68 protein-coding genes and 1 pseudogene are annotated in these 103,223 nt (G+C 70.6%); 46 read left to right on the forward strand and 23 right to left on the reverse strand.

The window, feature by feature from the left end; all coding sequences use genetic code 11:
* Positions 1 to 115: 115 nt before the first annotated feature.
* Genes iolB through C7444_RS15340 form a run of 4 tightly spaced genes read right to left on the reverse strand, consistent with a single transcriptional unit; the run spans position 116 to position 5,779 of the window.
* On the reverse strand, positions 116 to 925 hold the full coding sequence (gene iolB / locus C7444_RS15325; protein ID WP_110401729.1) for a 5-deoxy-glucuronate isomerase: 810 nt from the start codon (positions 923 to 925) through the stop codon (positions 116 to 118).
* Between the two features lie 14 nt (positions 926 to 939).
* Complete coding sequence (gene iolE / locus C7444_RS15330) at positions 940 to 1,869, reverse strand: myo-inosose-2 dehydratase (protein WP_110401730.1); 930 nt, start codon at positions 1,867 to 1,869, stop codon at positions 940 to 942.
* A gap of 56 nt (positions 1,870 to 1,925) precedes the next feature.
* Entirely contained in the window at positions 1,926 to 3,809 is a 1,884-nt protein-coding gene (gene iolD / locus C7444_RS15335) for a 3D-(3,5/4)-trihydroxycyclohexane-1,2-dione acylhydrolase (decyclizing) (RefSeq protein ID WP_110401731.1), read from the reverse strand.
* Between the two features lie 17 nt (positions 3,810 to 3,826).
* Entirely contained in the window at positions 3,827 to 5,779 is a 1,953-nt protein-coding gene (locus C7444_RS15340) for a bifunctional 5-dehydro-2-deoxygluconokinase/5-dehydro-2-deoxyphosphogluconate aldolase (RefSeq protein ID WP_110401732.1), read from the reverse strand.
* Between the two features lie 296 nt (positions 5,780 to 6,075).
* On the opposite strand from C7444_RS15340, the gene C7444_RS15345 reads away from it, so the two are divergent.
* The 3 genes from C7444_RS15345 (at position 6,076) to C7444_RS15355 (ending at position 9,720) form a co-directional block, all read left to right on the forward strand.
* Positions 6,076 to 7,002 (forward strand): sugar ABC transporter substrate-binding protein, encoded by a 927-nt coding sequence (locus tag C7444_RS15345; RefSeq protein ID WP_110401733.1) that lies wholly within the window; start codon positions 6,076 to 6,078, stop codon positions 7,000 to 7,002.
* A gap of 112 nt (positions 7,003 to 7,114) precedes the next feature.
* A complete protein-coding gene (locus tag C7444_RS15350; protein WP_110401734.1) occupies positions 7,115 to 8,662 on the forward strand; it encodes a sugar ABC transporter ATP-binding protein in 1,548 nt (515 codons plus the stop codon).
* Between the two features lie 32 nt (positions 8,663 to 8,694).
* The gene (locus C7444_RS15355; RefSeq protein WP_110401735.1) at positions 8,695 to 9,720 is read left to right on the forward strand and encodes an ABC transporter permease; all 1,026 of its coding nucleotides are present in this window, start codon (positions 8,695 to 8,697) and stop codon (positions 9,718 to 9,720) included.
* A 155-nt stretch (positions 9,721 to 9,875) separates the two neighbouring features.
* Here C7444_RS15355 and C7444_RS15360 read toward each other — a convergent pair whose 3' ends face one another.
* Complete coding sequence (locus C7444_RS15360) at positions 9,876 to 10,931, reverse strand: LacI family DNA-binding transcriptional regulator (RefSeq protein ID WP_110401736.1); 1,056 nt, start codon at positions 10,929 to 10,931, stop codon at positions 9,876 to 9,878.
* Between the two features lie 205 nt (positions 10,932 to 11,136).
* Here C7444_RS15360 and C7444_RS15365 point away from each other — a divergent pair, with 205 nt between their 5' ends.
* The 8 genes from C7444_RS15365 (at position 11,137) to C7444_RS15400 (ending at position 17,863) form a co-directional block, all read left to right on the forward strand.
* Positions 11,137 to 12,198 carry a fatty acid desaturase family protein gene (locus C7444_RS15365; protein ID WP_110401737.1) on the forward strand — a complete coding sequence of 354 codons (1,062 nt, stop codon included), beginning with the start codon at positions 11,137 to 11,139 and terminating at the stop codon, positions 12,196 to 12,198.
* A gap of 40 nt (positions 12,199 to 12,238) precedes the next feature.
* The gene (locus tag C7444_RS15370; RefSeq protein WP_110401738.1) at positions 12,239 to 12,547 is read left to right on the forward strand and encodes a MocE family 2Fe-2S type ferredoxin; all 309 of its coding nucleotides are present in this window, start codon (positions 12,239 to 12,241) and stop codon (positions 12,545 to 12,547) included.
* A 13-nt stretch (positions 12,548 to 12,560) separates the two neighbouring features.
* Entirely contained in the window at positions 12,561 to 13,793 is a 1,233-nt protein-coding gene (locus tag C7444_RS15375; protein WP_110401739.1) for an NAD(P)/FAD-dependent oxidoreductase, read from the forward strand.
* Positions 13,794 to 13,827: 34 nt separating this feature from the next.
* A complete protein-coding gene (locus C7444_RS15380) occupies positions 13,828 to 14,172 on the forward strand; it encodes a 3-methyl-2-oxobutanoate hydroxymethyltransferase (protein WP_110401740.1) in 345 nt (114 codons plus the stop codon).
* A gap of 152 nt (positions 14,173 to 14,324) precedes the next feature.
* On the forward strand, positions 14,325 to 14,954 hold the full coding sequence (locus C7444_RS15385) for a formyltransferase family protein (RefSeq protein WP_110401741.1): 630 nt from the start codon (positions 14,325 to 14,327) through the stop codon (positions 14,952 to 14,954).
* Positions 14,955 to 14,968: 14 nt separating this feature from the next.
* Positions 14,969 to 15,970 (forward strand): xylose isomerase, encoded by a 1,002-nt coding sequence (locus tag C7444_RS15390; RefSeq protein WP_110401792.1) that lies wholly within the window; start codon positions 14,969 to 14,971, stop codon positions 15,968 to 15,970.
* 26 nt (positions 15,971 to 15,996) lie between these two features.
* Entirely contained in the window at positions 15,997 to 16,797 is an 801-nt protein-coding gene (locus tag C7444_RS15395) for a pseudouridine synthase (RefSeq protein ID WP_110401742.1), read from the forward strand.
* 181 nt (positions 16,798 to 16,978) lie between these two features.
* A complete protein-coding gene (locus C7444_RS15400; RefSeq protein ID WP_110401743.1) occupies positions 16,979 to 17,863 on the forward strand; it encodes a MurR/RpiR family transcriptional regulator in 885 nt (294 codons plus the stop codon).
* A 3-nt stretch (positions 17,864 to 17,866) separates the two neighbouring features.
* Here C7444_RS15400 and C7444_RS15405 read toward each other — a convergent pair whose 3' ends face one another.
* Together C7444_RS15405 and C7444_RS15410 are read right to left on the reverse strand one after the other, a co-directional pair.
* Positions 17,867 to 18,964: a LacI family DNA-binding transcriptional regulator gene (locus tag C7444_RS15405; protein WP_110401744.1), complete on the reverse strand. Its 1,098-nt coding sequence runs from the start codon at positions 18,962 to 18,964 to the stop codon at positions 17,867 to 17,869.
* An 18-nt stretch (positions 18,965 to 18,982) separates the two neighbouring features.
* Positions 18,983 to 19,822 (reverse strand): TIM barrel protein, encoded by an 840-nt coding sequence (locus C7444_RS15410; RefSeq protein ID WP_110401745.1) that lies wholly within the window; start codon positions 19,820 to 19,822, stop codon positions 18,983 to 18,985.
* 315 nt (positions 19,823 to 20,137) lie between these two features.
* Here C7444_RS15410 and iolG point away from each other — a divergent pair, with 315 nt between their 5' ends.
* Together iolG and C7444_RS15420 are read left to right on the forward strand one after the other, a co-directional pair.
* On the forward strand, positions 20,138 to 21,133 hold the full coding sequence (gene iolG / locus C7444_RS15415; RefSeq protein ID WP_110401746.1) for an inositol 2-dehydrogenase: 996 nt from the start codon (positions 20,138 to 20,140) through the stop codon (positions 21,131 to 21,133).
* Positions 21,134 to 21,231: 98 nt separating this feature from the next.
* Positions 21,232 to 22,275, forward strand: a complete 1,044-nt coding sequence (locus C7444_RS15420; protein ID WP_110401747.1) for a Gfo/Idh/MocA family oxidoreductase — start codon at positions 21,232 to 21,234, stop codon at positions 22,273 to 22,275.
* Positions 22,276 to 22,347: 72 nt separating this feature from the next.
* Here C7444_RS15420 and C7444_RS15425 read toward each other — a convergent pair whose 3' ends face one another.
* Positions 22,348 to 23,028: a PRC-barrel domain-containing protein gene (locus tag C7444_RS15425; RefSeq protein WP_110401748.1), complete on the reverse strand. Its 681-nt coding sequence runs from the start codon at positions 23,026 to 23,028 to the stop codon at positions 22,348 to 22,350.
* Between the two features lie 197 nt (positions 23,029 to 23,225).
* Here C7444_RS15425 and C7444_RS15430 point away from each other — a divergent pair, with 197 nt between their 5' ends.
* From C7444_RS15430 to C7444_RS15440, 3 genes are all read left to right on the forward strand, one after another.
* Complete coding sequence (locus tag C7444_RS15430; protein WP_110401749.1) at positions 23,226 to 24,812, forward strand: oleate hydratase; 1,587 nt, start codon at positions 23,226 to 23,228, stop codon at positions 24,810 to 24,812.
* 107 nt (positions 24,813 to 24,919) lie between these two features.
* Positions 24,920 to 26,107 (forward strand): AAA family ATPase, encoded by a 1,188-nt coding sequence (locus tag C7444_RS15435; protein ID WP_110401750.1) that lies wholly within the window; start codon positions 24,920 to 24,922, stop codon positions 26,105 to 26,107.
* Positions 26,108 to 26,109: 2 nt separating this feature from the next.
* Positions 26,110 to 27,114 carry a ParB/RepB/Spo0J family partition protein gene (locus C7444_RS15440; RefSeq protein WP_110401751.1) on the forward strand — a complete coding sequence of 335 codons (1,005 nt, stop codon included), beginning with the start codon at positions 26,110 to 26,112 and terminating at the stop codon, positions 27,112 to 27,114.
* A gap of 65 nt (positions 27,115 to 27,179) precedes the next feature.
* Here C7444_RS15440 and C7444_RS15445 read toward each other — a convergent pair whose 3' ends face one another.
* The 9 genes from C7444_RS15445 to C7444_RS15485 all read right to left on the reverse strand — a co-directional run bounded on the left by C7444_RS15445 (position 27,180) and on the right by C7444_RS15485 (position 37,414).
* Positions 27,180 to 28,220, reverse strand: coding sequence for a tyrosine-type recombinase/integrase (locus C7444_RS15445; protein WP_110401752.1), 1,041 nt, complete (start codon positions 28,218 to 28,220; stop codon positions 27,180 to 27,182).
* Positions 28,221 to 28,363: 143 nt separating this feature from the next.
* Positions 28,364 to 29,788, reverse strand: coding sequence for an FAD-binding oxidoreductase (locus tag C7444_RS15450; protein ID WP_110401753.1), 1,425 nt, complete (start codon positions 29,786 to 29,788; stop codon positions 28,364 to 28,366).
* A gap of 75 nt (positions 29,789 to 29,863) precedes the next feature.
* The gene (locus C7444_RS15455; protein ID WP_110401754.1) at positions 29,864 to 30,781 is read right to left on the reverse strand and encodes a DUF2145 domain-containing protein; all 918 of its coding nucleotides are present in this window, start codon (positions 30,779 to 30,781) and stop codon (positions 29,864 to 29,866) included.
* On the reverse strand, positions 30,778 to 31,260 hold the full coding sequence (locus C7444_RS15460) for a hypothetical protein (RefSeq protein WP_110401755.1): 483 nt from the start codon (positions 31,258 to 31,260) through the stop codon (positions 30,778 to 30,780). Before C7444_RS15460 ends, C7444_RS15455 begins: the two co-directional genes overlap by 4 nt.
* 251 nt (positions 31,261 to 31,511) lie before the next feature.
* Positions 31,512 to 32,681 carry a CaiB/BaiF CoA transferase family protein gene (locus C7444_RS15465; RefSeq protein ID WP_110401756.1) on the reverse strand — a complete coding sequence of 390 codons (1,170 nt, stop codon included), beginning with the start codon at positions 32,679 to 32,681 and terminating at the stop codon, positions 31,512 to 31,514.
* Between the two features lie 5 nt (positions 32,682 to 32,686).
* The gene (locus C7444_RS15470; protein ID WP_110401793.1) at positions 32,687 to 33,823 is read right to left on the reverse strand and encodes an acyl-CoA dehydrogenase family protein; all 1,137 of its coding nucleotides are present in this window, start codon (positions 33,821 to 33,823) and stop codon (positions 32,687 to 32,689) included.
* A gap of 13 nt (positions 33,824 to 33,836) precedes the next feature.
* A complete protein-coding gene (locus tag C7444_RS15475) occupies positions 33,837 to 35,045 on the reverse strand; it encodes an acetyl-CoA C-acyltransferase (protein WP_110401757.1) in 1,209 nt (402 codons plus the stop codon).
* A 23-nt stretch (positions 35,046 to 35,068) separates the two neighbouring features.
* Entirely contained in the window at positions 35,069 to 35,836 is a 768-nt protein-coding gene (locus C7444_RS15480) for an SDR family NAD(P)-dependent oxidoreductase (protein WP_110401758.1), read from the reverse strand.
* Between the two features lie 240 nt (positions 35,837 to 36,076).
* Entirely contained in the window at positions 36,077 to 37,414 is a 1,338-nt protein-coding gene (locus C7444_RS15485; protein WP_110401759.1) for a cobyrinic acid a,c-diamide synthase CobB, read from the reverse strand.
* Between the two features lie 149 nt (positions 37,415 to 37,563).
* Here C7444_RS15485 and C7444_RS15490 point away from each other — a divergent pair, with 149 nt between their 5' ends.
* From C7444_RS15490 to C7444_RS15545, 11 genes are all read left to right on the forward strand, one after another.
* Complete coding sequence (locus C7444_RS15490) at positions 37,564 to 39,528, forward strand: sensor histidine kinase (RefSeq protein WP_170130773.1); 1,965 nt, start codon at positions 37,564 to 37,566, stop codon at positions 39,526 to 39,528.
* 3 nt (positions 39,529 to 39,531) lie between these two features.
* A complete protein-coding gene (locus tag C7444_RS15495) occupies positions 39,532 to 40,224 on the forward strand; it encodes a response regulator transcription factor (RefSeq protein ID WP_110401761.1) in 693 nt (230 codons plus the stop codon).
* A gap of 336 nt (positions 40,225 to 40,560) precedes the next feature.
* Complete coding sequence (locus C7444_RS15500) at positions 40,561 to 42,288, forward strand: type I secretion system permease/ATPase (protein WP_110401762.1); 1,728 nt, start codon at positions 40,561 to 40,563, stop codon at positions 42,286 to 42,288.
* Between the two features lie 24 nt (positions 42,289 to 42,312).
* Positions 42,313 to 44,058 (forward strand): type I secretion system permease/ATPase, encoded by a 1,746-nt coding sequence (locus tag C7444_RS15505; RefSeq protein ID WP_110401763.1) that lies wholly within the window; start codon positions 42,313 to 42,315, stop codon positions 44,056 to 44,058.
* A 39-nt stretch (positions 44,059 to 44,097) separates the two neighbouring features.
* Positions 44,098 to 45,498 (forward strand): HlyD family type I secretion periplasmic adaptor subunit, encoded by a 1,401-nt coding sequence (locus C7444_RS15515; RefSeq protein ID WP_211317580.1) that lies wholly within the window; start codon positions 44,098 to 44,100, stop codon positions 45,496 to 45,498.
* Between the two features lie 2 nt (positions 45,499 to 45,500).
* Entirely contained in the window at positions 45,501 to 46,892 is a 1,392-nt protein-coding gene (locus C7444_RS15520; protein ID WP_170130774.1) for a TolC family outer membrane protein, read from the forward strand.
* Positions 46,893 to 47,029: 137 nt separating this feature from the next.
* Positions 47,030 to 62,182: a DUF4347 domain-containing protein gene (locus tag C7444_RS15525; RefSeq protein WP_110401767.1), complete on the forward strand. Its 15,153-nt coding sequence runs from the start codon at positions 47,030 to 47,032 to the stop codon at positions 62,180 to 62,182.
* Positions 62,183 to 62,226: 44 nt separating this feature from the next.
* Complete coding sequence (locus tag C7444_RS15530) at positions 62,227 to 62,979, forward strand: hypothetical protein (RefSeq protein WP_110401768.1); 753 nt, start codon at positions 62,227 to 62,229, stop codon at positions 62,977 to 62,979.
* Between the two features lie 254 nt (positions 62,980 to 63,233).
* The gene (locus C7444_RS15535; protein WP_110401769.1) at positions 63,234 to 64,901 is read left to right on the forward strand and encodes a sensor histidine kinase; all 1,668 of its coding nucleotides are present in this window, start codon (positions 63,234 to 63,236) and stop codon (positions 64,899 to 64,901) included.
* Complete coding sequence (locus C7444_RS15540) at positions 64,898 to 65,275, forward strand: response regulator (RefSeq protein WP_110401770.1); 378 nt, start codon at positions 64,898 to 64,900, stop codon at positions 65,273 to 65,275. Before C7444_RS15535 ends, C7444_RS15540 begins: the two co-directional genes overlap by 4 nt.
* Positions 65,253 to 66,614 (forward strand): EAL domain-containing protein, encoded by a 1,362-nt coding sequence (locus C7444_RS15545; protein WP_110401771.1) that lies wholly within the window; start codon positions 65,253 to 65,255, stop codon positions 66,612 to 66,614. Before C7444_RS15540 ends, C7444_RS15545 begins: the two co-directional genes overlap by 23 nt.
* On the opposite strand, the gene C7444_RS15550 is transcribed toward C7444_RS15545, so the two are convergent.
* Complete coding sequence (locus C7444_RS15550; protein ID WP_110401772.1) at positions 66,506 to 68,830, reverse strand: penicillin-binding protein 1A; 2,325 nt, start codon at positions 68,828 to 68,830, stop codon at positions 66,506 to 66,508. The two genes, C7444_RS15545 and C7444_RS15550, sit on opposite strands and share 109 nt — an antisense overlap.
* 146 nt (positions 68,831 to 68,976) lie before the next feature.
* Between C7444_RS15550 and C7444_RS20310 the strand changes: the two genes are divergently transcribed.
* The 8 genes from C7444_RS20310 (at position 68,977) to C7444_RS15585 (ending at position 88,606) form a co-directional block, all read left to right on the forward strand.
* Positions 68,977 to 69,144, forward strand: coding sequence for a hypothetical protein (locus C7444_RS20310; protein ID WP_170130775.1), 168 nt, complete (start codon positions 68,977 to 68,979; stop codon positions 69,142 to 69,144).
* A gap of 112 nt (positions 69,145 to 69,256) precedes the next feature.
* Positions 69,257 to 70,948 (forward strand): NAD(P)/FAD-dependent oxidoreductase, encoded by a 1,692-nt coding sequence (locus C7444_RS15555; protein WP_110401773.1) that lies wholly within the window; start codon positions 69,257 to 69,259, stop codon positions 70,946 to 70,948.
* Between the two features lie 238 nt (positions 70,949 to 71,186).
* On the forward strand, positions 71,187 to 74,549 hold the full coding sequence (locus C7444_RS15560; protein ID WP_110401774.1) for a DUF6603 domain-containing protein: 3,363 nt from the start codon (positions 71,187 to 71,189) through the stop codon (positions 74,547 to 74,549).
* Between the two features lie 10 nt (positions 74,550 to 74,559).
* On the forward strand, positions 74,560 to 78,213 hold the full coding sequence (locus C7444_RS15565; RefSeq protein WP_110401775.1) for a hypothetical protein: 3,654 nt from the start codon (positions 74,560 to 74,562) through the stop codon (positions 78,211 to 78,213).
* 7 nt (positions 78,214 to 78,220) lie between these two features.
* The gene (locus C7444_RS15570; RefSeq protein WP_110401776.1) at positions 78,221 to 83,233 is read left to right on the forward strand and encodes a hypothetical protein; all 5,013 of its coding nucleotides are present in this window, start codon (positions 78,221 to 78,223) and stop codon (positions 83,231 to 83,233) included.
* Positions 83,234 to 83,246: 13 nt separating this feature from the next.
* A complete protein-coding gene (locus C7444_RS15575; protein WP_110401777.1) occupies positions 83,247 to 85,193 on the forward strand; it encodes a hypothetical protein in 1,947 nt (648 codons plus the stop codon).
* Positions 85,194 to 85,250: 57 nt separating this feature from the next.
* The gene (locus C7444_RS15580) at positions 85,251 to 86,969 is read left to right on the forward strand and encodes a methyl-accepting chemotaxis protein (protein ID WP_110401778.1); all 1,719 of its coding nucleotides are present in this window, start codon (positions 85,251 to 85,253) and stop codon (positions 86,967 to 86,969) included.
* 47 nt (positions 86,970 to 87,016) lie between these two features.
* Positions 87,017 to 88,606, forward strand: coding sequence for a gamma-glutamyltransferase family protein (locus tag C7444_RS15585; RefSeq protein ID WP_110401779.1), 1,590 nt, complete (start codon positions 87,017 to 87,019; stop codon positions 88,604 to 88,606).
* A 22-nt stretch (positions 88,607 to 88,628) separates the two neighbouring features.
* Here the strand turns inward: C7444_RS15585 and C7444_RS15590 are convergent, their stop codons facing one another.
* The 3 genes from C7444_RS15590 to C7444_RS15600 form a co-directional block, all read right to left on the reverse strand.
* A complete protein-coding gene (locus C7444_RS15590; protein ID WP_110401794.1) occupies positions 88,629 to 90,419 on the reverse strand; it encodes a SulP family inorganic anion transporter in 1,791 nt (596 codons plus the stop codon).
* A 69-nt stretch (positions 90,420 to 90,488) separates the two neighbouring features.
* Entirely contained in the window at positions 90,489 to 91,688 is a 1,200-nt protein-coding gene (gene pobA / locus C7444_RS15595; protein ID WP_110401780.1) for a 4-hydroxybenzoate 3-monooxygenase, read from the reverse strand.
* 36 nt (positions 91,689 to 91,724) lie between these two features.
* Positions 91,725 to 92,540 (reverse strand): IclR family transcriptional regulator domain-containing protein, encoded by an 816-nt coding sequence (locus C7444_RS15600; RefSeq protein WP_110401795.1) that lies wholly within the window; start codon positions 92,538 to 92,540, stop codon positions 91,725 to 91,727.
* A 167-nt stretch (positions 92,541 to 92,707) separates the two neighbouring features.
* Here C7444_RS15600 and C7444_RS15605 point away from each other — a divergent pair, with 167 nt between their 5' ends.
* From C7444_RS15605 to C7444_RS15645, 9 genes are all read left to right on the forward strand, one after another.
* Positions 92,708 to 93,418: a TetR/AcrR family transcriptional regulator gene (locus tag C7444_RS15605; RefSeq protein WP_110401796.1), complete on the forward strand. Its 711-nt coding sequence runs from the start codon at positions 92,708 to 92,710 to the stop codon at positions 93,416 to 93,418.
* Between the two features lie 112 nt (positions 93,419 to 93,530).
* On the forward strand, positions 93,531 to 94,097 hold the full coding sequence (locus C7444_RS15610) for a TRAP transporter small permease (RefSeq protein ID WP_110401781.1): 567 nt from the start codon (positions 93,531 to 93,533) through the stop codon (positions 94,095 to 94,097).
* Between the two features lie 24 nt (positions 94,098 to 94,121).
* On the forward strand, positions 94,122 to 95,402 hold the full coding sequence (locus C7444_RS15615; RefSeq protein ID WP_110401782.1) for a TRAP transporter large permease subunit: 1,281 nt from the start codon (positions 94,122 to 94,124) through the stop codon (positions 95,400 to 95,402).
* A gap of 72 nt (positions 95,403 to 95,474) precedes the next feature.
* Positions 95,475 to 96,482, forward strand: coding sequence for a TRAP transporter substrate-binding protein (locus C7444_RS15620; RefSeq protein ID WP_110401783.1), 1,008 nt, complete (start codon positions 95,475 to 95,477; stop codon positions 96,480 to 96,482).
* A gap of 82 nt (positions 96,483 to 96,564) precedes the next feature.
* On the forward strand, positions 96,565 to 97,461 hold the full coding sequence (locus C7444_RS15625) for a shikimate dehydrogenase (protein WP_110401784.1): 897 nt from the start codon (positions 96,565 to 96,567) through the stop codon (positions 97,459 to 97,461).
* A 47-nt stretch (positions 97,462 to 97,508) separates the two neighbouring features.
* Entirely contained in the window at positions 97,509 to 98,396 is an 888-nt protein-coding gene (locus C7444_RS15630) for a 4-hydroxyphenylpyruvate dioxygenase (RefSeq protein ID WP_110401785.1), read from the forward strand.
* A gap of 35 nt (positions 98,397 to 98,431) precedes the next feature.
* Positions 98,432 to 99,340: a sugar phosphate isomerase/epimerase family protein gene (locus C7444_RS15635; protein WP_110401786.1), complete on the forward strand. Its 909-nt coding sequence runs from the start codon at positions 98,432 to 98,434 to the stop codon at positions 99,338 to 99,340.
* 22 nt (positions 99,341 to 99,362) lie between these two features.
* On the forward strand, positions 99,363 to 99,800 hold the full coding sequence (gene aroQ / locus C7444_RS15640; RefSeq protein ID WP_110401787.1) for a type II 3-dehydroquinate dehydratase: 438 nt from the start codon (positions 99,363 to 99,365) through the stop codon (positions 99,798 to 99,800).
* A gap of 44 nt (positions 99,801 to 99,844) precedes the next feature.
* The gene (locus C7444_RS15645) at positions 99,845 to 100,645 is read left to right on the forward strand and encodes an IclR family transcriptional regulator (RefSeq protein WP_110401788.1); all 801 of its coding nucleotides are present in this window, start codon (positions 99,845 to 99,847) and stop codon (positions 100,643 to 100,645) included.
* Positions 100,646 to 100,665: 20 nt separating this feature from the next.
* Here C7444_RS15645 and C7444_RS15650 read toward each other — a convergent pair whose 3' ends face one another.
* Positions 100,666 to 101,505: a class III extradiol dioxygenase family protein gene (locus C7444_RS15650; RefSeq protein ID WP_110401789.1), complete on the reverse strand. Its 840-nt coding sequence runs from the start codon at positions 101,503 to 101,505 to the stop codon at positions 100,666 to 100,668.
* A gap of 36 nt (positions 101,506 to 101,541) precedes the next feature.
* Positions 101,542 to 101,889: a protocatechuate 4,5-dioxygenase subunit alpha gene (locus C7444_RS15655; RefSeq protein WP_110401790.1), complete on the reverse strand. Its 348-nt coding sequence runs from the start codon at positions 101,887 to 101,889 to the stop codon at positions 101,542 to 101,544.
* 172 nt (positions 101,890 to 102,061) lie between these two features.
* Between C7444_RS15655 and C7444_RS15660 the strand changes: the two genes are divergently transcribed.
* Positions 102,062 to 102,982, forward strand: coding sequence for a LysR family transcriptional regulator (locus tag C7444_RS15660; RefSeq protein WP_110401791.1), 921 nt, complete (start codon positions 102,062 to 102,064; stop codon positions 102,980 to 102,982).
* 147 nt (positions 102,983 to 103,129) lie between these two features.
* Positions 103,130 to 103,223, forward strand: a pseudogene (locus C7444_RS15665) (electron transfer flavoprotein subunit beta/FixA family protein); the annotation flags it as partial.

Raw genomic sequence — 103,223 nt, forward strand, 5'->3', positions numbered from 1 at the left:
GCGGCAGCGGCGAGGGCGGTCAGGGCCAGGCGGGTGGCGGAACGGCTCATGGGTTTGTCTCCTGTGGTGTGGGCGGGAAAGTGCCGCTGTCGCGGCGGGGAAACTCGGTGGCGGTTCAGCTCTTGGGCTGCAGCATCCATTCGTGGGCGGGATCGTTCTTGAAGTGCCAGGCGCGGCCGGGGCCGGCCATCACGTTGAGGTAGTACAGGTCGTAGCCGTGCGGGGCCACGCAGGGGTGGTAGCCCCGCGGCACCATCACCACGTCGTGGTCCTCGACGACGCAGGCCTCGTCCAGGCTGCGGTCGTCGGTGTAGACGCGCTGGAACGCGAAGCCCTGGGGCGGGTTGAGCCGGTGGTAGTAGGTCTCCTCGAGCAGCGTCTCCTCCGGCGCGGCCTCCCGGTCGTGCTTGTGCGGCGGATAGCTGCTGGAGTGGCCACCCGGCGTGATGACCTCGGTCACCAGCAGGTGGTCGGCGGTCGGGTCGTCGGCCATCAGCACGTCGCAGACGTAGCGCGTGTTGCTGCCGGCCCCGCGCACGCTGCGGCGCATGGCTGCGCCGTCGAGGCGCCTCACCTGCTTGCCTCCTTCGTAAGGGGCGGTGCACAGCGCCACCTCGGCGTCGCGGCGCGCGGTGATGAGCACCGCCTGGCCACCCGGCACGTAGAGTGCATCGGGCGACACCTCCTCGAACACGCTGGCGCGCTTGCCGAGCGCCTCGTGCACGATGCCGTCCACGGTCACGTCGACCGTGCCCGACAGCACCACCAGGCACAGCTCGCGGGCACCGGTGTCGAGGCTTTCCTGGTCACCGGCCTGCAGCCGCAGCGCACGGAAGCCCACATGGGTCCAGCCGGCCTTCTCGGGGGTGACGTCGCAGATCTGGCGGCCGGCATCGGCCTTGACCAGCAGGGGGGAGATGGGCATGTCGGGCTCCTGGCTCAGGCGCTGAGCTGGTCGACCAGGCGACGCAGCGTGTCGTAGCCCTTCTTGGCGTACGGGTAGCTGGGCGCGACGGCGGGATCCTGCTCGGCCTCGACGACCAGCCAGCCTTCGTAGCCCGAGGCCTTCAGCGTGGCCAGCACGGCGGCGTAGTCGATCACGCCGTCACCGGGCACGGTGAAGGTGCCGTTGATGACGCCGTTGAGGAAGCTCCAGCCGTCGTTGCGGGCCTGGGCGATGACCTGGGCCCGCACGTCCTTGCAGTGCACGTGCACCACCCGGCCGACATGCTTCTTCAGCACCGCGACCGGATCGGCCGCACCGCCGAAGTAGGCATGGCCGGTGTCGAACAGCAGGAAGACCTTGGCCGGATCGGTCAGGGCCATCAGCTTGTCGATGTCGGCGGGCGACTCGACATAGGCGCCCATGTGGTGGTGGTAGGCCAGCTTGATGCCGTAGGTCTCGATCAGGTGCTGGCCGAAGGCGTCCAGGCGCTCGGCATAAGCCTGCCAGGCGGCTTCGTCGGCAAAACGCGGGCGCTTGGCGACCGGCGTGTCGATCTGGCCCTGGATGGTGCCGGCGCACTCGCCGTAGACCACGACCTTGACGCCGTTGTGCTGCAGCTTGCTCATGTGCGCCCGGCAGCGCTCGATCTCGGCGGCCACGGCATCGGCGTTGCCCTGGCCGGGCGCCACCTCGGCCAGGAAGCCCGAATACCAGCCCGACACGCAGGCCAGGCCGAACTCGTCGAGCTTGGCCTTCAGGCCCGGGCCATCCTTGGGGAACTTGTTGCCCAGCTCGAAGCCTTCGTAGCCGATCTCCTTGCCTTCGGAGAGCGCGGTCTCCAGCGTGGTCTCGCCGCCCAGCGAGGGCAGGTCGTCGTTCATCCAGGACAGGGGGTTGATGCCGATGCGGACGTTCCAGGTCATGTCGGTGCTTTCGTGTTCGGTGGAGGGGTGCAGCAGGTCGGGCGTGGCCGCGGGGCTCAGCGCTTCTGCTTCTTCTTGGCTTCGAGGTAGCGTGCGTGGGCCTCGAGCACCTCGGGACGCTCGGAGACCTCGGGGATCGCGACTTCCCACCAGGCGCCGCCGTCACCGGTGGTGCGGTGGTGGGTGGTGTCGATGACCAGCACCTGGCTCCTGGTGGCGGCGCGGGCGCGCACCATCTCGCGCCGCAGTTCGGCCACGTCCTTGACGTGCACCGCCTCGGCCCCCATCGAGCGGCCGTGCATCGCGAAGTCGATGCTCGAGGGCTCGCCGCCCTCGGGGATGCAGTCGTCGAGCATGTTGTTGAAGCTCGCGCCACCACTCTTGACCTGCAGGCGCTCGATGCAGCCGTAGCCGCGGTTGTCGAGGATGACGACGATGATCTTGCGGCCCAGCATCACCGAGGTGGCCAGTTCGGCGTTGAGCATCATGTAGGAGCCGTCGCCCACCATGACGATCACCTCGCGCTCGGGGCGGGCCAGCTTCGCGCCCAGGCCCCCCGCGACCTCGTAGCCCATGCACGAGTAGGCGTAGTCCATGTGGTAGTTGCCCGGCACCCCGGCGCGCCAGAGCTTGTGCAGCTCGGCTGGCAGCGTGCCGGCGGCGCAGACGACGATGTCGCGCGTGCCGCTGTCCAGGCCGCTGTCGGTGGCGGAGTCGCGCACCGCGCCGATCACCTCGGCGTCGTAGGGCAGCACGTCATGCGGCACGTGGGTCGTCAGCTCGTCGACCCGGTGGACCCAGCCGGCGGCCAGGTCGCGGCACTGCGCGGTCCAGGCGCCGTCGGCCGTCCAGCCGGCCAGCGCGGCGCCGAGCTGTTCCAGGCCGGTGCGGGCGTCGGCGAGCAGCGACTGGCCGCCCTTCTTGCCGGCGTCGAAGGCCTGCACGTTCAGGCTCAGCAGCTTCGCGTGGCCGAACAGCGCATGCGAGCCGGTGGTGAAGTCCTGCAGCCGGGTGCCCACTGCGAAGACCACGTCGCACTGCTCGGCCGCGCTGTTGGCGGCCGGGGAGCCGGTCACGCCGATCGAGCCCAGGTTCAGCGGATGATCCCAGGCCAGGCTGCTCTTGCCGGCCTGCGATTCGACCACCGGCAGGCCGTGGGCCTCGGCGAAACGGCGCAGCGCGTCCCAGGCCTGGCTGTAGAGCACGCCGCCGCCGGCGACCAGCATCGGCTTCTTCGCGCTGCGCAGCAGCTCGGCCGCCTCGGCCAGTTCACGGGCTTCGGCCGGCGGGCGGCGGAACCGGATCAGCGCCGGCTTGAAGAAGCTCTCGGGCCAGTCGTAGGCGTGGGTCTGCACGTCCTGCGGCAGCGCCAGGCAGACCGGGCCGCAGGTGGCCGGATCGCTCATCACCTGGATGGCCCGCGGCAGCGCGACCAGCAGCTGTTCGGGGCGGGCGATGCGGTCGAAGTAGCGCGTGACGGAGCGGAAGCAGTCGTTGGCGCTGACGTCGCCCTGCTCGAAGCTCTCGACCTGCTGCAGCACCGGGTCCGGCAGGCGCGACTCGAAGCTGTCGCCCGGCAGCAGCAGCACGGGAATGCGGGCCACGTGGGCCAGCGCAGCGGAGGTCACCATGTTGGTGGCGCCCGGGCCGATGCTGGAGGTCACCGCCATGATGCGCTGGCGGAAGTTGGTCTTGGCATAGGCCACGGCCGCGTTGGCCATGCCCTGCTCGTTGTGGGCGCGATAGGTGGGCAGCACAGCCCGTTCGGCGTGCAGCGCCTCGCCCAGCCCGGCCACGTTGCCGTGGCCGAAGATCGAGAACACCCCGCCCACGTAGGGCAGGACCTCGGTGCGGCCGTCGGGATGGGTCATCTCGACGCGCAGGGCGGCCAGGTAGCGCACCAGCGCCTGGCTGACGGTGAGTCGTACGGTTGCTTCCATGTCGGTCTCGTCGGATCTCAGGCAGCGGCCTGCACGGTGTCGCGGCGGCGCTTCCAGGCGTCGACCAGCGTGGCGAAGTTGTGGGCCACCTCGTTGATGAAGGCGGTGTCGTCGAGCTCGCCGCGGAACCACTTCAGCGAGGCGTCGACCCACAGTGTGCGGCCGACCATGAAGCCCTTGACCATCGGGTTGGTGGCCTGCGCGAAGCTGTCGGCCAGGTACTGCAGCGGCTGGTTCAGCCCGAGGATGACCGCGCCGCGGCAGTGGGCGTCACGCTCGGCCATCAGCGCCTCCAGCGCGCTCCAGCCGGCGGCGCTCATCGGCGCGAGCTTCCACCACTCGGGCTTGACGCCCAGGTTGTAGAAGCGCTTGACCGCACGCAGCACCGCTTCGTCCTCGGTGCCCGCCGGCGTCATGGCCTTGGGCGGAATGATCTCCAGCAGCAGCTCGTTGCCGCTCTCGCGGGTGGCTTCCCAGAGTTCGAGCACCTTCTGCTCCTGCTCCAGGCGCAGGTCGACCGCGTCGTCGGGGTGGTAGTGCACCAGGCACTTGACCACCTGCTCGGTCGGCCAGTGGATCAGCGCGCTGCCCACCGACAGCGTGCCGTCGAAGCGCAGCGGGCGCGAGCCCGGCAGCTCCACCGGACGGCCCACCCACCAGCCGCGGCCGGTGGCGCTGGCCAGCGCATCACGGCCGTAGTCGCCCCCGTCGATCAGCACCCCGGTGTGGCCCTGCAGCTGACGGCTGCGCTCGACCTGTTCGGCCGCCTTCACCAGCAGCTTCTTGAGCTCGGGCACCCGGCTGTCGTCGACCCCGGCCTCGCGGGCGATGTCGTAGAACTGGCTGCGGTGGTCGAAGGCCATCACGCACAGCTCGTCCCAGCTCGGGCGGGCGGCGGTGACCCGGTGCAGGTGGGCGAGCTGCTGGTCGGCGTCGACCTTGGGGTTGCGGCTGCCGCCGAACCAGTGTTCCAGCTCGGCCGGCGTGGGCATCGCGGCCGAGCAGGCATGGCGCGAGACCACGATCGCGCCGCAGGCGTTGGCCATGCGGGTGGCGTCGGCCCAGTCCTTGCCCTGCAGCAGGCCGGTCATCAGGCCCGACAGGAAGGCGTCGCCGGCGCCCAGCACGTTGAGCACCTCGACCCGCTCGCCGCGGTAGGTCGGCGCGTCCTCGATGCGATCGGGGATCCGGCCCTCGATCACGCAGCAGCCCAGCGCGCCGCGCTTGACCACCAGCGTCGCGGCCGACACGTCGCGCACCGCCTTCAGCGAGGCGATCAGGTCGTCCGGCACGCCCCCGGCGATGAAGAACTCCTCCTCGGTGCCCACCAGCAGGTCGAAGTCACCCAGCACCTGCTGCAGCTGCAGCGTCACGTTGGCATCGGGCACGAAGCGGTTCTCGCCCGCGCCGCGGGTCGTCAGGCCCCACAGCACCGGGCGGAAGTCGATGTCGAGCACGCGCATGACCCCGTGGCGGCGTGCCAGGCTCAGCGCCCGGGTGGCCGCGCGGCGGGTCGCCGGCGTCGACAGGTGCGTGCCGGTGATGGCCAGCGCGCGGCACTGCGAGATGAAGTCCTCGCGGATCTGGTCGGCGTCGATGGCCATGTCGGCGCAGTTCTCGCGCATGAACAGCAGCGGGAAGGTGTCGCGGTCCTTCAGGCCCAGCAGCACCAGCGCGGTCAGGCGCTCCGGGTCGACCTGCAGCTGGCTGACGTCGCAGCCCTCGCGGGACAGGGTCTCGCGCAGGAAATTGCCCATCTGCTCGTTGCCCACCCGCGAGATCATGGCGCTGCGCAGCCCCAGGCGGGCCACGCCGAAGGCCAGGTTGCCCGACGAACCCCCGAGGTACATCGCCATGCTGCGGGCGTCCTCGAGGCGGCTGCCGAACTGCTGGGCATAGAGGTCCACCGCAACCCGGCCCAGGCAGGCCAGGTCGATGCGACGACCGTTGGGAAAGTTCAAGGTGCTCATGTGGGATCCGTGCCGGGTCAGGTGTTCATCGAAACTGGGACGGAGTCTAGGTCGGTCGAAAATGCGATTCTCTAGGTGTATTCCTGTAGAAATCCATTTCCAAAAAACTTCGATCTGAAGCTAAAGTGGCGTCGTGTTGAAAGCGCCTCGCAACGCTTCCAACCGACGGAAAGCAGAGCGGGCAGGACCTGCACGCTCTGGGTTTCAAACGGCCGGAGTCCGCCCAGGCGGATGGATCCACCCAGGGAGGCGTCGCGACGCCCCCGTTCCACACAGACTTTTAGGAGACAAAGATCATGAAGAAGATGCTGTTGGTTGCCGCTGCTGCCGCCTCGCTGGTGTCCCCGCTGGCCCACGCCGAGAAGGTGGGTCTGGCCATGGCACAGCTCGACACGTTCCTGACGATCCTGAAGAACGGCACGCTCGAGGCAGGCAAGAAGGCTGGCGCGACCGTGCAGGTGGAAGATGCCCAGAACGACGTGGGCAAGCAGCTCAGCCAGATCCAGAACCTGATCGCGCAGAAGGTCGACGCGATCATCGTCAACCCGGTCGACACCGACGCGACGCCCAAGATCACCAAGATGGTGACTGCCGCCGGCATCCCGCTGGTCTACGTGAACCGAAAGCCGGTCGACTTCGACAAGCTGCCGGCCGGTGTCGCGGTCGTGGCCTCCGACGAGAAGGTCTCGGGTACGGTGCAGACCCAGGAAGTCTGCCGCCTGCTCAAGGGCAAGGGCTCGGTGCTGGTGCTGATGGGCGAGCTGTCCAACGAAGCCGCACGCACCCGCACCAAGGACATCGAGGAAGTGGTCGCCACCAAGGAGTGCAGCGGCATCAAGATCGCTGACAAGCGTGAAGGCAAGTGGGATCGGACCCAGGGCCAGGACATCACGACCAACTGGCTGTCGACCGGTGTCAAGTTCGACGCGATCATCGCCAACAACGACGAGATGGCCATCGGCGCGATCAATGCGCTGAAAGCCGGCAAGAAGTGGACGTCGAGCTCGATCGTCGCGGGCATCGATGCCACGCCGGACGCGCTGGCATCGATGAAGGCGGGCGACCTGAAGGTCACCGTGTTCCAGAACGCCGCCGGCCAGGGCGCTGGTGCGGTGGAGACGGCCCTGAAGCTGATCAAGAAGCAGCCGGTCGACCGTTTCGTGAACGTGCCTTTCGAGCTGGTGACCCCGGCCAACCTGAGCAAGTACAGCGGCAAGAACTGATCTGGTTCCTGTCGTCGAGTCTGTCTGGAGCCACTCCCCGGAGTGGCTCCAACCCCGCAGCGGCACGCCCCTCCCGTGCGTCGCTGCTGTAGGTGAGTGTCAAGGAAGCTCTATGTCCTCAGCCATTCTGGAAGCTGCACCGGCCGGGTCCCACACCTTCGCCGTCGAGCGCTCCACCGGCTATCTGCTCGAAGTCCATGGCGTGCGCAAAGCCTTCCCCGGCGTCGTCGCGCTCGACAACGTGCAGTTCAAGTTGCGTCCCGGTACCGTGCATGCGCTGATGGGCGAGAACGGTGCCGGCAAGTCGACGCTGATGAAGATCATCGCCGGCGTCTACATCCCCGATCAGGGCGAGCTGCGTGTCAAGGGCCGGGCCCTGACGCTCAAGGGCCCGCTCGATGCGCTGGACAACGGCATCGCGATGATCCATCAGGAACTCAACCTGATGCCCTACATGACGGTGGCCGAGAACATCTGGATCCGCCGCGAGCCGCTCAACCGATTCGGCTTCGTCGATCACGCCGAGCTGCGCCGCCGCACGCAGGCGCTGTTCGACCGCTTGGTGATCGACCTTGATCCCGAGGCCGAGGTGCGCAGCCTGTCGATCGCCAGCCGCCAGATGGTGGAGATCGCCAAGGCGGTGTCTTTCGAGTCCGACGTGCTGATCATGGACGAGCCGACCTCGGCGCTGACGGACAAGGAAGTGGCCCACCTCTTCCGCATCATCCGCCAGCTTCGTGCCCAGGGCAAAGGCATCGTCTACATCACGCACAAGATGAACGAGCTGTTCGACATCGCCGACGAGGTGTCGGTGTTCCGCGACGGCAAGTACATCGACACCAAGCTGTCCAGCGAAGTCACCCGCGACGACATCATCAAGATGATGGTGGGCCGGGAGATCACGCAGATGTTTCCCAAGGAGGAGGTGCCCATCGGCGACGTGGTGATGTCCGTGAAGAACCTCGCCGTCGAAGGCATCTTCAAGGACATCAGCTTCGACCTGCGTGCTGGCGAGATCCTGGGCTTGGCCGGCCTGGTGGGTTCAGGCCGCTCGAACGTGGCCGAGGCGCTGTTCGGCGTGGTGCCGGCCACCAGCGGGGACATCGTGATCAACGGCAAGAAGGCGCTCATCGACACGCCCGCCGCCGCGATGGCGCATGGCATGGCCTTCCTGACCGAGGACCGCAAGGACACCGGCTGTTTCCTGATCCTCGACATCCTGTCGAACATGGAGACGGCCGTGCTCAGCAAGCGCTACGTCTCCTTCGGTTTCGTGCGCAGCGGTGAGCTGAGGCGTGACTGCGAGGAGATGAGTCGCACGCTGCGGGTGAAGACGCCCGACCTGGACGAGACCATCCAGAACCTGTCGGGTGGCAACCAGCAGAAGGTGCTGATCGGCCGCTGGCTGCTGACCAAGCCGAAGATCCTCATCCTCGATGAGCCGACCCGTGGCATCGACGTCGGTGCCAAGGCCGAGATCCACCGCCTGGTCTCCAAGCTCGCCGGTGAGGGCGTGGCGGTGCTGATGATCTCCTCGGAGATGCCTGAGGTGCTCGGCATGAGCGACCGCGTGGTGGTGATGCACGAGGGTCGTGTCACCGGCATCGTCGACCGCAAGGACGCGGATCAGGTTCGAATCATGGAACTGGCCTCGCAGTGAGCGAGGCCCCCACAACTACCCGGAGACTTCCTATGGCCATCAGCAATCCATCCGTGGGCGCCCAGTCCATGACCTTCCGGCCGCCCAAGCGCAAGTGGCCGCCCGAACTCAGCATCTTCCTCGTGCTGGTCGGCATCAGCCTGTTCTTCGAGATGCTGGGCTGGTACATCAACGGCCAGAGCTTCCTGCTCAACCCCGAGAGACTGCAGATCATCATCCTGCAGATGTCGGTGATCGGCATCATCGCCATCGGCGTGAACCTGGTCATCATCACCAGTGGCATCGACCTGTCTTCAGGGTCGGTGGTGGCGGCTGCCGCGGTGGTCTCTGCCAGCCTGGCTCAGGTGTCGGACTTCCCGCGCGCCGTGTTCCCGGGGCTGACTGACCTGCCGGTGTTCTGGCCGCTGCTGGCCGGCATCACGACCGGGCTGGTGATCGGACTGATCAACGGCACGCTGATCGCGAAGACAGCCATTCCGCCCTTCATCGCGACGCTGGGCACGATGGTGGCAGCCCGCGGTTTCGCGAAGTGGTTCACCGGCGGGATGCCCGTGTCGATGCTGACCGACGATTTCGCCTGGATCGGCTCGGGCCTGAATCCTGTGATCATCTTCCTGGTCGTCGCGCTGATCTTCCACATCGTGCTGCGCTACACCCGCTTCGGCAAGTTCTCCTATGCCATCGGCGCCAACCGCCAGGCGGCGCTGGTGTCGGGCATCAACGTCAATCGCCATCTGATCTGGGTCTACACGATTGCCGGTCTGCTCAGCGGCATTGCCGGGTCGGTCACCGCAGCACGTGCCATCTCGGGCCAGTCGAGCATGGGCGTGATGTACGAGCTCGATGCGATCGCCGCGGTCGTCATCGGCGGTACCTCGCTGGTCGGTGGCGTGGGCCGCGTGACGGGCACGGTGATCGGCGTGCTGATCCTGGGCGTGATGACCTCGGGCTTCACCTTCATCCGCATCGACGCCTACTACCAGGAGATGGTCAAGGGCGCGATCATCGTGGCCGCTGTGGTGGCCGACCAGTACCGCCAGCGCAATCGTCGCGGCTGATCCGGTCCAGCCTCCAGCGTCAGGCCATAGGGCGCGCAGCGCAAGCTGCGCGCCCTTTCCCATGGCGGTTGCTCCTCGTTCCGGAGCGAGAACGATGTTCCGTCTGGATCACCTCGGTGACCTGCGAGCGCTGGTGAACCGCACGCCCCGCCACTTCACATGTTCTCTGCTGTGTAGACCTCCACGGGCAGTGTCATCTGCACGCCGTGCGGTCGCATCTGCTGCGGCCGCTCCAGCGCATCGAGCATGGCCTGCACCACGGTGCGGGCGATGGCGGCCTGGGGCGTGCCCAGCACCAGGTCGATGACCCCGTCGGCCAGCGCGGCCCGGTGCTCGGGGGTGAGTTCGTTGCTCACCGTCACCACGTGGCCGAGCGCATGGCCGGGCGGCCGTTCGGCCTGCAGCGCCCGGATGGTGCCGGCCATGCCGCCACCGCCGGCGTCGTACAGGCCGGCCAGGTCCGGGTGGCGGCGCAGCAGGTCCAGCGTGGCCTCGTGGGCCAGCTGCGCGTCCTCCAGGTTGACCTGCGTCTCCAGCACGCGGAAGTCCGGCGCATGCTCGCGCAGATGGGCCCGGAAGCTCATCTCGCAGGCCTCGTGACCCAGGTAGCGGTGGCTGCCGACGAAGACGCCCACCGGCCCGGGCCGCCGGGCCAGGCGGCTGATCGCCCAGGCGGCGGTGCGGCCGCTCTTGCGTGGATCGACCCCCACGAAGCCGGCGCGCAGCGGCGCGCTCAGGTCCGACAGCAGCGCGAAGGTCGGGCAGCCCCGGCCGTGCAGGGCCTCCACGGCCGCGCTGACGTGCGGGTGGTCCACCGCCACCACGCCCAGCGCGTCGGTCTCCCGGCCCAGCTGCAGCATGCGCTCGGCGATCGCCGCCGGCTCGAGCTCGTCCATGTACTCGATGACCGCCACGCACGGGCTCGCGTGCTGGCTGGCCGCGGCCGACAGCTCGCGCCCGAAGGCGCGGTAGAAGGCCTCATGGCGCCGCAGCAGGCAGAACCCCAGCGTGCGCACTTCCCGCTCGCTGCGCTCCGTCAGCCGGGCGCGCATCAGCGGGGCCCCGTGGTAGCCGATGCGCTCGGCCGCCTCGATCACCCGCATGGCCGTCGCCGAGCGCACCGGCAGGCGGCTGTTGAGCACCCGGTCGACGGTGGCGGTGCTGACCCCGGCCGCCTCGGCCACCGCCGCCAGCGTCGGGCGGCGGCTCATCGGACCGGCTCCCGAGGGTTGTCACCCGGGAGGCGTGATGGAAATGCAATGCTGCTGCGCCGCATGGATGATGGATTCTGATATCAAATGATGGAATCTGATTGTCCATCAAGGACGAGCTGACTAGCATCCGCCTCATTCCGGTGTGGAAATTTTTTTCCAGTCGACCGAATACTCGAAAACCCTGATGAGCACGGACGCAGACATGAACAGTCAGACGATGAGGGGCCCGGCGCCCAGCCTGGACGACTACCGCCTGATCGGTGGCGCCGGCGAGCGCGCCCAGGCGGCCGGCCTGGTGAGCGCCGAGTGGTACCGGTGCCCGGTGCCGCGTGCGGTGATGAAGGAGCTGATGAAGCGCAGCGACGGCCCGGCGATCCGCGACACGCTGCTGTGGTTCGCGCTGGTCATCGCGGCGGGGGTGGCGATGTGGTTCACCCGCGAGTCGCCCTGGTTCGCGCTGACCTTCTTCGTCTACGCGACGCTGTACTGCGGCCCGGCCGATTCACGCTGGCACGAGTCCAGCCACGGCACGCCGTTCAAGACCCGCTGGATGAGCGATGCGCTCTACCAGGTGGCCAGCTTCATGGTGCTGCGCCGCGCCACCCGGTGGCGCTGGAGCCACACCCGCCACCACACCGACACGCTGGTGACCGGGCGGGACCCCGAGGTGGCCGTGCCCGTGCCGTCCGACATCGTCGGCCTGCTGCTGAACCTCTTCGCGCTCAGGAGCGGTCCGAAGGAGCTGGGCCGGGTGCTGATGAACGCCGCCAGCCGCATGGACGAGGAGGAGAAGACCTTCGTGCCCGAGATGGAGTGGCACAAGGTGCGGCGCGAGGCCTGCCTGTGGGTGCTGATCTACGCGGTGGTGATCGGCTCGGCGCTGTACTTCCAGAGCTGGCTGCCGCTGTTCTACATCGGCCTGCCCTCGTTCGCCGGCGCCTGGCTCTACAGCTTCTTCGGCCTGACCCAGCACGCCGGCCTGCCCGAGAACGTGCTCGACCACCGCCAGAACTGCCGCACGGTCCACATGAACCCGGTGTTCCGTTTTCTGTACTGGAACATGAACTACCACATCGAGCACCACATGTTCCCGATGGTGCCCTACCACGCGCTGCCTCGGCTGCACGAGGTCATCCGGGCCGACTGCCCGCCGCCCTATCAGGGCATGGCCGAAGCCTACGCCGAGATCATTCCTGCGATCCTTCGACAGAGCACCGAGCCGACCTGGCACGTGGTGCGTCCGATCCCCCGGCCCCAGGCCTGATCCCTTCAACAGACTGCCCAGCAGCACCCAGGAGACCGACATGAGCGAATGGATTTCCGTCTGCGATTTCGACGACATCGACGACGAGGACATGGTGCGTTTCGATCACGCCGGCCACACCTATGCGGTCTACCGCGTCGAGGAGCGTGTGCATGCGACCGACGGCCTGTGCACCCACGAGAAGATCCACCTGTGCGACGGCCTGGTGATGGGCCATGTCGTCGAGTGCCCGAAGCACAACGGCCGCTTCGACATCCGTGACGGCCGGGCGCTGGGCGCACCGGTGTGCGTCAACCTGAAGACCTACCCGGCCAAGGTCGAGGGTGGTCGTGTGCTGATCCAGATCTGAGGGCGAGGCGCTCATGCATCAGATCCGAGCCATGGTGATCGTCGGTGCCGGCCATGCCGGTGGCCGTGCCGGTCAGGCCCTGCGTGAACTCGGCTGGAAGGGGCCGATCGTGATGATCGGTGCCGAGACGCACCTGCCCTACGAACGCCCGCCGCTGTCCAAGGGGCTGCTGACGGGGGCGCAGGACGCGGTGTCCTGCGCGCTGCGCCCGGCCGCCGACCACGACCGTGACCTGATCACCCACTGCGTGGCCTGGGTCGATCGCATCGACACCCGGCGTCGCGAGGTGGTGCTCGACGGCGGGCGCCGCATCGCCTACGAGGCGCTGCTGCTGGCCACCGGCGGGCACCTGCGGCGCCTGTCGGTGCCCGGCGCCGGCGGGGCCGGTCTGCTCGGGCTGCGCACGCTCGACGATGCGGCCTCGCTGCAGCCGCGCCTGACGCCCGGGGCCCGCCTGGTCATCGTCGGCGGCGGTTTCATCGGCCTGGAGGTGGCCGCGTCCGCCCGCCAGCGCGGCTGCGAGGTCACGCTGATCGAGGGTGCGGCCAGTCTGCTCGGCCGGGCCGTGCCGCCCGCCATCGGCGCGCGGGTGCTGGCCCTGCACCGGGCGCATGGCGTCGACGTGCGCCTGCAGGCCAGCCCGACGGCCTTCGGCACCGACGGCCAGGGCCACCAGACCGTGCAGCTGGCCGACGGCAGCGTGCTGACGGCCGACACGGTCGTGGTGGGCGTGGGCATCGTGCCCGCCACCGAGCTGGCCGAAGCCGCCGGCCTGGCGGTGGCGCGTGGCATCCGGGTCGACGCGGGCCTGCGCACCAGCGATGCCCACGTGTTCGCCGCCGGGGACGTGGCCGAGTTTCCCAGCCCGCTCAGCGGCGAGCCGATCCGCCAGGAAACCTGGCACAACGCCGAGACCCAGGCCCGCGTGGCCGCGGCCAACATGCTCGGCGGCCACGAGACCTGCAGCCAGCTGCCCTGGTTCTGGTCCGACCAGTACGACCACCAGCTGCAGGTCAGCGGCGAGCCGGCGCTGGGCGTGCGCCGCGTCAGCCGCCTGCTGGGCGACGAGGCCCAGATCGATTTCCACCTCGACGGCGACGGGCGCCTGGTCGGCGCCAGCGGTTTCGGGCCGACCACCGTGGTCGCCCGCGAGCTCAAGCTGGCCCGGCTGCTGGTCGAGCGCCGCCGCCAGCCGGCGGCCGAAGCCCTGGCCGACCCGGGCGTCAAGCTCAAGTCGCTGGCCTGATCACCCCCGTGATTTCCCCCTTTCCGGAGACCCCATGAAAACAGCCCACCGCCCGACGATCGCCGACCTGCGTGCCCTGAAGGGCCGCCGGCAGCTCAGCATGCTGCGGGTCGAGATGGGGGCCGGCGCCGGCTGCGATGCGCAGTACCTGTTCGCCAGCGACGTGCTGGGCAGCAACCGCGGCCACGTGCCCCGCCACGCCAAGGTCTACCGCGACTTCGCGGCCGAACACGAACGCCTGCAGGCCGAGCGCGTGGCGGCCTTCCGGGAGTACCAGCAGGACGTGGCGGGTGGTGCCTACCCGCAGGCCGGGCACATGGTGGGCGTGAGCCCCGAGGTGCTCGGCGAGTTCCGGCAGTTCCTCGACCAGGCGCACTGAGGTCCGGCCGGCCCGGGCCTCGCCGCCCGCGACCGACCGACCGCGCTCCTCCTCTCCCGCAGGGTGGCTCACCCGGTGCGCCTGCGCACCGGGTCGGGCATCGCCTTGCCTCCACGTCCAGACCTCCGCCCCGACACCGACGAGATCACCCCATGGCCAGCACCTACATCCTCACGCTCTCCTGCCCCGACCAGCCCGGCATCGTGCATGGCGTCTCCGGGCTGCTGTTCCAGCATGGCGCCAACATCGAGGAGGTCGCCCAGTACAACGACCAGCAGACCGGCCTGTTCTTCATGCGCGTGCAGTTCGCCTGCGGCCAGGTCAGCATGGAGCAGCTCGACGCCGCGCTGCAGGAGCTGGCCGCCGTCTGGACCATGACGGTCGAGCTGCACCGCGCCGACCAGCGCATGCCGGTGGTCATCATGGTGAGCCAGCAGGGCCACTGCCTCAACGACCTGCTGTTCCGCTGCAAGAGCGGGCTGCTGCCGGTGGACATCAAGGCCATCGTCTCCAACCACCGCGACTTCTACCAGCTCGCGGCCAGCTACAACATCCCCTTCCACCAGAAGCTGATCGGCGCGACGGCCCACTACGTGACGGCCGACCTCGACGAGGGCCCGATCATCGAGCAGGACGTGGCCCGGGTGGACCACAGCCGCACCGTCGACGACCTGACCGCGCTGGGCCGCGACACCGAGAGCCAGGTGCTGGCGCGCGCCGTCAAGTGGCACAGCGAGCGCCGCGTGCTGCTCAACGGGCACAAGACCGTGATCTTCAAGTGAGCATCGATCCGTCCATGTCAACCCCGCCGCGGGCGCTGCAGGTCGGCATCAACATCGACGGCGTGCTGGTGCACGACGGCCTGGCCACGCCGCAGCCGGCGACCCGCTTCGCCTGGATCCGCCACAGCGGGGCCTTCGACTACATCGAGAAGAACATCGATCCGGGCGAGGACTTCGCGCCGTACTTCGACCTGGTCGAGCGCCACGGCGTGCCCATCCGGGTCTTCGGCGGCATCTTCTGCGCCGGCGTGGACGAGCCGCGCATGCGCTGGGGCCTGGCCACCGGCGGACGGCTCGGCGCGCCGGTGTTCAACATGCAGCTCTACGCCCGCCATGCCGATGGCCATGCGCTCGGCGACGAGGAGGTGGCCCGCTTCTTCCTCGAGGCGATGGAGCATGGCAGCCGCAGCGGCTGCCTGCCCAGCCTGGAGGTGCACGTGGACATGTGGAGCGAGTCGTTCCGGCGCGTCGAGCGGGTGGCCGAGCGGCTGGCGCGCTCGAACGTGCGGCTGCGCCTGACGCTGGACCACTCGCACCTGATCTTCAAGATCGGCCACGCCGCGGAGCTGGCCCTGAGCGGCCTGGCCGACGAGCCCGACGGTGCCCGCGCGCTGCTGGCGCCCGATGGCGCCGCCACCTTCTACCGCCAGTGGCTGCAGGAGGGCTGGGTCGCCCACGCCCACGCCCGCAGCGTGGCGCCCGGCGTGAGCCACAACGCCGCGGCGAACCGCCGCCGCGGCCTGCCGGGCCGGGCGATCCAGTATCCGCTGATCGAGCCGCCGCCCGGCAGCTTCCACGCCGGCTGGCAGGCCGAACGCCTCCAGCCCTGGAAGGACGCGGTGCTCGACCTGCTGCGCTGCATGCGGGCGCAGCCGCAGCACGCGCCGCAGCGCATCAGCTGCGAGTTCATCCCCTTCGCCGACTACGGTGGCGGGGCCCGCTACTCGATCTGGGACAACAACCTGGCCTGCGCACGCTGGCTGCGCGAGCAGTGGGGCGCGCTGCAGGCCGGCTGAGACCGCGCTGGGCTAGAGTGAGCGGCATGACCGACGACCTGCCCATCCTCTGGCGCGACGAGCACCTCATCGCCATCCACAAGCCGGCGGGCTGGCTGGTGCACCGCACCGGGCTGGATGCGCAGGAGACCCGCTTCGTCGTGCAGACGCTGCGTGGCCAGCTGGGCGGGCGGCATGTGCATCCGGTCCACCGGCTCGACAAGGGCACCTGCGGGGTGTTGCTGCTGGCCCTGCACCCGGAGGCCGCCAGCAGGATGGCGCGGGCCTTCGAGGCGCAGGCGGTGCACAAGACCTACCTGGCGCTGGTGCGCGGCTGGGCGCCGGTCAGCGCCGACGTGGACCACGCGCTGCGGCCCGACGACGCCCCCGCCGACGCGCCGGCCCAGCCGGCCCGCACCCGCTTTCGGCGCCTGGCGACGCTGGAGATCGCCGAGTCGGCCGACGGTCGTTTCCCGACCACGCGGGCGTCCCTGGTCGAGGCGCAGCCGCACAGCGGCCGGCGCCACCAGATCCGCCGCCACCTCAAGCACCTGGCCCATCCCATCCTGGGCGACGCGACCCACGGCAAGGGACCGCTGAACCGCTGGTGGGCCGAACGGCTCGGGCGGCAACGCCTGTGGCTGCACGCCTGCACGCTGGGCTTCCGCCATCCCTGGAGTGGCGCCGAGGTGCTGCTGCACAGCGGCCTGGGCTGGCAGGCGGGCACCGGGCTGTCGGCGTCGGCGGAGGCGCCGGACGATCTGCAGCACTGGCAGGCGCTGACACGGCAGCTGCCACCGTGTGCGGAGGAGGGCGCCTCGCCGGCCTCGGGGTGGGAGACGCCGTGAAGGCCCTGTCGCCCCACCCCTCTCACGCGGTGGCCGCTGGTGCCGTCCGGCCTGCGGGCCCCGTGGCCGGGACCCGCACAGATAAAAATCAATTTCCAATGTCAATGCACGGGGAAATCCTTGTTCTGTTGTTTGCGAACATCCGGGAACATGGCGACTCTCGACATCAATCAGGACCCACATGACCGCAGCGCAGACCCAGATGACGGTCGAGCAGTTCCTCCAGCGTGTGTCGCAGGAGTACGAGGGACTGAGCAAGCAGCTCAAGCTGATCGCCCGACATGTCGAGTCCCACCGGGATCACCTGGGCCTCGAAGGCATCCAGGAGGTGGCCGCCCAGTGTGGTGTGCAGCCCTCGGCCGTGGTGCGTTTTGCCAAGCACTTCGGCTATTCGGGCTACATCGAGCTGCAGCGCATCTTCCGTGACGGCCTGTCGCAGCAGATCGCGCCCAGCCGCAACTACCAGTCGCGCATCCGCGACGTGATCGAGTCCGGCGACGGTCCGCTGTCGTCGACGCAGATCGCCCACGAGTTCCTGGCCGGCAGCATCGCGGGCATGCAGGAGCTGCAGGGCTCGCTCGATGAGCCCGTGTTCCAGCGCGCGATCGACCTGCTCGAGCAGGCCGAGACGATCTGGATCGCCGGGTCGCGCCGCTCCTTCCCGGTGGCCGTCTACCTCGACTACGCGCTCCAGCACACCGACAAGCGCATCGGCCTGATCCACTCGCTGGGCAGCATGCACGAGGGCCAGATGCGCTCGGTGCGTCCGGGCGACGTGCTGGTGGCCGTGTCCTTCGCGCCTTATGCCGAGGAGACGGTGCTGGTCGCGCAGCAGGCGGTGCAGCGGGGCGCCCAGCTGATCGCGATCACCGACAGCCGCATGAGCCCGCTGTCGCGCGAGGCCGAGGCCTGCCTGATCGTGCAGGACAACGCCACCTTCGGCTTCCGTTCGCTGACCGCGACGATGGGCCTGGCGCAGAGCCTGTTCATCGCGCTGACCTACCGGCTGGAGCTGCCTTACCGCCCGACCAGCCGGCGCACCGTGGTGCGCGGGCCTGGCGGCTGAGCCTCAGGCGCCTGCCTCGTGATCGAGGTAGGCGTGGCGCCCCAGGTTCTCGGCGCAGAACAGCCGGAACTCGTTGGGCTCGCCGGGTGCGGGCTGCTCGACGTAGCCGGTGGCGTGCAGCAGGTGGTGCAGGCTGGTGGCGACCTGGCCGTCGGGATCCTGGTCGATGACCAGGTCCATCAGGCCCAGGCGCACCAGGTTGCGGTGCTCGTCGCTGATCTCGTGGCCGATCCAGACCGGCCGATGGGCCGGCGTCAGGCGCTGCAGCACCGCGGCGATGCCGGCCGAGCCCGCGCCGCTGTGATACAGGCCGACCAGCGGCACCTGGTCACGCTGCGCCTGGGCGAGGGCCTGGCGCAGCTCGATCTGGCAGCGGTCGGGGTCGTCCAGGCAGGTGACCGGGGCGCTGCAGGCCAGCTGCGGATGGCGTTCGGCCAGCACCTCGGTGGCGCCCTGCATGCGCTCCACGTGGGCGCGGTAGTCCAGCGAATTGGTCAGCAGCAGCACCCGCCCCGGACCCCGCGCGAGCCGGCCGATGAAGTGGCCGGCGGTGCGCCCGGCGTGGTGGTTGTCGATGCCGGCGTAGTGCAGCCCGGGCACGTCGCCGATGCCGCTCATCAGCGTGGCCACCGGCACCCCGCGCTCGATCTGGCTGCGCAGCGCCTCGCGCACGACCTCGCTGTCGTGCAGCGCGACGATCAGGCCGTCGCGGCGGTGGCCGGGCCGGGTCAGCGCAGCCTGCACCCGAGCGACATCGTCGGCGTCGACATGGTGGCGGTGGATCAGGATGCGGGGATCGAGCGTCTGCGCCGAACGCTGCAGCGCCCGGTCGAGGCGGCGGAAGTAGGGCGTCGGGCTGTCGGCCAGCACCACGTCGAAGCGGGTCAGGCCATGGCGCGGGTCGGGCAGCAGGCGCGGCACGCCCAGCTGCTTGGCCGCCGCCACCACCCGGGCGCGGGTGGCGGCCGACACGCTGCCCCGTTCGTTGAGCACCCGGTTGACGGTGGCGGTGCTGACCCCGGCGGCGGCGGCGATCTCGATGAAACGGGCGCTGCGCTTGCGCCGGGGCGGCCCCGGGGGGCGGGAGGATGCGTCGCTCATCCCGCCTTCATGCCACGATCAGGCCGACGTGGCAAGCGCGGCCACGCGCTGGCGCAGGTGGGCCATGCTGGTGGCGAGCTGTGCCTCGATGTCGGTCGCCGCGGCGATCTGCTCGGCGAAGGGCTCGAAGGAGACGCAGCCGGTGTAGCCGGCATCCAGCAGCGTGCGCAGCTGCGCCACGTTGCCCAGGCGGTCGGCGCTGCCCACCAGCACGCGGTGGCCGTCGCGCATGTCGGGCACGGTGACGGCCGAGTCCTCGACGCCGGAGATGTGGATCAGGCCGGTCCACTCGGGGAAGAACAGGCCCTCGCCGGCGAGGTGGTGGTGGAAGGTGTCGTGCACCAGGCGGAAGGTCGCGTCCGCGCCGATCTCCTCGAACGCACGCACCGCCTGCGACTTGCGGCGCACCGCACATTCCTCGAAGCCCAGCGGCTCGACCAGACCGACGATGCCGTGGTCGGCCAGGATGGGCTGGAGCGACTTCAGCGCATGCACCAGCGCGGCGTGGCGCGCGTCGGCCGAACGCGCGTCGGCGCGGCTGTTGGTCGGGCACAGCACCAGGGCCTCGGCACCGCAGTCGCGGGCATAACGGGCCAGCGCGACGGCCTCGGCCTCACGCTCGGCGGTGAACTGATCGAAGCGCTGCAGCGCGTTGATCGAGCGGATCACCAGGCCGTGCGCCCGGGCGATCGTACCGATGTCGCCGGCCGGCACGCCGTCGCCGATCTCGATGCCCGGCAGGTCGTTGCGGATCTCGATCGCGCCCACGCCCAGGCGGCGCGTCATCGCGGCGAAGTCGGCGAAGGACAGGCGCGGAACGGCCATGCGGTTGAGGGCGAAGCGGATGTCCTGGCTCATGGGGGGTCTCCTGGCTCGAGGCCGTTGGTGTTGGGGGGGCAGCGGGGGTGAACGGTCGTCACTCTAGGCAAGCCCGTGGCCGACGGCAGCAGCAGATTTGACTCTTTATGATCAAGATTCGAAATGCGCCCCGGACGGTGATTCCGGCTGATTTCATGAGGTCTTTTCCCCATGGAGACGGGGTCGATGCGCAATGAAAATTCCATGGAAAACACTGATGGAAAATTATTTCCATATTCAGGGAGGCCTAGCTATAGTGCGGCCATGCTGATGGCAGCAAGGACTGCACCCCACAGCCAACCCCCAGGAGACTCCATGAAAAATGTCGCCGTCTTCGGCGCCGGCCGCATTGGCCGCATCCACGCCACCAACCTGGCCAACCTGCCGGGCGTCCAGCTCAAGTTCATCTGCGACCCGGTCGGCGACAGCGCGTCGCAGCTGGCGTCGCAACTGGGGGCCAGTGTCTCCACGATCGAGGCGGTGCTGGACGACTCGAGCATCGACGTGGTCGCGATCACCTCGCCGACGTCGACCCACTCCGACCTGATCACCCGTGCGGCCGCCGCCGGCAAGCACATCTTCTGCGAGAAGCCGGTCGACCTGTCGGTGCCGCGCGCCATCGCCTGCGGCGAGGCCGTCCAGGCCGCGGGCGTGGCCTGCATGATCGGTTTCCAGCGCCGCTTCGACCCGACCTTCAACGAAGCCCGCACCCGCATGGACGCCGGCCAGATCGGCAACCCCGAGATGCTGGTCATCACCAGCCGCGACCCGGGCGCGCCGCCGGCCGAATACATCAAGGCCTCGGGCGGCATCTTCCGCGACATGCTGATCCATGACCTGGACGTGTTCCGCTGGATCCTGTGCGCCGACGGCGACGAGGCCGAGTGGCTGAGCGCCACCGGCTCGGTGCTGACCGATCCGGCCATCGCCGCCCTGGGTGACGTGGACAGCACGGCCGTGACGATCCGCACCAAGAAGGGTCGCCTCTGCCAGATCAACACCAGCCGCCGCGCGGCCTACGGCTACGACCAGCGCTTCGAGGTGCTGGGCTCGCTCGGCCTGCTGCAGTGCGGCAACCACACGCCGAGCGAAGTCGTGCAGTGGGACGCCAGCGGCGTGCGCGCCGACAAGCCCGAAGCGTTCTTCCTGCAGCGTTATGCCGCCGCCTACAAGGCCGAGATCGCGCACTTCTTCGAGTGCCTGCAGTCCGGTGGCAGCTTCCGCACCACGGTGGCCGATGGCGTGAAGGCGCAGATCCTGGCCGACGCGGCCGCCGAAAGCTGCCTGAGCGGCCAGCCGGTCCGCTTCTGAGCTGACGGCTGGTCCCGCGGCCGCCGCCCCCGGTGCGGCGGCCATCAGAGGCGAGCGTGGGGCTCGCCTCTTCTGCATCCGGATCCCGGAGATCGAACATGAGCCATTCCCCTTCTTCCTCTTGCGCCGCGCCCCTGCGCGTGGGCATCGTCGGCCTCGGCCGCCTGGGGCGTCGCCACGCCGAGGCGCTGGCGTTCGCCACCCGCCATGTGCAGCTGGTGGCCGCCTGCAGCCCGGTCGAGTCCGAGCGTGAATTCGCGCGCGGCGAGCTCGGCGTGCCGCGCATCCACGCCGACTACGAGGCCCTGCTGCAGGACCCCGAGGTCGATGCCGTCGTGCTGGTCACGCCGACCTCGCTGCATGCCGACCAGACCATCGCCGCGCTGCGCGCGGGCAAGCATGTCTTCGTCGAGAAGCCGCTGGCCCTGAACGTCGAGGACTGCGAGCGGGTGCTGGCGGTCGCCGCCGAGCACCCGGACCGGGTCGCGATGGTGGGTTTCGTGCGCCGCTTCGACCCGAGCTACCAGAGCGCGCAGGCGTCGGTGGCGGCCGGCGAGATCGGCCGGCCCTTCCTGGTGCGCTCGCAGACCTGCGACCGCAACGATCCGGACGGCTTCTTCGTGCGCTTCGCGCCGACCTCCGGCGGCATCTTCATGGACTGCAGCGTGCACGACATCGACCTCGCGCGCTGGCTGCTGGGCCGCCCGAAGGCGCTGCGCGCCTTCGCCTCCGGCACGATCGCGCTGCACCCCGGCCTGGCCGAATGCGGTGACGTCGACAACGGCCTGGCGATCGTCGAGTTCGAGGGCGGCGCGCGGGCGGTGTTCTACGCCTCGCGCACGATGGCGCACGGCCACGAGACCAGCACCGAGGTGATCGGCACCGAAGGCAAGCTGCTGGTGGGCGAACACGCCGCCCGCGACCGGGTCGTGCGCAGCGATGCGCGCGGCGTCGGCCATGCGGTGCTGGCCGATTTCCACGAGCGCTTCGAGGCGGCCTTCTCGCGCGAGATGATCGCCTTCGTCGCGGCCTGCCGCGGCGAGCAGACGCTCGACCTGACCCTGTCGGACGCGGTCGAGGCCACCCGCATCGGCGTGGCCATCACGCGCTCGCTGATCAGCGGGCAGGTCGCGCCGGTCTGAGCGGGCCGCGGTCGCGGAGCCTGACATCCATGCAGGCGCCGCGACCAGCCGTCCTTGGCGCCGCCGTGCTGATCAGCCGGCGGTCGAGTCGAGCGATTTGCGCAGGCGTGCGGTGGCGGCGTTCACGTTGGCCTCGAACTCCTTCCAGCGCCTGGCGCCGGCGCGCTTCATCTGGCCGAGCATCTCCTCGCTGGCCTGGAGCTCCTGCTGCAGCGCGGCGATCTGCTGATCGATCCTGACCTTGACGTCGGCGGCGGCGGCGGCCGCGGACTGCTTCTGCAGCTCGGCGATCCGGACCTTGGCCCTGGCCACGTCCTGCTCGGCCGCGGCGACGAACTGGTCGCGCCGGGAGGTGTCGCTGGTGTCGTCGAACCCGGGCAGCGCCTGCAGGCTCTCCTTGGTGGCACCGGTCATCACCAGCCTGCCGCCCTGGTCCCGGATCTGCGAGACCGGGACGGCCACGTCGTGCCGGCCGATGCCGATGAAGCCCCCGGCACCGACGATGACGTAGGTGACGTTGCGCTCCGGCGCCACGATCAGGTCCTCCACCTTGCCGATGCGGGCACCGGTGTCGTTGTAGACGGTCTTGCCCAGCAGCGTCTTGCGCACGCTCCAGCCTCGGGCGACCTGCGTGGCGGTGGTGACGCTGGCCTCCACCGTGGTGGAGGTGCCGGCCACCTGGGCGGCGGCCGTTGCGACGGTGAGGCCGGTGCCTGTCAGGGCGAAGGTGGCGATCAGCAGCATCTTGTTCATGGGTCGGGTCCGTTCGAAGGGTGAAGGTCAGGCGCCGTTTGTAGTGAGCCGGGTGCGCAGCGTCTGTTCGTCAACGCACACCGTTGCGGCGCGCCCGGCTCGAGGCAGTGGCTGTCTGCCAGCGCACCGACGCCTGGCGGCCTCGACTTGTACCGTCGTGGTCCCGAACGAATGAAGCTGCATGGAGGCAGATCCGCATGACCCCACTCTCCAACAAGGCCGGCCGGGCTCATCTGCTGGGCGGTGGCATCGGCTCGCTGGCGGCGGCGGCTTTCCTGATCCGCGATGCCGGCATGGCCGGCCACGACATCTCGATCCTGGAGGCCGCGCCCCGCATGGGCGGCAGCCTGGACGGAGTGGGGGATCAGGAGGAGTGGGGGCATTCGATGCGGGGCGGGCGCCTGCTGACCACCGACCCCTACGAGTGCACCTGGGACCTGTTCCGCTCGATCCCCTCGCTGGTCCATCCCGGGCGCTCGGTCTTCGACGAGACGGTCGAGTTCAACGAGCGGCACCGCTCCTGCGCCATGGCCCGGCTGGTCGATCGCCGCCGCGCCGGCACGCCGGCGGCCTCGACGGGGTTCTCGATGCAGGACCGCCTGGATCTGCTGCGTCTCAGCCATGCGCAGGAGTCCGAGCTGGGCAGCCGCTGCATCACCGACTGCCTGTCGCCGGCCTTCTTCGAGACCGCGTTCTGGCGCGTGTGGTCGACCACCTTCGCCTTCCAGCCCTGGCACAGCGCGGTGGAGTTCAGACGCTACCTGCACCGCTTCATGCTGGAGTTCTCCCGCATCGAGACGCTGGCCGGCGTCCGGCGCACGGTCTGCAACCCGCACGACTCGCTGGTGCTGCCTCTGCAGTGCTGGCTGCAAAGCCAGGGTGTGCGCATGATCGGCCACTGCACCGTGACCGAACTGGAGCACGAGAGCCGCGAGGGCGGGCTGGTGATCACAGGCATCCGCTGCGAGCTGCAGGGCCGGCCCCGACTGCTGGGCGTCGACGACGGTGACCTGGTCTTCCTGCAGAACGGCTCGATGACCGATGCCTCCAGCGTCGGCTCCATGACCCGTGCGCCGGCCCACCTGACCCGGGCCGACAGCACGAGCTGGGCCGTCTGGGAGAAGCTGGCCGAAGGCCGCCCGGCCTTCGGCAACCCGGCCGCGTTCAAGCGCTGCATCGTGCAGTCCTACTGGCAGTCGTTCACCGTCACGCTGCGCGGCACCGCCTTTCTCGAGCAGATGCAGCGCTTCACGGGCAACGAGGCCGACACCGACGCGCTGGTGACCTTCAAGGACTCGAACTGGCTGATGTCGATCGTGCTGGTGCATCCGCCGCACCTCGCCCACCTGCCCGCCGACGTGCTGGTGTTCCGGGGTCATGCCCTCTTTCCCGACCAGATCGGCAACCACGTGCCCAAGGCCATGGCCGACTGCAGCGGCGCGGAGATCCTCCAGGAGCTCTGCGGCCACCTGGGCGTCGATCCCGCCACGGTGGCGTCCGCCCGCTGCATTCCCTGCCGCATGCCCTACCTCACCAGCAGGTTCATGCCACGCGGGCCGGGTGAGCGCCCGCAGCCCGTGCCGCCGGGCTCGAGGAACTTCGCCTTCATCAGCCAGTTCGTCGAAGCGCCGGAGGACGTGGTCTTCACCGTCGAGCACTCGGTGCGCACGGCCCGGACGGCGGTCTACCAGCTGACGGGCGTGCGGCGGGCGATGCCGCCGGTGACGCCTCATGAGCGCTCGCTGCACGCCCAGTTCGACGCGCTGATCCAGGCGCTGGAATGAGGGCGTTGCCCGGTCGCGCCTGAGCGGGGCTGGTGCGCATTTGCTCCTTGCTGGATTTCGAGGTTGTTGAGAAAATCGCCGAAGACCTCGAAATTCCAAGGAAGCTGATGACTGCATCGAGACAAGCCGGCGCGCAGCGTTTTTCGCTGCCCGATCTGGTCGAGCTGGCCGAGGTGGCCAGCGCCACGCTGGACGGTCTGCGCACCAAGATGCTCGAGCCGCATCCCCGCAAGCGCCCGCCGGTCTACACCGGGGCGCAGCTGGCCGCGCTGTGCGGGATCGAGCCCAAGCAGGTGACCTACCTGGCCCGGCGCGGGGACCTGCCGCCGGGTCGCCACGAGTCCAACGGCAAGCGGCGCGAGTTCTCGCTGGCCGAGGCCCGCACCTGGGTGCAGCGCCTGGCCAGGATCCCGCCACGTCCGCCGGGCGCGCGGGCGGCGACGCTGTCGGTCGTCAACTTCAAGGGCGGCTCGACCAAGACCACCACCGCCTTCAACCTGGCCCAGGGGCTGACCCTGCGCGGGCGCCGCGTGCTGCTGGTCGACCTGGATCCGCAGGGCTCGGCCACCACGCTGACGGGCATGCTGCCCGCCGCGGAGGTGATGGAGGAGCACACCATCGCGCCGATCACCTATCCGCCGCTGTCGCAGGCGCCCAAGGACATCCGCTACGCCGTGCAGAGCACCTACTGGGACGGGCTGGACCTGATCCCCGCCGCACCGCACCTGTTCAACGCCGAGATCTTCCTGCCCATCCACTCGCGCGACCCCGACATCGCGTGGTGGAACATCCTCAACCAGGCGATCGAGCCGCTGCGCGACGAGTACGACGTCATCATCTTCGACACCGCGCCGGCGCTGTCCTACCTGGCGGTCAACGCGGTGATCGCCTCCGACGGGCTGCTGATGCCCATCCCGCCGGACAACCTCGACTACGCCTCGTCGGTGGCGTTCTGGAACCTGCTGTCGGAGACGCTGGGCGCGCTCAAGAACAGCCGCGGCTTCGAGAAGGACTTCGCCTTCATGCGGGTGCTGCTGTCGCGGGTGGACACCACCTCGATCTCGGCGGCGGTGGTCAAGGACTGGATCATCCGCACCTACGGGCCCTACGTGCTGACCGTCGAGATCCCCAAGAGCCAGGTCAGCAACGTCGGTGCGGTGCAGTTCGGCACCGTCTACGACATCGCCCGCTACGACGGTGCGGCCAGGACCTATTCGAAGATCCGGGATGCGTACGACAAGTTCGTCGAGATGATCGACCAGTCCATCCTCTCCACCGTCTGGAAGGCGAACTGACCATGGGACTCAAGGACCTCAAGTCGAAGAGCGATCAGGCGCTCGCGAGCATCGGCAGCGCCCGGCCGGCCGAGGCGCGGCCGGTGCGCCCGACCACCGCCCCCGGCGCCACCGCCTTCATGCAGCCGACCATCGACGCGCTCAACCAGCGTGCCAAGGCGGCCGAAGCCATCGCGCAGGACTACAAGGCGCAGCTCGAGCGCCAGCCGGTGGAACTGGCGCTGGACCTGCTGATCGAGGTGCCGCACCGGCGCCGGCGCCTGACGCCCGAGCAGTTCGACGAGCTCAAGGGCAACCTGGCCAACAACCCGCTGATCCACCCGGTCACCGTGCAGCGCACGGCCGAGGGACGGTTCGAGATCCTGTCGGGCCACAACCGGGCCGAGGCCTACCGGGCGCTCGGCCGGGCGACGATCCCGGTGGTGATCCTCGAGCTCGACGAGGCGGACGTCGAGCGCTCGGCCTTCTACGCCAACCTGCTGCAGCCATCGCTGCCCGACTTCGAGAAGTACCTCGGCTTCCGCCAGGAGCGTGAGCGCTCGGGCCACACGCAGAAGCGGATCGCCAAGGATGCGGGCATCTCCGAGTCGGTCGTCTCGATGCTGTTCGCCTTCGACCAGCTGCCCGAGGCGGCGCTGCAGTGGATCGAGAGGCGCCCGGACGCCATCGGCATGAGCTGCGCGGCCGAGATGGCCAAGCTCTGCCGCGCCGGGCGGGCCGAGCAGGTCATCGAGGCGATCGAGCTGCTGGTCGAGGGCCAGCTGTCGCAGAAGGAGGCGGTGCGCCAGGCCGGACGCCAGGCTTCGCTGCCCCGCACCCGGGAGGCGGCGGCCAGCGGTCCGGTGCGGGTGCGGGTCGGGCGGCTGGAGTTCTGCCAGTACCAGTCGCGCGGCACCTCGCTGCGCATCGAGTTCAGGAGCGAGGAGCAGCGCATCGAGGCCGAAGCCGCGATCGCCGCGACCCTGCAGGCGCTGGCCGAGCAGGCCCGCAACGCCTCGGGGCGCTGAGGTTCAAAGTTTGAACCCCTTGTGGATCAAGCACTTGGAGCCGGCCCTGGCGTTTGCCCGCGCCGTCAGACGGCCTGCTGGTCGGGCTTGATCGTCAGGTGGCGATAGCGTTTCATCTGGCTGGTGTCGACCTGGCCCAGCCAGGCCGCGACGTCCTCTTCCGGGCGGCCCTGGTCGAGCTGGCGCACCGCATAGGTGTGGCGCAGGCGGAAGGGGCTGTCGCTGCGCACCTGGGCGGCGGCCAGCGTGCGGGTGAGCGCGAGGTGGCAGCCCTGGTGTGACCAGGGCTTGCCCTGGGCGGTGGACGGAAACACCCGATCCCCCGGCAGCCGCAGCAGGCTGCGCTGCGCGATCCAGCGCGCCAGCACCGTGGCGGCCCAGGGCGCGACCGGCGCGACATGCAGCGGCGACGTGCCATCGGCCACCACGATGAGCTTCCACGGCAGGCGCTCGCCGCTGCGGTGCTGCCAGTCGACGTGTTCCAGCGTCAGCGCCCGCAGGTCGCCGGGCGACAGGCCGGCGCCGAGCATCAGCGCGATGGCCGCGCGGTCGCGCGACAGCTTCCACGGCGCGCCGTCGATCGCCTCGGCCGAGGCCCCGTCCTGCCGCAGGAAGGCCATCAGCTGCTCGACCTCGCCGGCCGACAGGATGTCGACCTCGGGCTCCTTGTCGCGGGCATTGGCGTGCACGAACGGCGGCTCCTGCAGCAGCTCCGCCGCCACCTGCCGCGTCAGCCCGTGGGCCGGCTCGCTCGCATGTTCCAGCACCCGGTCGATCAGGTGCAGCATGCGCCAGGCGTAGCGGTCCGACAGGTCCCCTTCACCGGCCTCCCGGCGCACCGGCAGGTCACGCAGCCGGGCGGCATGCGTGCCGCGGTTGAGGAAGTGCAGCAGGTCGTCGCGCCGCAGCCCCCCGGCGGCCCGTTCGGTCGATTCGGCGGCGATCGCGATCCAGTAGCGCACCAGGCTGGTCCACATGTCGCGGTAGATGCTGACCGACTCGTCGCGCAGCTCCCCGCTCCAGGCGGCGTGCCGCCCCCGTGCCGGACGGGCCTCCACCCAGCGGTCGAAGCACTGCATCAGCGTGACAGGAGGGTGTTCCGCCATAAATGGACTAACCGATTGGACCTGATCACAGTCTAGACTGGTTTCGAGTTCCGGATCAAAAGGCAGTTAGTCCATTTGTTTCCAGGATCAGCCCGAAGGGATGATCCTGGAGGATGCCGGGCGGCCGAAGTCACGGCCGGGTTTCAGCGGCCCGGTGTCGACGGGTTCGAGAAGATCTTGCCCGGGTTCAGGATGTTCTTCGGGTCGAGTGCCTGCTTGATCGCCCGCATCATCGCCACCGCGCCCGCACCGGTCTCGTCGACGAGGAAATCCATCTTGTGCAGGCCGATGCCGTGCTCGCCGGTGCAGGTGCCCTGCATCGACAGCGCGCGGGCGACCAGCTGGTGGTTCAGTGCCTCGGCCCGCTCCCGCTCGGAGGGGCTGTCCGGGTCGATCAGGTAGCCGAAGTGGAAATTTCCATCCCCGACGTGGCCGACGAGGAAATAGGGCAGGCCCGAGGCGTCGGCCTCGGCGATCGAGTCGAGCAGGCAGTCGGCCAGGCGCGAGATCGGCACGCAGGTGTCGGTCGAGATGGCCCGGCAGCCCGGGCGCGACTGCAGCGCGGCGAAGTACGCGTGGTGACGGGCGGTCCACAGGCGGGTGCGAGCCTCGGGCGTGGTGGCCCACTCGAAGGCCTGGCCGCCGAAGTCGCCGGCGACGGCCTGCACCGTCTCGGCCTGCTCACGCACCCCGGCCGGCGAGCCGTGGAACTCCATCAGCAGCATCGGCTCCTCGCGCAGGGTCAGGCCGGAGTGGCGGTTGACCATGCCCACCGAGCGGCCGTCGAGCAGCTCGACGCGCGCGATCGGCACGCCGAGCTGGATGACCTGGATCGTCGTGCGCACCGCTGCCTCGATGCTCGGGAAGGAGCAGATCGCCGCCGACACCGCCTCGGGCAGCGGATAGAGCTTCAGCGTGACCTCGGTGATCACGCCCAGCGTGCCTTCGCTGCCCACCATCAGCCGGGTCAGGTCGTAGCCGGCCGAGGACTTGCGCGCCCGGGTGCCGGTGCGGATCACCTCGCCGGCGGCCGTCACCACCTCGAGCGCGAGCACGTTCTCGCGCATCGTGCCGTAGCGGACCGCGTTGGTGCCCGAGGCACGGGTGGCGCACATGCCGCCGATGGAGGCGTCCGCGCCGGGGTCGATGGGAAAGAACAGGCCGCTGTGGCGGATGGCCTCGTTGAGCTGCTGGCGGGTGATGCCGGGCTGCACCGTCACGGTCAGGTCGTCGGCGTCGAGCGACAGCAGGCGGTTCATGCCCCGCAGGTCGATGCTGATGCCGCCCTGCACGGCCAGCAGCTGGCCCTCGATGGACGAGCCCGCGCCGAAGGGGATCACCGGTACCCCGTGCAGCGAGGCCAGCTGCACCGCGCTGGCCACGTCCGCCGTGTCGCGGGCGAAGACCACCGCTGCCGGCGGCGGCGCAACGAAGGACGACTCGTCGCAGCCGTGCTGCTGGCGCACCGCCAGCGCCGTGGAGCAGCGCTCGCCGAAGGTCTGCTGCAGCGCGTCGAGGAAGGCCGGGGGCATCTCGCGCGGCTCGATCCGGGGCAGGGGGGCGTTCATGGCGGTTTCCTCAGGCATGGCGGCGCCGGCACGGCAGCGCGGGCCGCCATTATCCCGGCCGCCTCCCTGCGTGCGTCAGTCGAGCGGGATGAGCGTGTCCTGTGCCTGCGGCACGCAGCCCTCGGCCAGCGCGCTCCAGCCATGCCGGATGAGCACATGCCGATCGGTGTGGCAGAACTCCATGCGGGTGGCCCCCGGCACCGTGGCCTGGACAAAGGCCTCGATGGCCGCGGGCATGCTGACCTGGTAGCGCCCCTGCGCCAGGTCCTCGTCGGGGTGGTCGTCGTCGTGCAGCCACGGCACGAAGGCGCCCAGCCACATCAGCGGGCGCCAGCCGACCTCGATGCGGCTGGGCTGGTAGCCCTGCGTGCGCAGCCACCGCTGGGCGGCGGCGCGCCGCTCGATCAGGTCGCCGCCGCCCTCCAGCCGGCCCCGGGCGGACGCGATCAGCTCCACCAGCCACTGGTTGCAGTTCTGGTAGCGCAGGCCGTAGGCGTGGGCGTTGGCGCTGTAGTCGGGCGCCAGCAGCCCGGTGGCCCGGTGCGGATCCAGCGCGGCCCGGGCCAGCTCGGCCTCGTCGTCGGGAGGCAGGAAGACCAGCGACAGGTAGCCGCGCGACGGGTCGTCGGTGCCGAGCAGGAAACCGGGCACGCCCTGGTCGAAGAGGCGGGGCCGCTGCTCGTCGCAGGCGTAGTAGAGCTGGCGCACCGACCACGGGGCGTTCGGGTGGTCCTGCAGGCTGAAGCCGGCGTGGGAATAACGCACGCCGAGGCGGGACAGGTCGAGCCCGGAGCGTGACATCAGGGCCAGCCGGTGGCCGGAGCGGTCCAGCTCGGCCTTGACGATGGCGCTGACGCGCAGCAGCCGGTCCTGCTGCGCCGCGCTCAGCTGCGCCGGCCGGTCGCAGAAACGCGGCAGGCCGGCCTGGCAGGCCGTTGCCGCGGTCCACAGGGCCAGCGGCAGCAGCACCCGGCGGGCGCCACGCAGGTTCACAGCACGACGGCGCGCGAGCCCAGTTCGTGGTGCCAGTCGTCGCGCAGCACCAGGTAGAAGGCCTCGCGGGTGTCGGCCCGGGCGAACTCCAGGCCGTAGGCCCGCGCACGGGCGCTCACCACCTCGCCCCGGGCCAGCCGGCCCTGCTCGAAGGTCTGCTGCGGCAGGTAGAGGAAAAACTCGTCCGCGGCCGCGGCCGCGGCGGCCTGCGGATCGGCCAGGGCCTGCAGCCGCAGGCGCACCTGGCCAGGCCGCTCGGCCAGCGTCGCGACGTCGAGCACGCGGTAGTCGCCGGCGGCCACGTCCTTGTCGCCGGTCGAGCTTTCGCTCGACTTGCCGATCGACGTCGACAGGCTGCCCACCGAGGTGGAGGCGCTGTCGGAGGCCGACGAGGCGGCCGTGCTGGAGGCCAGCGCGGGCAGGGCGCTCACGCCGAGCAGCAGGGTGACGGTGGCAAGGCAGGTCCGGAGTCGGTTCATGGGCGTACGGGCTGAGGTTGGGGGTCCGCCAGACGGCGGATGCACCGGAAAGCATAGCCGCAACACCCCCGCCCGCGGCCGCGGCACGTGGCTGGATCCGGCCTTCGGGGCCGGATCGGGCGCCTCATTCACGAGCAATCCAGGTAAAAGTACCGCCTGACATCGGGTTGTCACACCCCACCACACCTTCTGCACAGGGTTGTGCACAGCAGCGGGGGACAACTGCCGCGGCGCGGCCGCCTGTGGACCGTTCAGCGCATGGCCCCACCCTGGTGCAGGGCCTGGATGGCCTCGGCGGACCAGCCCCAGCGGGCCAGGCCGTCCCGGCCGTCGAGCTCGGCCCGCACCGCGGCGGGCGCCGCGGCCGGGGTGCGCGAGAACCGGGGGGCCGCCGCCGGGTGCAGCCGGCCCTGCACATCGACGAAGGTGCCCCGCGCCCGGTGGTGCGGGTGGGCCGGTGCCTCGCCCAGGCTCAGCACCGGCGCGACGCAGGCGTCGCTGCCCTCGAAGCGCCGGGTCCACTCGTCACGCGGGAGCTGGCGCAGCACCTCGGCGATGCGGGCCTTCTGCTGCGGCCAGCGCCGCGGGTCGTCACGGTCCTGCAGCAGCGGGTCGTCGGCCAGGCCGGCGCGTTCGAGGAAGACCTGCCAGAAGGCCGGCTCGATCGGGCCGATCGCCAGGTGGCGGCCGTCGGCGCATTCATAGGTGTCGTACCAGGGCGCGCCCCCGTCGAGCAGATTGCTCTGGCGCCGCTGCTGCCAGCGGCCCATCGCCTGCATCGACATCGTCATGGCCATCAGCAGCGCGCAGCCGTCGGTCATCGCCGCATCGACCACCTGGCCCAGGCCCGAGCCGCGCGCCTCGATCACCGCGGCCAGCACGCCCACGGCCAGCAGCATCGCCCCGCCGCCGAAGTCGGCCACCAGGTTCAGCGGCGGCACCGGCCCGCCCTCGGCGCGGCCGATGGCGTGCAGCGCGCCCGACAGCGCCAGGTAATTGATGTCGTGGCCGGCGGTGGCCGCCAGCGGGCCGGTCTGGCCCCAGCCGGTCATGCGGCCGTAGACCAGCTTCGGCTGGAGCGCCAGGCAGGGTTCGGGCCCCAGGCCCAGCCGCTCCATCACGCCGGGGCGGAAACCCTCGATCAGCACGTCCGCCTCGCCCGCCAGCCGCAGCGCGGCAGCGCGGCCCTCGGGGCGTTTCAGGTCCAGTGCCACCGCGTCACGGCCGCGCTGCAGCAGGTCCAGCGCGGGGTCGAACAGCGCCGCGCTGCCCCCGCCCGGTGCCAGGCGGTCGACGCGCAGCACCTGCGCGCCCAGGTCGGCCAGCAGCATGGCGCAGAAGGGCGCCGGCCCGAGCCCGGCGAACTCCAGCACCCGGACGCCGGCCAGCGGGCCGGATCCGGCGTTCGGGGGCGAGGCCATCGCGCTCAGCCCCGGGCCAGCGCCCGCCCGATCACCAGGCGCTGGATGTCGCTCGCGCCCTCGTAGATCTGGCAGACCCGCACGTCGCGGTAGATGCGTTCGACCGGGAAGTCGCTGACGTAGCCGCAGCCGCCGTGGATCTGGATCGCGTCGGAGGCGACCTTCTCCGCCATCTCGGAGGCGAACAGCTTGGCCATCGACGCCTCGGTCAGGCAGGGCTGGCCGGCGTCGCGCAGCATCGCCGCGCGCCAGACCATCAGCCGGGCCGCATCGAGTTGCGTGGCCATGTCGGCGAGGCGGAAGTTGACCGCCTGGTGCTCGATGATCGGCTGGCCGAAGCTCTCGCGCTGCTTCGCGTAGGTGATCGCCGCCTCGAGCGCGGCGCGCGCCATGCCCACGCTCTGCGCGGCGATGCCGATGCGCCCGGCCTCGAGGTTGGACAGCGCGATGCGGTAGCCCTCGCCGAGGCCGCCCATCAGCGCATCGGCCGGCACCCGGCAGCGCTCGAACAGGATCTGCGCGGTGTCGCTGGCATGCTGGCCGAGCTTGTCCTCCAGCCGCGCGACGACATAACCCGGCGTGTCCGTGGGCACCAGGAAACAGGAGATGCCCTTCTTGCCGGCCTCCTTGTCGGTCACGGCCAGCACGATCGCCACGTCGGCATGCTTGCCAGTGGTGATGAACTGCTTGACGCCGTCGATCACCCAGTGGTTGCCATCGCGGGTCGCGGTGGTGCGGATCGCCGACGCGTCCGAGCCCACGTGCGGCTCGGTCAGGCAGAAGCAGCCCAGCGCCTGGCCACGCGCCAGCGGCACCAGCCAGCGCTGCTTCTGCGCCTCGCTGCCGTACTTCAGCGTGATGCCGCAGGCCAGCGAGTTCTGCACGCTGACGATGGTCGAGGTCGCGCCGTCGGCCGCGGCGATCTCCTCGAGCGTCAGCACCAGGCTCATCGTGTCCAGCCCCGCGCCGCCCCAGGCCTCGGGCACGGTCATGCCCATCGCCCCCAGCTCGCCCAGCTCCTTGAGCACCTGGACGGGAAAGGTCCGGTCGCGGCTCCAGGCTGCCGCGTGCGGAGCGATGCGTTCCTGCGCATAGCTGCGCATCGCGTCGCGGATCATCACCTGTTCGGTGGTCAGCAGCATCATCGACTCCGTTTCAGACCCGCTCGACCGCGATCGCGGTCGCTTCACCGCCCCCGATGCACAGGCTGGCCACGCCGCGGCGGGCGCCGCGCTGTCGCAGCGCCCCCAGCAGCGTCACCAGGATGCGTGCGCCCGAGGCACCGATCGGGTGGCCCAGCGCACAGGCACCGCCGTGCACGTTGACCCGCTCGTGCGGCAGGTCGAGCGCCTGCATCGTGGCCATCGCCACGACCGCGAACGCCTCGTTGATCTCCCAGAGGTCGACCTCGCCGGGGGTCCAGCCGACCCGGTCCAGCAGCTTGCGCATCGCGCCCGCCGGGGCGGTGGTGAACCACTGCGGCTCCTGGGCGTGGGTGGCGTGGCCGCGCACGATGGCCAGTGGCGCCAGGCCGTGGCGCCCGGCGGTCGAGCGGCGCATCAGCACCAGCGCGGCCGCCCCGTCGGAGATCGAACTGGAGTTGGCTGCGGTCACCGTGCCGTCGCGGGCGAAGGCCGGTTTCAGCGTGGCGATCCTGTCCAGCCGCGCCTGGGGCGGCTGCTCGTCGCGGGTGACGAGCCGGTCACCGCCGCGCTCCGGCACGGTCACGCCGGCGATCTCCCAGTCGAATCGGCCCGCCTCGATCGCCTGCTGCGCCCGGGTCGTCGAGGCGACCGCGTAGGCGTCCTGCGCCTCGCGGCTGAAGTGGAAGTGCGTCGCGCAGTCCTCGGCGAAGGCGCCCATCAGCCGGCCGCGGGTGGCGGTTCCGCAGGCGTCCTCGAGCCCGTCGAGGAACAGGTGGTCGAGCATCTGGCCGTGGCCCAGGCGCTGGCCGCCACGGGCCTTGGGCAGCAGGTAGGGCGCGTTGCTCATCGACTCCATGCCCCCGGCGACGATCACCTCGCCGCTGCCGGCCACGATCAGGTCATGCGCCAGCATCACCGCCTTCATGCCCGAGCCGCAGACCTTGCTGATCGTGGTGCAGCCCGCCGCCAGCGGCAGGCCCGCGCCCAGCGCGGCCTGGCGGGCCGGCGCCTGGCCCAGACCGGCGGGCAGCACGCAGCCCATCAGCACCTCGTCGACCTGCGCGGCCGGCAGGCCGGCCCGCTCGACCGCGGCGCGCAGCGCCACCGCGCCGAGCTGCGGCGCGCTCAGCGCGGCCAGATCGCCCTGGAAAGCGCCCAGCGGGGTGCGCGCGGCGCTGACGATGACGACCGGGTCGTCGGTGGCTTGGGGGGTGTGCATCGATGTCTCCTGCCGGGTTCAGTTCAGCGGGCGGCCATGCGGATCGCGCCGTCCAGGCGGATCACCTCGCCGTTGAGGTAGCGGTTCTCGATCAGGTGCTGCGCCAGGTGGGCGTACTCGTCGGGATCCCCCAGGCGCGACGGGAAGGGCACCATGCGCCCGAGGGCGTCCTGCACCTCCGCGGGCATGGCGGTCAGCATCGGCGTGGCCATGATGCCGGGGGCGATCGTCATCACGCGGATGCCGCTGCGGGCCAGCTCGCGGGCGACGGGCAGCGTCATCGCGACGATGCCGCCCTTGGAGGCGGCATAGGCCGCCTGGCCGATCTGGCCGTCGCTGGCCGCCACGGACGCGGTGTTGATGATCACGCCGCGCTCGCCGCCCGCGTCTGCCGCGCCGGCGGCCATCGCCGCGGCGGCCAGGCGCAGCATGTTGAAGCTGCCGATCAGGTTGACCTGCACCGTGCGGGCGAAGCTCTCCAGCCGGTGCGGTCCGTCACGGCCGAGCACCTTCTCGGCCGGGGCGATGCCGGCGCAGTTGACCAGACCGTGCAGCGCGCCAAAGCGGTCGAGCGCGGCGGCCACGCAGGCCTGCGCGCTGGCCGCATCGGTGACGTCGGTGGCCACCGCCAGCGCGGCCTCGCCCAGCGTGGCGGCCATCGCCTGGCCGGCCTCGTGGTTCAGGTCGGCCAGCACCACCCGGGCGCCCGCACCGACCAGGCGCCGGGCCGTCGCGGCCCCGAGTCCGGAGCCGGCTCCGGTGACGATGAAGACATGGTCATGGATCTGCATGGCACGAGCTTAGGCCGGCCGGCCGGGTCACGCCATGCCCGATCACCCCGGGGAGGCTGGCGCCCGCGGACATCAGGGTCAGCCCGGAGACCGGGCCGCGGCCTCAGCGCCGCAACAGCCGCTGGTCATCGAAGGGCCGCAACGCCCGGGTCGCCAGGCGCGCCGCATCGGACCCGATCACCGGGGCATGAGCAAACGGGCCGCCGGCAGAACGTCGGCCGTGCGGGTCTGGCCCGCCGCTCAGGCGGGATCAGGCCGGAACAGCGCGGCGGCGGCCTGCGGGTTGGACGGGAAGTACAGGTGCAGGAAGGACGCGTGCAGCCGGCCGCGCCGCCACAGCGCCTCGGGCCGGCCCTGGTGACGCAGCGCCCGGGTGTGGCCGACGGGGGCCAGCGGGCTGTCGAAGCGGCCGTGGTGGAAGGTGTGGCCACGCAGCGTGCCTTCCGGCAGGTCGGCGCTGTGCATGCCCAGGTTGACCAGGCGACGGGTCATCAGCGCGTCCCCCGGCATCAGGCCCCACAGCGGCGCGTGGTGGCCGTCGGCATCGGTCAGGCGCTCGGCCAGGGCCAGCAGGCCGCCGCACTCGGCCACGATCGGGCGGCCGGCGGCGTGGTGGGCCCGCACCGAGGCGCGTGTGCGGCCGGGCCGGCCCAGTGCCTCCAGGTGCAGCTCGGGATAACCGCCGGGCAGGTAGAGCGAACGCGCCGCCTCGGGCACCGGCTCGTCGGCCAGCGGGGAGAAGAAGACCAGCTCGGCCCCCATGCGCTCCAGCAGCTCCAGGTTGGCCGGATAGACGAAGGAGAAGGCCGCGTCGCGGGCCACCGCCACGCACACGCCGGCCAGCGGGCGTCCGGGGTCGGGCTCACGGTCCTGCGGGGCCGGGGGCAGGAAGCACACCGGCGGGGGCAGCGGCAGCGCCATCGCGACGAGCCGGTCCGCCGCCCGGTCCAGGCGCTGGTCCAGGTCCTGCAGTTCGTCGGCCTGCACCAGGCCGAGGTGGCGCGAGGGCAGGGCGATGGTGTCGTCGCGGGGCAGGGCGCCGAACCAGGTCATGCCCTCGGGCAGGCTCTCGCGCAGCATGTCCGCATGGCCGGGACTGCCTACGCGGTTGGCCAGCACGCCCGCGAACGGCAGCCCGGGGCGGTAGCTGCGCAGGCCCAGGGCCAGCGCCCCGAAGGTCTGCGCCATCGCCGCCGCATCGATCACCACCATCACCGGCAGGCCGAAGCGCACGGCCAGGTCGGCGCTGGAGGACTGGCCGTCGTGCAGGCCCATCACGCCTTCGACCAGGATCACGTCATGATCCTGCGCCGCCCGCCACAGCAGCTCGCGGCAGTGGGCCTCGCCGCCCATCCACAGGTCGAGCTGATGGCAGGGCGCACCGCTGGCCCGTGCGTGCACCATCGGGTCGATGAAGTCAGGGCCGGTCTTGAACACCCGCACCCGCAGGCCCTGTCGGCCCCAGGCCCGGGCCAGCGCGGCCGTGACCGTGGTCTTGCCCTGGCCGGAAGCCGGGGCGCTGATCAGCAGCGCGCGGCAGCGCGCCGCCTCCGTTGCAGGAAAAACATCTGTCGCCATCGTCCGTGTCCGCCACACCACCGCGTGGATTCTCGACGAGGTCGGGCCGGGCGTCAGCTATTGACAGCTCCGCCCGCGCCGACCGGGTTATCTTCGGCCGATCTCCCCTGTCGGCGCCGCGGCGCCATGTCCCGTCGGCCATGCTGTCCATGCACGATCCCTTCCAGCGCCCGCGCCCGGCCTCGTGCCTGTGGCCGCTCGTCCTGATGGCGCTGCTGCTGATCCAGGCCCTGCTGCCCGCACGGGGGGCCACGCTCGAGGACCAGGTGCTCGACACCCCGGCGCTGCTGTCGTCGTCGTCGGTGCTCAAGGATGTCGACGGCCGCTGGTCGCTGCAGCAGGTGCTCGAGCAGCAGGGCGCGAGCTTCCAGCCGATCGACCGACCGTTCGGGGCGGGTTATGTGCGCGACGTCTACTGGTACCGGATCGTCGTCTCGCGTGGCGAATGGGCCGCACCGACCTGGTACCTGCAGGTCGACCCGGCCTATCTGGACGACGTCACGCTGCATCACCTGGATGCGCAGGCGCAGCTGCTGTCGACCCATCGTGCGGGTGACCGCCTGCTCGGCGGCAGCTCGGCGGTGAATCACCGCACCTCCGTCTTCAAGCTCACCCTGCCCGCCGGGGACAATACCCTGCTGCTGCGCATCTCGACCCGCAGCACCATGGCGGTATTGCCCAAACTCATTCCGGAATCCCGTGCCGACGGCCTCTGGCAGCGTGAATATTTCCATTTCGGCATGTATTACGGCGCGATGCTCGTGGTCTGCATCGCCGGTCTGACCAGCCTGGTCTTCCTGCGCCAGCCGGTGTATGCGGCTTATTCACTGTATGTCGCCGCCACCGCTTTCCAGTGGTTTGCCATCAATGGTTTCCTGCATCAGGTCCTGCCGCCGCAGGCCCCGCTGCTGGCCGACCAGCTGATCGCCTCCCTGCTCAGCCTGAACGGGGCGCTGGCCAATCTCTTCTATACCGTCTTCCTCGACTTCCGGCGCCATGCACCCTGGTTGCACCGGATCATGCTGCTGTCGGCCGGGGTGATGCTGGTGGCCGCCACGCTGCCTTTCGTGCCAGGCCAGCACTCCATCACGCCGGTCACGATGGTGCTGCACCTGCTGGTGCTGGTGATGTCGGTGCGCCCGCTGTGGCGGGCCTGGAACGGCAGCCGCTGGAATGCCCGCCTGGGCATCATCGCCTTCCTGCTGAGCGCCCTGCTGGCGGGCTGGAACATCCTGACCGTGCTGGGCCTGCTAGCGCCGACCCGGTGGTCGCTGATCGGTGGCCAGCTGGGCACGCTGTTCCAGCTGCTGCTGCTGGTGGGGGTCATGTATTTCGAGACCTTCCTGGCCCGGCGCCAGCTGCTGCAGGCCGAACGGGCGGCCGCTGCGGCCCGCGCGGAGATCGAGACCGAACGCCTGGCCCGCGCCGAGCAGGGCCACCTGATCTCGATGATCGCGCACGAGATCCGCACGCCGGTGGCCATCATCGATGCGGCGGTGCAGTCGCTGGAGGTGCTCGACGAGCAGGCCACCCCCGAGCGCACCCGGCGCTACGAGCGCATCGTGCGGGCGGTCCAGCGCATGAGCAGCATGCTCGAGCTGGCCCTGGCCCAGGATCGCCTCGAGGTGGCGGACTGGCACAAGGACCTGGGCGAGGTCAGCCTCGAGGCGCTGACCCACGAGGTGATCCAGACGCTGGGAGCCGCCTCTGAGGCTCGCGTCGTGCTCACGGTCGATCCGGCCTGCACGCCGATCCAGGCCGACGGACGCATGCTGCGTTTTGCGCTGCTGAACCTGATCGACAACGCCTTGAAATACTCGCCCAAGGGCTCCAGCGTCAGCATCGATCTGCTGGATTCGGAGCAGGCCGGCCGGCCGGGCTGCCTGTGGGTGATCCGGGACCAGGGCCGGGGGATCGCGGAGTCGGACCACGAACGCATCTTCCAGAAGTATTTCCGGGCTGCCGAGACCTCCGAGTCCCCCGGCCTGGGCCTCGGGCTGTACCTCGTGCGGCACATCCTGAAACGTCACGATGGCTGGGTGCGTGCGGTCGCGCCCGCCGGTCGTGGGGCCTGTTTTGAATGCTGGTTGCCCAGGCGGCAACGGGAGTCCTGAATCATGGTCAAGATCGCTCTGGTCGAAGACAACCCGGACCTGCGCGACGAGGTGGAGTTCCACCTGTCGCGCCTGGGGCACGCCGTGGTCGGCCTGCCCGACGGCGCGGCCCTGGACGCGCATCTGGCCGGCGACGAGCCCGAGGTGCTCATCCTCGACATCGGCCTGCCCGGCGAGGACGGCCTGAGCATCGCCGGGCGGATCCGGCAGAGCCATCCACAGATGGGCATCGCGATGCTGACCGCCCGTGGCCAGATCGAGGACCGCCTGCAGGGGCTCAAGACCGGAGCGGACATCTACCTGGTCAAGCCGGTGGACATGCGCGAGCTGGCGGCGATCGTCGACAGCCTGCATCGCCGCATCCACCGACCGGCGCCGCCGGCCCGCCCGACCCTGTCCTGGGCGCTCGACCGCCAGACGCTGGAGCTGAGCTCGCCCACGCGCCGGTCGGTGATGGTCACGCCCACGGAGTTCAAGCTGCTGGAGGCCCTCAGCCACGGCACGGCCGAGCCGGTGAAGCGCTCGGCCCTGGCCGCGGCCATCGGCCACCCCGAGCCCGACTACGACTACCGGCGGCTGGAAACCAGCATGAGCCGGCTGCGCAAGAAGATCGAGACCTACTGCGAGGACGATACCGTGTTGCGCAGCGCCCGCAATATCGGATATTTGTTCGCCGCCCCGCTCGAGGTCATCTGAAACCGTGAATAAGCCGCTTTCCATGGTGTTGATCGCGGCTTGGACAGACCTCGATTCCATGTAGCGAGCCGGTTTCCCTGATGAATGCCCACCGGCCGGATGTTCAATTTTTCCGATATTGCGGTACTCATCAATTCCTGAATCACCCAAAGCGGTGATGGTCAGAAATTGACAGCTTTGATTTGCGGCTTTTGCTTATGGTGATCGTACTGAAGCAATCAGTACACATTCCATGCAGTGCAGCCGTTGTCATTCCCGTCGCCCGTCGTGCCGCGATTCCGATCCAGCCGGTGGTTTCCATGGCGTGAAGCGTGAAACTCCGCACGGAGAGCCGGCATGAACGCCGACCTCGCCGCGGCACTGCAGGCCGTGCGACCCCAGCTGCGCCGGGCCTTCGGCTTCGGCATGGTGGCCGCGCTGCTGGGCCTGACGCCATCCTGGTACATGCTCGAGGTCTACGACCGGGTGGTCAACAGCCGCAGCCACACGACGCTGCTGATGCTGACGGTGGCCGTGGTGCTGCTCTACCTGCTGATGGAGGTGCTCGAATGGGTCCGCGCCGGCATCCTGGTCGCCGCCGGACAGGCCTTCGAGCAGAAACTGCTGCCCCGCATCTTCCAGGCCGCCTTCGAGGCCGGTCGGGGCAAGGCCGGCGCCGGCTCGTCGGTGGCGATGAACGATCTGCGCACCGTGCGCGAGCTGTTCCACTCGCCGGTGGTGACTGCCACCCTGGATGCGCCGATGGCGCTGGTGGCACTGGCCCTGATCTACGCGATCCACCCGCTGCTGGCCGGCGTGGCCCTGGGCTGCGCCGCCGCCCAGGTCGCGGTGACGCTGCTCAACGAACGGGCCACCCGCGAGCCGATGAACAAGGCCAATGCCGGGGCGATGGGCGCACAGCTGTTCTCCGACCGCCTGCTGGCCAACGCCCACTTCATCCACGCGATGGCCATGACCTCGGCCGCGCTGCGGCGCTGGTCCTCGCGCCGGCGCGAGGCGATCGATCTGCAGTTGCAGGCCTCGAGGGAAGCCGGCACCTGGCAGGCCTGGTCCAAGCTGCTGCAGAACCTGGTCAATTCGGCCCTGCTGGGGCTGAGCTGCTGGCTGCTGTTCGACAACAGCCTGAACGGCGGTGGCGGCATGCTGGTGGTCTCGGGCATCCTGGGCGGCAAGGTGCTGACGCCGCTGGTCCAGGTCGTCGGCCAGTGGCAGACCGTCTCCAGCGGACGTGAGGCCTGGACCCGCCTGAACCGCCTGCTGCAGGACCAGGCCGCCGCCGCGCCGGCCATGCCGCTGCCGGCCCCGAAGGGCCGGCTGGTGGTCGACCGCCTGGTGGTCACCGCCCCGGGCAGTTCGCTGCAGCTGCTCAAGGGCATTTCCTTCACGCTGGCGCCGGGTGATGTGCTGGCGGTCGTCGGCCCGTCCGCGGCCGGCAAGACCACGCTGTCGCGGGCCCTGCTGGGCCTGGCGCCGGCCGCGTCCGGCTCGGTGCGCCTGGACGGCGTCAGCGTGCAGACCTGGAATCCGGCCGAGCTGGGACCGCACCTGGGTTACCTGCCCCAGGGCGTCGAGCTGATCGACGGCACGCTGGCCGAGAACATCGCCCGCTTCGGTGCGGTCGACCTGGAGCGGGTCCGGGCGGTGTCCGAGGCCGTCGGCCTGGACGAGATCGTCGCCGCGCTGCCCGCGGGCCACGACACCCGCGTCGGTGCTGGCTCGACCGCCATCTCGGGCGGCCAGCGGCAGCGGGTCGCGCTGGCCCGGGCGCTGTACGGCGATCCGGCGCTGGTGGTGCTCGACGAACCCAATGCCAGCCTCGACGAGGCCGGTGACCAGGCGCTGGGTGAAGCCATCCGGGCCGCCAGCGCCCGTGGATGCACGCTCGTGATCATGACCCACCGCGCCAGCGTGCTGGCGGTGGCCAACCGGATGCTGGTCATCAGCGAGGGCGAGCAGCGTGCCTTCGGCCCGCGCGATGAGGTGATGGCCGCGCTGCAGAAGGCCCAGGCGCCCATGCGGCCCGAACCGGTGCCCTCCGCCCCTGCCGCGGCCCAGGCCGTCTGAACTCCCTTGCCAAGGAAACCCGCCATGACGTCCCCGGCCCCTGTGCGCCGACACGGTGAACTGAAGCAGGCCCTGCTGGCCCTGCGCCGCGAAGGCCTGCGGATCGGCGCGGTCAGCCTGCTCGCCAACCTGCTGATGCTGGCCCCCACGCTCTACATGCTGCAGGTCTACGACCGTGTCATGGTCAGCCAGAACCAGCTCACGCTGCTGGCGGTGTCGGCCATCACGCTGGGGCTGTTCGGGCTGCTGGCCGTGGCCGAATGGCTGCGCTCGCGCCTGCTGGTCGGGGTCAGCGAACGCCTGGACCGGCAGCTGGCCGAGCGGCTGTTCGTCGCCAGCCTCGACGAGCGGCTGAGCCCCCAGGCGGGCGAGCCGCCGCGCACCTTCTCCGACCTGACCCAGCTGCGCCAGTTCCTGACCGGCCCGGGGGTGTTCGCCTTCTTCGACGCGCCCTGGACGCCGGTCTACCTCGGCGTGCTGTGCCTGCTGCACCCCTGGCTGGGCGCTGGCGCGCTGCTGTTCGCGCTGCTGCAGGCCCTGCTGGCCTGGAGCGGCCAGCGCCGCCTGAGCGCGCCGGCCACCCGCGCGGGCGAGTCGGCCGCGACGGCCGCGGGCTTCCTGCGCGCCAAGTTCGTCCATGCCGATGCGCTGCGCTCGATGGGCATGACCGGGCCGCTGTGGCAGCGCTGGCTGGGCCTGCACCGTGCCGAGCTCGACGACGGCAACCACCTGCACCACCAGCAGCACCTGCAGACCTCGCTGAGCAAGTTCCTGCGCTACACGCAGCAGTCGTTCTCGCTCGGCCTCGGGGCCTGGCTGGTCATCGAGGGCCAGCTGTCGGTGGGCTCGATGATCGCCGCCAACGTGCTGATGACCCGCACGCTCGCACCGATCGACCAGCTGACCGGCAGCTGGCGCGCCACGCTGGGCGCCCGCGACGCCTACCGTCGCCTGGCGGGCCTGCTGGAGCGCCACCCGGTGCCGTCGCAGGAGGCGGCCCAGGCGCCCGCCCTGCGGGGCGAGCTGTCGCTGCACGGGCTCAGCGCCTGGGCCGACGGCCGGGCCACCCCGGTGCTGCGCGACATCGAGCTGACGCTGCCCGCGGGCAGCGTCACCGTGGTGATGGGCCCGTCGGGCTCCGGCAAGTCGACGCTGGCGCGGGTGCTGGTGGGCATCTGGGCGGACGTGCGCGGCCAGCTGATGCTCGATGGCACCGAGCTGGACGCGCAGCGCCGCCGCAGCGTGGGCGAGCACATCGGCTACCTGCCCCAGGAGATCGAGCTGTTCGACGCCAGCGTGGCCGAGAACATCGCCCGGCTGGGCGAGGTCGTGCCCGACCAGGTCATCGCCGCGGCCCGGGCGACCGGTCTGCACGACATGATCCTCAGGCTGCCCAAGGGCTACGACACCAACCTCAACGAAGCGGCCCACATGCTGTCGGGTGGCCAGCGTCAGCGCATCGCGCTGGCCCGGGCCGTGCACGGCCAGCCCGCGCTGGTGGTGCTCGACGAGCCGAACGCCCACCTCGACGAGGCCGGCGAGCACGCGCTGACCCGGCTGATCCACGAGCTCAAGCAGCGCGGCACCACCGTCGTGCTGATCAGCCACCGCCGCGCGGTGCTGGCCGCCGCCGACACGGTGGTGCTGCTGGAGCAGGGCGAGATCCGCTCCGTCACCCCGCGTCACGAATTCATCTTCCCGGTGCGGCCCGTCAAGCCCGTCACCCCTGCGCCGACGTCCGGTGGCCTGGCCCTGCAGCCAGCCACCTGAGCACGACCGGCACCCCCGAACCTGGCCGGAAACCCTCCCATGTCCCTCGCCCGCCCCCTGCCCGAAACCCCGCTGCCGCCCGACGCCGCGGCCAACGAACCGACGCTGGCCCCCACGCCGGCCGAGGCGTCCACGCCGCCCGTGCCCCCGTCCCCCCAGGCGCGTGCCGACCGGCTGTCGCGCCACGGCCTGCAGGCCCTCGGCCTGGGGCTGCTGCTCATGCTGGGCTGGGTCGCCTTCGCCCCGCTGGACGAGGGCGTGCCCACGCAAGGCTTCGTCACCGTCGACACCAAGCGCAAGGCGGTGCAGCACCAGGCCGGCGGTCTGATCCGCTCGGTGCTGGTCAAGGAAGGGGACAGCGTGCGTGAAGGCCAGCCGCTGTTCCGCCTGGACGACGAGGAGGCCCGGGCCGGCCATGAGGCGGTCCGGCAGCGCTACCTCGGCCTGCGGGCGATGGAAGCCCGCCTGGTGGCCGAGCGCGACGGGCAGTCCACGCTGCGCTGGCACCCCGACCTGCAGTCGGCGCTGAGCGATCCGGTGGTCCAGACCCACACCCTCGCGCAGGAACAGCTCTTCAGCGCGCGGCGCTCGGCGCTGCAGGCCGACCTGCAGGGCATCGAGGAGAGCAAGCAGGCCCAGAAGGTCTCGCTGGACGCCTATGCCCAGATGCAGGCCAGCCGGCGCAACCAGCTCGCGCTGGTGCGCGACGAGCTGACCCACACCCGCGCGATGGTCCAGGAAGGTTATGCCCCGCGCAACCGCCAGCTGGAACTGGAACGCACGGTCGACGAGCTCAATGCCGGCCTGGCCGACCTCGGCGGCAACATCGGCCGCACCCAGCGCTCGATCGCCGAGCTGTCGCAGAAGGCGATCCAGCGCCGCAGCGAGCAGCGGGCCGAGATCTCCTCGCAGCTGGCCGACGTCTACCGCGAGCTGCAGGCCGATGCCCAGAAGCTGCGCTCGACCCGCGATGAGCTGGCCCGCATGGAGATCCGCTCGCCGGCCACCGGTCAGGTGGTGGGGCTGGCGGTGCAGACCGTCGGTGCGGTGATCCAGCCGGCCCAGAAGCTGATGGACATCGTGCCCGCGGGCGAGCAGCTGGTGCTCGAGGCCCGGGTGCCGCCGCACCTGATCGACCGCATCAAGGTCGACATGCCGGTGGACGTGCGCTTCTCGGCGTTCGCCCACACCCCCCAGCTGGTGGTCGACGCCCGGCTCGGCTCGATCTCCGCCGACGCGATCACCGATCCGCAGACCAACGTCACCTACTACCTGGCCCGCGTCGCCGTCACGCCCGAAGGCATGAAGACCCTCGGGCGGCGCGAGATGCAGCCCGGCATGCCGGCCGAGCTGGTCATCAAGACCGGCGAACGCAGCCTGCTGACCTATTTCCTGCAGCCGCTGACCCGCCGGGTGTCGGCGGCGATGACGGAGGAATGACGATGCGCCGCGAACTCCCGCGCCACTGGCGCCAGGGCCTGATGCTGACGGCGGCGCTGCTGGGCAGCACCGGCCTGCAGGCCCAGTCCCTCGACCTGTCCCAGGCCTACGGCGCCGCGCTGGATCAGTCGGCGAGCCTGCGCGCTGCGCGGGCGGCCGCCGCCAGCGGCCGCGAGGTGCTGCCGCAGGCCAAGGCCCAGCTGCTGCCCAACGTGACCGCCAGCGTGACCTACAGCCAGGTCGACCAGGACACCAGCACCGGCGGTGTCGCGGCCACGGACCGCTACCTCAACAGCGGCCAGAGCCTGGTGATCCGCCAGCCCCTGTACCGGCCGCTGCAGATGACCCGCTACGAGCAGGCCAGGGTGCAGCTGCGCCAGGTCGAATCGACCTTCGACCGCGAGGTCCAGGACCTGGCGATCAAGGTGGCCGAGACCTACTTCGAGGTGCTGCTGTCCGAGGACCGCGTGGCGGTCGTGCAGGTGCAGAAGAAGACCTATGCCGCGCAGCTCGACGCGGCCACCCGGTCGATGGCCGCCGGCTCGGGCATCCGCACCGACATCGACGAAGCCCAGGCCCGGCTGGACATGAGCCTGGCCCAGGAGCTCGAGGCGCGCCAGCACCTGCAGCTCGCGATGCAGCAGATGCGCACGCTGGTGACCCAGCCCTTCGATCGCCTGCAGCCGCTGGACGTGTCGCGCCTGACGCTGGGCGCGCCGCAGCCGGAATCGCTGGCCGAATGGATCCGCATCGCCGAGGACCGCAGCCCCGAGTTGCTGCAGCTGAGCGCGCAGCACGAGGCCGCCGCGCTGGAGATCGACAAGGCCCGCAGCGGACACCGGCCCACGCTGGATGCCTATGCCCAGTGGTCACGCAACCAGGGCGACAACGCCCTGCGCCCGCAGACCCGCACGACCGCCCGCACCGTCGGCCTGCAGCTGGCCATCCCGATCTACGCCGGCGGTGGCGTCGACTCCAGCGTGCGCCAGGCCATCGCCGACCACCTGCGCCTGGAGGAGTCGCTCGAGGCCGCCCGCCGTGAGCTCGGCCTGCGGGTGCACCGCGAGTTCCGCGGCGTCACCGAAGGCCTGCTGCGCATCAAGGCGCTGGAGCAGGCCGTGCGTTCGGCCGAACAGCTGGTGCGCTCGCAGCGCCGGGCCTACGTCGCCGGATCCCGCACGACGATCGACATCCTGAACGCCGAGCAGCAGCACGCCTCCGCCGTGCTCGACCTGGCGCAGGCCCGCTACGTGCACCTGCTGTCGCACATCCGGCTGCAGGCCGCCGCCGGCGTGCTCGACGCCCAGCGCCTGACGCAGATCAACGCTTTCCTGGCCACGACGCCGGTCGCGGCCATTGCCCCGCCTTCGGGTGGGGTCGATCGCTCGCCATGAGCACGAGTTGACCCGCTTCTCGGCCCATCGCCTCCGTCCCTTCAGTTCTCCAATCTTCCAGTCCCCTCGCGCTGTCATCGACACCGCACCCGGCCTCACGCACCACGCATCTCCAAGACGTACAACGGAAATCAGCCATGACCATTTCGTCCACCAGCCAAATCCTGTTCATCGATGCCGCCGTTGCCGGAGTCGACACGCTGCTCGCCAGCATCGATCCGTCCATCGAGGTGATCCGCCTGAATGCCGACGAGGACGGCCTGACGCAGATCGCCCGGGCCCTGGCGGGGCGCACCGAGGTCGGTGCGCTGCACGTGATCTCGCACGGTGAAGCGGGCGCGCTGCAGCTGGGCAACGGTGTCGTCGACCTGGCGTCGATCGATGCCGGCAGCGCGCTGATGGCGACCATCCGCGGTGCGCTGGCGCAAGACGCCGACCTGCTGCTCTACGGCTGCGACGTGGCCGAAGGCGAGACGGGCGCGGCCTTCATCGCCGCGCTGGCGGAGGCGACGGGGGCGGACGTGGCGGCGTCGGTGGACGTGACGGGCAACCTGACTGCCGGAGCCGACTGGGAGTTGGAGGCGGCAACCGGGATCATCGAGACGGCAGGCTTGTCCGTCGCCGACTATCAGGAATCGCTGGCACTGGTCAAGCAGGTGACCGTGAGCAACGGCGCAGCAGCCGAGGCGCTGCCCTTCGCTTCCGGCGTGGTGAACATCGGCTTCTTCCGTGGCTCAAGGGCAGGCTCCTACGACAACGATGTCGTGGCCTACTACAACGCTGACCCGGCACACTACTCGACCACCCGCCTGAGCAGCATCACCTCGGGGGCCGTCTCGAATCTGAAGCTGCTGTTCATCGAGATCCCGGATGCCGCCTTCAACGCGACCGAGATCGGCGTGCTCCAGACCTTCCTGGACAACGGCGGCCGCATCATGTTCGTCGGTGAACACAACGGCTACTCACCGACGCAGAACGGCTACATCTCGCAGGCGATCACCCAGCTTGGCGGCAGCATCACCATCACCACGCTCACCAACGGTGCCGCCGGGGTGAACGATACGATGCATGACAACGTCGGCGGCTACATCGAACTGAGCGATTCGCCCCTGATGGCGGGTGTGACCAGCTTCCGCACCGCCTACTTCGCGCCGCTGCAGGTCGAGGACTCGATCTCCAAGGCCGTCATGGTGACCGACGAAAGCGGCGGCAACGGCAACGGCTGGATCGCCATCGCCGACCAGGCACTCAGCAAGGGCCGTGTCACGGTCATCGCCGACGTGAACTGGATGATGTCCACCTACATGGCGGAAGGCAACAGGACCTTCCTGCACAACCTGGCCGCCAACTCGGCGGCCAACGTGGCCACCGTGGCCTCGGGCGGCGACCCGAACGCGGGTGGCATCAATGCCGCGGCCAATGCGGCGCCGACGCTGACGAGTTTCGCTTCCAGCGTCGATGTGGTGAACGAGGACAACACCGTCGAGCTGAGCTTCACCGATTTGCAAGCGCAGGCTGATGAAGCAGACGACGGAACCGTCGACGCCTTTGTCATCAAGGCGGTTTCCAGTGGCACGTTGCTGCTGGGCACGTCGCTCGCCACTGCGACCGCCTGGATCCCAAGCACCAACGATGCGGTGACCAGCACCGTGCATGCCTACTGGACACCGGCAGCCAATGCCAATGGCACGTTGAACGCCTTCACCGTGGTTGCGCGTGACAATGCTGGAACCAGTTCGGCCACGCCGGTGCAGGTGACCGTCAGCGTCACCGCCGTCAACGACGCCCCCACGCTGTCCACCAACGCCACGCTGACCCCGATCGCCGAAGACGTCGCCAGCGCCGACAACAACGGCAGCACCATCGGCAACCTGTTTGGTGGCCGTTTCAGTGACGTGGATGCCGGCCAGACCCTGGGCGGCGTGATCGTCACCGGCAACACCGCCAATGCGGGGACCGAAGGCAGCTGGCAATACCTCTCGGGCGGCGTCTGGCGCGACATCGGCAGCGTCAGCGACAGCGCCGGCCTGGCCCTGTCGGCCGGCACGTCGATCCGCTTTGCTCCGGTGTCGAACTACAACGGCACGCCCCCGTCGCTGACGGTGCATGGTACCGACAGCGCCTACGCCGGCGGCTACACCAGCGGCGCCAGCGCCGTCACCTTCGATACCACCACCGATGCTGTCACGTCGGGCGTCACGGCAGACAGCAAGACACTGGGCATCACCGTCAGCGCGGTCAACGATGCGCCCGTGATCGACAGCGATCCGGCGACGGACACGGTCGAAGAAACCTCGTCGGTCGATACCAGCCTCGGTGGCCAGAATGGCGCCATCAGCGGCACGCTGACCGCCGTCGACGTCGAGAGTGCCTCCAACCTGCTGACCTTCGGCATCCGTGGCGGCACCGACGGTGGAGCGACCTGGACCAAGCAGGGCATGTACGGCCTGCTGACCGTCAACGAGACCACCGGCGCCTGGACCTATGTGCCCAACCAGTACGACGCGATCAACGCGCTGCCGGTCGGCGCGAGCGTCAGCGACGGGTTCGACTTCAAGGTCACCGATCCGGCAGGGGCCATCGGCACCCAGAGCCTGAGCATCACCCTCACGGGCAGCAACGACCTGCCGCAGCTGGCCTCCGCCATCAGCGACCAGACCTTCAGCGGCGCCGGCAGCTGGACCTACCAGATCCCCGCCGCGACCTTCACGGATGCCGAAGGCACGGGCCTGGCCTATACCGTCGAAGTGGTGGACGCCAATGGCGACCCGGTGGGCGATGGCACCCTGGGCAGCAATGCCAGCTGGCTCAGCTTCGACGAAGGCTCCCGCACCTTCACCGGCAATCCGCCCGTCGGCTGGGCCAATGCTGGCCTGCACCTCAAGGTCACGGCCACCGATGATCAGGGTGAATCCGTCAGCGACACCTTCAGCCTCACGCTGAGCGGCACCGCCAACCAGCCGCCGGTGGTGGCTGCGCCCCTGACGTGGCATGCTGAAGACGCGCCGAGCGAAGTCACGGCCGTGACTTTCACCGGCGCACTGGGCGGTACGAGCCTGACGTTTGATGGCACGACGGTCACGCTGGGCACCACCGCGACGGGCAGCGATGCCGCCAACGCCGTTGTGGCGGCGTTCGCGGCTGACGCTGCGCTCGCCAGTGATGGCGATCCGGCCACGACCTCGGTGGCCACCTACACCGCCGCCATCAAGGCCGGTGTCGGCAATGAAAACACGGCGGTGCTCACCGCCAATTCGGGCGAAGCACGAACGGACTTCACCGATGGAGCGGTCGTCAGTCTGTCCGGTGGGTCCTACACCGTCAATGTGGTCACGGAGGGCGTGACCGCTACGGCTGAAACCGCGACCGTGCAATTCACGGCACCGCCGGCAGGTGCTTCCTCACTCAGTTTTGATGGCTTGACCATCAGCTTGGCGGGCATCAGCACCGCCTCCGGCCTGGCTGCTGCGGTAGCCTCTGCGGTCAGTGCCAGCGGATCGGTCTGGAACGCGGTTCAGGATGGGACCCTCACGGATCAGGTCAACTTCACGGCACGCGCACCAGGCGATCTCGTCACGAACCTGACTGCCGCTGATTTTGAAGTCGTGGCGACGACCGCCCCGCTGCTGGCGACCACCACGACGGTCCAGCAGCAGGGGACAGCGGGCAGTGCCACCCAGGCAACCGTGTACTTCTGGACCAACGGTACGGACACGACGGTCACCTTCGATGGAGTCGATGTCCTGCTGCTGGCGGCAAATAGCCACGGTGACAATGCGGCGGCCTTTGCTGCCGCGACCTTCCCGAACTGGACGGTGGTGGATCAACTTAACGGCGGTCAGGTCATCTTGACTGCCAAGACGGCGTCACCGGTTCAGACTGCTCCTAGTGATGCTGACTTCACAGGCAGTCTTGCGCAGGTCCTGAGCTCCAATGCGGGGAGCCTGCCTGCTGCAGAGGTCGTGGATGTGACCTTCGACGCCAGACCTGCGGGCGTGACGTCACTCGACTTCGATGGGCTGACGATCGATCTGAGTGGTGCGTCCACTGCAGCGGAGGTGGCCGCTGCCGTCCACGCGGAGATCAATGCCAATCCCGCGACATCACATTGGAGCGCGACGGTCGTGGGTGGCGTGCTCACCCTGACGGCCGATGCCAACGAGGCTCGGACGAATCTTTCCAACTCGGATTTCACCGCAACGGCGGTGAACAACGTCTCCCTGGCCAGCAGCGTGGCGGTGTCTGATGGACTGGACGCCGTCCCCGAGGTGGTCGAACTGACGTTCACCCCGGTCCACGGCGGTCAATCCATCAGCCTGGATGGCGTGGATGCCATCCCGGGCACAGCCCTCACTGCCGACGACGTCGCCACTGCCGTCGCCGCTGCGACCTTCACCGACTACACCACCTCGGTCAGCGGCGACACCGTCACGTTCACGGCTATCACGCCGGGAAGCCAGAGCGACATCGTCGCGGGCGACTTCACCGGCACCTACAACGGCACGGTCACCCCTTCGGTCACGACCGACGGCTCCGGCTGGACCTACCAGATCCCTGTCGGCACCTTCACTGATCCGGAAGGTGATGTACTCACCTACGCCGCCTACACGGTGGATGCCGTTACGGGCGTGGCCACGCTGCTGGTCGACAGCGCCGCACTGAGCTTCGATGAAAGCACGGCCACGCTGTCGGGCAATGGCTCCGCGCCCAGCAACACGCTGATCGAGATCCGCGCGACCGATGCGTCGGGGTCGAACGGCACGGCAGCCAGCCAGTTCCAGCTGGTGGTCTACAACGACAGCCAGACGGCGAGCCTGGTCGCCGGCGTGCTGCCGGCGTCCGTGAGCTTCGTCAACGGCGCGGGGGCCGGCAGCTATGCCGTGCCAGCCACGGCCTTCAACTACCTTGCCGCCGACACGGGGGCGCTGACCTACACGGCCACCCTGGCCGACGGCGTGACGCCGCTGCCCGCATGGCTGCATCTGGACCCCGCCACGGGGGTCTTCAGCGGCAACCCGCCGGCAGGCTCCACCGATGTCAGCGTCAAGGTCACGGCCACCGCTCCGGGCGCACTGACGGCCACCACCGCCGCCATCACGCTGACGGTCGGCAGCCCGAACGATGCCCTGGTGCTCACCGACGCGATGGCGGACCAGCAGGTCGTCGCCGGGGGGGCGGTCAGCATCAGTTTTGTCAAGCCGTTCACCGATCCCGATGGGGCGGCGGATGGCACGGCCACGAAGGTCGGCATCACTTATGAGGCCACGGCCAACGGTCACCCGCTGTCGGACTACGGTCTGACGCTGACGGAAAGCGGCGGCAACCTGGTGCTCACGGGCAATGTGCCGGGTGGCACGCCCTTCCTGAACATCGTCATCACCGGCACGGACGCTTCGTTGGCGCTCTCGAGCCAGGCCAGCACCAGCTTCACGCTGAACCTGGCCGATGCGGGTGCCACCGGTGTCAACGTGGCCGCACTGAGCGCCAACAACGCAGGCGCGGTGACGATCGCCAACCAGACTCGCCCCGGCCTCGCTCCTCAGCAAGGCGACGTGCTGTGGGTCGATGGCATCACCGACGAGGACGGCTACGACCCGGCCAGCGTGCAGACGCAGTGGCAGGTGTCGGCCAACGGCAGTGACTGGAGCGACGTCACCGGCAGCCGCGGCACCGCCGCCACGCTGACGCTGGCCCAGACCGAAGTCGGCCTGCAGGTGCGCGCCCAGGTGTTCTACCTGGACGGCGGCCTCGTGGCCGAAGCACCGGTCTCCAACGTGATGCCGGCGATCACCGACGTGGCCGATGCGGGCACGGTGGTGGCCTCGGGCTCGCTGCAACCGGGCCAGACCCTGTCGGCGATCATCAGCGATGCCGATGGCCTGAACCACGCCGCACCGACCTATGTCTGGCAGCGCTCCAGCGATGGTGTCAACGGCTGGGCGGCCATCAGCGGTGCGACCTACGCCAGCTACACGCTGGACAACGCCGATGGCGGCAAGTACCTGCGCGTCGTCACCTCCTACCAGGATGACGCCGGCTTCACCGAATCCAGCGTGACCTCCGTCGCCCGCGGTCCGGTGAACCTGGGCGCAGTGGCACCGGTCGCCACGGACGACACCGCCAGCGTCACCGAAAACTCGGGCCTGAACAATGCGACGGCACCGGCACCGTCGAACATCGTCAGCCCGATCACCGGCAACCTGGTGGGCAACGACAGCGACAGCAATGCCGGTGACTCGAAGACCGTCACCAGTGTGCAGAAGGGCAGCCTGGAAGGCGTGGGCCTGACCGCGATCGATGGCGGCACCACGTTCACGCTGGTCGGCACCTACGGCACGCTGGTGGTCACCAAGGCCACCGGGGCCTACCAGTACACGCTGAATCAGGACGCCACCGACGTGCAGCGCCTCAACGTGGGCAGCACCCCGTTGACCGACACCTTCAACTACACCGTGACCGACAACGACTCGCTGTCGGACACGGCGGTGCTGACCATCACCATCAATGGCGCCAACGACCTGCCGCTGGTGTCCGCAGGGATCGAAGCGACGGCCACGGTGGTCGAGGATGTCGCCACGGCCCTGCCGATCGACTTCCTTGAAATCACGGAGTGGGACAGCAACAGCGTCAGCCTGCGCCTGACGGTGGATCATGGAACGCTGCGGGCCTCGACTTCGGGCGGGGTCACGGTCAGCGGCAGCGACAGCGGCACGGTGACTCTCACCGCGTCGGATTCGGGCACCCTGGCCTCGTGGCTGTTCGAGAACGACGTGCTGTACGTCACCGCGCCGAACAGCAATGGTGCCGTGGCCACGCTGACCTACGAGACCGGAGACGGCGCCGGCTTCGTGCTCGCGTCGGGCACCACCGCCATCACGGCCACCACCACCAACGACGCCCCGATCGTCGACGCCAACGGCGCCTCGGCGGGCAACGACGCCGAAGCCACCTTCCGCCCCCGCGGCAGCGCCGTCGCCGTGGCCGCCGACCTCGTGCTGTCGGACATCGACAGCGGCACGCTGACTTCGGCCACCGTGACGCTGGCCACCGGCGCCAGCGACAACCAGTTCGGCTCCTTCTACGAGACGCTCAGCCTCTCGGCGGCGGGCCAGACGCTGCTGTCGGGCTCCGGCCTGAGCCTGGTCAGCACCCCGAGCATCAACGGTGCGGTGCTGACGCTGACCGGCACCGCCACGCTGGCCACCTACCAGGCCGTGCTGCGCGAGGTGCTCTACAACAACAGCAACACGAACGCGTTCGCCGGCGATCGCACCGTCACCATCTCGGTGACGGATGCGGCCAGCGCGACGTCCAACACCGCGTCGTTCGCCACCGCCTCGGCCAATGCCCTGATCGCGGTGGGGCAGCGCATCTTCATCGACGGGGTCGACTCCGGCCATCTGGTGGCCGAGGTGCTCGATGACCAGCACTTCGTCGCGAGCGGGGCACTGGGTGACCTGGCCGATGGAATCGACCTCAGCTTCCAGGACGATACCGGCGTGGTCACGACGGCCGTCGCGGACGGCCCGCTGGTGGCCACGACCACGGTCCACGTGCCGTGGACGCCGGTGATCGACATGAATGGCAGCAGTGCCGACCGTGACCGCACCGTGTCGTACATCGAAGGACAGGGCGCGCTGGCCATCGCCACGTCGGACGCCAGCATCACCGACCAGGGCGGCCTGATCCGCAGCCTGACCGTCGCGCTGACGAACGCCCAGGACAACGGCGTCTCGACGCACGAGACCCTGGCCGGCCCGAGCGGCGCGGTGTCCACCTGGCTGAGCGCCCGCCTGATCACCTTCAGCGGCAACGGCAGCGGCGCCAACGGCCTGACCGGGGCGACGCAGATCACCTTCACCGCCTCGGGTGCCGGCTCGGACGCGACCAACTTCCAGGTCGCCCTGCGGGCGGTCACCTACCAGAACACGTCGCAGAACCCGGACACCACGCAGCGCGTCATCCAGGTCACCTCGATGGACGTGGACGGCAACGCCGGTGTCGAGGCCCACACCTACATCAACCCGGTGGGCGTCAACGACGCGCCCGACGGCATCAACAGCACGGTCACCGCCGTCGAGGACAACCCGTACACCTTCGCCGCGGCCAACTTCGGCTTCAGCGACCTGATCGACGACGCCGACGGTGCCCCGAATGCCCTGACGGCGGTGAAGATCAGCACGCTGCCGGCCTCCGGCACGCTGCTGCTCGACGGCGTGGCGGTGATCGCCGGCCGGACCGTGTCGCTGGCCGACATCCATGCCGGGCACCTGACGTATGTGCCGGCCGCCAACCAGAGCGGCCTGGCCAGCACCACCTTCGACTTCCAGGTGCAGGACAACGGCGGCACCAGCAACGGTGGCGTCGATCTCGATCCGGTCGCCGCGACGATGACCATCGACATCACGCCGGCCAACGATGCGCCGGTGCTGACGGCCAACGGTGCGGACCTGACGGCGATCGACGAGAACGCCACCAGCAACGCCGGCCAGTCCGTGGCCAGCCTGCTGGGCACGATCGCCGACGTGGACAGCGGCACCCATGCCGCCGACAACGGCACGCTCACCGGCATCGCGGTGCACGACGTGTCCTCCGGCGACATCACCGGCACCTGGCAGTACAAGGTGGGCGTCGGCAGCTGGACCGCGTTCGACTTCAGTGGCGCCAACGCCGGCCAGGCCTTGCTGCTGGCCAGCACCGATCTGGTCCGTTTCGTGCCTGACGCCGTCGGTGGCACCACCGCCAGCACGCTGGCCGAACCGAGCCTGCGCTACTACGCCTGGGACCAGTCCACGGGCACGGCCGGCACCCTGGTGAGCACCGCCACCCGCGGCGGCAGCACGGCGCTGTCGAGCGTCAGCGACACGGTCGCCCTGGCGGTCACCGACGTCAACGACGCGCCGACCATCGCCGTGCCCGCGGCACAGACGGTGGCCGAAGACGGCACGCTGTCGATCACCGGCGTCTCGTTCGGTGATGTCGACATCACCGGCCGTGCGGACGGTGACCTGAGCAACGACACGGTGACCGTGTCGCTGAGCGTGGCCCACGGCACGCTCACGCTGGCCAGCCTGACGGGCGTGACGGTGAGCAGCGGTGCCGACGGCAGCGACACGATGACGCTGCAAGGCACGCTGGCCGCCATCAACGCCGCCGTGGCCACGCTGGACTACCGCCCGACCGGTGACTACACCGGTGCCGACTCGCTGTCCCTGGGCATCGACGACGGCGGCAATGTCGGCTCCGGTGGCGCGCTGACGGCATCGACCACCCTGGCCATCACGGTCACCGGCGTCAACGACGCCCCGGTGCTGACCGCGGCCGCGCCGGTCATGGCGACGCTGGATGAAGACGACATCACCAACACCGGCTCGCTGATCAGCGACCTGGTCAACGGCGCCAACCAGACCGGCATCAGCGATGTCGATACCGGGGCGGCCAACGAATTCAGCGGACAAGGCATTGCCGTCCACGAACTGAGCCTGAGCGGCCCGGGTGAAGGCCGCTGGCAGTACACGCTCGACGGCAGCACCTGGACCGACGTCGGTGTGGTGGACGCCACCCACGCCCTGCTGCTCGAGAGCAGCGACAGCCTGCGCTTCGTGCCGGATGCGGAAAACGCCGTCGGCGCGACCGCCAGCTACTACCTGTGGGATGGCGCCACCGGCACGGCCGGCGGCAAGGTCGACGTCAGCGACGGCCACCGCGGTGGCACGAGCGCCTTCTCGCTGCTCGGCGATGCGGTCTCGGTCACGGTGACGGCGGTCAACGACGCGCCGACGGTCGACCTGAACGGCGGGGCCGCCGGCACGGGCGACACCATCGTCTTCAGCCCGCGGGGAAATGCGGTCGCCCTGTTCGACAGCCGCCTGACCCTGGGTGACGTCGACGACGGCGACCTGCTGACCAGCGCCGAGCTGGTGATGGACGCCGACGACACGCTGGACAACGCCTTCGGCACCACCTACGAGACGCTCTCCACCACGCTGGTCAGCCACGTCCACGCCGGCTCGCACGGCGACATCACCATCAGCGGCAACGGCACCGCAGCCGACCCGCTGGTGCTGTCCGGCACGGGCACGGCAGCCGACTACAAGGCCGCGCTGCTGACCCTGGTCTACGAGAACACCAACCCGAACGCCTTCTCCGGCACCCGGGCCGTGTCGGTCACGGTGCACGATGCCGCGACGACCACGGCAGGGACCGGTGCGACGAACTCGGTGGCCGCCACCCTGTCCATCGCGGTCAACTGGGGTGCGGTGGCCGACCTGAACGGCGAGGACGACGGCCGTGACCATGCGGTGACCTACACCGAGGACACCGCCAGCGTGGCGATCACCGCCTCGGACGCGTCGCTGACCGACCAGGACGGCAACATCGCCAGCGTCACGATCACGCTGACGAATCGGCTGGACGGTGCGGACGAGAGGCTCTACGTCGATCCGGCCCAGATCACCGCGTTCGCCGGCATCGGCATCACGATCAGCGGCAACAACAGCGGCGCGATCACGCTGAGCGGCGACCAGGACGGCACCTACTTCCAGCTCGCGCTGCGGGCGATCCGCTACATCAACGAGTCGGAGAACCCGAGCACCACGCCGCGCGTGGTGACGGTGGAGTCGGTGGACGTCGATGGCAACATCGGCGTGAGCGCGACGACCACCATCAACCTGGCGGCCATCAACGACGCGCCGGTGGGTGCCGATGCGACGATCACGCTGGCCGAAGACACCTCCAAGGTGTTCTCCGCGGCGGACTTCGCCTACACCGACCTGGAAAATCACGGCCTGCTGGCGGTGAAGATCACCACGCTGCCCGTGGCCGGTGCCCTGACGCTCGATGGCGTGGCGGTGACCGTCGGCCAGGAAATCAGCGCAGCCGACCTGGCGGATGGCCTGCTGGTCTTCACGCCGGCGGCGGATGCCAACGGCCTGTCGTATGCCAGCCTGGGCTTCCAGGTGCGTGACGACGGTGGCACGGCCAACGGGGGCATCGACCTGGCGGCCCTTCCCCACACCCTGACGCTGGATGTCACGGCCGTCAACGACCTGCCTGCAGGCGAGGTGACGATCTCCGGCACGGTCCAGGTCGGCGCGCTGCTGACGGCCGACGTCTCGGCCATCACCGACGTCGATGGCCTGGCCGCGATGACCTACCAGTGGCAGACCCGGGTGCTGCCGTCCGGCGCCTGGACGGACGTGGCTGTGGGGGGCACCAGCGCCACCTACACGCTGGATGCGGCGGACATCAACGAGGAAGTCCGGGTGCTCGTCAGCTACGACGACGCGCCCTCGGCGCCGGTGCTGTTCGCCTCCGACATCTCGGGCGAGCCGGCGCTGGTGGCCGATGCCAACGGCGACATCACGGTCACGCTGGACTCGAACGATCCGACGGTCATCCGCAACCCGCTGGGCAACGTCAACATCACCAACAACGGCACGGGCACCGTCACGGTGTCGGGTCTGCCGGCGGGCGCCACCGTGACCACCAGCGGCACGGGCCCGACGGTCATCGACGCGCCGCAAGGTGACGTGACGGTGAACAACGCTGGCCCGGGCACCGTCACGGTGAACGGTCTGCTGGGCACCGCCACGCTGCACACCACCGGCTCCGGTCCGGTCACCGTGGCCTCGCCGGCCGACGGCGCGACCGTGGACAACACCGGCACGGGTGTGGTCACCGTCACCGGCGTCACCGGCACGCTGCATGTCACCGGCACGGGTCCGGTCACCGTGGCCTCGCCGGCCGACGGCGCGACCGTGGACCACACCGGCACGGGCACCGTCACGGTGACCGGAGTCACCGATACGCTGAACATCACCGGCACGGGCCCGGTCACCGTGGCCTCGCCGGCCGACGGCGCGAGCCTGCACCACACCGGCACGGGCACCGTCACGGTGACCGGCGCCTCGGGCACGCTCGACACCAGCGGCACCGGTCCGTTCACCATCGACGCACCGGCTGCCGGCACGGTGATCAACGACACCGGCAGCGGTGCGATCACCGTCAACGACCCGGTGGGCGACCTGACGCTCAACAACGGCGGCGGGGGCACCGCCACCGTCAACGGCGCGGCCGACGGCAGCACCATCACCACCAGCGGCCCGGTCACCATCGCCAACCCCGATGGCGACCTGACCCTGGCGGGCACGGGCACCAACACCGTCACCGGCCTGGCGGGCACGCTCAACACCACCGGCTCGGGCCCGACCACGGTCGACAGCCCGGCCGCCGGCTCGGTGATCAATGACACCGGCAGCGGTGCGATCACCGTCAACGACCCGGTGGGCGACCTGACGCTCAACAACGGCGGCGGGGGCACCGCCACCGTCAACGGCGCGGCCGACGGCAGCACCATCACCACCAGCGGCCCGGTCACCATCGCCAACCCCGATGGCGACCTGACCCTGGCGGGCACGGGCACCAACACCGTCACCGGTCTGAACGGCACGCTCAACACCACCGGCTCGGGCCCGACCACGGTCGACGACCCGGTCACGGGCTCGACCGTGGTCAGCACCGGCACGGGGGCGGTGACGGTCACGAACCTCGACGGCACGCTGAACACCGCCGGCACGGCAGGCGTGAGCTTCGATGCGCCGGCCCACGGTGCCGTGATCAACGACACCGGCAGCGGCGCGATCGACGTGACCCATCCGGTGGGTGACCTGACGCTGCGCAACGGCGGGGGCGGCAGCGCCGTGATCCACGACGCGGCGGTCGGCAGCACGCTGACCACCAACGGCGTGGTGACGGTGGCCGATCCGCTGGGTTCGCTGTCGCTGGTCAACGAAGCTGGCGACACGACGGTGACGGGCCTGAACGACGACGCCGTCGTCAACACCAGCGGTGCCGGTGCCACGCTGCTGCAGTCGCCTGAAGGTGACGTGGTGGTCGACAACGCCGGATCGGGCACCAGCACGGTGTCGGGCCTGGGCGAAGGCCATCGGGTCACGTCCCTGGGCGCCGGCCCGGTGCTCGTCAGCAACCCGGTGGGCAACCTGGCGCTGGAGAATGACGGCTCCGGCCTCGTCACCGCCCAGGGCCTGCAGCCGGGCAGCACGGTCACGGTGGCCGGCGACGGCGACGTGGCGGTGGACCTGGCGGGCTTCGTGCCCAGCCGTGCCATCAGCATCGACAACACCGGCGACGCGCAGGTCGACGTGGTCAACGCACCGCTGAACGCCAATGTTCGCTCCACCGGGGAAGGTGACGTGACCGTGGTGAGCCCGACCGGCTCGCTGACGGTGGACAACGATGGCCAGGGCCTGATGACCGTCAGTGCACCGGCGGCCGACGTGGTGATCACCAAGACCGGCGTGGGTGCCGCGCTGATCGACGAGCCGGCCGGCAGCTTCACGCTGCGCAACACCGAGCAGGGTCTGGTCACCGTGCAGGGCCTGGCGGCCGACGAGACGGTCACGCTGCAGGGCTCCGGCCCGGTCGCGGTGGTCTCCGGCCTGGCCGAGGGTGAGCACGTCACCGTCGACACCAGTGCCAACAGCAATGTGCAGATCAGCAACCTGGGCGCCGGCACGGTCGACCTGATCGGCGGCCTGGCCCTCGACAGCGGCGATCCGATGGTGATCAAGCTGACCGGCAACGGCACCACGCCGCTGAACGCGGTGGGCACCGTCGCGCTGAACGGCACGCCGCTGACGCTGGACCTGGACTACACCCCGGCCCTGGGCGACCAGATCACGCTGCTGGCCAACGATGGCGGCGACGCGATCACCGGCACCTTCGCCGGCAAGCCGGAAGGCGCGAGCTTCTATGTCGAGGGCCAGCTCTTCCGCATCAGCTACGCGGGGGGCAGCGGCAACGACGTGGTGCTGACCCGGGTCAACGACGCGGTCAGCGGCAGCGTCACCATCAGTGGCACGCCCATCCAGGGCGGCACGCTGACGGTGTCCGACACGCTGGCCGACACCGACGGCACGGGCACGGTCAGCTACCAGTGGCTGGCCGATGGCCAGGCGCTCGACGGCGCGACCGGCAGCACCCTGACGCTGGGCCAGGACCAGGTGGGCCAGGCCATCAGCGTGCGCGCCAGCCTGGTCGATGGCCTGGGTTCGTCCGAGTCCAGCCTGAGCGGCGCGACCGCACCGGTGGCCAACGTCAACGACGCGCCCACCGGCGCGCTGACCCTGGGCGGCAGCGCCGAGCAGGGCGGCGTGCTGACGGTGGCCACGTCGCTGGCCGACCTCGACGGCATGGGCGCGATCAGCTACCAGTGGCTGGCCGACGGGGAGGCCATCACCGGCGCCACGGCCGGCAGCCTCACGCTGGGCGAGGCGCAGGTGGGCAAGGTCATCAGCGTCGAAGGGCGCTACACCGATGGCCAGGGCAGCACGGAGCGGGTGCGCAGCGGCGCGACGGTGGCCGTGGCCAACGTCAACGACGCGGTGACCGGCACCGTCGCCATCAGCGGCACGCCGACCTTCGGCCAGACGCTGGTGGCCGCCGTCAGCCTGTCCGACCTGGACGGCGCCGGCACCTACGCCTACCAGTGGCTCGCCGATGGTGCGGCCATCGCGGGCGCCACGCAGTCCAGCCACCGCCTGCAGACGGCCGACATCGGCAAGGCCATCAGCCTGATGGTCAGCTACGTGGACGGCCACGGCCAGACCGAGACCGTGACCAGCACGGCCACGGCGATGGTCGCCGACGGCAACGGCGTCGCGGTGGTGATCGAGGCCGAAGCGCCTTCGGTCGAGCCCGATGGCGTGGCCGGCGACGGCAACGGCGACGGTGTCCAGGACTCGGTGCAGGCCGACGTGGTGTCGGCCCCGCTGCAGAGCAACGACGGCGCGACCAGCAGCTTCGTCACGCTGGTGGTGGATTCGCTCGAGGGCAAGGCGCAGGCCGGCAGCGCGGCCAGCCTGCAGAACTTCACGCAGATCAGCGTGCCGGTGGATGCACCTTCGCAGGCCATCCTGCCCGCGGGCCAGATCAGCTTCGAAGCAACGGTGGAAACCGCCGGCATTACCGAGAACTTCAGCCTCTACGTCGACGCTAGCATGAACGTCAATGGCTACTGGAAGCAGAACGCCGACGGTGTCCTGACCAACCTGGCCAGCGAAGCCTACGGCGGCAAGATCGTGATCGAGGGCGACAAGATCCGCCTCGATTTCGTGATCGCCGACGGTGGCGAGTTCGACGCCGATCACACCGCCAACGGCGTGATCGTCGATCCGGGTGCCGTCGGCTTCATGCCGCTGAGCCTGATCGGTTATGCGCCGGACGCGCCGTCGGACGAGCTGAAGCCGGGCGAGTCGTTCTGGGGCTGAGCAGCCTGGACTGCCATGTCACCACCTACACAAGGAATCACGTCATGAAATTTCGTCTGCTGGTTTCCGCCCTGGCACTGTCCCTGGCGGCTTGCGGCGGCGGTGGGGGCGATGCCCCCGCGGCCTCCCTGCAACTGAGTGATCTGCAAGGCTTCTGGTCCGGTCCGCTGACCGGGACGGACCTGCACGGCGCCACCCACGCCGACAGCGTCGTGCTGAACGACGGCACGGCCTGGACGGTGCTGCGCACCGACACGGCCACGACCACGACCCTGGTCGGCCTGGTCAAGGGCCAGCTGTCGGTCTCGGGCACGACCTACAGCGGCAGCGGCAAGGATTACACCTTCTCGCCGGCCGCCGTGCGCGACGTGAGCCTGTCGGGCACGGCCTCGGCCGGCACGTCGCTGTCAACCAGCGTGCAGGTCAGCGGCGCCACCACGACCACGGCCAGCACCATGACCTACAACAGCCGCTACAGGACGGCAGCCGTGCAGGGTGATTTCGCGGGAGCCTGGCAAGGCTCCGTCGGGGGTGGTGCCGTGGTCGTGACCTGGACCGTCGCCACCAACGGCGCGCTGAGCGGCACCGACACCACCGGCTGCACCTATGCCGGCACGGTGCTGACCCGTCCGGAGGGCGTCGCGGTCTACAACCTGAACGTCACGGAAACCTGTGCCGGCGCCAGCAACACCTGGTCGGGCATCGCGACGCTCGACACGGCCAAGACCAAGGCCTCGTTTGCCTTCGTGACGGCGGACGGCTCGGCCGCGAACCTGCTGATCGCCACGAAGAACTGAACCTCGGCCCTTCCGCAAGGGCCACGCACCGACTCAGACGGCGGACCTGACCACGGGTCCGCCGTTTTTCATGGGACCGGCATCATGGCCCGCACCTCAAGTTCCGGGGCATGCTGCCGATAGGCTGGCGTAGGCCCGCACTGGCGTCAGTGATCCGGGCCGTCCACTCGATCGCACGGATGCCTCACCTCACCGATTCACTCGCGCCTGCCGTGCCGGAGCTGCCTTCCCGGCCGGCGTCCTGGAGGGCGGCGATGCGCCATTCGTGGCCGCTGATCTGCTTCTCCGGATTCCTGATCGTGGCGCTGTGGGCGGTGCTGCTCTATCAGGTCCGACGCGAGGCGGACGAGGCCATCCGGAACGCCGAGGTCAACCTCGGCAACCTGACCCGCGCGTTCTCGGAGCACACCGCCCGCACGCTCGAGGGCGCCGACCAGGCCATCCGCTTCGTGCGGTCCGAATACGCCGACCAAGGTCAGTCCCTCGACATCGGCGGCTACCTGAAGCAGAAGGCGATCATCGACTCGACCTTCCACCTGATCTCCATCATCGGCCCCGACGGCTTCGTGACGAAGTCCTCCCAGCCTTTCCAGCGGGTGGACCTGCGGGACCGCGAGCATTTCCGCATCCACGCCGAGCGTGCGCAGGACCGCCTGTTCGTCAGCAAGCCGGTGCTGGGCCGGGTCTCGGGCAAGTGGTCGATCCAGCTGACCCGCCGCATCAGCCCGCCCGACGGCGGCTTCGGCGGCGTGGTCGTGCTGTCGCTGTCGCCCGGCTACCTGACCCGCTTCTACCGTGACGTCAACCTCGGCCCGCACGGCACGATCACGCTGGTCGGCTACGACGGCATCGTGCGCGCCCGGGCCACCGGCCAGAGCGACCAGGCGGCCCAGGACGTCAGCGCCGGCCGGCTGTTCCAGGAGGCGATGCGCCACAAGAGCGGCACCGTGCGGGTCGCCAGCCACATCGACCAGATCGACCGGGTCTGGGCCTACCGGGCGCTGGACGACTACGGCCTGCTCGTGTTCACCGGCATGGGCAGCGAGGACGTGCTGGCCGAGTCGCGGCAGCGCCGCATGTCCTACCTCGGCGGCGCGGCGCTGGTGACGCTGGTCATCATCGGCTTCGTCGCCGGCCTGGTGCGGCGCACCCGCCTGCAGGACGCGCTGATGCGCCAGCTCCAGCACAGCAAGCGGCAGGCGCAGGCGGCCAACCAGATGAAGACCCGCTTCCTGGCCTCGGTGTCGCACGAGCTGCGCACGCCGCTCAACGGCATCCTGGGTTATGCCGAGCTGCTGCACGAGACCTCGGAGGACGCCCAGTCGCGCCAGTTCGGCGGCATCATCTACCAGAGCGCGCAGCACCTGCACCACCTGGTCAACACCATCCTGGACCTGGCCAAGATCGAGTCGGGCCGCATGACGGTGCATCCCGTGCCGGTGGACGTGCCGGCCCTGCTGAGGCAGGTGCATGCGCTGCATGCGGTGAACGCGCAGGCCCGTGGCCTGCAGCTGCGGCTCGACCAGCGGCCGGACTGCCCGGCCAGCATCCGCACCGACGGCACCCGCCTGACCCAGGTGCTGGGCAACCTGCTGGGCAACGCCATCAAGTTCACCGAGAGCGGCTCGATCACGGTGTCGGCCCGCACCGACCGGCAGGACCTCGTCATCGAGGTCCGCGACACCGGCTGCGGCATCCCGGAGTCGGTGATGGCCTCGGTGTTCACCCGCTTCCATGCGACCACGACCGCCTTCGTCCATCCCGCCCAGGGCGCGGGCCTGGGCCTGCCGCTGGCCCATGAACTGACGGCGCTGCTGGGCGGCACGCTGGTGATCGAGGCCACCTCGGCCGCCGGCACGACCGTCGTGCTGCGGCTGCCGCTGTCGGGCTCGCCCGCACGACTCGAGGAAGAAACCGCATGACGACCCGCCGGCACGCCCTCGTGGTGGACGACAACCAGCTCAACAGCCGCCTGGCGGCGCTGTTCCTGGAGCGGCTGGGCTGGACCACCGTGGCGCTGGACAGCGGCGAGGCCGCGCTGCAGGCGCTGCGCGACGGCGGTTTCGACCTGGTGCTGCTCGACCTGCGCATGCCCCGGATCGGTGGCGAGCAGGTCTGCCAGACGATCCGCCAGGAACTGGGCCTGACGCGGCTGCCGGTGGTCGCCTACACCGCCCACAGCATGCCCGAGGAGCGGGCGCGGATCCTGGCCTCGGGCTTCGACGGCTTGCTGATCAAGCCCATCTCGTTCAAGGACGTGAAGGATCTCTGCGATGCACTCCCGCTCCCGTCCTGAAGCCGGCGGCCCGGCCCCGGCTGCGGCATCCCGCTCGGCATGGATCGCCATCGGCGATCCGGCCGGGGCCCTGGCCGTGGCTCAGGCACTGAGCCTGGCGGGCTGGTCCATCCTGCGCACCACGCACACCCTGGCCGAGACCACCCAAGGGCTGGCCGAGGTCGCCGAGCCGGTGGACGTGGTCGTCAGCGGCCTGCATTTCCGCGACGGTGACGGCCTGCTGCTGATCCGTGCGCTGGCGCGCCTGCCTCGCCCGCCGGCCCTGTTCCTGGTCAGCCGCCAGCAGCGGGCGGTCATCAAGGCGGCCATGGCGCTGGCCGACGCCTGCGGGCTGCAGCTGGCCGGCTTCGCCGAACAGCCGATCGACCCGGACAGGATCGCCGCACGCATGGCGGGCTTCCAGGCCCGCCGGGCCCGGGGGCCACGCCCGGCCGCGCCGCCGCTGCTCGAGCGCGTGGAGCTGCAGGCGCTGCTCGACCTGGGCACGCTGGTGCCGTGGATGCAGCCCAAGGTCAGGCTCAGCAGCCACGAGGTGGTGGGTTTCGAGGCGCTGATGCGCGCCCACGATCCGACCGGTGCGCTGATCATGCCCGACCGGCTGATCTCGGCGCTGAGCGCCCACCAGCTGCTCGACGAGGCCACGCTGAGCATGGCCCGGCAGACCGTGGCCTTCGTCGCCCGCTGCCTGGGCGAAGGCATGGCCGTGAGCGCGTCGATCAACGTGTCGATGTCCTCGCTGTCCAAGGTCGAGTTCTGCCGCCGGCTGGTGGAGGTGGTCGAGGACGCCCGGCTCGACCCGAGCTGGATCACCGTCGAGATCACCGAGACCGATGCGATGGCCGATCTGGTCTCGGTGATCGAGAACACCGCACGCATCCGCATGCTGGGCTTCAACCTGGCGATCGACGACTTCGGCACCGGCTACTCCAGCCTCTACCAGCTGTCCTCGCTGCCGTTCTCCGAGCTGAAGATCGAGCGGGCCTTCATCGCGTCCGCCCATCAGGACCCGAGCCGGCAGGCGATCGTGCGGGCCTGCGCCCAGCTCGGCCTGTCGCTGGGCCTGCATGTCGTGGCCGAAGGGGTCGAGACCGTCGAGGAGCTGGCCCTGGCGGGCCACACCGGCTGCAGCGAGGTCCAGGGTTACCTGATCGCGCGCCCGATGCCGATGGCCGTGGCGCTGGACTGGCTGCGCGCGCTCGACGACATGCAGGTGCCCTGGCCCCAGCCGGCTCAGGGCGTGCTGGCCGGCGCGACGGACGTGGCCGGCGTCGAGGCCGCCTCTTCGGCGGGAGGGGCGGGCACGGCCGCGGCCGGCTCCAGCCCGATCGCGCTGACGTAGGCGCCCTCCGCGAGGTCGCCGTAGCGCCAGTCGCCTCCGGCCTGCAGCACCCCGTCGGGCACGGCGGGCGACTGCTCCGGCACGCCGCGCAGCGCACGCTCCATGAAGCTGATCCAGATCGGCAGCGACAGGCCGCCGCCGGACTCGCGGCTGCCCAGGCTGCGCGGCTCGTCGTAGCCCATCCACACCACGGCGACCAGGCCGGGCTGGAAGCCGGCGAACCAGGCATCGACCGCATCGTTGGTCGTGCCGGTCTTGCCGTACAGGTCACTGCGCCGGAGCTGGGCCTGCGCCCGGGCGGCGGTGCCGCTGCGGGTGACCTCCTGCAGCAGACTGTCGGTGATGAAGACGTTGCGCGCGGGCACGACCCGCAGGTCCTCGCCCAGCGCCGGGGCCGGCGGGGTCTCGAACAGCGTGCGGCCCTGCGCATCGGTGATGCGCTCGATCACCAGCGGGTCGACCCGGTGGCCGCCGTTGGCCAGCACGGCATAGGCGCCGGCCAGCTGCAGCGGCGTCGTGCTGCCGGCCCCGAGCGCGAAGGTCAGGTTGTCGGGCTGGCGTGCGGCGTCGAAGCCGTAGCGGCTGACCCACTGGCGGGCGTCGGGCAGGCCGACGTGCTGCAGCAGCCGGATGCTCACCAGGTTCTTCGAGCGGGCCAGGGCCTGCCTCAGCGTCAGCGGCCCGTCGAAGCGGCCGTCGGAGTTCTGCGGGTCCCAGCCTTCTTGGCCCGGCAGGTTCAGCGGCGCGTCGTTGATCAGCGTCGTGGGCATCACGCCGTGTTCCAGCGCGGCCGAGTACAGGAAGGGCTTGAAGCTCGAGCCCGGCTGGCGCCAGGCCTGGGTGACATGGTTGAACTGCTGGCGGGTGAAGTCGAAGCCCCCCACCATCGCGCGCACCCGGCCGGTGGCGGGGTCGAGCGCGACGAACGCGCCCTGGACCTCGGGCCACTGGCTGATGGCCCAGCCGCCGCGCGGCTGCTGCACCACCCGGATGACCGCGCCCCGGCCCAGGGCCAGCGGCGCGGCGGCCTTGGCGCCCAGCGCGGGCAGCGCCCAGCGCAGGCCCTCGCCGCTCAGGCGGATCAGCTCGCCGCTGGCCAGCTGGGCCTGCACCTCGCGCGGGCTGGCGCGCAGCACCAGCGCCACGCGCAGCTCGGCGTCATCGCGGTGGTCCCTGAGGATCTGCGCCACCTGCGGGCTGCCGGCCTCGAGGTCGTCGGGCAGCTCTTCCACCGCCTCGGGGCCGCGCCAGGTCTGGCGGTGGTCGAAGTCGAGCACCCCGCGGCGCAGCGCCGCCCAGGCGGCCTGCTGGTCGGTCGACACCAGCGAGGTGTAGACCCGGAAGCCTTCGGTGTAGGCCCGCTCGCCATAGCGCTCGAACACCGCGCGGCGCGCCATCTCGGCCACGTGCTCGGCATGCACCTCGACCTGCAGCCTGGAGCGGATGACCAGCTTCTCGGCCCGGGCCGCGTCGTGTTCGGCCTGGCTGATGACCCCTTCGGACAGCATGCGCGCGAGCACCACCTGCTGGCGCGTGGTCGCCCGCGCCAGGTTGCTGATCGGGTTGGCGTAGGCCGGGTTCTGCGGCAGGCCGGCGAGCATCGCCGACTCGGCGATCGACAGCCGGTCCAGCGGCTTGCCGAAATAGACCTGGGCGGCCGCCCCGAAGCCGTAGGCCCGGTGCCCCAGGTAGATCTGGTTCATGTAGAGCTCGAGGATCTGGTCCTTGTCGAGCTGCTGCTCGATCTTCAGCGCGAGCAGCGCCTCCTTGAACTTGCGCTCGAAGGTGCGGCGCGAGGACAGGAAGAAGTTGCGCGCCACCTGCTGGGTGATGGTGGAGGCGCCCTGGCGCATGCCGCCCGTCAGCGCGGCCACCACCGCCCGGGCGATGCCGATCGGGTCCAGCCCGTGGTGTTCGCGGAAGCGGCTGTCCTCGACCGCCAGCAGCGCGTCCTGCATGCGCTCGGGGATGGCGCCGATGGGCAGGTACTGGCGGCGTTCGGAGCCGAACTGCGCGATCTCCACGCCGTCGCGCGTGTACACCTGCAACGGCAGCCGGGGCTGGTAGTCGGTCACCTTGTCGAGGGCCGGCAGCTGCGGGTAGATCACCGCCGCGGCGATGCCCAGCAGCAGGACCAGCAGGGCCAGGGCGGCCCCGGCCAGCATCAGCCAGCGGCGCAGGAGGCGACCAGCGCCGTCAGGATCAGTGGTGGCCATCTCGGGGTCCGGTAGACAGGAGCGGCATTATGAAGTGGACCCGCGGGGTCACGGGCCCGGTTTCCCGCATGACGGCGTTTCGTTCGGGGTTCAACTTGTGGCCTAATCCGGGGTTCGAATATTTTTACCGTCCACCGGAGCCACTCATGGGCAACAAGATCAAGACCGAAGCCGACCGCGTCGCCACGCCGCGTCCTCCCGCACCCGTGGGCGTCGCCTACACCGCTGGCCGTGGCCAGAAGGTCAGCCTGGAGCGTGGTTCGCACACCCGCAGCAAGAAGAACCCGGGCAAGCGCGCCAAGAAGGGCGGCTGAGCTTGACTTGCCGCAGGCGAGGCTGACCCTGTCGGCCCCTGCGCACCCCAGGGCGGCCTCGACGGCCGTCTTGTCGTTTCTGGACCCGATTTCCTGCCCGTAGTCGCCGACCATGCTGCGCATCACCGAACTCCGTCTGCCGCTGAACCATCCGCAGGACGCGCTGCGGCCCGCGATCGTGGCGCGGCTGGGCCTGCGCAGCGACGCGGACCTGACCGGCCACACCGTCTTCCGGCGCGCCTACGACGCGCGCAAGAAGAGCGCGGTGGTGCTGATCTACACCGTCGACTGCGAGCTGGCCGACGAGGCCGAGGTGCTGCAGCGCCTGGCCGGTGACGCGCATGTGCGACCCAGCCCGGACACGAGCTACCACTTCGTCGCCCGGGCGCCGGCCGACTTCCACGCCAGCGGCGAGCGCCTGCGCCCGCTGGTGATCGGCTTCGGGCCCTGCGGCCTGTTCGCCGCGCTGATCCTGGCCCAGATGGGCCTGCGGCCGATCGTGCTCGAGCGCGGCAAGCAGGTGCGCGAGCGCACCAAGGACACCTGGGGCCTGTGGCGCCAGGGCGTGCTGACGCCCGAATCGAACGTGCAGTTCGGCGAGGGCGGGGCAGGCACGTTCTCCGACGGCAAGCTGTGGAGCCAGATCAGCGATCCGCGCCACCTGACCCGCAAGGTGCTGACCGAATTCGTCAAGGCCGGCGCGCCCGAGGAGATCCTCTACGTCAGCAAGCCGCACATCGGCACCTTCCGTCTGGTCAGCATGATCGAGAAGATGCGCGCCGACATCGAGGCGCTGGGGGGCGAGATCCGCTTCCAGCAGCAGGTCACCGACCTGCTGATCGAGGGCGATGAAGGACAGCGCCACGTGCGCGGGGTCACGCTGGCCTCGGGCGAGCAGATCCGCGCCGACCAGGTCGTGCTGGCCCTGGGCCACAGCGCGCGCGACACCTTCGAGATGCTGCACCGGCGCGGCGTGATGATGGAGGCCAAGCCCTTCTCGATCGGCTACCGCATCGAACACCCGCAGAGCGTGATCGACCAGGCCCGCTTCGGCCCCAACGCGGGCCACCCGATCCTCGGCGCGGCCGACTACAAGCTGGTGCACCACGCCCGCAACGGCCGCTCGGTCTACAGCTTCTGCATGTGCCCGGGCGGCACGGTGGTGGCGGCCACGTCCGAGCCCGAGCGGGTCGTCACCAACGGCATGAGCCAGTACTCGCGCAACGAGCGCAATGCCAACGCCGGCATCGTGGTGGGCATCTCGCCGCAGGACTACCGCCAGGACGGTCTCGGCGAAGGGCCGGTCAACCCGCTCGACGGCATGGCCTTCCAGCGCCTGTGGGAGTCGCGGGCCTACGAGCTGGGCGGCGGCGGCTACGTCGCGCCGGGCCAGCTGGTGGGGGACTTCATCAAGAACCAGCGCGGCCCGCGCTCCGGCCAGGCCTTCGGCCGCGTGCTGCCCTCGTACAAGCCCGGGGTGAACCTGACCGACCTGTCCGAGCCCGGCCGCGCCAGCCTGCCCGACTACGCGCTGGCGGCGATCCGCGAGGCCCTGCCGGCCTTCGAGCGCCAGATCAAGGGCTTCTCGATGGCCGACGCGGTGCTGACCGGCGTCGAGACCCGCACCTCCTCGCCGCTGCGCATCAACCGCGGCCGCGACCACCAGAGCCTGAACGTGCGGGGCCTGTACCCGGCGGGCGAAGGTGCCGGTTATGCGGGCGGCATCATGTCGGCCGGCGTCGACGGCATCGAGGCCGCCGAGGCCTTGGGCGTCCAGCTGCTGGGCCCGGCCGCCAGCCGCTGAAGACCGGCCGCCACTGCGGCGATCCTGGCCCGGCAGGGGAGGGATCCGCCTGCGGTCACCCAGGTTACGAATTTGCCATTTCGCAAGTTTGTGTATCGTTTCATTCCGGACGGAAAGAGCACGCGCATGATGCGCCGTGATCTGAAGCCGTCTCGCCGATGACGTGCATCCGGGCCTGCGGCCCCTGCATCGGACAGCACCGCTTCGCACGGTCGCGGGTCCGGACAGGGAGCAGCGCATGGCCGACATGGCATTCGAGCGGGTTCACGCATGGTTCGTGCAAGCGGTCGAGCGATCGCTGGACGACGTGGCGGACGTGGCGCAGCGGGACCTGCTGCGCAAGGTGCTCTGGAGCCTGGCCGATCCGGTCGACCCGGCGGTGGCGCCTCCACCGGCCTTGCCCGGCGCCTTCCGGCAGCCGGGGGTGTCCGGCCGATCGTTGTCGATCGCGGCGATCGTCGTCGGCGAGGCCCTCGTCGCGATCGATCCGCTGAAGACGGCGATCGCCGCCATCGCCGGGGGCCAGCTCGGCGAGGCCAGGGAGGCGATCCGCTCGCTGATCGAGCAGATCCGCCGCGCCGCCGGCGGCGCCCGTGTCCACCCGAGCGCCTTCGGCCTGGGCAAGCTGCTGCTGACGCTGTCGCGTGACGTGCTGGCTGCGCTGCCCGGCGATGCGAGCGTGCCCCGCGCCCGCCAGCTGGCCCGGCTGGTCGATGCCGATCCAGCCCGCCTGATGCGCACCTCGTCGACGCTCGGGGTGCAGACGCTGCTGCTCGGCGCGGTGCTCGACAAGGCCTTCGCCGACGATCCCGCCACCCAGCTCAAGGACTGGGCCGACTTCGTCGCCGGCAGCGCCTTCGGCGTGGCCGCCGCGCAGATGCCCCGCTTCACGCTGGTCGAGTCCCCCCCGCAGCCCGGCAGCACCGGGCAGCTGGAGATCACCGGCTTCGACCCCGCCCGGGGCGTGCGTTTCCTGATGGGGGTCGACCTGCAGCGGCAGATGACCGAAGGTGAGCACCAGCTCACGCTCGATCTGAAGGCCCGCGGCGGGCTGCAGGTGCGCTGGGACGCCGGCCAGCCACCGGTCAGCGAGGACCCGGCCCGGCCGCTGGGCATGGCGCTGGGGCTCACGCTGAAGGCCGCCTCCGGCGACGCCGGCGTGTTCGGCCTCCAGGTGCCGGCCGATCACCCGGTGGTGCGTTTCCAGCTCGACGAGCTCGGTGCTGGCCTGCGGCTGGAGCGGCCGCCCGGCCAGGCCCAGCTGGCCCCGTCGGTGACGCTGAAGTTCAAGGGCGGCAAGCTGATCCTCGACATCGACCAGATCGACCCCACGCTGCTCGGTGCGGTGCTGGGCCACCGGATCGAGGTGGCCTTCGACATCGAGGCGCTGGCCGATGGCGCCGGCGGACTGCGCCTGAAGGACGGCAACGGCCTGCGGGTCAACCTGCCGATCGACCGCCTGCCCGCCGGGCCGTTCGACCTGCAGCTCATCACGCTGGCGCTCGAGCCCAAGGACGACTTCGCCCGCCTGGAGGCCGAGCTGTCGATCTCCTGCGCGCTGCAGCTCGGGCCGTTCAGCGCCTCGGTCGAGCGCATCGGCGCGCGGCTGCAGATCGTCACGGCCGACGGCAGCACGACGCTGGCCCTCAAGCCGCCCACCGGCATGGGCCTGTCGCTGGCCGGCGGGCCGATCCAGGGCGGCGGCTTCCTGTCGCTGGACTTCGAGGCCGGCGAGTACAAGGGGGCGCTGGAGCTGAAGATCGCCGGCATCGGCGTCAAGGCGCTGGGCCTGCTCAACACCCGCCGCCCGGGCGGGCAGTGGTCGCTGCTGCTGCTGATCTTCGGCAACTTCCCGCCCATCCAGCTGTCCTGGGGTTTCGTGCTGACCGGCGTGGGCGGCCTGATCGGCGTGCAGCACACGACCGACACCGGCGCGATGGCCCGCGAGCTGGGCAACGGCGGGCTCGACGCGGTGCTGTTCCCGAAGGACGTGGCCGGCAACGCGCCGCAGATCTTCCAGACCCTGTCGACGCTGTTCCCGTTCAAGCCGGGTGGCTTCGTGCTCGGGCCGATGCTGGAGGTGGGCTGGGGCACGCCGACGCTGGTGTCGCTGCGCATGGGCGTGCTGATCGAGGCCAGCCAGATCGCCATCCTGGGCCAGCTGGTGATCCAGATCCCGCCGCTGGTGGACAAGCAGCTGGCCATCGTGCTGCTGCAGCTGGATTTCGTCGGCAGCATCGTCTTCGATCCGTTCAAGATCGCCTTCGACGGCAAGCTGCGGGACTCGCGGGTCGCGCTGATCTCGATCACCGGCCAGTTCGCCTTCCGCGCGGTGTTCGGCGACAAGCCGACCTTCCTGATCTCCGCCGGCGGTTTCCATCCCCGTTTCGCCGACATCCCGCCCGACGTGCCGATGCCTTTCGACCGCATCGGCGCGGGGTTCTCGATCGGCATCATCGGCATCAGCATCAAGGGTTATTTCGCGATCACCGCCGCCACCGTGCAGGGCGGCTTCGAGGTCAAGGTCTGGGGCGACGTCGGCGTGGCCTCCTTCGACGCCGGCCTGGGCTTCGACGCGATCTGCTACCTGCAGCCGCGCTTCTGTTTCGATGTCGAGTTCCGTGCCTGGGCCCATGCCGAGGTCTTCGGCATCGGGCTGGGGGTCAGCCTGCGCGGGCTGCTGCAGGGGCCCGGGCGCTGGCGCATCCGCGGTGAGGCCTCGGTCGACCTGGGCTTCTTCGGCAGCGTCGACGTCGACTTCGACGAGGCCTGGGGCGAGGACACCGACACCCCGCTGGTCACCGAGAACGCCTTCGCCCTGCTGGTGGGCGAAGCCGGCAAGCGGGACAACTGGAGCGTGCAGCTGCCTTCGGGCGACGAGAGCTGCATCACCGTGGCCCGCCGCGAAGGCGAGAGCGATGCGCTGGCCCATCCGATGGCCTCGCTGACCTTCACGCAGCGCCGCGTGCCGCTGAACCGCACGCTCGACAAGGTCAACGAGGCCCGGGTGGCGGGCTCGCGCCAGCTGGCCGTCAGCGGGGTCACCTTCGACGGCCTGCCGGTGCCGGCCGCCCGCAGCCGCCAGCGCGAGCAGTTCGCGGCCAGCCAGTTCTTCAAGGTCTCCGACGACGACAAGCTCACCAAACCCTCGTTCGAGGCGATGGACGCGGGCGAGAAGTTCCATTTCGACGAGTTCGAGTTCGGCCCGGTGCAGAGCGCCCCGGTCGACTGGGAGACCCGGGACCTGAGCCCGCAGCCGGGCGGGCTCGGCCACCTGGGCCTGCTGGCCGACATGCTGCAGTCGCATCACCTGTCGGTGCTGCATCCGGGGGCGACGGACTGGATGGTCACCACCGGTGCGGTCGCGCGCAGCGGCCTGCGCGGTCTCGACCGCATGCTGCCGGCCGACCGGGCCCCGCTGAGCGTGGCCGATGCCGTGCCCATGGTGGTGACGGCCCGGGCCGACCAGGGCGCCCGGGTCGCCGCGGTACAGGCCGGCACCTGGGCGGCGACCCAGGCCTTGCAGGGCCGTGCGGGCAGTGGCGTGCAGGCCCGCCAGTGGCAGGTGGTCGAGCTGCACGAGCTGGTCGGCACCCTCTGAGGAGCATGTGATGAGCAACCCGTCCGCCCACCTCGAGTACCAGTTCCTGCCCTGGGCCCGACGCGGCCTGGCCCGTGCGCACGCCAGCCAGCAGGTGCTCGGCCGACCGGTGCTGCCCACGGTCCAGGTCGGCCTGGTGCTGCAGGGCCGTGTCGGCGAGGACCACGACGACACCGCCGGCATCGACCTGAAGATGCTCGGCCCGGCCGACGTGGTGGGGCTCGATCCCCGTGTCATCGTGCGGCTCGAGCCCCGGGCGAACCTGCACGATTTCGAACCCAACTACCTCGCCGCGATCGAGTTCGATCCCCCCGACCTGCCCTGGATGCTGACCCCGGCCCGGGCCGATGCGCGCCAGCGCCTGACGCCCTGGCTCACGCTGGTGGTGTTCAAGCGCAGCGAGGTCGACGAGCCGCGCCTGCGCACCGCCCGGCTGCTGCCGTCGGTGGTGCTGGAGCAGGCGGTGCCGCTGCCCGACCTGGGCGAGGCCTGGATGTGGGCCCATGCCCAGGTGCTGCACGACGGCACGTCCGGCGAGACGCCCGACCTCGCCGCCGGCCTGAAGCACCAGCCGACCCGCAACCTGTCGCGCCTGATCTGCCCGCGGCGGCTGGAGCCCGACACCGCCTACGTCGCCTGCGTCGTGCCGGTGTTCGAGCAGGGACGGCGCGCCGGGCTGGGCCAGAAGGTCGCGCCCGACGAGACCCTGGCCTGGTCCTGGTCCGGGGCCCAGGCCTCGGGGCTGGAGCTGCCGCTCTACCACCACTGGAGCTTCTCGACCGGCCCGGCCGGTGACTTCGAGACGCTGGCCCGCCGCCTGAAAGCCCCGGCCGAGCAGGATCAGGCCACCCGCGAGGCCCTCGGCCGGCTCGGTCGGGCGCCCGTCGAGGTCGACGCGGACCTGCTGCTGCAGGACCCGGCCGTGCGCGCCGGGGGCCGCGAGGCGGTCCGGGCCGCATACCTGGCGCAGTACGAGGGGGCGATGCTCTCGCTCAAGCCCGGCATCCTGGCCGAGCCGGGGCAGAGCGAGCAGATCGCCGCCGACCTGGCGGCGCTGCTCAACGCGGGCGAGCTGCGGGCGCTGCGCAACCTGGCCCTGGAGGAGGAGGAGCAGGCCGCGCACGAGGTCACGCTGGTCGGCCCGCCCGTCTACGGCGCCTGGCATGCCCGGGCCCATGCGGTGAACCCGGCGCTGCGCAGCCGCTGGCTGCACGAGCTGAACCTGTCGGTGCCGCGGCGCCTGGCCGCCGGGGTCGGCACCCGCGTGGTGCAGGCCCACCAGGAGGATTTCATGCAGGCCGCGTGGCAGCAGATGGGCGACATCCTGAAGGCCGAGCGGCTGCTGAGCCTGGCCCATCTGTCGGTGCGCTCGCTGGGTCGCATCGTGCAGCGGCTGGAGCACCTGAGCCCGGAGCGGCGGCTGCAGTTCCTGGCCCCGGCCGCCTCGCGCATGATGCACACCGGCCAGCCCGGACCGGCGCTGACGCTGTGGGGTTACCTGCGCACCACCAGCCTGCCCGACGCGGCGGCCGATCCGGCGATGCGCCGTGGCCTGGCCGCCGGCCGGGGCTGGATGCGGCGAGCGGAGCCGGCGCCACGCGCGGTGCTGGGCACCGAGCTGACCCGCAGCTTCGCCAGCGTGGACCGGCTGGGCCGCCTGCTCGACGTCGCCCGTTTCCGGGTCGACGGCATCGGCGGCCTGCGCGCCCTGGAGGGGCTCGTGCTGCCGCAGGATCCGCAGGCCACCCTCGACGTGCCCGGCCTGGGCCTGCGGCTGCGCGTCGAGTCGCTGCAGGGCCTGCAGCAGGAGCAGCAGGCCCTGCGGGGCCTGAAACCCGAGGCCTACCGGCGACCGTCGGTCAGCGACAAGCTGGCCGCGGGGGTGCTGCTCGACCGCCACTGGAACCGCATCGACGAGCTGACGTCTGCGCTGGCCCGGGACGCGGCGGCCGGCGGGCCGGCACAGGCCGCCCCGGAGGCGCTGGACATCGCCGCCGGGCTGCTCGACGAAGGCCGGCTGCGGCCCGAAGGCGTGCTGCTGTCGGCCGTGCGCACCGACCGCGGCTTTTCGCTCGCCGCGCCCCAGGGGCTCAAGGTCGACGCCCGCAACGGTGCGCTGGAAGTCGCCAAGGCGCTGCGGTCGCCAGCCGGCCCGCGCGGCGCGCCGCTGGCCCGCGGGGTCAAGCCCGGGGCCATCGCCACCGTGGCGATCGCGGCGGTGCGCCGGCAGGGTCACCAGGCGCTGTTCAACACCTTGCCGGTGGGCACGCTCGCCCGCCCGGCCGACCCCGGGGCCCCACCGCAGCCGGTCGAGATCGGCCTGCGCCCCGGGGGCCGCTTCGACGCTCCGGCCGCCACGGTCGTCGGCCCGGCCGCGACCGGGCGGATCGGCGACCGCATCGGGATCACCGTCGTGCCCCCGGTGCACGACGCACCGACCCTCGACCGTTTCCGCCTCGCCTGGCGCGACCGCCTCGAGCGCGAGGCCGCACCGCGGCTGCCTCGCGCCATGCGCATCGAACCGGTGGCCTACCGGACCGACACGGTGGTCGCGGCCGCCACGCAGGCGCTGGATGTCGCGCAGCAGGTGCCCCGGCGCATCAGCAGCCTGATCCAGCTGGCCGGCCAGTCGCTCGAGCTCGGCCGCGAGCAGCCCGGCCTGACCGCACGCCAGCTGGTCTCGATCGAGAAGTACGTGCTGCCGCCGTCGTTCGACCGGGTGATGGCCTACCCGCGCATCAGCGAGTCGCTCTACCTGAAGCTGGCCACGCTGGACCGCAGCGCCTTCATGCCCGGCGTCGAGTCCATTCCGGACGATGCGATCCTGCTGCTCAAGACCAACCCGAAGTTCGTCGACGCCTTCCTGGTGGGCTGCAACCACGAGATGGGCCGTGAACTGCTGTGGCGCGGCTTCCCGACCGACCAGCGGGGCACGCCCTTCCAGCGCTTCTGGCCCGCCTTCGACCCGGCGACCGTGGACATCGAGCCCATCCACCGCTGGCGCTCGACGCTGCCGCTGGGCGTGGCCGGCGCCCCGCGGTCGGTGGTGCCCGGCGTCGAGCCGGTGCCCCACGAGCAGCTCGTGCTGCTGGTGCGCGGCCAGCTGCTGCGGCGCTACCCCGACACCAACCTGTATGCGGTCGACCGGCGGGCCGGGGAGAGCGCCCCGGTGTTCGACGCCACCCGCACCTACACCAGCCCGGTCGGGGCCGGTGTGCTGCCTCCCGACATCACCTTCTTCCTGTTCCCGATCGATCCCGCCCGGGTGGCCGACTACTGGTTCGTGCTGGAGGAGCCGATGAGCGAGCCCCGTTTCGGCTTCGACGATGGCCAGGCGCCGCGCCAGGTGCCCCGGGTGACCCGCCGGGGTGGTGGCCAGCTGATCCAGGGCCTGCGCCTGAGCGGGCTGTCCCAGCCGCCAGCGGCCGACACCTGGCTCGACGTGGACTGGGGCGACGTCGGCACGCCCGTGGGTCGGCACCTGACGCTGCAGGACCTGGCGTCGGTACGGCTGACCCCCGAGAGTCAGCTGCCGTCGAACGTCCGGCGCAGCCTGGGCGGCCTGTCGGTGGCGGGCAGCCACGCCGCCCAGGTCGCGACCGCGCTGCTGCAGCGGCCCTTCCGGGGCTATTTCGCGGGCACGCGCCTCGCGACCACCGAGTGAGACCACCATGCCCAGACCGCCCCAGATCACCGAGCTGGCCGCCCTGAGGACCCGCCGGCAGCAGGACCGGACGGCCCTGAGCAGCGCCATCACCGAGGTCGAGCGGGCACGGCGCCAGCGCGACCGGCTGATCGCCGGGGCCGCCGACGACCAGGCCATCGCGGCGGCCCGCCAGGCCTGCGACGAGGCGGGACGCCGCTACCAGGCGAGCCGGGCCTCGCGGCAGCAGACGCTGGTGTCGATCTCGGCGCTGTCGCAGGCCGCGGCCCGCGCCGAGGACGACGAGCAGAGCGCCGCGCTGTTCGCCTCGCTCGAAGGCGAGTTCCCGATCCTGATGATGCCGGTGCGGCTGGAGACCCGTTACCTGCGTGACGCGCTGGGCCGGCCGGACCTGCTGGTGCGCCTCTACCCCGATGCGGTCCAGGTCTCGCGCCACCTGGGCGCGCTGACCGAGGCCGAGCTGCTGGCCGGCCAGGCCTACTGGCGGGCCCGTTTCGACCGGCCGGTCCAGGGGCCTGAGGCCGGCGCCGAGCCGGCCGAGCGCCAGCGTGAACAGCGTGCGCAGGCGCTCTGGGCCGATCTGGTGCGCACGCTGCGGGCCCCCCGGGCGGCGTATGTGGTCAACCGCACCCGGCCGCTCAATGCCGGGCTGCTGGAGGCGGAGCCGGCCGCCCCCGTCGAGCCGGACTTCGGCCCGGCGCCGGCCACCGCCTCGCGCCTGGCGGCCCAGCCGACCGCCCTGGCGCTGCCGGAACGCTACGGCGTCATCGGCCTGGCCCGTGGCGGACAGGTGGTGTTCCGGCGTTTCGGGGCACCGGTGCCCCGCGAGCTGGCGATGGCACCGATCATCGAACCCGGAGAAGCCCCGCCGCCCGGGCAGGCCCCCGACCCCTTCGACGGCGAAGCCGGCTGGCTGGCCCGCCTCGAGCCGGCCCTGGCCCAGGGCATGGCGGTGCGCATCACGCAGGCCGATGTCGATGCCTACCGGGCCCGCCACGCCGGCACGCCGGTCTTCAGCCTGAACGACGAGCTGGAGCGGCTGGTGGTCATCGGGGTCGACTGGACCCTGACGCCCGACGAGGCCGCCACCGAGATCGCCGAGCTGTTCGAGGGGCAGGCCGCCTCGGCGGGCATCGGTTTCATTCCGGTCGGCACGCCGACCAACAACACCACGGCCGGCTCGTCCGGCCATTCCCCTTCGCTGCTGCGGGACCCGGCCGCCGCGCAGCCCACCCCGCCGGCGCCCGGCACCTCGGCCGTCGAGACGCTGCGTTTTGCCCTCGGCCTGCCCGAGCACAGCTTCACGCAGGTGAACCTGCCCGGCGCCGAGCTGGACGACGGTGCGCTGGGCGGCCACATGGCCAATGCGCTGTATGCCGGCACGATCGGCAGCTACCTGCACGAGATGTGGTCCGACCCGGCCGGCCCGCACCGCCTCGATGCCGGCACGCTGGAGTCGCTGCGTGAGCATGTGGTGAGCTGCCTGCGCCCGGCCGGCCCGCTCCAGCCGCTGCGCATCGACACCCAGCCCTACGGCGTGCTGCCGGTGGTGGCGGCGGGCCGTTTCGTCGGCCAGGATGCGTTCGAATCGGGCCTGGCCCAGGTGCTCGGGCTGCTGCGGCCGTCGTGGCGCCTGGCGCTCGAGCAGGTGCCACGCTTCGATGGCCAGGTGCCCACGACCCACGCGCTGCTCCAGCAGGGCCCCTGGGCGCAGGCGGTGAGCTACCGCCGCATCGAGCGCGAGCCGGTGGCCTCGAGCGCCCAGCTGCTGCTGGCGCGTTTCCAGCAGTCGCAGCGGCAGCTGCCCGGTGGCCTGTTCATGCAGCTGATGAGCGCCGCCTGGGGCGCGCAGACGGTGTCCTCGGTGTCGATGGCCAGCCTGGCGCAGGCCACGACGATGATGGAGGCCGAGACCTCGCGCCTGCCCGCGGCCATGCCCTGGGTGATGGCCGACCCGGAGGTGCGCACCCGCGAGGCGGACGCGGCGACCCCGGCGCCGGCCTACCTCGGCGAGATCGCGCAGGCGATCGACCGCGGGGTCGACCTGAAGGGCCGGTTCGCGCAGATGCGCCAGGCGGGCTCGCTGCTGCAGGGCCTGCTCGCCTGGTCGGTCGACCGCGAGGCCGATGCCGGCAACCTGTCGCTGGTCACGCAGGTCAGCCAGGCGGTGCTGGCCGGGCAGGCGCAGTCGCTGATGAAGACCCCGCGGGCGCTCGGCATCGAGGCCGCGGCACCGGTCGAGGCCGGCCTCGAGATCGAGGACAGCGGCCAGCTGGCCGCGCTGCGCCTGCCGAGCCGCACCGGGGACGACACCATCGGCACCCATGTGGCGCGCCAGGCGTCGGCGGCCCACCATGCCGCGCGGGCCGAGGGGCTCAAGGTCGAATACGCCGCCTGGCACCAGAGCCACCGGCGTGAGGCGCTCGACGACTGGAAGCTCAAGCTGCGCCTGCCCGGGCGGCACCTCGCCAGCGTGCGCTCGAGCCTGGACGAGCTGGGCGGGCGCACCGTCGGCGAACTGAACTGGGCGCTGCGGACCACGCTGGACGCCTTCGACCACCGGCTCGACGCCTGGTGCACCTCGCTGGCCACGCGGCGGCTGGCCCGCCTGCGGGCCGGCAGCGACGGCCAGCGCCGCACCGGGCTGCACGTGGGGGCCTTCGGCTGGGTCGAGCGCCTGCGGCCCGACCCGGTCGGCCGCCGTGAAAGCCGGGGCCACCTGCTGGCCCCGTCGCTGCGCCATGCCGCTGCCGCCGCGGTGCTGCGCAGCGGCTACGACAACGGCGACGCCCGTGAGCGCCAGGCGCTGGCGCTCGACCTGAGCTCGCACCGGGTGCGTGCGGCCCGCGACCTGTTCGAGGGCCTGGCGCAGGGCCAGCCCCTGGCGGTGCTGCTCGGCTACCGCTTCGAGCGCGGGCTCAGGGATGCCGCGCTGGGCCAGTACATCCTGACCGGCCGGCAGACGTTTCCGCTGCGCCCGGCCGGCCTGCGGGCCGACGGCACGTCCGAGGCGGTCAGCGAGGTCATCGCCACGCGCGATGTCGTCGACGGCGTCAAGCTGCTGTCGCTGACGGCCGGTCAGCTGGCCGATGCACTGGCGACGGCACACGCCGCCGCCGGCCTGGCGGTGGCCGCGCCGGACCTCGATCGCCTGCGGGCGCTGCACGGCGAGCTGAGCGAGCTGTGGGATGCGGTGGCCGACGTCTCGATCACCGAGAGTGTCCACCAGCTCGCGCAGGGCAACATGGAGCGGGCGGCCGCGGCGCTGGCCACGCTCGACAAGCAGACCCAGCCGGTCGAGCCGCAGTCGGTGCTGAGCCCGCGCGACGGCATCAGCTACACCCAGCGGGTCGTGCTGCTGCTCGACCCCGGGGCGCCCGCCCCCGAGGGCTGGCCGGTCGACGAGATGGCGCGGGCCGAGCCCTGGGTCAATGCCTGGCTGGCCGAGCTGATCGGTGCGCCCGGCCGCTGGCGGATGCGGGCCTCGGCGCAGGTGGAGGGCGAGTTGCAGCCGCTGTCCATCGAGGTGCGGGTCGACGGGCTCGGCGCCTCGCCGCTGACCCTGATGATGGCGGTGAACGCGCCGGGCACGGGCAGCGGCGCGGACCAGGTCGGGCCGGCCGAGGGGGACGCGGGCGGCATCCAGGGGCTGAGCCGGCTGCGGCTGATGGTGGTCGAGGCGCTGCGGGCAACGCTCGGCCAGCGTTTCCCGGGCCGCCCGGCCTCGCTGGTGATCGAGGAGCAGCGCCCGGGCGAATCCGGGCTGCTGCACCTCGAGGCCCTGCTCGCGCTGGCGCAGCGCCTGCTGGTGCAGTCGCGCCCGGCCACCCGGCGGGACCTGGCGGTGATCGAGCCCCGCTTCGACCGCGGCTCGAGCGACGGCGATTTTCCCGGCGTGCAGGCCGACGAGCTGTTCGCCCGGGCCGATGCCGCCCGCCGCGCGATGGCGCAGGTGCAGACCCGGCTGGATGCGGCAGTGACCCAGGCCGACCTGGCGCAGGTCCGGGCCCTGCTGGCCCGCTGCCGGCCCTATGGCGTGCTGGGGGCGGAAGCGGAGCATCGACCCGACCGGGATGGCGCCGCCCGGGACGAGGCCGATCGGGCCCGCGCGGTGGCCGCGCTGGCTGACCTCGAGGCCCGTCAGCGGCGCATCGACGGGCTGCTCGCGGGGGTCGATGCGTCGCTCGCCGCCTCGACGGCCGTGGCCATCGACGTGCTGAAGACGATCTTCGGCAAGGCCTTCCCGGTCGTGCCGCTGTTCAGCATGGGCCCGGCCGCGCCCGTGGTGCAGGCCAGCCTGGCCGCCCAGGGCACGCTCACCGCCGGCCGCCCGGCGGCGGTGGCTGGCTGGCTGCCGAAGATCTCGAAGGTGCGTGACGGGGTCGAGCGGCTGCAGAGCGTGCTGCTGGCGCACGAGGCGCTGGTCGGCGCGCTGCCGAGCCGGCGCTTCGTGGTGCTGCAGTCCACCGCCCGGCCGACGCCGACCGCCCCCTGGCAGCAGGCCTGGATGGCCTTGCCCGAGGCCTGGCCGGCCGGCCCGCAGGCCGCGCTGCTCGGCACGGCCCATCAGCGCCCGGACCTGGCCGTGGCCCTGCTGCGCCCGGACGGCCTGGTGTCGGTGCACGAGGACACGCTGCTGGCGGGCCTGGTCTGCGACGACTGGGCCGAGACCGTGCCGCTGCACACCAGCACGGCCGCGATCGCCTTCCATTTCGACGCGCCGGGCGCCCGTCCCCCCCAGAGCCTGCTGCTGGCCGTGCCGCCGCAGGTGGGCATGGCGGCCTGGAGTTTCGAGGCGGTGCTCGACACGGTGCTGGAGGCCGCCGAGCTCGCGCGCCTGAGGGCCGTTCAGCCGGCGCAGCTGGCCGGTGCGGTCAACCTCGCGCTGCCGATGAACGCGATCTCGGATTCGGTGCGGGCCGACACCGCCGGCTTCGACATCAAGTGGCTGGCCGACGAGGCGCTGCGGGCCACGGCGGCCGTGACGGCGGGCAGCGTGTTCGCCAAGGGCAAGGTCTGAACGGGAGGCCGTGATGAGCGTGCTGCTGAACCAGAAGCTGTTCCAGTCCGCCATGGTGCGGCCGGGCCCGGGTGCCGGGGTCATCCAGGCCCTGGCGCCGATGATCGGCGGCCTGTTCCGCCTGGAGACCGATCCGGGCGGGCAGAGCTACGACGAGGCGCTGGCCGCCCGGGTCGCCGACCCGCTGTGGATGCTCGCGCGCCAGTGGCAGTTCAGGGAGTTCGACGGCGAGGACGCCGGCTCGCCGCTGGAGGTGCGCTACCGCCTGCAGGGCACGCCGCTGCTGGGCCTGGCCCCGGGCACGGACCCGGCCGACGACCGTTTCACGGCGCTGGCGGGCCTGCCGCTGGAGCCCTGGGTCGAGGCCGAGCCGGTGCTGGCCTCGGCAACCGGCCATGCACGGGCCAACATCGAGGCCGGCCGGTGGCTGCTGCGCCTGATGGACGATGCCGGTGTCGACGGTGCGCCGGCGGTGCAGCAGGCCTATCCCGCGGCGGTGGCGCTGCCTCAGGATCCGCTGTCGGATCCCGCCGGCACGCTGTGGCATCTGGTGCTCGGCTCGGCCGGCCTGGATGCGGCCCGGCTCGCGGCCGACGCCCGGCCGCTGCGGGACGCCGACGGCGTGCTCGTGGCGCTGCCCGCCACGCTGATCGCCGCCGGCCTGGGCGACACGCTGCGCCCGGTGCTGGAGGACTGGCTGCGCTGGATGGACGACTTCATCTTCGAGCAGCCCAACGCCGCCTGGTCCCCGCAGCGGCAGGAATACGCCTTCGAGCTCGCGGCGGGCCGCGACACCGGGCAGCGCTGGCGCCTCGATGCGCAGGAGTACGTCGACGGGCGCATCGACTGGCACGACTTCGACCTGCGTCCGGCCGCGGCCACGCTGCAGCCCGGGGACGCCGGCCGGCTCGACGACACCGAGGACCGGCGCTCCTTCGCTACGCCGGTGCAGTACCCGGGCATGCCGGCCTCGCGCTACTGGGAGTTCGAGGACGCGGCGGTGAACTTCGCCCGCATCGAGGCCGGCAGCCTCGATCTCGTGCGCATGATGGTCGCCGAGTACGCGCTGGTGCACGGCAACGACTGGTACCTGGTGCCCGCGCGGGTGCAGGCCGGTGCGCTCTACCGGGTCGATCACCTGCAGGTCACCGACACCTTCGGCCAGGTCACGACGGTCGAGCCGCTGAGCCGCGAGGCCGGTGCGTGGCGCCTGCACGGGCTGTCCCGCCCCGACCAGCCCGGGCTCGGGGCCGACGGCGACTGGCTGTTCGTGCCGCCGCCGCTGTCGGACACGCTGGAGGGCTCGCCGCTCGAGCAGGTCGCCTTCGTGCGCGACGAGATGGCCAACCTGGCCTGGGCGATCGAGAAGCGGGTCCAGGGCAGCAGCGGCGAGCCGCTGGACCGCGGCCTGGAGGAGCAGCGCCACCCGGCCCGCCAGCAGCCCACGCTGGCGGGCACCGACGCCCGGCTGCTCTACCGGCTGATGACCCCGGTGGCCAGCCACTGGCTGCCGCTGCTGCCCTCGCGCCAGCGTGGCGCGCGGGGGCTGGACATCGACCTCGAGCGCGCGGCCATGAAACGTTTCTACCGCGTCGACGCGGCCGCGCGGGACGGCGACCCCGAGTACCGCGCCTTTCTCGACCACCTCGAGCAGGTCGCGGCGCAGGGGGGCTTCGTCGAGCGGCTGGCCTCGAGCGACCCGGACCTGGTGATCTACGCCTTTCACCCGCGCGGACTGATCCTGCGGGCCGACCCGCAGGTCCCGGTCACCGCCGACGTGCTGCGCCTCGCCGAGGAGGAGCTGTCGCGCTCGGGTTTCATCGTCGAGCGGCGTTTCCAGTACGCCCGCGCCGCCGACGGCCGGGCGCTGCTCTGGGTCGGCCGGCGCAAGCGCATCGGCCGGGGCGAAGCCGCCAGCGGCCTGCGCTTCGACCTGGGGCTGAGGCCGGCACCTGCCTGACACCGGCTCAAGTCGGCCGGTTTCCGTCCGAAAAGACGAAGAGACCAAGGAGTCCCGATGAGCAGCGCGCCCGAACCCGTTCCTGAAACCATCACCGCGATGCAGCGCCTGCACAAGGCACTGAACCGCAGCCAGGCCATCGCCGAGTTCGCGCTCGACGGCACGATCATCGACGCCAACGCGAACTTTCTCGCGCTGCTGGGCTGCCCCCGGGAGTCCCTGATCGGCCGCCACCACCGCCAGCTCTGCCCGGCGTCGGTGGTCAACGACGCGTCGTACGCCGAATTCTGGCGCCGCCTCGGCCAGGGTGAATTCATCGCCGGCGAGTTCCATCGCCAGACGGCCCAGGGGCGCGACCTCTATCTGCAGGCCAGCTACAACCCGGTGCTCGACGACGACGGCCGGCCGCTGCGGGTGATCAAGTTCGCCAGCGACGTCACCGCCGCCCGGCTGCACACCCTCGAGGCCGATGGCCGCATGGCCGCCATCGACCGCTCCCAGGCGGTGATCGAGTTCGACATGACCGGCCGCATCCTGACGGCCAATGCGAATTTCCTGGCGCTGACGGGTTATGCGCTCGAGGAGATCGTCGGGCGCCACCACCGGCTGTTCGTCGAGCCGGCACAGGCCTCATCGCCAGACTACATGATGTTCTGGGACAGGCTCGCGCGCGGCGAATTCGACGGTGGCGAGTACAAGCGCCTGGGCAAGGACGGCCGCGAGGTCTGGCTGCAGGCGACCTACAACCCGATCTTCGACCCCTTCGGCCGGCTGGTGAAGGTGGTCAAGTTCGCGCTCGACGTGACGCAGCAGAAGCTGCAGCGCGCCGAGGCGGCCGCCAAGGTCGAGGCCATCGAGCGCACGCAGGCGGTCATCGAGTTCGACCTGGACGGGCAGGTGCTGACGGCCAACCGCAACTTCCTGGCCGCCACTGGCTACACGCTGGGCGAGATCCGCGGCCGGCACCACAGCATGTTCTGCTCGCCGGAGTACACCCGCGGCCTGGAGTACCGCGACTTCTGGCTGCGCCTCAACGAGGGCAGCTTCATCAGCGGGCGTTTCCACCGCGTGGGCAAGTTCGGGCGCGACGTCTGGATCCAGGCGGCCTACAACCCGATCCTCGACCTCAACGGCAAGGTCATGAAGGTCGTCAAGTACGCCTACGACGTGACCCGGGAGGTCGAGCTCGAGCGCCACATCGCCGCCCGGTCCGAGGACATGGCCCTCAACGCCCGCAGCCTGATCCAGAGCATCACCGCCATCTCCCGCAACGCGAGCCTGGCCACCGAGATGGCAGAGGCCTCGTCACGAGCGGCGCGCAGCGGCCATGAGGCGGTGCAGAAGTCGTTGAGCGCGATCCAGTGCATCGAGGCCGGTTCGAACCGCATGTCAGGCATCCTGCGCGTCATCAGCGAGATCTCGGCCCAGACCAACCTGCTGGCCTTCAACGCCGCGATCGAGGCGGCGCGCGCCGGGGATCGCGGCCACGGCTTCTCGATCGTCGCCACCGAGGTCAGGAAGCTGGCCGAACGCAGCGCCCGGGCGGCCAGCGAGGTGGCCGAGCTGGTCGACGAATCGGTCCTCCAGGTCCGCCAGGGCAGCGAGGTCAGCCAGGCGGCGGCGCGCAGCTTCGAGGGCATCCTCTCCAGCGTCAGCCGCACCGCGGGCAGCGTGCACCAGATCGCCAGCGCCACCGAGCAGCAGCGCCAGGTGGTCGCCGAGGTGTCGGAGATCATCGCCGACCTGTCGCAGATGCCGGGCGAGCAGCCCGGCTGAACGGCTCGAGCCCTTAACATCCGTCTCCTCGGACCACGGAGACACGGATGATCCACACCCTCGGCGCCCTGGGCGGCATGATGGTCGCCCCCCACCACCTGGCCGCACAAGCGGGCCGGGACGTGCTGCGCGACGGCGGCAATGCGGTCGAGGCCATGGTGGCCGCCGCTGCGGCCATCGCGGTCGTCTACCCGCACATGAACGCGCTGGGCGGGGACGGTTTCTGGCTCATCCACGAGCCCTCGCAGGCGCCGGTGGCCATCGATGCCTGCGGGCCGGCGGTCGCGCGGGCCGACCGGGCGTTCTACGCCGGCCACGACCACATCCCCAGCCGGGGCCCGCTGGCCGCGCTGACGGTCGCCGGCACGATCGGCGGCTGGGCCCGGGCGCTGGAGGTGGCGCGTGGCTGGAGTCCGCGGGCGCTGCCGCTGTCACGCCTGCTGGCCGATGCCCGGCGCCACGCCCGCGACGGCGTGGCGGTGACGACCAGCCAGTCGGCCCTGACCCGGCAGAAGCTCGAGGGCCTGCGCTCGGCGCCGGGTTTTGCCGAGGCTTTCCTGGTCGATGGGGTGCCGCCCGAGCCGGGGGACCTGCTGCGCCAGCCCGCGCTGGCGCGCACGCTGGAGATCCTGGCCGAGCGTGGCCTGGACGAGTTCTACCGCGGCGACCTGGCGCGCGAGATGGCCGCCGAGCTGGAGGCGATGGGCAGCCCCGTGCGCGCCAGCGACCTGGCCGCCTACCACGCCCGCCTGGTCGAGCCGCTGGCCGTGCGCCTGGGCGACTGCAGCGTCTACAACCTGCCGCCGCCCACCCAGGGCCTGGCCGCGCTGATGATCCTGGGGCTGTTCGAGCGCCTGGGCGTGCAGCAAGGGGAGGGTCACGCCCATGTGCATGGCCTGGTCGAAGCCACCAAGCAGGCCTTCCGGGTGCGCGACCGCATCGTCACCGATCCGGGCCGCCTGCCGCAGGACCCGCGCCACTTCCTGCAGCCGGCCACGCTCGACGAGCTGGCCGCCCGGATCGACCCGGCCCGCGCGCTGCCCTGGCCCGAGCCGGCCGCCCCGGGCGACACCATCTGGATGGGCGCGATCGACCGCGACGGCCGGGCGGTCAGCTTCATCCAGAGCGTCTACTGGGAGTTCGGCTCGGGCGTGGTGCTGCGGGGCAGCGGCGTGACCTGGCAGAACCGCGGCATCAGCTTCTCGCTCGATCCGGCCGCGCTCAATGCGCTGGAGCCCGGCCGCCACCCCTTCCACACGCTCAACCCGTCGCTGGCCCTGTTCGACGACGGCCGTGTCATGCCCTACGGCACGATGGGTGGCGAAGGCCAGCCGCAGACCCAGGCTGCCGTGTTCACCCGCTACGCCCGCTTCGGCCAGTCGCTGCAGCAGGCCGTCAGCGCGCCGCGCTGGCTGCTGGGCCGCACCTGGGGAGACGTCAGCACCAGCCTGAAGCTGGAGAACCGCTTCGACCCGGCGCTGGTGCAGTCGCTGCGTGATGCCGGCCATGTCGTCGAGCTGCTCGACGAGGCCTGGAGCGACACGATGGGCCATGCCGGCGCGCTGGTGCGCCACCCGAACGGGCTGATCCAGGGGGCGGCGGATCCACGCAGCGACGGCGCGGTCGCCGCCGTCTGACGAACGGGGGCCGCGGTGGAGCTCAGATCGCCGCGCCCGGATCGTCCTCGCGGCATTCCTGGAACACGCGCACCTCGCAGCGCGCGCAGCGGCCGCGGTCCAGCCGGCGGTGGATGGACCGCAGCGCGATGCGCTTGTCGGGGAAGACGTGGTCCGGGCCCAGGCGGGCGAGAAAGCCGCTGCGCTCCCAGAGCGCCAGCACCTGCGGCCGCGGGCGGTGGAAGTACAGGTCGCCGCCCCGCGCACGGCGCTCGCGCAGTTCGGACTCCCAGACCTCGGCCCCGGCCAGGTCGAGGAAGTTCATGCTCTTGGCCATGACCAGCAGGTGGTGCGAGTCCGGGTGGGTCTCGCGCAGCCAGTGCAGCTGCTCGCGCACATGGGCGGCCGCGCCGAAGTAGATCGAGCCCTCCATGCGCAGCAGCACCAGCTGCGGGCACTCCGGCAGGGCCGCCGCGGTGTCCGCGCGCACGACGAAGCGCCGGTCGGGGTCGTGGCGGTCGAAGCCCATCACGCGCATCGCCGGGCGCGACGTGCGGTAGAGGTAGGCCACCAGCGACAGCCCGGTGCCCAGCAGGATGGCACTCTCCAGGCGCAGCAGCAGGGTGGCGGCCAGCGTGGTCAGTGCGATGAGGAAATCGGTGCGGTCCAGCCGGGCGAGCTGCACCCAGCGGGCCCGGTCGATCAGGCCCCAGGCCACCAGCACCAGCAGGCCGGCGATCGCCGCATGCGGGATGCGCGCGAGCAGCGGCGCTGACACCGCCACCAGCACCGGCAGCCACAGGGCCGCGGCCACGGCGGCCAGCGGCGTGCGGGCCCCGGCCTCCAGATTGGGCAGCGAGCGGTTCAGCGAGCCGCAGCTGAGGTAGCACGAGCTGAAGCCGCCGGCGATGTTCGACAGGCCCTGGCCCAGGAACTCGCGGTTGGTGTCCACCCGCTGGCCCGAGCGCTCGGCCATCGCCTTGGCGATCGACACCGACTGGCCCAGCGCGACGATGGACAGCGCGAGCGCCTTGTCGAACAGGCCGGTGACGCTGGCCCAGTCCGCCTGCGGCAGGTGCGGCACCGGCCAGGGCGAGGGCAGGGCGCCGAGGGTGTGCAGCGTCCAGCCCGGCGGCAGCACCACGCCCGCGACCGAGGCGGCCAGCAGGCCCAGCAGCATGAACGGACTGGCCGGCCAGAAGCGGCGCAGCACGACCGCGCCCCCAAGGGCCAGCAGGCCGGCCAGCAGCGCCGCCGGGTTGATGCGGTCGAGGTGGGTGGCGGTGTGGTGCAGGATGCCGCCCGGCCCGAGCCCCGCGGGCTGGCCGGCATCGAGCAGTTCACGCAGCGCGTGCAGCGCGATCAGGCAGGCCGCGCCGCTGGTGAACCCCAGCAGCGCGGCCGGGGAGATGAAGTTCGCCAGCTGCCCGAGGCGCAGCACGCCGACCCCGGCCTGGATCAGGCCGACCATCACCGTGATGGTGAAGGCCAGCTCGATGTAGTGCGGGCTGCCCGTGGCCGCCAGCGGCGCGAGCATCGCCGCCAGCGCGAGCGAGTTGGCGTTGGTCGGGCCGGACACCACATGCCAGCTCGAGCCGGCCAGCGCGGCCACCAGGGTCGGCACGATCGCGCTGTAGAGCCCGTACTGCGGCGGCAGCCCGGCCAGCGACGCGAAGGCGATGCCCTGCGGCAGCACCAGCAGCGCACCGAGCAGGCCGGCCTGCACGTCGGCCCTCAGCGTGGCCGGGCGCACCGAGCGCACCCACGGGCCGAACAGCCGCGACAGCAGGTCCAGGGCCGTGGAACGGGGCGCGGCAGGCGGTGCAGGCAGCATCGAGGGCTCGGTCGGCGACAAGCCGTCGATCCTGCCACAAGGTGGCGGACCCGCCGCCCGCGGCCGGGCTCATTCCTCGAAGGGCAGGCCCACGTAGTTCTCGGCCAGCGAGGTCATCGCGGCGTTCGAGTGCACCAGATAGTCCAGCTCGGCGGTCTGCATGCGGTGGCCGACGGCACCGGTGTCGCCGGAGCCGGCCGGGAAACGGTGCAGCAGGCTGGTCAGGTACCAGCTGAAGCGCTCGGCCTTCCAGACCCGGCGCAGCGCCTTGCGCGAGTAGTCGTCGATGCCCGCCTCGCTGCGCTCGAGGTAGAACTCCGCCAGCGCGCGGCTCAGGTAGCGCACGTCGGCCGCCGCCAGGTTCAGGCCCTTGGCGCCGGTGGGCGGCACGATGTGGGCGGCGTCGCCGGCCAGGAACAGCCGGCCGAAGCGCATCGGCTCGGCCACGAAGCTGCGCAGCGGGGCGATGCTCTTCTCGATCGACGGGCCGGTGACCAGCGTCTCGGCGGCCTGCGGGTCGAGCCGCCGGCGCAGCTCGTCCCAGAACCGCGCATCGTCCCACTGCTCGACCTGGTCCTCGAGCGAGCACTGCAGGTAGTGGCGCACCCGCGTGCGGCTGCGCATGCTGCACAGCGCGAAGCCGCGCTCGTGGTTCGAGTAGATCAGCTCGTCGGCCACCGGCGGCACGTCGGCCAGGATGCCGAGCCAGCCGAAGGGATAGACCCGCTCGAACAGCTCGATCGAGCGCGCCGGCACGCTGGCGCGGCTGACGCCGTGGAAGCCGTCGCAGCCGGCGATGAAGTCGCAGGCGATGCGGTGCTCGACGCCACCCTTCAGGTAGGACACGCTGGGCTGGCGGCCGTCGAAGTCGTGCAGGCGGACCTGCTCGGCCTCGTAGACGGTGGGCAGGCCGGCGGCCTGGCGGGCGTCCATCAGGTCGCGGGTCACCTCGGTCTGGCCATAGACCATCACGGTGCGGCCACCCGTCAGCCCCTTCAGGTCGATGCGGTGGCGCGCACCGCCGAAACACAGCTCGAAGCCGTCGTGCACCAGCCCCTCGGCGTGCATGCGCGCGCCGACCCCCGCCTCGTCGAGCAGGTCGGTCGTGACCTGCTCGAGCACCCCGGCGCGGATGCGGCCGAGCACGTACTCGGGGCTGCGCTGCTCCAGCACGACGTTGGCGATGCCGGCGCGGTGCAGCAGCTGGCCGAGCAGCAGCCCGGACGGGCCGGCGCCGATGATGACGACCTGGGTGCGATCAGTGTTCATGGTGGGGTGGGAGGGCGGTGGGGTGGGAGGGATCCGCTAGAACAGCGGCTTGAGTTCTTCCTGCGCCTGCAGCAGCACGGGCAGGCAGCGGTCGAGCAGTTCGTCGATGGGCACGCGTGCGGCATGCACGCTGACGTTCATCGCGCATTCGATGTCGCCCAGCCGGTTGCGCAGCGGCACGGCCACGGTGCGCAGGCCCGGCTCGTATTCCTGGTCGACCAGCGCATAACCCTGGGCACGCACCCGGGCCAGCTCGTCGCGCAGGCTGGCGGCGTCGGTCAGCGTGCGCGGGGTCAGCGCGCGCAGGTCCTGGCGGGCCAGCCAGGCGTCCCGTTCGGGCGCCGGCAGCCAGGCCACCAGCACCCGGCCGTTGGCCGTGCAGTAGGCCGGCACCCGCGTGCCGGGCTGCAGCGTCGAGGAGACCACCCGGCCGGCGGTGGCGGCCGCCACGCTGATGACGTCGTCGCCGTCGAGCACGCCGGCCGAGCTGGCCTCCTGCATGGCCATCGCGATCTTCTGCAGCTGCGGCTGCAGCGCCCGGGGCAGCCGGGCGGAGTACAGATAGGACTGGCCCAGCCGCATCACCTTGGGCGTCAGCAGGAAATGGCGCTCGTCCTGGCGGGCGTATCCGAGGTGCATCAGCGTGAGCAGGCAGCGGCGGGCGGCCGCACGGCTCAGGCCGGTGCGGCGGGCCACCTCGCTGATGGTCAGACGGGGGCGCTCGACGCCAAAACACTCGATCACCGCCAGCCCCTTCTCGAGACCGCCCATGACGTCGCGGTCGAGCACGGCGGGTCGGCCGGGCCGGGTGGGGCCGCGGGCAGCGGCAGGAGACAAGGGGGTGTCGGACATGATGATCTGGATCAAGCTTAGGAAGATCCGGCGCCGGTTGGCGCCGATAGGGCGACATGCGCACATCAAGCACTCATTCGTGCGGCATTCGCACATCTTGCGCGCGTGACACCGGGTTGTCATCGGGATGGCGGCTTGACGGGCAAGTCGTTATGCTCACGTCCGCCATGAACGAACCAGTGCGTCACACGACCCGAAGCCGCTCCGTGCCCGCCGCGCGGCCGACTCCTGCCGCTTCCGCGACACGGGTCGCCGAGTCTGGCCGCACCAACGATCCGGCCGCCACGATGGCCGACATCCTGGAGGTCGCCACGGCCGAGTTCGCGGACAAGGGGCTGGCCGGCGCCCGCATCGACGAGATCGCCTCGCTCACGCGCACCAGCAAGCGCATGATCTATTACTACTTCGGCAGCAAGGAAGGTCTCTACATCGCGGTGCTGGAGGACGCCTACCGGCGCATGCGCCAGATCGAGGCCCAGCTGCACCTGGAGGACCTGGCGCCCGAGGCGGCTCTGCGCACCCTCGTGGGCTTCACCTACGACTACCAGACAGGCAACCCGACCTTCATCCGCCTGGTGATGAACGAGAACATGCACCGTGGCGAGTTCATCGCCCAGTCGGCCACCATCCAGCAGCTCAACGTGCCGGTCATCACGGCCGTGCGCCAGGTCTACGAGCGGGGCGTCAAGGACGGGGTTTTCCGCGATGACGTCGATCCGATCGACCTGCACCGTTCGATCTCGGCGCTGTGCTTCTTCAGCGTGTCCAACCGGCACACCTTCTCGCAGATCTTCCGGCTGGACCTCGAGACCCCGGAGGCCATCGCCGCCCGGCGCCTGTCCATCATCGAGATGATCGTTCGTTTCGTCCGGCGCTGAGCCGCACCTTTCTCGAGATTCCCGGGGTTTTCCCCGAGAAGAAAAACGAACCAGTTCGTACATTATTCCGACCCTGTGCCCGGTGTCGATGGCACATCCACCTGGAGCCCCCATGTTCGATCTGAGTGACCGACTCCTCAAGCACTACTGCCGTGCACTGGAAGTCCTGATCGCCGCCTGCCTGGCCGTCATGGTCGTGCTGGTGTTCGGCAACGTCGTGTTGCGCTATGCCTTCAATTCGGGCATCACCGTGTCCGAAGAGGTCGCCCGCTGGCTCTTCGTCTGGCTGACCTTCCTCGGCGCCATCGTCGCGCTGCGCGAGCGCGGCCACCTCGGCACCGACATGCTGGTCGGCCGGCTCGGCCCGCTGGGCAAGAAGGTCTGCCTGGTCATCGGCCAGGTGCTGATGCTGTACGTCACGTGGCTGATGGCCACGGGCAGCTGGGCGCAGGCCGTCATCAACTGGGACGTGCAGGCACCGGTCACCGGAGCCTCGGTGGCCGTGTTCTACGCGGCTGGCGTGGTGTTCGCCGGCTCCACCGGCCTGATCCTGCTGCTGGACCTGCTGCGCGTGCTGACGGGCCGCCTGTCCGATGACGATCTGGTCATGGTGCAGGAGTCCGAGGACCTGGCCCAGGTCGAATCGCACGCCCACGACCGCTCGACCCCCGCCCGCTGAACCTGGCCTGAAGAGAACCCGAACATGACCGTCTTCATCTTCCTCGGCTCCCTGCTGGCCGCCATGGCGCTGGGCATCCCCATCGCCTACTCGCTGCTGCTGTCGGGCATGGCCCTGATGTGGCACCTCGACCTGTTCGACGCCCAGATTCTGGCGCAGAACGTCATCAACGGCGCCGACAGCTTCCCGCTGCTGGCCGTGCCTTTCTTCATGCTGGCCGGCGAGATCATGAACGTCGGCGGCCTGAGCCGGCGCATCGTCAACCTGGCGCTGACGCTGGTGGGCCACAAGCGTGGTGGCCTGGGTTTCGTGGCCATCGTCGCGGCCTGCCTGCTGGCCGCGCTGTCGGGCTCGGCCGTGGCCGACACCGCCGCGCTGGCCTCGCTGCTGCTGCCGATGATGGTCGCCGCCGGTCACGACAAGGCGCGTGCCGGTGGCCTGATCGCCTCGGCCGGCATCATCGCGCCGATCATCCCGCCGTCGATCGGCTTCGTGGTCTTCGGCGTCGCGGCCAACGTCTCCATCTCCAAGCTCTTCCTCGCCGGCATCGTGCCCGGCCTGCTGATGGGCCTGAGCCTGGCGGTGACCTGGTACTTCGTGTCCCAGCGCGAGAACGTCAAGCCGCCGGCCAAGGCGACCAACGCCGAACGCATGAAGGCACTCAAGGAATCGACCTGGGCGCTGGTGCTGCCGGTGATCGTCATCGTCGGGCTGAAGATGGGCGTGTTCACGCCCACCGAAGCGGCCGTGGTCGCCGCGGTCTACGCGATGCTGGTGTCCACCGTGGTCTACCGTGAACTGACGCTGGCCCAGCTCTACCAAGTGTTCGTCAGCTCGGCCAAGACCACCGCGATCATCATGTTCCTGGTCGCCGCCGCGATGGTCTCGGCCTGGCTGATCACCGTGGCCGACATCCCGAGCAAGATGATCACCCTGCTCGAGCCCTTCATGGGCAACCAGACCCTGCTGCTGATCGCCATCATGCTGCTGGTCATCGCCGTGGGCACGGCCATGGACATGACGCCCACCATCCTGATCATGACCCCGGTGCTGATGCCCGTCATCAAGGCCGCCGGCATCGACCCGGTCTACTTCGGCGTGCTGTTCATCATGAACAACGCCATCGGCCTGATCACCCCGCCCGTGGGCACCGTGCTCAACGTCGTCGCCGGTGTCGGACGCATGAAGATGGACGAGGTCACGAAGGGGGTCATCCCCTTCATGATGGCCCAGTTCGCCGTCATGTTCCTGCTGGTGCTGTTCCCGTCGATCGTGCTCGTGCCCCTGAAGTGGCTCAGCAACTGAGCGGGCTTCCCGCCCATCCCTGTCAGGCGGCCTGCTGAGCCGCCCCTGTCCACCCTGTCCCTGGAGACTTCCATGAAGCTGATCACCCGTGCCCTGTGTGTCGGTCTTGCGACCCTGCTGCCCATCGCCGCTGCCGTCGCGCAGGACGTCAAGGAACGCACCGTCAAGTTCGCCTTCCAGAACCAGAAGGGCCACCCGCAGGAGATGGGTGCGGCCAAGTTCGCTGAACTGGTCGCCCAGAAGTCGGGCAACAAGATCACCGTCAAGCTGTTCCCGGGCGGCACGCTCGGCGGCGACCTGCAGACCGTGTCGGCCCTGCAGGGCGGCACCGTGGAGATGACGGTGCTCAACGCCGGCATCCTGAGCGCCCAGGTCAAGGAATTCGCGGCCTTCGACCTGCCCTTCCTGTTCGCCAACGCCCAGGAAGCCGACGCGGTGACCGACGGCAACTTCGGCAAGGGCCTGTTCACCAAGCTGGCCGACAAGAACCTGGTCGGCCTGGCCTACTGGGACCTGGGCTTCCGCAACCTGACCAACAGCAAGCGCCCGATCACCAAGGTCGAGGACATGGCCGGCCTGAAGGTGCGCGTGATCCAGTCGCCGATCTACATCGACATGTTCAACGCGCTGGGCGCCAACGCCACGCCGATGCCCTTCCCCGAGCTGTACCCGGCGCTGGAGCAGAAGGCGGTCGACGGCCAGGAGAACCCGTACACCGTGATCCGCTCGGCCAAGCTCAACGAGGTGCAGAAGCACCTGGCCGTGACGCGCCACGTCTACAACCCGCAGGCGCTGCTGGTCAGCAAGAAGCTGTGGGACACGCTGAGCGCCGACGAGAAGAAGATCTTCACCGACGCCGCCGCCGCCGCCACGACCTTCCAGCGTGGTGTCTCGCGGGTGCAGGCCGACGTGGCCCTGGCCGACCTGAAGAAGTCCGGCATGCAGGTCACCGAGTTCAGCCCGGCCGAGCAGGCCCGCCTGCGCGAGAAGGTCAAGCCGGTCATCGTCAAGTACAGCGCCAACATCGGCGAGGACGCCGTCAAGCAGCTCTACGCCGAGATCGCCAAGGTCCGCAAGTAAGGACTCGCCCGCTTCCAGCCTGACGGGATCACCCTCGAGCGGGTGATCCCTTCTTCCATTGTTGCCACCAGGTTCACCCCCCATGACTGACTCCACTGCATCGAACACCCCGCGCAAGGTTCTTCTCGGCCTGATCGGCCAGGGCATCCAGAAGTCCCTGACGCCGGCGATGCAGGAACGCGAAGCCGCCCAGCACGGCCTGCGCCTGCACTACCAGCTGATCGACCTGGACGTGACGGGCTCGACCGTCGAGGCCCTGCCGACGCTGCTGCAGTCCGCGCGCATCATGGGATACGCGGGGCTGAACATCACCTACCCGTGCAAGCAGGCGGTCATCCCGCTGCTCGACGAGCTGTCGGAAGAGGCCCGCGCCATGGGGGCGGTCAACACCGTGGTGCTGCGTGACGGCCGCCTGATCGGCCACAACACCGACGGCTCCGGCTGGACCCGCGGCTTCACCCGGGCGCTGCCCGACGCCGACCTGTCGCGTGTCGTGCTGCTGGGCGCCGGTGGCGCGGGGGCGGCCATCGCCCACGCCGTCGTGCGCCTGGGTGCCGCGCAGCTGACCATCGTCGACAACGATGCCGACCGCGCCGCAGCGCTGGCCGCCGAGCTCAACCGCCTGTATGGCGAACACGCCCGCTCCAGCACCGACATCGCGTCGGCCATGGCCGATGCCACCGGCCTGATCCACGCCACGCCCACCGGCATGGACAAGCTGCCCGGCCTGCCGCTGGACGCCGCGCTGCTGCGCCCGGACCTGTGGGTGTCCGAGGTCGTGTATTTCCCGCTCGAGACCGCGCTGCTGAAGAAGGCGCGTGAACTGGGTTGCCCGGTGTCCGATGGCGGGGGCATGGCGGTCGGCCAGGCGGTGGGCGCCTTCGAGCTGTTCACCGGACTGGCGGCCGACGCCTCGCGCGTCGAAGCGCATTTCCGTGACATGGTGGGGGAGCGCAGCCAGGCCGGCACCGCCGCATGATCTAAGCTGCGCGACCGTCCCGTGTCCATGCCACCAGGAAACCGATCATGAGCGCCTCCCTCTTTCCTGACCGCGAAGCCATCGGCGATCTGCCCAATCCGATGGGCCTCGCCGGCATCGAGTTCATCGAGTACACGACCAGCCGCCCGCAGGCGCTGGGCCAGCTGCTCGAGCAGATGGGCTTCCGGCCGGTGGCCAGGCACCGTTCGCGCGAGGTGCTGCTGTACCGGCAGGGCGACATCCACATCATCGTCAACGGTCACCAGGGCGGCCTGAGCGGTCAGGCGCAACCGCAGGAAGCGCCCCGGCTGGCGGCCGTGGCGCTGCGGGTGCGTGATGCCGCCGCGGCCTACCAGCGGGCGCTCGACCTGGGCGCCTGGGCCGTGCCCTCGCAGGTCGAGGTGATGGAGCTCAACATCCCCGCCATCCATGGCGTGGGCGACACCCGCATCTACTTCGTCGACCGCTGGCGCGAGTTCTCGATCTACGACGTCGACTTCGTGCCGGTGCCGGGCGTGGACCTGCATCCGCCGGCGCTGCACGGCCTGCACGTCTTCGGCGTGGTGCAGTACATCGGACTGGACCGCCTCGACGACTGGACCACCTTCTACGGCGAGCTGTTCGGCTTCGCGTCGATGCCACGCGAGCAGAGCTTCGGCGTGCTGTCGACCGGCAGCATCCTGGCCAGCCCCTGCGGCCAGATCTACTGGCAGCTGATCGAGCCCGAGCCCGACACCGCCGACTTCGAGGGCGACGAGCTGCTGCATCGCGTGGCCTTCGGCTGCGACGACGTGCTGGCCACCGTGGCCGACCTGCGCACCCGTGGCCTCGAGTTCGTCGAGTCGACCCACGGCGTGCGCACCCAGGAGCGTGGCGCGCTGACGCAGACCCGCCTGGGCAGCGTGTCGTTCGAGCTGGTGCGCGACCCGCGCTGAACCGGATCCGTGAGGTCCATCCCGGAGTGCCGCGCATGAGCCAGATCATCAAGAACGTCGCCGATTTCGGCATGGACACCATCACGCTGGCCGGCCCGCTCGAGGCCAAGCTGCGGGCGGTGAAGGCCGCCGGCTTCGGCCAGATCATGCTGGCCGCGCGTGACATCGTCGGCCATCCGGCCGGCCACGAGGCCGCGATCCAGGCGGTGCGCGACAGCGGCCTGCGCGTCACCGGCTTCCAGGTGCTGCGTGACTTCGAAGGCCTGTCGGGCCATCTGCACCGCTACAAGGTCGACATGGCCAAGCAGATGATCGAGATGGCGCGCGCGCTGGGCGCCAAGGTGCTGCTGGCCTGCTCGTCGACCTCGCCGCATGCCACCGGCGACCTCGAGGCGATCGCGCGCGACCTGCGCAAGCTCGCGATGCTGGCGATCCCGCATGGCATCCGCGTGGCCTACGAGGCCCTGTCCTGGGGCCGCCACATCAACGAATACCACCAGTCGTGGGCCGCGGTCGAGCTGGCCGACTGCCCGAACCTGGGCCTGTGCATCGACTCCTACCATGTGCTGGCCGCGCAGACCTCGCTGGCCTACCTCGACGACATCGACCCCGACCGCATCTACCTGGTGCAGCTGGCCGACTTCATGTGGAACGAGGTGCGCTCGATGCAGGAGCGCATCGACACGGCCCGGCATTTCCGCGTCTTCCCCGGCGAGGGGGTGCACAGCACGCCGTTGAGCGATCTGGTGCTGCGCCTCGATGCGCTGGGCTACCGGGGCGACTACAGCTTCGAGGTCTTCAACGACGACTACCAGCAGCTGCCGCTGCCGCATGTCGCCCACCGGGCCTGGGAGTCGGCCGTCTGGCTGGCCGAGGGCGTGCTGCGCCGCTCGGTGCCGCTGCCCGGCCGCATGCGACTGCGCCACCTGACGGCCCCCACCTGATCGTCCAACCTGTCTGCTTGCCATGACCATGAACATCCTTGTCCTGAACGGCCCGAACCTGAACCTGCTCGGCACGCGTGAACCGCAGATCTACGGCGCGGACACGCTGGCCGACGTCGAGCGCATGCTGATCGAGGAGGGCGCTCGCCTGGGCGCCTCGGTGCAGTGCTTCCAGAGCAACCACGAAGGCCACCTGATCGACCGCATCCACGCGGCCCGTCTGGACGGCACGCGCGGCATCATCATCAACCCGGGTGGCCTGACCCACACCAGCGTCGCGCTGCGCGACGCCTTCGCCGGCGTGGCGCTGCCGGTGCTGGAGGTGCATGTGAGCAACGTGCACCGGCGCGAGGAGTTCCGCCACCACTCCTACATCTCCGGCATCGCCGAAGGCGTCATCGCCGGCCTGGGCGTGCAGGGTTACCTGGCCGCGCTGCGCTGGTTCGTGGCCCGCGGCTGATCCCGGGCGCCCGCACGCCGCCCGCCCGCGAAGGAGCGCCCGCCATGCAAGGCGTGATGGAGCGCACCTTCGGCATCCTGGAGCACCTGGCCCGGCACACCCAGGGCTGCACGCTCGGCACGATCGCCCACGACCTGGGCCTGCCGCGCAGCGCGGCCCATCGGCTGCTGACCGACCTGTGCCTGAGCGGCTACGTGCGCCAGCTGCACGGCCACGGCGACTACGTGCTGACCACCAAGCTGATCTCGCTGGGGCTGCATCACCTGTCCAACAGCGGGGCGATCGACGCGGCGCAGCCGCTGCTGGACCGGCTGGCGATCTCGAGCGGCGAGCTGGTGCGGCTGGGGGTGGTCGACGGCGAGACCCTGACCTGGGTGGCCAAGTCCCAGGGCGCGCGCCAGGGCGTGCGCTACGACCCGGAGATGGGCGGGGTGGCGCAGCTGCGCTGCACCGCCTCCGGCCATGCCTGGCTGCTGACGCTGAGCGACGAGCAGGCGCTCGACCTGGTGCGCCGCCAGGACACCGGCCAGAAGCACGCCGGCGGACCCAATGCGCCCACCTCCGAGCAGGGCCTGCTGCAGTGCCTGCACCAAGCCCGCCAGCGGGGCTACAGCCTGACGCTGGAGATCTACAACCCGGGCATGGGCGCGATGGCCGCGCCGGTGCGTCGCCCGGGCGGGCAGGCCCTGGGCATCATCAGCATCGCCGGGCCGATGTCGCGCCTGGACGAGGCCCGCATGCTGGCCCTGGGCCCCGAGCTGCTGGCCGCGGCGGCCGAGCTGGCCGCCGCCAGCGGTGAATCGCTGCTGCTCGGCCGGTCGGCCGCGGTGGGCGGTCCGCCCTGAGCCCGCGGCCAGGGCCGACCTCAGGCGGTCGGCTCCATCACCATCAGGCCCGACGCCGTGTTGGAGATCGGGATGTGATAGTTGCGATGCACTTCACGCACCTGCTCGCCCAGCGCGGCCCTGGTGGCCAGCCACATCAGCAGCTCGACGCCCTGGGTGCCGGCCTTCTCGACCAGCTCGTGGATGCTGAACTGCGTGGCCCACTTCGGGTCGTGGATCAGGCTCTCCATGAACTGCAGGTCGAAGTCCTTGTTGATGAAGCCGGCGCGCTCGCCGTCGAGCTGGTGCGACAGGCCACCGGTGCCCAGCACCATCACGCGGGCATCGGACTGCCAGCTGCGCACCGCGCGGCCGACCGCCTCGCCCAGCTTCCAGCAGCGGGCGGCCGAAGGCAGCGGGAACTGCACGGTGTTGATGCACACCGGCACGACCTTGACCGGCCACTTCTGGTCCGGCCAGCACAGCGCCATCGGCAGCGTGAAGGCGTGGTCGACCAGCATCTCCTGGCAGGTCGTGACGTCGAACTCGTCGTCGATCAGGCGGTCGATCAGGTGCCAGGACAGGTCCTGGTCACCGCTGAACGGCGGCACCTCGGGAATGCCCCAGCCTTCGTCGGCGTTGCGGTACTCGGGGGCCGCGCCGATCGAGAAGGTCGGCATCTTGTCGAGGAAAAAGTTCAGGCCGTGGTCGTTGTAGAACACGACGACCACGTCCGGACGAGCCTGCTCGAGCCAGCCCTGCACCGGCTTGTAGCCGTCGAAGAAGGGTTTCCAGTACGCATCTTCCTGCAGGTTGCGGGCGATGGCGCGGCCGATGGCCGGGACGTGGGACGTGGCGATGCCACCGACGATGTTTGCCATGGAACGGGTCTCCTGAATGAGGTCGGGTGGCGGGGATCAGTGGGCGTAGGCCAGCAGCATGGCCTTGAACTCGTCCTTGCTCATGCCGGTCTGCTGAGCGCCGAGGTCCTGCACGTCCAGGCCGAGGATGCCGGCGAACTTCGCCAGGTAATAGACGTTGCCGCCCGCGGCGATCAGCTGCAGCACGTTGCGGGCACGGATGGCCTCGCGCTGCTCGGCGTTCAGGCCGAAGCGGGCGCAGTAGGCATCCTCGTCCCGGACGAACTCCTCGCGGCAGCGGGCCGCGTTGAACGAGTAGCACATCTTGTTGAGCGCATACCCCTTGCGGGCCTGCTGGCCGTCGAACAGGACGGTGCCCGGGATGGCGGGGAGGGTGTGGGTCATGACGAGGTCTCCTGGGGTTCTGCGGAGCGGGCTGTCGATCGGCGCCGCCTGACCGGCAGTATTCAAAAAGCCCCTCTCCTCATCAAGGCGATCCGGTTCATGAAACGCATGCACCAGATTGATGGATCGGCCCGCCGGCCGGTGATACTCCGTGACCTGACCGCCTGACGCCATGAGCTCACCCGACCCCCTCGACCTCGATGGCCACGCCCTCGCGCTGCTGCTGGCGGTGCACGACGAAGGTTCGGTCACGGCCGCGGCGCAGCGGCTGGGCCTGTCGCAGTCGGCGGTCAGCCACGGGCTGGACCGGCTGCGGACCCTCGTCGGCGACGCGCTGTTCGTCAAGTCCGGCCGTGGCATCGTGGCCACCTCGCGGGCCGTGGCGCTGGCCGCGCAGGCCCGCCCGCTGCTCGAGCAGATGCGCTGCTTCGCGCGGGCCGAAGCGGTCGACCTGGCCCGGCTGCAAGGCACCTGGACCATCGCGGCCAACGACCTGCAGGCCCACCTGCTGCTGCCGCGCTGGCTGCGCCGGGTGCGCACGCAGGCGCCCGGCCTGCGGCTGCGGGTCGTGCCCTCGTCGGTGCCGACGCTCGACCTGCTGCGCGACGAGCACTGCCAGCTGGCGATCTCGCCCCGGCCGCCGGAGAGCGACGACATCGTGCAGAAGCGCCTGTTCAGTGACGCCTACCGGGTCTTCTACGACGCCGCCGAGCGCGCCGCGCCGGTCGGTCGTGCCGACTACGAGGCGGCCGAGCACATCAGCGTGCTCTACGAACAGCCGCGCCGCTCGCTGGACATCGACCAGTGGCTGCTGGCCCAGGGCGTGCAGCGGCGCATCGTCGTCACCGTGCCGGGGTTCGCCGGCATCGCGCCGTTCCTGCGTGGCAGCACGCTGCTGGCCACGCTGCCCAGCCTGCTCGGAGCGGGGCTGATGCAGGGCCTGGCCACGGCCGACCTGCCGCTGGACGGCCCGCAGATGCCGATGTACTCGATCTGGCACCTGCGCCACCAGGCCGATCCGGTGCACCGCTGGCTGCGCGGCCTGCTCGACGAAGTGGTCGCCGAGGTGAGCGCGCCGCGCCCGCCCGGTTGAGCGGACGCCGCCACATCACCGCAGGTTTTGCACGGTGCGGCAGCAAAACCGGTCGATTTGCCGGCATCATTCGCACCCTGCACACGCCGAGGCACCGCCCGCGTGTGATCAAGAATTCAGCATGATGCGCAGCTTGGAGCACACACCATGAAAGCACTGGTCCCCGTGAAGAGGGTGGTCGACTACAACGTCAAGGTTCGGGTGAAGACGGACGGGACGGGGGTGGAGACGGCCAACGTGA

It is taken from the genome of Sphaerotilus hippei (genome assembly GCF_003201595.1).
GTDB lineage: Bacteria > Pseudomonadota > Gammaproteobacteria > Burkholderiales > Burkholderiaceae_C > Sphaerotilus > Sphaerotilus hippei.

Bases quoted from the DNA above. Each gene is read 5' to 3' on its own strand.
- iolB (WP_110401729.1), bottom strand. From the start codon at position 925: ATGCCCATCTCCCCCCTGCTGGTCAAGGCCGATGCCGGCCGCCAGATC.
- iolE (WP_110401730.1), bottom strand. From the start codon at position 1,869: ATGACCTGGAACGTCCGCATCGGCATCAACCCCCTGTCCTGGATGAAC.
- iolD (WP_110401731.1), bottom strand. From the start codon at position 3,809: ATGGAAGCAACCGTACGACTCACCGTCAGCCAGGCGCTGGTGCGCTAC.
- C7444_RS15340 (WP_110401732.1), bottom strand. From the start codon at position 5,779: ATGAGCACCTTGAACTTTCCCAACGGTCGTCGCATCGACCTGGCCTGC.
- C7444_RS15345 (WP_110401733.1), top strand. From the start codon at position 6,076: ATGAAGAAGATGCTGTTGGTTGCCGCTGCTGCCGCCTCGCTGGTGTCC.
- C7444_RS15350 (WP_110401734.1), top strand. From the start codon at position 7,115: ATGTCCTCAGCCATTCTGGAAGCTGCACCGGCCGGGTCCCACACCTTC.
- C7444_RS15355 (WP_110401735.1), top strand. From the start codon at position 8,695: ATGGCCATCAGCAATCCATCCGTGGGCGCCCAGTCCATGACCTTCCGG.
- C7444_RS15360 (WP_110401736.1), bottom strand. From the start codon at position 10,931: ATGAGCCGCCGCCCGACGCTGGCGGCGGTGGCCGAGGCGGCCGGGGTC.
- C7444_RS15365 (WP_110401737.1), top strand. From the start codon at position 11,137: ATGAACAGTCAGACGATGAGGGGCCCGGCGCCCAGCCTGGACGACTAC.
- C7444_RS15370 (WP_110401738.1), top strand. From the start codon at position 12,239: ATGAGCGAATGGATTTCCGTCTGCGATTTCGACGACATCGACGACGAG.
- C7444_RS15375 (WP_110401739.1), top strand. From the start codon at position 12,561: ATGCATCAGATCCGAGCCATGGTGATCGTCGGTGCCGGCCATGCCGGT.
- C7444_RS15380 (WP_110401740.1), top strand. From the start codon at position 13,828: ATGAAAACAGCCCACCGCCCGACGATCGCCGACCTGCGTGCCCTGAAG.
- C7444_RS15385 (WP_110401741.1), top strand. From the start codon at position 14,325: ATGGCCAGCACCTACATCCTCACGCTCTCCTGCCCCGACCAGCCCGGC.
- C7444_RS15390 (WP_110401792.1), top strand. From the start codon at position 14,969: ATGTCAACCCCGCCGCGGGCGCTGCAGGTCGGCATCAACATCGACGGC.
- C7444_RS15395 (WP_110401742.1), top strand. From the start codon at position 15,997: ATGACCGACGACCTGCCCATCCTCTGGCGCGACGAGCACCTCATCGCC.
- C7444_RS15400 (WP_110401743.1), top strand. From the start codon at position 16,979: ATGACCGCAGCGCAGACCCAGATGACGGTCGAGCAGTTCCTCCAGCGT.
- C7444_RS15405 (WP_110401744.1), bottom strand. From the start codon at position 18,964: ATGAGCGACGCATCCTCCCGCCCCCCGGGGCCGCCCCGGCGCAAGCGC.
- C7444_RS15410 (WP_110401745.1), bottom strand. From the start codon at position 19,822: ATGAGCCAGGACATCCGCTTCGCCCTCAACCGCATGGCCGTTCCGCGC.
- iolG (WP_110401746.1), top strand. From the start codon at position 20,138: ATGAAAAATGTCGCCGTCTTCGGCGCCGGCCGCATTGGCCGCATCCAC.
- C7444_RS15420 (WP_110401747.1), top strand. From the start codon at position 21,232: ATGAGCCATTCCCCTTCTTCCTCTTGCGCCGCGCCCCTGCGCGTGGGC.
- C7444_RS15425 (WP_110401748.1), bottom strand. From the start codon at position 23,028: ATGAACAAGATGCTGCTGATCGCCACCTTCGCCCTGACAGGCACCGGC.
- C7444_RS15430 (WP_110401749.1), top strand. From the start codon at position 23,226: ATGACCCCACTCTCCAACAAGGCCGGCCGGGCTCATCTGCTGGGCGGT.
- C7444_RS15435 (WP_110401750.1), top strand. From the start codon at position 24,920: ATGACTGCATCGAGACAAGCCGGCGCGCAGCGTTTTTCGCTGCCCGAT.
- C7444_RS15440 (WP_110401751.1), top strand. From the start codon at position 26,110: ATGGGACTCAAGGACCTCAAGTCGAAGAGCGATCAGGCGCTCGCGAGC.
- C7444_RS15445 (WP_110401752.1), bottom strand. From the start codon at position 28,220: ATGGCGGAACACCCTCCTGTCACGCTGATGCAGTGCTTCGACCGCTGG.
- C7444_RS15450 (WP_110401753.1), bottom strand. From the start codon at position 29,788: ATGAACGCCCCCCTGCCCCGGATCGAGCCGCGCGAGATGCCCCCGGCC.
- C7444_RS15460 (WP_110401755.1), bottom strand. From the start codon at position 31,260: ATGAACCGACTCCGGACCTGCCTTGCCACCGTCACCCTGCTGCTCGGC.
- C7444_RS15465 (WP_110401756.1), bottom strand. From the start codon at position 32,681: ATGGCCTCGCCCCCGAACGCCGGATCCGGCCCGCTGGCCGGCGTCCGG.
- C7444_RS15470 (WP_110401793.1), bottom strand. From the start codon at position 33,823: ATGCTGCTGACCACCGAACAGGTGATGATCCGCGACGCGATGCGCAGC.
- C7444_RS15475 (WP_110401757.1), bottom strand. From the start codon at position 35,045: ATGCACACCCCCCAAGCCACCGACGACCCGGTCGTCATCGTCAGCGCC.
- C7444_RS15480 (WP_110401758.1), bottom strand. From the start codon at position 35,836: ATGCAGATCCATGACCATGTCTTCATCGTCACCGGAGCCGGCTCCGGA.
- C7444_RS15485 (WP_110401759.1), bottom strand. From the start codon at position 37,414: ATGGCGACAGATGTTTTTCCTGCAACGGAGGCGGCGCGCTGCCGCGCG.
- C7444_RS15490 (WP_170130773.1), top strand. From the start codon at position 37,564: ATGCACGATCCCTTCCAGCGCCCGCGCCCGGCCTCGTGCCTGTGGCCG.
- C7444_RS15495 (WP_110401761.1), top strand. From the start codon at position 39,532: ATGGTCAAGATCGCTCTGGTCGAAGACAACCCGGACCTGCGCGACGAG.
- C7444_RS15500 (WP_110401762.1), top strand. From the start codon at position 40,561: ATGAACGCCGACCTCGCCGCGGCACTGCAGGCCGTGCGACCCCAGCTG.
- C7444_RS15505 (WP_110401763.1), top strand. From the start codon at position 42,313: ATGACGTCCCCGGCCCCTGTGCGCCGACACGGTGAACTGAAGCAGGCC.
- C7444_RS15515 (WP_211317580.1), top strand. From the start codon at position 44,098: ATGTCCCTCGCCCGCCCCCTGCCCGAAACCCCGCTGCCGCCCGACGCC.
- C7444_RS15520 (WP_170130774.1), top strand. From the start codon at position 45,501: ATGCGCCGCGAACTCCCGCGCCACTGGCGCCAGGGCCTGATGCTGACG.
- C7444_RS15525 (WP_110401767.1), top strand. From the start codon at position 47,030: ATGACCATTTCGTCCACCAGCCAAATCCTGTTCATCGATGCCGCCGTT.
- C7444_RS15530 (WP_110401768.1), top strand. From the start codon at position 62,227: ATGAAATTTCGTCTGCTGGTTTCCGCCCTGGCACTGTCCCTGGCGGCT.
- C7444_RS15535 (WP_110401769.1), top strand. From the start codon at position 63,234: ATGCGCCATTCGTGGCCGCTGATCTGCTTCTCCGGATTCCTGATCGTG.
- C7444_RS15540 (WP_110401770.1), top strand. From the start codon at position 64,898: ATGACGACCCGCCGGCACGCCCTCGTGGTGGACGACAACCAGCTCAAC.
- C7444_RS15545 (WP_110401771.1), top strand. From the start codon at position 65,253: ATGCACTCCCGCTCCCGTCCTGAAGCCGGCGGCCCGGCCCCGGCTGCG.
- C7444_RS15550 (WP_110401772.1), bottom strand. From the start codon at position 68,830: ATGGCCACCACTGATCCTGACGGCGCTGGTCGCCTCCTGCGCCGCTGG.
- C7444_RS20310 (WP_170130775.1), top strand. From the start codon at position 68,977: ATGGGCAACAAGATCAAGACCGAAGCCGACCGCGTCGCCACGCCGCGT.
- C7444_RS15555 (WP_110401773.1), top strand. From the start codon at position 69,257: ATGCTGCGCATCACCGAACTCCGTCTGCCGCTGAACCATCCGCAGGAC.
- C7444_RS15560 (WP_110401774.1), top strand. From the start codon at position 71,187: ATGGCCGACATGGCATTCGAGCGGGTTCACGCATGGTTCGTGCAAGCG.
- C7444_RS15565 (WP_110401775.1), top strand. From the start codon at position 74,560: ATGAGCAACCCGTCCGCCCACCTCGAGTACCAGTTCCTGCCCTGGGCC.
- C7444_RS15570 (WP_110401776.1), top strand. From the start codon at position 78,221: ATGCCCAGACCGCCCCAGATCACCGAGCTGGCCGCCCTGAGGACCCGC.
- C7444_RS15575 (WP_110401777.1), top strand. From the start codon at position 83,247: ATGAGCGTGCTGCTGAACCAGAAGCTGTTCCAGTCCGCCATGGTGCGG.
- C7444_RS15580 (WP_110401778.1), top strand. From the start codon at position 85,251: ATGAGCAGCGCGCCCGAACCCGTTCCTGAAACCATCACCGCGATGCAG.
- C7444_RS15585 (WP_110401779.1), top strand. From the start codon at position 87,017: ATGATCCACACCCTCGGCGCCCTGGGCGGCATGATGGTCGCCCCCCAC.
- C7444_RS15590 (WP_110401794.1), bottom strand. From the start codon at position 90,419: ATGCTGCCTGCACCGCCTGCCGCGCCCCGTTCCACGGCCCTGGACCTG.
- pobA (WP_110401780.1), bottom strand. From the start codon at position 91,688: ATGAACACTGATCGCACCCAGGTCGTCATCATCGGCGCCGGCCCGTCC.
- C7444_RS15600 (WP_110401795.1), bottom strand. From the start codon at position 92,540: ATGTCCGACACCCCCTTGTCTCCTGCCGCTGCCCGCGGCCCCACCCGG.
- C7444_RS15605 (WP_110401796.1), top strand. From the start codon at position 92,708: ATGAACGAACCAGTGCGTCACACGACCCGAAGCCGCTCCGTGCCCGCC.
- C7444_RS15610 (WP_110401781.1), top strand. From the start codon at position 93,531: ATGTTCGATCTGAGTGACCGACTCCTCAAGCACTACTGCCGTGCACTG.
- C7444_RS15615 (WP_110401782.1), top strand. From the start codon at position 94,122: ATGACCGTCTTCATCTTCCTCGGCTCCCTGCTGGCCGCCATGGCGCTG.
- C7444_RS15620 (WP_110401783.1), top strand. From the start codon at position 95,475: ATGAAGCTGATCACCCGTGCCCTGTGTGTCGGTCTTGCGACCCTGCTG.
- C7444_RS15625 (WP_110401784.1), top strand. From the start codon at position 96,565: ATGACTGACTCCACTGCATCGAACACCCCGCGCAAGGTTCTTCTCGGC.
- C7444_RS15630 (WP_110401785.1), top strand. From the start codon at position 97,509: ATGAGCGCCTCCCTCTTTCCTGACCGCGAAGCCATCGGCGATCTGCCC.
- C7444_RS15635 (WP_110401786.1), top strand. From the start codon at position 98,432: ATGAGCCAGATCATCAAGAACGTCGCCGATTTCGGCATGGACACCATC.
- aroQ (WP_110401787.1), top strand. From the start codon at position 99,363: ATGACCATGAACATCCTTGTCCTGAACGGCCCGAACCTGAACCTGCTC.
- C7444_RS15645 (WP_110401788.1), top strand. From the start codon at position 99,845: ATGCAAGGCGTGATGGAGCGCACCTTCGGCATCCTGGAGCACCTGGCC.
- C7444_RS15650 (WP_110401789.1), bottom strand. From the start codon at position 101,505: ATGGCAAACATCGTCGGTGGCATCGCCACGTCCCACGTCCCGGCCATC.
- C7444_RS15655 (WP_110401790.1), bottom strand. From the start codon at position 101,889: ATGACCCACACCCTCCCCGCCATCCCGGGCACCGTCCTGTTCGACGGC.
- C7444_RS15660 (WP_110401791.1), top strand. From the start codon at position 102,062: ATGAGCTCACCCGACCCCCTCGACCTCGATGGCCACGCCCTCGCGCTG.